The 83,843-nt window shown below is 66.3% G+C and carries 98 protein-coding genes, 1 tRNA gene and 1 pseudogene (1 of these 100 only partly in view); 38 read left to right on the forward strand and 62 right to left on the reverse strand.

The genetic code is table 11. The annotated features are described in order from the left end of the window. The 5 genes from Hhyl2_RS09200 to Hhyl2_RS09220 form a co-directional block, all read right to left on the reverse strand. Positions 1 to 1,082, reverse strand: the 5' portion of a protein-coding gene (locus Hhyl2_RS09200) for a 2-oxoacid:acceptor oxidoreductase subunit alpha (RefSeq protein ID WP_483550441.1). It extends 817 nt beyond the left edge of the window; 1,082 of the gene's 1,899 nt are visible here — the first part of the coding sequence; the start codon lies at positions 1,080 to 1,082; its stop codon lies off the left edge, out of view. A gap of 193 nt (positions 1,083 to 1,275) precedes the next feature. Further along, positions 1,276 to 2,817: a hydantoinase B/oxoprolinase family protein gene (locus tag Hhyl2_RS09205; RefSeq protein WP_483550442.1), complete on the reverse strand. Its 1,542-nt coding sequence runs from the start codon at positions 2,815 to 2,817 to the stop codon at positions 1,276 to 1,278. Between the two features lie 126 nt (positions 2,818 to 2,943). After that, positions 2,944 to 4,923 (reverse strand): hydantoinase/oxoprolinase family protein, encoded by a 1,980-nt coding sequence (locus tag Hhyl2_RS09210; protein ID WP_483550443.1) that lies wholly within the window; start codon positions 4,921 to 4,923, stop codon positions 2,944 to 2,946. A gap of 44 nt (positions 4,924 to 4,967) precedes the next feature. Then, positions 4,968 to 5,378: a GtrA family protein gene (locus Hhyl2_RS09215; protein ID WP_483550444.1), complete on the reverse strand. Its 411-nt coding sequence runs from the start codon at positions 5,376 to 5,378 to the stop codon at positions 4,968 to 4,970. 6 nt (positions 5,379 to 5,384) lie between these two features. After that, positions 5,385 to 6,794, reverse strand: coding sequence for a sulfatase family protein (locus Hhyl2_RS09220; protein WP_483550445.1), 1,410 nt, complete (start codon positions 6,792 to 6,794; stop codon positions 5,385 to 5,387). A 180-nt stretch (positions 6,795 to 6,974) separates the two neighbouring features. Between Hhyl2_RS09220 and Hhyl2_RS09225 the strand changes: the two genes are divergently transcribed. Then, the gene (locus Hhyl2_RS09225; RefSeq protein WP_483550446.1) at positions 6,975 to 7,940 is read left to right on the forward strand and encodes a hypothetical protein; all 966 of its coding nucleotides are present in this window, start codon (positions 6,975 to 6,977) and stop codon (positions 7,938 to 7,940) included. Positions 7,941 to 7,944: 4 nt separating this feature from the next. On the opposite strand, the gene Hhyl2_RS09230 is transcribed toward Hhyl2_RS09225, so the two are convergent. After that, entirely contained in the window at positions 7,945 to 8,469 is a 525-nt protein-coding gene (locus tag Hhyl2_RS09230; protein ID WP_483550447.1) for a hypothetical protein, read from the reverse strand. A 98-nt stretch (positions 8,470 to 8,567) separates the two neighbouring features. Here Hhyl2_RS09230 and Hhyl2_RS09235 point away from each other — a divergent pair, with 98 nt between their 5' ends. The 5 genes from Hhyl2_RS09235 (at position 8,568) to trpB (ending at position 13,627) form a co-directional block, all read left to right on the forward strand. Then, entirely contained in the window at positions 8,568 to 9,365 is a 798-nt protein-coding gene (locus tag Hhyl2_RS09235) for a hypothetical protein (RefSeq protein WP_483550448.1), read from the forward strand. A 2-nt stretch (positions 9,366 to 9,367) separates the two neighbouring features. Further along, positions 9,368 to 9,865 carry a PH domain-containing protein gene (locus tag Hhyl2_RS09240; protein ID WP_483550449.1) on the forward strand — a complete coding sequence of 166 codons (498 nt, stop codon included), beginning with the start codon at positions 9,368 to 9,370 and terminating at the stop codon, positions 9,863 to 9,865. Positions 9,866 to 9,931: 66 nt separating this feature from the next. Beyond that, positions 9,932 to 11,728, forward strand: coding sequence for a glycoside hydrolase family 13 protein (locus Hhyl2_RS09245; protein ID WP_483550450.1), 1,797 nt, complete (start codon positions 9,932 to 9,934; stop codon positions 11,726 to 11,728). 124 nt (positions 11,729 to 11,852) lie between these two features. Next, the gene (locus Hhyl2_RS09250) at positions 11,853 to 12,389 is read left to right on the forward strand and encodes a GNAT family N-acetyltransferase (RefSeq protein WP_483550451.1); all 537 of its coding nucleotides are present in this window, start codon (positions 11,853 to 11,855) and stop codon (positions 12,387 to 12,389) included. 83 nt (positions 12,390 to 12,472) lie between these two features. Further along, complete coding sequence (gene trpB, locus Hhyl2_RS09255; RefSeq protein ID WP_483550452.1) at positions 12,473 to 13,627, forward strand: tryptophan synthase subunit beta; 1,155 nt, start codon at positions 12,473 to 12,475, stop codon at positions 13,625 to 13,627. Between the two features lies 1 nt (position 13,628). Here trpB and Hhyl2_RS09260 read toward each other — a convergent pair whose 3' ends face one another. Then, positions 13,629 to 14,252 carry a hypothetical protein gene (locus Hhyl2_RS09260; RefSeq protein ID WP_483550453.1) on the reverse strand — a complete coding sequence of 208 codons (624 nt, stop codon included), beginning with the start codon at positions 14,250 to 14,252 and terminating at the stop codon, positions 13,629 to 13,631. 44 nt (positions 14,253 to 14,296) lie between these two features. Continuing rightward, the gene (locus Hhyl2_RS09265; RefSeq protein ID WP_483550454.1) at positions 14,297 to 15,058 is read right to left on the reverse strand and encodes a sensor domain-containing protein; all 762 of its coding nucleotides are present in this window, start codon (positions 15,056 to 15,058) and stop codon (positions 14,297 to 14,299) included. A 106-nt stretch (positions 15,059 to 15,164) separates the two neighbouring features. Here Hhyl2_RS09265 and Hhyl2_RS09270 point away from each other — a divergent pair, with 106 nt between their 5' ends. From Hhyl2_RS09270 to Hhyl2_RS09290, 5 genes are all read left to right on the forward strand, one after another. Continuing rightward, positions 15,165 to 15,536: a helix-turn-helix domain-containing protein gene (locus Hhyl2_RS09270; RefSeq protein ID WP_483550455.1), complete on the forward strand. Its 372-nt coding sequence runs from the start codon at positions 15,165 to 15,167 to the stop codon at positions 15,534 to 15,536. Continuing rightward, positions 15,533 to 15,880, forward strand: a complete 348-nt coding sequence (locus Hhyl2_RS09275; protein ID WP_483550456.1) for a hypothetical protein — start codon at positions 15,533 to 15,535, stop codon at positions 15,878 to 15,880. Before Hhyl2_RS09270 ends, Hhyl2_RS09275 begins: the two co-directional genes overlap by 4 nt. Continuing rightward, positions 15,877 to 16,158, forward strand: a complete 282-nt coding sequence (locus Hhyl2_RS09280) for a DUF7521 family protein (protein ID WP_483550457.1) — start codon at positions 15,877 to 15,879, stop codon at positions 16,156 to 16,158. The genes Hhyl2_RS09275 and Hhyl2_RS09280 overlap by 4 nt, the downstream gene beginning before the upstream one ends. A gap of 77 nt (positions 16,159 to 16,235) precedes the next feature. Continuing rightward, entirely contained in the window at positions 16,236 to 16,913 is a 678-nt protein-coding gene (locus tag Hhyl2_RS09285) for a sensor domain-containing protein (protein ID WP_483550458.1), read from the forward strand. Positions 16,914 to 16,918: 5 nt separating this feature from the next. Then, positions 16,919 to 17,272 (forward strand): winged helix-turn-helix domain-containing protein, encoded by a 354-nt coding sequence (locus Hhyl2_RS09290; protein WP_483550459.1) that lies wholly within the window; start codon positions 16,919 to 16,921, stop codon positions 17,270 to 17,272. Between the two features lie 172 nt (positions 17,273 to 17,444). Here the strand turns inward: Hhyl2_RS09290 and Hhyl2_RS09295 are convergent, their stop codons facing one another. The 28 genes from Hhyl2_RS09295 to Hhyl2_RS09430 form a co-directional block, all read right to left on the reverse strand. Further along, on the reverse strand, positions 17,445 to 18,281 hold the full coding sequence (locus Hhyl2_RS09295; RefSeq protein WP_483550460.1) for a DUF7847 domain-containing protein: 837 nt from the start codon (positions 18,279 to 18,281) through the stop codon (positions 17,445 to 17,447). Positions 18,282 to 18,431: 150 nt separating this feature from the next. Beyond that, on the reverse strand, positions 18,432 to 20,018 hold the full coding sequence (locus Hhyl2_RS09300) for a hypothetical protein (RefSeq protein WP_483550461.1): 1,587 nt from the start codon (positions 20,016 to 20,018) through the stop codon (positions 18,432 to 18,434). Continuing rightward, on the reverse strand, positions 20,015 to 20,782 hold the full coding sequence (locus Hhyl2_RS09305) for an ABC transporter ATP-binding protein (RefSeq protein WP_483550462.1): 768 nt from the start codon (positions 20,780 to 20,782) through the stop codon (positions 20,015 to 20,017). Before Hhyl2_RS09305 ends, Hhyl2_RS09300 begins: the two co-directional genes overlap by 4 nt. A gap of 100 nt (positions 20,783 to 20,882) precedes the next feature. Beyond that, positions 20,883 to 22,361: a preprotein translocase subunit SecY gene (secY, locus tag Hhyl2_RS09310; protein WP_483550463.1), complete on the reverse strand. Its 1,479-nt coding sequence runs from the start codon at positions 22,359 to 22,361 to the stop codon at positions 20,883 to 20,885. 6 nt (positions 22,362 to 22,367) lie between these two features. Continuing rightward, positions 22,368 to 22,856 carry an uL15m family ribosomal protein gene (locus tag Hhyl2_RS09315; protein ID WP_483550464.1) on the reverse strand — a complete coding sequence of 163 codons (489 nt, stop codon included), beginning with the start codon at positions 22,854 to 22,856 and terminating at the stop codon, positions 22,368 to 22,370. After that, positions 22,856 to 23,320 carry a 50S ribosomal protein L30 gene (gene rpmD, locus Hhyl2_RS09320; RefSeq protein ID WP_483550465.1) on the reverse strand — a complete coding sequence of 155 codons (465 nt, stop codon included), beginning with the start codon at positions 23,318 to 23,320 and terminating at the stop codon, positions 22,856 to 22,858. The genes Hhyl2_RS09315 and rpmD overlap by 1 nt, the downstream gene beginning before the upstream one ends. Continuing rightward, a complete protein-coding gene (locus Hhyl2_RS09325; protein ID WP_284008029.1) occupies positions 23,320 to 23,958 on the reverse strand; it encodes a 30S ribosomal protein S5 in 639 nt (212 codons plus the stop codon). The genes rpmD and Hhyl2_RS09325 overlap by 1 nt, the downstream gene beginning before the upstream one ends. After that, positions 23,955 to 24,518, reverse strand: coding sequence for a 50S ribosomal protein L18 (locus tag Hhyl2_RS09330; RefSeq protein ID WP_483550466.1), 564 nt, complete (start codon positions 24,516 to 24,518; stop codon positions 23,955 to 23,957). Before Hhyl2_RS09330 ends, Hhyl2_RS09325 begins: the two co-directional genes overlap by 4 nt. After that, the gene (locus Hhyl2_RS09335; RefSeq protein ID WP_483550467.1) at positions 24,518 to 24,967 is read right to left on the reverse strand and encodes a 50S ribosomal protein L19e; all 450 of its coding nucleotides are present in this window, start codon (positions 24,965 to 24,967) and stop codon (positions 24,518 to 24,520) included. Before Hhyl2_RS09335 ends, Hhyl2_RS09330 begins: the two co-directional genes overlap by 1 nt. Next, a complete protein-coding gene (locus Hhyl2_RS09340; protein ID WP_483550468.1) occupies positions 24,964 to 25,665 on the reverse strand; it encodes a 50S ribosomal protein L32e in 702 nt (233 codons plus the stop codon). Before Hhyl2_RS09340 ends, Hhyl2_RS09335 begins: the two co-directional genes overlap by 4 nt. Further along, the gene (locus tag Hhyl2_RS09345; protein ID WP_483550469.1) at positions 25,665 to 26,201 is read right to left on the reverse strand and encodes a 50S ribosomal protein L6; all 537 of its coding nucleotides are present in this window, start codon (positions 26,199 to 26,201) and stop codon (positions 25,665 to 25,667) included. The genes Hhyl2_RS09340 and Hhyl2_RS09345 overlap by 1 nt, the downstream gene beginning before the upstream one ends. A gap of 2 nt (positions 26,202 to 26,203) precedes the next feature. Next, on the reverse strand, positions 26,204 to 26,596 hold the full coding sequence (locus Hhyl2_RS09350) for a 30S ribosomal protein S8 (RefSeq protein WP_483550470.1): 393 nt from the start codon (positions 26,594 to 26,596) through the stop codon (positions 26,204 to 26,206). A gap of 2 nt (positions 26,597 to 26,598) precedes the next feature. Continuing rightward, complete coding sequence (locus Hhyl2_RS09355; RefSeq protein WP_483550471.1) at positions 26,599 to 26,769, reverse strand: 30S ribosomal protein S14; 171 nt, start codon at positions 26,767 to 26,769, stop codon at positions 26,599 to 26,601. Then, the gene (locus Hhyl2_RS09360; RefSeq protein WP_483550472.1) at positions 26,766 to 27,296 is read right to left on the reverse strand and encodes a 50S ribosomal protein L5; all 531 of its coding nucleotides are present in this window, start codon (positions 27,294 to 27,296) and stop codon (positions 26,766 to 26,768) included. Before Hhyl2_RS09360 ends, Hhyl2_RS09355 begins: the two co-directional genes overlap by 4 nt. Beyond that, on the reverse strand, positions 27,293 to 28,012 hold the full coding sequence (locus tag Hhyl2_RS09365; RefSeq protein WP_483550473.1) for a 30S ribosomal protein S4e: 720 nt from the start codon (positions 28,010 to 28,012) through the stop codon (positions 27,293 to 27,295). Before Hhyl2_RS09365 ends, Hhyl2_RS09360 begins: the two co-directional genes overlap by 4 nt. Continuing rightward, positions 28,009 to 28,371, reverse strand: coding sequence for a 50S ribosomal protein L24 (gene rplX, locus Hhyl2_RS09370; RefSeq protein WP_483550474.1), 363 nt, complete (start codon positions 28,369 to 28,371; stop codon positions 28,009 to 28,011). Before rplX ends, Hhyl2_RS09365 begins: the two co-directional genes overlap by 4 nt. Positions 28,372 to 28,375: 4 nt before the next feature. Then, positions 28,376 to 28,774, reverse strand: a complete 399-nt coding sequence (locus Hhyl2_RS09375) for a 50S ribosomal protein L14 (protein WP_483550475.1) — start codon at positions 28,772 to 28,774, stop codon at positions 28,376 to 28,378. Continuing rightward, positions 28,774 to 29,112: a 30S ribosomal protein S17 gene (locus Hhyl2_RS09380; RefSeq protein ID WP_483550476.1), complete on the reverse strand. Its 339-nt coding sequence runs from the start codon at positions 29,110 to 29,112 to the stop codon at positions 28,774 to 28,776. Before Hhyl2_RS09380 ends, Hhyl2_RS09375 begins: the two co-directional genes overlap by 1 nt. Next, positions 29,103 to 29,387 (reverse strand): ribonuclease P protein component 1, encoded by a 285-nt coding sequence (locus Hhyl2_RS09385; protein WP_483550477.1) that lies wholly within the window; start codon positions 29,385 to 29,387, stop codon positions 29,103 to 29,105. Before Hhyl2_RS09385 ends, Hhyl2_RS09380 begins: the two co-directional genes overlap by 10 nt. Further along, positions 29,387 to 29,602, reverse strand: coding sequence for a 50S ribosomal protein L29 (rpmC, locus tag Hhyl2_RS09390; protein WP_483550478.1), 216 nt, complete (start codon positions 29,600 to 29,602; stop codon positions 29,387 to 29,389). The genes Hhyl2_RS09385 and rpmC overlap by 1 nt, the downstream gene beginning before the upstream one ends. Further along, a complete protein-coding gene (locus Hhyl2_RS09395) occupies positions 29,599 to 30,531 on the reverse strand; it encodes a 30S ribosomal protein S3 (RefSeq protein WP_483550479.1) in 933 nt (310 codons plus the stop codon). Before Hhyl2_RS09395 ends, rpmC begins: the two co-directional genes overlap by 4 nt. After that, positions 30,531 to 30,992 carry a 50S ribosomal protein L22 gene (locus Hhyl2_RS09400; RefSeq protein ID WP_483550480.1) on the reverse strand — a complete coding sequence of 154 codons (462 nt, stop codon included), beginning with the start codon at positions 30,990 to 30,992 and terminating at the stop codon, positions 30,531 to 30,533. The genes Hhyl2_RS09395 and Hhyl2_RS09400 overlap by 1 nt, the downstream gene beginning before the upstream one ends. A gap of 2 nt (positions 30,993 to 30,994) precedes the next feature. After that, positions 30,995 to 31,417 (reverse strand): 30S ribosomal protein S19, encoded by a 423-nt coding sequence (locus Hhyl2_RS09405; protein ID WP_483550481.1) that lies wholly within the window; start codon positions 31,415 to 31,417, stop codon positions 30,995 to 30,997. Then, positions 31,414 to 32,136, reverse strand: a complete 723-nt coding sequence (locus tag Hhyl2_RS09410; protein WP_483550482.1) for a 50S ribosomal protein L2 — start codon at positions 32,134 to 32,136, stop codon at positions 31,414 to 31,416. Before Hhyl2_RS09410 ends, Hhyl2_RS09405 begins: the two co-directional genes overlap by 4 nt. 2 nt (positions 32,137 to 32,138) lie before the next feature. Then, a complete protein-coding gene (locus Hhyl2_RS09415; RefSeq protein ID WP_483550483.1) occupies positions 32,139 to 32,396 on the reverse strand; it encodes a 50S ribosomal protein L23 in 258 nt (85 codons plus the stop codon). Further along, entirely contained in the window at positions 32,393 to 33,133 is a 741-nt protein-coding gene (rpl4p, locus tag Hhyl2_RS09420) for a 50S ribosomal protein L4 (protein ID WP_483550484.1), read from the reverse strand. The genes Hhyl2_RS09415 and rpl4p overlap by 4 nt, the downstream gene beginning before the upstream one ends. Before the next feature lie 3 nt (positions 33,134 to 33,136). Further along, positions 33,137 to 34,153: a 50S ribosomal protein L3 gene (gene rpl3p / locus Hhyl2_RS09425; protein ID WP_483550485.1), complete on the reverse strand. Its 1,017-nt coding sequence runs from the start codon at positions 34,151 to 34,153 to the stop codon at positions 33,137 to 33,139. 4 nt (positions 34,154 to 34,157) lie between these two features. Further along, a complete protein-coding gene (locus tag Hhyl2_RS09430) occupies positions 34,158 to 35,000 on the reverse strand; it encodes a putative RNA uridine N3 methyltransferase (RefSeq protein WP_483550486.1) in 843 nt (280 codons plus the stop codon). Between the two features lie 354 nt (positions 35,001 to 35,354). Between Hhyl2_RS09430 and Hhyl2_RS09435 the strand changes: the two genes are divergently transcribed. The 5 genes from Hhyl2_RS09435 to mch all read left to right on the forward strand — a co-directional run bounded on the left by Hhyl2_RS09435 (position 35,355) and on the right by mch (position 38,168). Beyond that, positions 35,355 to 35,425: transfer RNA gene (locus Hhyl2_RS09435), tRNA-Gly, on the forward strand. A 584-nt stretch (positions 35,426 to 36,009) separates the two neighbouring features. Beyond that, positions 36,010 to 36,387, forward strand: a complete 378-nt coding sequence (locus tag Hhyl2_RS09440; protein ID WP_483550487.1) for a hypothetical protein — start codon at positions 36,010 to 36,012, stop codon at positions 36,385 to 36,387. Between the two features lie 48 nt (positions 36,388 to 36,435). Beyond that, positions 36,436 to 36,759, forward strand: coding sequence for an MTH1187 family thiamine-binding protein (locus Hhyl2_RS09445; RefSeq protein WP_483550488.1), 324 nt, complete (start codon positions 36,436 to 36,438; stop codon positions 36,757 to 36,759). A gap of 92 nt (positions 36,760 to 36,851) precedes the next feature. Further along, complete coding sequence (locus tag Hhyl2_RS09450) at positions 36,852 to 37,172, forward strand: hypothetical protein (RefSeq protein WP_483550489.1); 321 nt, start codon at positions 36,852 to 36,854, stop codon at positions 37,170 to 37,172. A 48-nt stretch (positions 37,173 to 37,220) separates the two neighbouring features. Next, positions 37,221 to 38,168 carry a methenyltetrahydromethanopterin cyclohydrolase gene (gene mch, locus Hhyl2_RS09455; protein WP_483550490.1) on the forward strand — a complete coding sequence of 316 codons (948 nt, stop codon included), beginning with the start codon at positions 37,221 to 37,223 and terminating at the stop codon, positions 38,166 to 38,168. Between the two features lie 88 nt (positions 38,169 to 38,256). Here mch and Hhyl2_RS09460 read toward each other — a convergent pair whose 3' ends face one another. From Hhyl2_RS09460 to Hhyl2_RS09470, 3 genes are read right to left on the reverse strand one after another with little or no spacing between them, the layout of a single operon-like run. Further along, complete coding sequence (locus Hhyl2_RS09460; RefSeq protein WP_483550491.1) at positions 38,257 to 38,871, reverse strand: NAD(P)-dependent oxidoreductase; 615 nt, start codon at positions 38,869 to 38,871, stop codon at positions 38,257 to 38,259. A gap of 58 nt (positions 38,872 to 38,929) precedes the next feature. Then, a complete protein-coding gene (locus Hhyl2_RS09465) occupies positions 38,930 to 39,052 on the reverse strand; it encodes a hypothetical protein (RefSeq protein WP_483550492.1) in 123 nt (40 codons plus the stop codon). A gap of 9 nt (positions 39,053 to 39,061) precedes the next feature. Then, complete coding sequence (locus tag Hhyl2_RS09470; RefSeq protein WP_483550493.1) at positions 39,062 to 40,051, reverse strand: NAD-dependent epimerase/dehydratase family protein; 990 nt, start codon at positions 40,049 to 40,051, stop codon at positions 39,062 to 39,064. A gap of 83 nt (positions 40,052 to 40,134) precedes the next feature. On the opposite strand from Hhyl2_RS09470, the gene Hhyl2_RS09475 reads away from it, so the two are divergent. Then, positions 40,135 to 40,794, forward strand: coding sequence for a helix-turn-helix domain-containing protein (locus Hhyl2_RS09475; protein WP_483550494.1), 660 nt, complete (start codon positions 40,135 to 40,137; stop codon positions 40,792 to 40,794). On the opposite strand, the gene Hhyl2_RS09480 is transcribed toward Hhyl2_RS09475, so the two are convergent. The 3 genes from Hhyl2_RS09480 to Hhyl2_RS09490 all read right to left on the reverse strand — a co-directional run bounded on the left by Hhyl2_RS09480 (position 40,795) and on the right by Hhyl2_RS09490 (position 44,022). Next, on the reverse strand, positions 40,795 to 42,429 hold the full coding sequence (locus tag Hhyl2_RS09480) for a GTPBP1 family GTP-binding protein (protein ID WP_483550495.1): 1,635 nt from the start codon (positions 42,427 to 42,429) through the stop codon (positions 40,795 to 40,797). A 117-nt stretch (positions 42,430 to 42,546) separates the two neighbouring features. Next, entirely contained in the window at positions 42,547 to 42,675 is a 129-nt protein-coding gene (locus Hhyl2_RS09485; protein ID WP_483550496.1) for a hypothetical protein, read from the reverse strand. A 90-nt stretch (positions 42,676 to 42,765) separates the two neighbouring features. After that, positions 42,766 to 44,022, reverse strand: coding sequence for an RNA-guided endonuclease InsQ/TnpB family protein (locus tag Hhyl2_RS09490; RefSeq protein WP_483550497.1), 1,257 nt, complete (start codon positions 44,020 to 44,022; stop codon positions 42,766 to 42,768). Positions 44,023 to 44,177: 155 nt separating this feature from the next. Here Hhyl2_RS09490 and Hhyl2_RS09495 point away from each other — a divergent pair, with 155 nt between their 5' ends. Next, entirely contained in the window at positions 44,178 to 44,354 is a 177-nt protein-coding gene (locus Hhyl2_RS09495; protein WP_483550498.1) for a DUF7501 family protein, read from the forward strand. Positions 44,355 to 44,357: 3 nt separating this feature from the next. Here the strand turns inward: Hhyl2_RS09495 and Hhyl2_RS09500 are convergent, their stop codons facing one another. Then, a complete protein-coding gene (locus Hhyl2_RS09500) occupies positions 44,358 to 45,050 on the reverse strand; it encodes a phosphoglycolate phosphatase (protein WP_483550499.1) in 693 nt (230 codons plus the stop codon). A 40-nt stretch (positions 45,051 to 45,090) separates the two neighbouring features. Beyond that, positions 45,091 to 45,654, reverse strand: coding sequence for a J domain-containing protein (locus tag Hhyl2_RS09505; protein WP_483550500.1), 564 nt, complete (start codon positions 45,652 to 45,654; stop codon positions 45,091 to 45,093). Between the two features lie 87 nt (positions 45,655 to 45,741). Between Hhyl2_RS09505 and Hhyl2_RS09510 the strand changes: the two genes are divergently transcribed. After that, complete coding sequence (locus Hhyl2_RS09510; RefSeq protein ID WP_483550501.1) at positions 45,742 to 45,942, forward strand: hypothetical protein; 201 nt, start codon at positions 45,742 to 45,744, stop codon at positions 45,940 to 45,942. Between the two features lie 10 nt (positions 45,943 to 45,952). Here Hhyl2_RS09510 and pyrF read toward each other — a convergent pair whose 3' ends face one another. Beyond that, the gene (gene pyrF / locus Hhyl2_RS09515; protein ID WP_483550502.1) at positions 45,953 to 46,780 is read right to left on the reverse strand and encodes an orotidine-5'-phosphate decarboxylase; all 828 of its coding nucleotides are present in this window, start codon (positions 46,778 to 46,780) and stop codon (positions 45,953 to 45,955) included. A gap of 113 nt (positions 46,781 to 46,893) precedes the next feature. On the opposite strand from pyrF, the gene Hhyl2_RS09520 reads away from it, so the two are divergent. Beyond that, positions 46,894 to 47,373, forward strand: coding sequence for a hypothetical protein (locus Hhyl2_RS09520; RefSeq protein WP_483550503.1), 480 nt, complete (start codon positions 46,894 to 46,896; stop codon positions 47,371 to 47,373). Here the strand turns inward: Hhyl2_RS09520 and Hhyl2_RS09525 are convergent. Together Hhyl2_RS09525 and Hhyl2_RS09530 are read right to left on the reverse strand one after the other, a co-directional pair. Next, a complete protein-coding gene (locus Hhyl2_RS09525) occupies positions 47,370 to 47,729 on the reverse strand; it encodes a DUF7993 family protein (protein WP_483550504.1) in 360 nt (119 codons plus the stop codon). The genes Hhyl2_RS09520 and Hhyl2_RS09525 overlap by 4 nt on opposite strands. Continuing rightward, on the reverse strand, positions 47,729 to 48,169 hold the full coding sequence (locus Hhyl2_RS09530; protein WP_483550505.1) for a DUF2240 family protein: 441 nt from the start codon (positions 48,167 to 48,169) through the stop codon (positions 47,729 to 47,731). Before Hhyl2_RS09530 ends, Hhyl2_RS09525 begins: the two co-directional genes overlap by 1 nt. A gap of 90 nt (positions 48,170 to 48,259) precedes the next feature. Between Hhyl2_RS09530 and Hhyl2_RS09535 the strand changes: the two genes are divergently transcribed. The 3 genes from Hhyl2_RS09535 (at position 48,260) to ppk1 (ending at position 51,934) form a co-directional block, all read left to right on the forward strand. Continuing rightward, a complete protein-coding gene (locus Hhyl2_RS09535; RefSeq protein WP_483550506.1) occupies positions 48,260 to 48,631 on the forward strand; it encodes a 30S ribosomal protein S8e in 372 nt (123 codons plus the stop codon). A gap of 176 nt (positions 48,632 to 48,807) precedes the next feature. Next, positions 48,808 to 49,515, forward strand: coding sequence for a metallophosphoesterase family protein (locus tag Hhyl2_RS09540; protein ID WP_483550507.1), 708 nt, complete (start codon positions 48,808 to 48,810; stop codon positions 49,513 to 49,515). 1 nt (position 49,516) lies between these two features. Beyond that, the gene (gene ppk1 / locus Hhyl2_RS09545; RefSeq protein WP_483550508.1) at positions 49,517 to 51,934 is read left to right on the forward strand and encodes a polyphosphate kinase 1; all 2,418 of its coding nucleotides are present in this window, start codon (positions 49,517 to 49,519) and stop codon (positions 51,932 to 51,934) included. Here ppk1 and Hhyl2_RS09550 read toward each other — a convergent pair. Then, entirely contained in the window at positions 51,931 to 52,929 is a 999-nt protein-coding gene (locus tag Hhyl2_RS09550) for a PhoU domain-containing protein (protein ID WP_483550509.1), read from the reverse strand. The genes ppk1 and Hhyl2_RS09550 overlap by 4 nt on opposite strands. 319 nt (positions 52,930 to 53,248) lie before the next feature. Here Hhyl2_RS09550 and Hhyl2_RS09555 point away from each other — a divergent pair, with 319 nt between their 5' ends. From Hhyl2_RS09555 to pstB, 4 genes are all read left to right on the forward strand, one after another. Then, a complete protein-coding gene (locus Hhyl2_RS09555) occupies positions 53,249 to 54,265 on the forward strand; it encodes a PstS family phosphate ABC transporter substrate-binding protein (RefSeq protein ID WP_483550569.1) in 1,017 nt (338 codons plus the stop codon). Positions 54,266 to 54,374: 109 nt separating this feature from the next. Next, on the forward strand, positions 54,375 to 55,385 hold the full coding sequence (gene pstC / locus Hhyl2_RS09560; RefSeq protein ID WP_483550510.1) for a phosphate ABC transporter permease subunit PstC: 1,011 nt from the start codon (positions 54,375 to 54,377) through the stop codon (positions 55,383 to 55,385). Then, the gene (gene pstA / locus Hhyl2_RS09565) at positions 55,385 to 57,031 is read left to right on the forward strand and encodes a phosphate ABC transporter permease PstA (RefSeq protein WP_483550511.1); all 1,647 of its coding nucleotides are present in this window, start codon (positions 55,385 to 55,387) and stop codon (positions 57,029 to 57,031) included. Before pstC ends, pstA begins: the two co-directional genes overlap by 1 nt. Further along, the gene (gene pstB / locus Hhyl2_RS09570; protein ID WP_483550512.1) at positions 57,031 to 57,897 is read left to right on the forward strand and encodes a phosphate ABC transporter ATP-binding protein PstB; all 867 of its coding nucleotides are present in this window, start codon (positions 57,031 to 57,033) and stop codon (positions 57,895 to 57,897) included. The genes pstA and pstB overlap by 1 nt, the downstream gene beginning before the upstream one ends. Before the next feature lies 1 nt (position 57,898). Here pstB and Hhyl2_RS09575 read toward each other — a convergent pair whose 3' ends face one another. The 3 genes from Hhyl2_RS09575 to Hhyl2_RS09585 all read right to left on the reverse strand — a co-directional run bounded on the left by Hhyl2_RS09575 (position 57,899) and on the right by Hhyl2_RS09585 (position 60,582). Next, complete coding sequence (locus Hhyl2_RS09575) at positions 57,899 to 58,744, reverse strand: TatD family hydrolase (protein ID WP_483550513.1); 846 nt, start codon at positions 58,742 to 58,744, stop codon at positions 57,899 to 57,901. Positions 58,745 to 58,774: 30 nt separating this feature from the next. After that, positions 58,775 to 59,236, reverse strand: coding sequence for an NYN domain-containing protein (locus tag Hhyl2_RS09580; RefSeq protein ID WP_483550514.1), 462 nt, complete (start codon positions 59,234 to 59,236; stop codon positions 58,775 to 58,777). A 278-nt stretch (positions 59,237 to 59,514) separates the two neighbouring features. Beyond that, on the reverse strand, positions 59,515 to 60,582 hold the full coding sequence (locus tag Hhyl2_RS09585; RefSeq protein WP_483550515.1) for a right-handed parallel beta-helix repeat-containing protein: 1,068 nt from the start codon (positions 60,580 to 60,582) through the stop codon (positions 59,515 to 59,517). A 218-nt stretch (positions 60,583 to 60,800) separates the two neighbouring features. Here Hhyl2_RS09585 and Hhyl2_RS09590 point away from each other — a divergent pair, with 218 nt between their 5' ends. Further along, positions 60,801 to 64,991, forward strand: a complete 4,191-nt coding sequence (locus Hhyl2_RS09590; RefSeq protein ID WP_483550516.1) for a PAS domain S-box protein — start codon at positions 60,801 to 60,803, stop codon at positions 64,989 to 64,991. Here Hhyl2_RS09590 and Hhyl2_RS09595 read toward each other — a convergent pair. The 3 genes from Hhyl2_RS09595 to Hhyl2_RS09605 all read right to left on the reverse strand — a co-directional run bounded on the left by Hhyl2_RS09595 (position 64,988) and on the right by Hhyl2_RS09605 (position 65,887). Further along, on the reverse strand, positions 64,988 to 65,356 hold the full coding sequence (locus tag Hhyl2_RS09595; protein WP_483550517.1) for a response regulator: 369 nt from the start codon (positions 65,354 to 65,356) through the stop codon (positions 64,988 to 64,990). The genes Hhyl2_RS09590 and Hhyl2_RS09595 overlap by 4 nt on opposite strands. A 37-nt stretch (positions 65,357 to 65,393) precedes the next feature. Further along, positions 65,394 to 65,603 carry a DUF7511 domain-containing protein gene (locus Hhyl2_RS09600; protein WP_483550518.1) on the reverse strand — a complete coding sequence of 70 codons (210 nt, stop codon included), beginning with the start codon at positions 65,601 to 65,603 and terminating at the stop codon, positions 65,394 to 65,396. A 113-nt stretch (positions 65,604 to 65,716) separates the two neighbouring features. Next, positions 65,717 to 65,887: a DUF7838 family putative zinc beta-ribbon protein gene (locus Hhyl2_RS09605; protein ID WP_483550519.1), complete on the reverse strand. Its 171-nt coding sequence runs from the start codon at positions 65,885 to 65,887 to the stop codon at positions 65,717 to 65,719. 89 nt (positions 65,888 to 65,976) lie between these two features. Here Hhyl2_RS09605 and msrA point away from each other — a divergent pair, with 89 nt between their 5' ends. Beyond that, positions 65,977 to 66,633, forward strand: a complete 657-nt coding sequence (msrA, locus tag Hhyl2_RS09610) for a peptide-methionine (S)-S-oxide reductase MsrA (RefSeq protein ID WP_483550520.1) — start codon at positions 65,977 to 65,979, stop codon at positions 66,631 to 66,633. 48 nt (positions 66,634 to 66,681) lie between these two features. Then, complete coding sequence (locus Hhyl2_RS09615) at positions 66,682 to 67,218, forward strand: cob(I)yrinic acid a,c-diamide adenosyltransferase (RefSeq protein WP_483550521.1); 537 nt, start codon at positions 66,682 to 66,684, stop codon at positions 67,216 to 67,218. Positions 67,219 to 67,381: 163 nt separating this feature from the next. On the opposite strand, the gene Hhyl2_RS09620 is transcribed toward Hhyl2_RS09615, so the two are convergent. Continuing rightward, a complete protein-coding gene (locus tag Hhyl2_RS09620; protein WP_483550522.1) occupies positions 67,382 to 68,593 on the reverse strand; it encodes a DUF4352 domain-containing protein in 1,212 nt (403 codons plus the stop codon). Positions 68,594 to 68,735: 142 nt separating this feature from the next. Here Hhyl2_RS09620 and Hhyl2_RS09625 point away from each other — a divergent pair. The 3 genes and pseudogenes from Hhyl2_RS09625 to Hhyl2_RS09635 all read left to right on the forward strand — a co-directional run. Next, positions 68,736 to 68,912 (forward strand): annotated as a pseudogene (locus tag Hhyl2_RS09625) (HVO_2922 family protein); the annotation flags it as partial. Between the two features lie 48 nt (positions 68,913 to 68,960). After that, complete coding sequence (mvaD, locus tag Hhyl2_RS09630) at positions 68,961 to 69,935, forward strand: phosphomevalonate decarboxylase MvaD (RefSeq protein WP_483550523.1); 975 nt, start codon at positions 68,961 to 68,963, stop codon at positions 69,933 to 69,935. Between the two features lie 35 nt (positions 69,936 to 69,970). Then, positions 69,971 to 71,158 (forward strand): NAD(P)/FAD-dependent oxidoreductase, encoded by a 1,188-nt coding sequence (locus tag Hhyl2_RS09635; RefSeq protein WP_483550524.1) that lies wholly within the window; start codon positions 69,971 to 69,973, stop codon positions 71,156 to 71,158. A 15-nt stretch (positions 71,159 to 71,173) separates the two neighbouring features. On the opposite strand, the gene Hhyl2_RS09640 is transcribed toward Hhyl2_RS09635, so the two are convergent. Further along, positions 71,174 to 72,187 carry a chemotaxis protein CheW gene (locus Hhyl2_RS09640; protein ID WP_483550525.1) on the reverse strand — a complete coding sequence of 338 codons (1,014 nt, stop codon included), beginning with the start codon at positions 72,185 to 72,187 and terminating at the stop codon, positions 71,174 to 71,176. After that, positions 72,184 to 73,077 carry a ParA family protein gene (locus Hhyl2_RS09645; protein WP_483550526.1) on the reverse strand — a complete coding sequence of 298 codons (894 nt, stop codon included), beginning with the start codon at positions 73,075 to 73,077 and terminating at the stop codon, positions 72,184 to 72,186. Before Hhyl2_RS09645 ends, Hhyl2_RS09640 begins: the two co-directional genes overlap by 4 nt. A gap of 171 nt (positions 73,078 to 73,248) precedes the next feature. Between Hhyl2_RS09645 and Hhyl2_RS09650 the strand changes: the two genes are divergently transcribed. Both Hhyl2_RS09650 and Hhyl2_RS09655 read left to right on the forward strand, forming a co-directional pair. Beyond that, the gene (locus tag Hhyl2_RS09650; RefSeq protein WP_483550527.1) at positions 73,249 to 73,743 is read left to right on the forward strand and encodes a FlaD/FlaE family flagellar protein; all 495 of its coding nucleotides are present in this window, start codon (positions 73,249 to 73,251) and stop codon (positions 73,741 to 73,743) included. Between the two features lie 78 nt (positions 73,744 to 73,821). Continuing rightward, on the forward strand, positions 73,822 to 74,904 hold the full coding sequence (locus Hhyl2_RS09655; RefSeq protein ID WP_483550528.1) for an actin-like salactin: 1,083 nt from the start codon (positions 73,822 to 73,824) through the stop codon (positions 74,902 to 74,904). Positions 74,905 to 74,929: 25 nt separating this feature from the next. Here the strand turns inward: Hhyl2_RS09655 and Hhyl2_RS09660 are convergent, their stop codons facing one another. Further along, positions 74,930 to 75,115, reverse strand: coding sequence for a hypothetical protein (locus Hhyl2_RS09660; protein WP_483550529.1), 186 nt, complete (start codon positions 75,113 to 75,115; stop codon positions 74,930 to 74,932). Between the two features lie 205 nt (positions 75,116 to 75,320). Between Hhyl2_RS09660 and Hhyl2_RS09665 the strand changes: the two genes are divergently transcribed. Together Hhyl2_RS09665 and Hhyl2_RS09670 are read left to right on the forward strand one after the other, a co-directional pair. Next, complete coding sequence (locus tag Hhyl2_RS09665; protein WP_483550530.1) at positions 75,321 to 76,769, forward strand: hypothetical protein; 1,449 nt, start codon at positions 75,321 to 75,323, stop codon at positions 76,767 to 76,769. A gap of 80 nt (positions 76,770 to 76,849) precedes the next feature. Further along, positions 76,850 to 78,997 carry a glycoside hydrolase family 32 protein gene (locus Hhyl2_RS09670; protein WP_483550531.1) on the forward strand — a complete coding sequence of 716 codons (2,148 nt, stop codon included), beginning with the start codon at positions 76,850 to 76,852 and terminating at the stop codon, positions 78,995 to 78,997. On the opposite strand, the gene Hhyl2_RS09675 is transcribed toward Hhyl2_RS09670, so the two are convergent. From Hhyl2_RS09675 to Hhyl2_RS09690, 4 genes are all read right to left on the reverse strand, one after another. After that, positions 78,998 to 79,786 carry a hypothetical protein gene (locus tag Hhyl2_RS09675; protein WP_483550532.1) on the reverse strand — a complete coding sequence of 263 codons (789 nt, stop codon included), beginning with the start codon at positions 79,784 to 79,786 and terminating at the stop codon, positions 78,998 to 79,000. Positions 79,787 to 79,849: 63 nt separating this feature from the next. After that, positions 79,850 to 80,758 (reverse strand): hypothetical protein, encoded by a 909-nt coding sequence (locus Hhyl2_RS09680; protein WP_483550533.1) that lies wholly within the window; start codon positions 80,756 to 80,758, stop codon positions 79,850 to 79,852. Positions 80,759 to 80,825: 67 nt separating this feature from the next. After that, positions 80,826 to 82,136 carry a glycoside hydrolase family 68 protein gene (locus Hhyl2_RS09685; protein WP_483550534.1) on the reverse strand — a complete coding sequence of 437 codons (1,311 nt, stop codon included), beginning with the start codon at positions 82,134 to 82,136 and terminating at the stop codon, positions 80,826 to 80,828. 76 nt (positions 82,137 to 82,212) lie between these two features. Next, a complete protein-coding gene (locus Hhyl2_RS09690) occupies positions 82,213 to 82,446 on the reverse strand; it encodes a DUF7996 family protein (RefSeq protein WP_483550535.1) in 234 nt (77 codons plus the stop codon). A 134-nt stretch (positions 82,447 to 82,580) separates the two neighbouring features. Here Hhyl2_RS09690 and Hhyl2_RS09695 point away from each other — a divergent pair, with 134 nt between their 5' ends. After that, positions 82,581 to 83,627: a phytoene/squalene synthase family protein gene (locus tag Hhyl2_RS09695; protein ID WP_483550536.1), complete on the forward strand. Its 1,047-nt coding sequence runs from the start codon at positions 82,581 to 82,583 to the stop codon at positions 83,625 to 83,627. Positions 83,628 to 83,843 lie beyond the last annotated feature (216 nt).

Raw genomic sequence — 83,843 nt, forward strand, 5'->3', positions numbered from 1 at the left:
TTCGCCGGAGCGAAGACGACGCGGGCCGAGTCGCCCTGCGAGGTGTACAGGACGTGTTCCAGGTCGGCCTGTTCGGGCTTGGTCGGCATCCCGGTCGAGGGGCCGGCACGCATCGCTTCGACCAGCACGATCGGTGTCTCGGTCATCTCCGCCAGTCCGAGCGGCTCGGACATCAGCGCGAAGCCACCGCCGGACGACCCGGACATGGCCTTCACGCCGGCGTGGGACGCACCGAGCGCCAGTGCCGCCGCGGCGATCTCGTCCTCGACCTGCTCGGAGATACCGCCGAACTCCGGCAGGTGCTGGGACATGATGGTGAACACGTCGGTCCACGGGGTCATCGGATACCCGGAGATGAACCGACAGCCCTCGTCGAGAGCACCGTAGGAGATAGCGTTAGAGCCCGAGAGAATAACCTGCTCCTCGTCGTGGGAGTTCTCGGGGACCTCGATGTCGTGGTCGATGTCCAGTTCGGCGGCCGCCTCGTAGGCGTCCTGCAGGACGTTGAGGTTGGCCTCCTGCATGTCCCCGGACATGTTCTGCTTGATGAGTTCCTCGAACTCCGCGGTTCCGATGTCGAGGATGGCGGCAGTCGCGCCGATTCCGGCCGTGTTCCGCATGATCTCGCGGCCGTGTTCCTTGGCGATGCCACGGAGATCCATCGGGACGACGTGCCAGCCGTTCTCCTCGGCTGCTTCTTCGAGGTCGATCTCGTCGACGTCCTCCTCGTCGAGCAGGCCCTCGTCGTACAGCAGGACGCCGCCCTCGCGGAGGTCGTCGAAGTTCTCGTACAGCGGTTTCAGCTCTTCCTTGCCGTAGTAGGCCTCTTCCTGGGGGTTCCGTGCGAACGAGTCGCCCAGCGCCAGCAGGAAGTTGTAGCCGTCACCGCGAGACTGTACCGGTTCGTCTTTCGCCCGTACTTCCACGTACGTGTGGCCGCCCCGGATGCGCGACGGGTAGTGACGATGTGTGAACACGTGAAGTCCCGATCGCATCAGGGCCTTCGCGAAGTTCTGACTCGTCGAGTCGATCCCGTCACCGGAACCGCCTGCGATTCGCCAGATTAGTTCGTTATCTGTCATAGTGAAATCCTCGGCCCCAGCAGTGGTGCCGTACTCTGGCAATTGGGGGGCCGTGACTAAAGATTTTCCACTGTATTAATCCATATAAATCGTTATCGTTGGGTCTGGACCGTTCAAATTCCGGATTTCAGGAATCGGACCAGTCAAGTGCTAGATGGTACCACAAATCACGGGCTTCGAAGGAAAGCGAGGCTCACTCCACCGGGTCCCCGTGGCCGCCGCCACCGGGTGTCTCTATACGGACAGTCGTCCCCGCAGCGACCTCGCGTGTAACCTTCGCTGGAACCGACTCGCCGTCGATATAGTTTCGGCCTGGTTCACCGTCGGCCCCGCCGTCGAGCCCCCAGGGGGCGTGCCGGCGGCGTTCGGTCAGCAGCGAGACGGTCGCGTCGGTCTCGATGGTGAACGCCCGGACCACGCCGTCGCCGCCGGTGTGTCGGCCGGCACCGCCGCTCCCGGTCCGGAGGCTGTACTCCTCGACCTGGATCGGGTAGGCGGCCTCAAGGGCCTCCACGGGCGTGTTCAACGTGTTGGTCATCCCGACCTGGACGCCCGAGAGGCCGTCGGCGTCGCTGCTCGCGCCCATCCCGCCACCGACCGTCTCGTAGTAGCTGAACTCCGTGGCGCCGACGACGACGTTGTTCATCGTCCCCTGGCCGGCCGCCGGGACCCGCTCGGGGACCGCGTCCGCCAGCGCTCGGAAGACCACGTCCGCGACCCGCTGGCTCGTCTCGACGTTGCCACCGACCACCGCCGCCGGGGGCTCGGGATTGACGAGCGACCCCGGCGGCGCGTGGACACGCACGGGGTCGTAACACCCCTCGTTGGGCGGGACGTCGGGGTCGGTGACCGACCGGACGACGAAGTAGACGGCGCTCTTGGCGACCGACAGCGGCGCGTTGATGTTGCCGTCGACCTGTGGTGCGGTCCCGGCGAAGTCCACGGCCAGCTGCGCGCCGTCGATGGTGACCGTGACTTCGATGGGGATGTCGGTGTCGACGACGCCGTCGCCCTCCATGACGTCCCGTGCGGTGTAGGTGCCGTCGGGCATCTCGCTGAGTTCCGCCTCGACGCGCTGACGGGAGTAGTCCTGCACGGCGTCGAAGGCCGATAGCAGGCGGTCACCGTGGTCGGCCAGCAGGTCACGGACACGTTCTCGACCGCGTTCGTTGGCCCCGCGCTGGGCCCGGAGGTCGGCGCGTCGCTGGGCGGGGTTACGGACGTTCGCCAGGAGCAACCCGAGGACGCCCTCGCGCTCCTGCCCGCCGGCGACGAGTCGCGTCGGCGGGATGCGGACTCCCTCCTGGTGGATCTCGCGGGCACCCGCCGGCATACTCCCGGGTGCCATCCCGCCGACGTCGGCGTGGTGGGCCCGCGAGACGGCGTACCCCACGATGTCGCCGTCCGCCGGGATGGGTGAGACGAGCGTCACGTCCGGAAGGTGGGTCCCGCCCTCGAAGGGGTCGTTGAGGACGAAGACGTCGCCGGGTTCTGGATCGTGTGCCAGCACCGCGTCGACAGCCTCGGGCATCGCCCCGAGATGGACCGGGATGTGCTCGGCCTGGGCCACGAGGTCGCCGTCGGCGTCGAACAGCGCCGTCGAGCAGTCTTGGCGCTCGGTGATGTTCGGCGAGAACGCCCCACGGATGAGGACCTGGCCCATCTCCTCGGCGACGCTCTCCAGTTGTGTGCGCAGTATCTCCAGTTCGATGGCGTCGAGGTCGTGATCAGTCATCTGTGTTCCTCACTCTGTGGCCCGGCCGCGAGGCCACTGCCGAGCGGCCGGTCTTTTTCACCCATGTTTTTCGACGAGTGGTGCCGGAGCGTAGCGACGGCACCCGAGGACGAAAAACATGGTCGGTCATTGTGCCTCCATCGTGAGCGTCCCCTGTTCGTCGACGGTCAGCCGCCAGGACGGTGGGACGACGACCGTGCTCTCGCCGCCCGTGACGATGGCCGGCCCCGGTCTGCTGTGGCCCGCGCCGAGCGCGTTCCAGTCCAGCACCGGCGTCTCGTGGGCGGCCTCGAACCGGACCTCCCGGTGGTCGGTGACCGGGTCGCCGGACGCCTCGTGTGTCACGGTCGGCATCTCGTGCGCGACGGTCGCCGTCGCCCGGAGCGTGACCAGTTCCACGGGTTCCTCGGGGAGTTTGTACCCACGGGCCTGGTCGTGGACGGCGTGGAAGCGCGCGGCGACGCTGGCCCGGTCGAAGTCACCGACATCGACGCCGAGTTCGTAGCTCTGGCCGACGTAGCGACAGTCGGCCTGGTATCGGACCGTGGCGGCCTCGGGGTCGGTGGTGTCCGCCAGCACCGCCGCTTCCAGGTCGTCGAGCACGTCCGTGACGGCCTCGGGGTCGACGTCGGCCAGTTCGCCGCGGTAGGTTCGGGCGGCGTCGTGGCGTTCGTCGGCCGCCAGCAGTCCGCGGGCCGAGAGGACGCCGCTGGCTCGCGGGACGACCACCGTCGAGACGTCCAGGCCGTTGGCCAGGGCGGCAGCGTGCATCGGTCCGGCGCCGCCGAAGGCCGCCAGCGCGAAGTTCCGGGGGTCGTGGCCCCGCTCGACCGTGACGCTCCGGACGGCGCGAGTCATCGCCGCCGTGGCGACCTCGTAGACGCCGCGGGCGGCTTCGATTGGGCCGTCCAGGCCCGCCTCCGTGGCGAGACCCCGAAGTGCCTCGGTCGCCGCATCGACGTCCAGTGTCAGGTCCTCGCCCAGCGTGGTGTCCGCGCCCAGATAGCCAAGCACCAGCGCGGCGTCGGTCACCGTCGGGTCGGTGCCGCCCTGACCGTAGCAGGCCGGCCCAGGGTCTGCACCAGCGGACTGGGGGCCGACACGGAGCGCGCCGCCGGCGTCGACCCAGGCGATAGAGCCACCGCCGGCGCCGACCGTCTCGACGTCGACCATCGGGACCCGGACCGGGTGGCCGCCCACGTCGGCGTCGGTCGTCCGCTCGACCGCACCGTCACGGACCAGCGAGACGTCGCTGGAGGTCCCGCCCATGTCGAAGGTGATCACCCCGTCGGCGTCCGCTGGCTCGAAGGCGCTGGCGCCGACGACGCCGGCCGCCGGCCCCGAGAGCGCCGTGGTCACGGCGTCGTGCCGGACCGTCTCGGCGTCGGTGATGCCGCCGTTGGACTGCATGATGCGTGGGTCGGGGAGCCCCCGTTCGGCCGCACCGTCGACCAGGCGGCCCACGTAGTCGTCGATGACCGGCGTCAACACGGCGTCGGCGACGGTCGTCGCCGTCCGCTCGTACTCCCGGAACTCCCCCAGCACCTCGTGGCTCGCCGAGACTGGGACGTCGAGTTCGTCTCGCAGCGTCTCTGCGACCGCTCGCTCGTTGGTCGGGTACGCGTAGGCGTGGAGCAGCGAGACCGCGACGGCGTCTGCCTCGATGTCGGCAGCCAGATCCCGGACGGCGTCGGTATCGACCGACTCCTCGATCCCCTCGGTCGTCGCCCGCTCGTCGAGTTCGTACCGTCGCTCGGCCGGCACGAGCGGGTCCGGTCGCTGTGCGGTCTGGTCGTACAGCGACGGGCGGTTCTGGCGGCCGATCGCCAGCACGTCGGCGAACCCCTCGGTCGTGACGAGCGCCGTCTCGGCACCGGTCTCCTCAAGCAGGGCGTTCGTCGCGACGGTCGTGGCGTGCCGGAACTGGTCGACCGCCGACGGGTCGATGCCGGCGGATCGACAGGCCACGGCGATGCCGTCGAGGACGCCCTCGTGCTGTGGCGTCGTGGACGGGACTTTCGCCGTCGTGAGGCCGGTGTCGGTGGCGAGGACGACGTCGGTGAAGGTCCCGCCGACGTCGACACCCAGCCGGACCGTCTCGTTCATATCGGCTGTCCGGGACCCTGCCAGATAAAACGGTCGTGCTCAGGTCAGCCCCACGTCCACCGCGAGTCGAGTGCGTAGCGGTAGATGCCGGTCACCCCGATTGCCGCGGCGTTTGCGACGACCGGGATGGCCGCACCCCAGTCGACGAGAACGTACAGCAAGCCGACCTGGAGGGGGATCGCCGAGCCGCGGACGACGTTCGTCTTGCTCATTCCCACGAGGTACTCCCAGCGCGAGGTGTGCTTGGCGTGGCTGAACGTCCAGGCGTTGTTCAGCACGTACTGGATCACGATCGTGATCTCGATCGCGACGACCGCGCCGACGAGGTAGTGTAAGTTACCGAACTCCAGGAAGAGCCAGAGCAACGCGGTCTGTATCGACGCGGCTGCGAGGCCCACGAGGGCAAACCGAACCAGCCGGGGATTCCGGATGGACGACCGTGTGGCCATCGCCATCGGGAACTATTGGTATCCCAAGGCTTGTAAACGTGCCGCTATCTCCTCGCTCTCCGCGGGACCGTCTTCGGTTGTACCGTCCCCGAGACCGTCCACGTGCTCGGAAACGATCGCCGACAGCCGGTCGACGACATCGTCGTATCCCTGCCCCTCCTGTTTGGATTCAGAGAGGTTCTCGTGCTCCGATGGGTCCGTCTGTCGGTCGTACAGTTCGTGGTGCCCGGACTCGGTGTGTTCGATATAGGTCCAGCGCTCGTCGCGGACGCTGACCAGAAGTTCGCCGTCGTCGCGGTGGCGCGGGATCGGCTGACTCGTGACAGTCTCGCCACGGACCGCGACCGAGACGATCGGTCCGTGATCCAGCGGGTCGCCCGCGAAGGCGGGGACGACCGACTGCCCGCGCCACTCGGGCGCGGGGTCGATGTCGAGGAGATCACAGACGGTCGGCGCGACGGAGTCCAGTCCCACGGGCTCGGTCACCCGACGGCTCGGGCCGCCGGGGACGGTGACGAAGTACGGCACCTCGGCGAGTTCGCGGTAGAGCTTCGGGTAGTGGGCGAGGTGACCGTGTTCCAGGAACTCCTCGCCGTGATCGCCGGCGACCACGACGGCCGTCTCGTCGGCGACCCCCTCGGCGTCGAGCGTATCGAGCAGGCGGCCGACACTCGCGTCGACCTGGCGGACCGTCCCGTCGTACAGTGTTCGCAGCGTCGCGAGCCGTCCCTCGTCGACGTCCCAGCCCAGTCCGGTTCGGAGATGGGAGCCCAGCATTCGGGCGACGCCGAGTCGCTTGTCAGAGACCTCTCGGAGGTGCCGCGGCGCCGGAACGTACGGCGTGTGCGTGTCCATGTAGTGGATCCACAGGAAGAACCGCTCGTCGGTCCGCTCGACGAACCGGACAGCGTGGTCCTCTAGATCGCTCAGTCTGGCGGCGTCTGCGAACGGGCGGTCGTCGTCGCCACCGCGGAGCTTCGACGCCGCCCGTCTGAACGGCGAGAGGCCGAGCTGGACCCACGCCTGGACGGTCGGATGTGCGGCCAGGTACTTGCTGTAGCCGCTGCTGTCGACGAAGGGCTCGAACGCGTCGAACCCGCGGTCGTACCCCCAGTGATCCGTGAGGAACCCGTTAGCGGCGTTGAACCCGCCGGTCGCGAGCCCGGCCTCCGAGACCCGCTCGGCCAGTGTCGGCGTCTCGGCGACGCCGATGGCCGGCCCCTCGGCGAACACCGGTCGCGACCCGTGGATACTGGGGAACGAGAAGGGCGTCCAGTTTCCGTGTGCGACGGCGTTCTCGAAGACGACACCGTCGTCGGCGAGGTCGTCGAGGACGGGCGAGACACCGTCGCCACCCAGCGCGTCCGCTCGCAGAGAGTCGACGGTGATCAACACGACGTTCCGGGCCGACACGTCGCTCATCGCCCACCTGCTGTGTCCGTGGCTGCCGTCGGCCGCGGGCGAGCCCGTCTCGGTTCCGAGTGGGGCGTGGCCGCCAGCCCTCTGGACGCAGTGTGCATACGCTGTCATCGGGCGACACGCTACTGAACGTTCTGGTCGCTATCCATACAGTTTACACGACGCCGCTCCAAGCCGAGACTGATGCCCTCCACCAACCGGCGTGCGTTCCTGGCGACGACAGCGGCCGGCCTCGGGTCGCTGGCGGGCTGTGGCTCCCTGACGGGCGGCGACGAGCCGACGGTCGAGTACACGCTCCGGCTCACCGGCCTGAACGGGGACCTGGTTGACCGGGCCCTCTGGCGTCCCGCCGACCGGGACGATCCGTATTCGACCGTCCGGCGCGAGGCCTGGCGTGCGGCCGTCACCGGCGGTCAGTACAGGACGTACGGCTATCCCGCGATCCCCGACGACGAGTACACCGAACACGACGGTGCATACTACCAGCTACACGACATCGTCACCGGCAGTGAGCGGATCGAGCGGTCGGTGCTGCGCCTGTCCTGGGTGGGCGACGCCGAGGACGAGTCGACCCCCGCGGCCACACCCCGCGAGCAACTCCCACCGCACGACCAGAACGCCGTCATGCCGGCCTACTTCGCCGCCAGAGCCCGCGAGTACGACGGCGGTGCCCCCTGGGACGCCGTCGAGCAGGGCGGCTACGTCTATCGGTTCCTCGACCGGGCCGAGAGCGAACTGGCACCGACACCCGAGCACGAGTACGTTCGGATCCACGACACCGTCCTGTCCGTCGAGGTCAGCCAGGAGACGCTGGTCGAACCCGAGCACACGGCGACGGCCACCCGCGTCGCGTCCAGCGCGACGGCTTTCGAACGGGTCGCCGACGCCGCCCTCGTGGAGGCGCGCTTCTCGCGCACGTCGCTCGACGAGGCGACGCGCCGGACCTTCGACACCGCCCGGACCAGGGAGCAGTACACGGAGACGCTCCCGCTGTCGGAGGCCTACGAGCGACTGCTCGCAGAACTGGGGTTCAGAGAGGCACTCGACTGCTCAGCCGAGAGCTGTCGGTCGGAACTGTCCGGTCGCCACTACGTCGCCGTCGACGGCGACCACTACGAGACGTCACTCTACATCGATACCTCCGCGTAGGGGCTCAGAGGACCGGTCCCGGGCGGACGAACAGGAAGAGCACGACGTTCGTCAGGAGCCCGGCGAGCATGAGCGTCCCGGCGACGGCCAGCAGCAGCGATCCCTGGCGCCGATGGTAGGTCGAGCGGATACGGTAGCCACAGCCCAGCGCGAGCGGTCCCGTCAGGAACGGCGCGACCACGAGCGAAAGACCGGCGAAGACGATGCCCAGCCCGTAGCAGCCGCCGTGACCGAGCACCCCCTCGTCGGCGGGCCTGACGGACCGATGGCGACCGAGCGCGTACCCGAGCCCCGCGAGGACGTTGACCACCGGCAGTTCCAGCGCGACGATCAACGGCCAGGAGAGCGCCCCCGTCCCCTCGCCGTCGGCGACGACGAGCGGAAGCAGGGGAAACGAGAGCGCCCAGCAGCCCACGAGCAACTGGACCGGGGACGCGAGTTCGAGGAGGTACCCGACGGCGAGCCCGTCGATCCACAGTGCAGACAGCGCGGTGACAGCAACCAGTGGCGTGTCGGATGTGTCGGCCATGACGCACTGTCGAAGGTGTTTGCGGTATTGCTACAAAAAGGGTACCACAAGCCTGCCGGGACACAAACGTCTAAATACGTATTCATAAACACCAACGTATGGTCGTTCGGGGTGTCGAATCGGTCGTCAGGTCGGCCTTCGACGCGGTGTTCCGTCCCCGGCGCTTCGTCGCGTTCCAGCGGAGTGCCTACGCCGAGTCGACCGCCGCGACGCTCCGAGAGCTGGTGTCGCTCGTGGGCGTCTACGTCGCCAATCTCGTGTTGTACGCGCTCCCGCTGACGGTCGCCGGTGTCGGACTGCAACAGGCCGGCTCCCCGCCCACTGCCTTCGCCGCCCTGGCCGGGTCACTCGGCGGGAATCCGGCCGCCAGCTGGGCGGTACTCGTGGGGTTCGTCCGGAACTGCGCGTTCATCACTGTCGCGACCGGGATCACGCTCGTGACCTTCCACCTCGGGATCGTACTCACGGGCGGTGCACGCGGGCTCGTCCAGAGTGTCCACACCGTCGTCTACACGACGAGTGCGTACCTGGTCGTGCTGTTCTCGGGCGTCTGGTACCTGACCAACACCGAGGGACTCGCGGCCGCACGCACACTGGTCCGGAACGCCCAGGCAGCGTTCGTCTACCTGGTGATCGACCTGCTGGGCTCGGACCTGGAACTCCCCGGTGGTCGCCCGGAGGAACTCGTCGCCGGCCCGCTGTCCGCACAGGGACGATGGGTCGTCGCGATCCTCTGTCTCACGACGCTGTACTACCTCCTCTCGCTGTATCTGGGAGCGCGGATCAACCATCAGACCGACCGGACAGACGCGGCGACGACGGTCGTCGCCGTCGCGCTGTCGCCGGTGCTGTACGTCGCGGGCTCGGTCGTCACGACGACGCTCGGAGTGATCTAACCATGCACGAACGGAGAACGGACGGTGGCGAACAGGCCGACAACGGCGAACTCCTGCGGACGAACCCGACGACGAAACCCACCTTGCTGCGACTGGCGGTGTTCCTCGTCCTCGGACTCGCCGTGGTCGTCGTCCTCCAGCAACGGCCCGAACTCCTGGGGGACCCCGAGGTGACGAACACCGTCGGACTGGTGGTGTTACTGGTGACGGTACTCGTCGCGGTCAGACTGCTGATCCGGACCATCGTCCTGGTCAAGACGACGTACGTGGTCACGCGGGACCGTGTCGAACGCGAGTACCAGTTCCTCTTTCGGACCCGCTCGAAGGGGGTCCGGTTCGAGCAGGTCAGGAGCCACCGGCTCAGCCAGAACCGGTTCCAGAAGGCCCTGGGGTTCGGGACGATCACGATGAACCTGGGTCTCGGGAGCATCAGGCTGGAGAACGTCGAGGAGCCGGACCGGGTTTACAAGATCGTCCGCGAGTGTGTCCGTCGGGCCTGAGTCGGTGGCTTTCAACCGTGATAATCGGTCGGTTGATTCAATAGCGATCCTCGCCCTCTGGGAAGTATGCCAGAGACTGACAGGGCAGGGTCCGCGGGGCCCATCGACAGCGCGTGGTGGAAGGAGGCCGTCGTCTATCAGATCTATCCAAAGAGTTTCAACGACTCCGATGGGGACGGCATCGGCGATATCCCCGGTGTCATCGAGAAGATAGAGTACCTCGACGAACTCGGCGTCGACGTCGTCTGGCTCTGTCCAGTGTACGACTCACCACAGGCCGACAACGGCTACGACATCCGGGACTACTACAGTATCTTCGCGGAGTTCGGCACGATGGACGACTGGGAGCGGTTGCGCGACGAACTCCACGCCAGGGACATGAAGCTCATCATGGACCTGGTGTTGAACCACAGCAGCGACGAGCACGAGTGGTTCCAGAAGTCCCGGCGAGAGGAGGAACCCTACGGCGACTTCTACCACTGGCACCCAGGGAAAGAGGTCGACGGAGCGGACGCGACGGACAGCCCGGGGCCGCGGGACCGCGAACCGCCGAACAACTGGGGCTCGATCTTCGCGGGGTCGGCCTGGGAGTGGGACCCCCAGCGCGAGGAGTACTACCTGCACCTGTTCGACACCAAGCAGTGTGACCTCAACTGGCGCAACGAGTACGTCCGCCGGGCACTGTACAACGTCACCGAGTGGTGGCTGGAGAAGGGCATCGACGGCTTCCGCCTGGACGCGTTCAACCACATCGCCAAGACTCCCGGCTATCCCGACAGCGACATGGAAGAGGGGTGGGTCGGGAGCGACCACTTCCTGAACGGCCCCGGCGTCCACGTCTACATCCGGGAGTGTTACGATCAGGTCCTCTCGAAGTACGACGTCCTCACCATCGCCGAGGCCGTCGGCGTCGACGTCCACGACGCCAAGCAGTACCTCGGTGCCGACGGCGACGGCCTGCGCCAGGTCGTCCAGTTCGAGCACATCGAGATCCCCTACGGCGCGGGCAAGTGGGACGCGAGCGACGTCGATCTCGACGGACTTGCCGACGCCGAGGCCCCCCAGGACGAACTCCTGGCGTGGGACCTGCGCGACCTCAAATCGGTCGTCGAGGAGTGGCAGACCGAACTCGAAGGCCACGGCTGGGAGAGTCTCTATCTCGGCAACCACGACCATCCACGGACCGTCTCCCGCTGGGGTGACGACGGCGAGTACCGCGAGAAGTCCGCAAAGCTGCTTGCGACCTACCTCTTTACCCTGCGTGGGTCGCCGTTCATCTACCAGGGCGAGGAACTGGGCATGACCAGCGTCGACTGGGAGTCCAAGGACGAGATGCGCGACGTCGAGGCCATCAACCACACGGAGGAACTGATGACCGATCACGACGCCAGTTTCGAGGAACTGAGCGAACTCGTCAGGTCACGCAGCCGCGACAACGGGCGCACGCCGATGCAGTGGCGCGACGCCGAGAACGCGGGCTTCACCGACGGCGACCCCTGGATCAAGGTCAACGACAACTACGACGAGATCAACGCCGCCGCTGCCCGCGAGGACCCGGACTCGATCTTCCACTACTACCGGACGCTGATCGACCTCCGGTCCGAACACGACGTCGTCGTCTACGGCGGCGACTTCGAACTGTTGTTCCCGGAGGACCCATCGGTGTTCGCACACACGCGCACGCTCGGGGAGGACACATTGCTGACCGTGCTGAACTGGTCCGAGGAGGAACCGACAGTCGAGCTTCCGGCGGACCTCACCGCCCAGGAGAGCGAGTTGCTGGTCGCCAACTACCCGGTCGACGAGGGGCTCGATACCGTCTCCCTGCGACCCTACGAGGCCCGCGTCTACAAGCTGACCTGATCGACACGCTGATACTGCAGGCGATCCCCTTCGTGACGGATGTTGCTACCCGGGGTGGCAACAATCGGCACGTGTGTATAGCCGGTAGTATGAAACCCCGGCTGTCCCGAGTATAGCCAGACAGATGCCAGCCACACCCCGGTTCCGCTGCTACGACGAGCGGGACGCAGACGCAGTCTGGGACCTCCACGAGTGGGCGATGCGTGCGTCGGGCACCGATCCGTCGGACATCCCTGGCACCGACGACCTCAGAGACGTCGCGGGTCGATACGTCGAGGGTGGCGGCGCGTTCCTCGTCGGGACCGTCGACGACGGCGCAAGCGGCGACCAGGACCCGCCGAGGACCTTCGACGGCGCTGTCGTCGCGATGGGTGGCTACCTCCCCAACGAGGTCGGCCACGCCGACGAGCGGACCGTCCCCGGCGCCGCGGAACTCCACCGGATGCGGGTCGCACCGACCCACCAGCAGCAGGGCATCGGCCGGTCGCTGCTCCACCGGCTAGAGACCCACGCCACCGAGAACGGCTTCGAGGTGCTACTCGCGACGACAGCGGTGCGCCAGTCGGCTGCCGTCGAATTCTACCGACAGGAGGGGTACGAGGCCGTCGATCGCTCGATGGAGGGCGAGTACGAACTCGTCCACTTCGAGAAACAGTTGTAGGTAGTTATGGCGCTGTGACGAACGGCCGGTCGGCAGTGGACGCGGGTCCAACTTTTTATAATGGGGGGTGATACCAGGCACGTATGTCAGACGGAGACTTCGACGGCTACGGTGGTCGGCACGTGCCCGAGATGCTCGAAGAACCGCTCGAACAGCTCGCGGGAGCCTACGACGATATCAAAGACAGCGACGAGTTCCAGGCCGAGCTCCGGGCGCTGCTTGAGGACTACGCTGGCCGTCCGACGCCGCTGTACCACGCCGAGAACCTCTCGGAACGCTACGGCGCGGAGATCTACTTCAAGCGCGAGGACCTCCTCCACGGCGGGGCGCACAAGATCAACAACACGCTCGGTCAGGCACTGCTAGCGAAGAAGGCCGGTAAAGGGCGCTTGATCGCCGAGACCGGCGCGGGCCAGCACGGCACCGCGACGGCGATGGCCGGGGCCTTGCTGAACCTGGACACGGAGATCTATATGGGCAAGAAGGACGTCGAGCGACAGCGCATGAACGTCTTCCGCATGCGACTGATGGGCGCGGAGGTCAACGAGGTCACTCGCGGCGGATCTGGCCTCGCGGACGCCGTCGACGCCGCCCTGGAGGACTTCGCACACAACATCGAGGAGACCCACTACCTCGTCGGGAGCGTCGTCGGCCCGGACCCGTTCCCGCGGATGGTCCGTGACTTCCAGGCAGTCATCGGCCGCGAGGCCCGCTCGCAGTTCCAGGAGCGAACGGGCGACCTCCCGGACGCCGCCGTCGCCTGTGTCGGCGGTGGCTCCAACGCTATCGGCCTGTTCCACGCGTTCCGTGACGACGACGTCGACTTCTACGGCGGTGAAGGCGGCGGCGAAGGGGGTGACTCCGACCGGCACGCCGCGCCGCTGGCGGCCGGTGACGACGACGTTATCCACGGGATGAAGACGCGGGTCATCGACGAGGACGTGGACGTCCACTCCGTCTCGGCGGGACTGGACTACCCCGGTGTCGGGCCGGAACACGCCATGTTCCGTGCCGTCGGGCGCTGTGAGTACCGGGCGATCACCGACGACGAGGCGCTCGCTGCGTTCCGCGAGCTCGCCGAGGAAGAGGGAATCATCCCAGCCCTGGAGTCCAGCCACGGCATCGCGATGGCGAAGCAACTCGCAGCGGAGGGCAATCACGAGACGATCCTCGTCAACCTCTCGGGCCGGGGCGACAAGGACATGGAGACCGCCGCAGAACAGTTCGATCTCGGCTGAGCTACACCGACAGCACGGCGTCGCGCTCGACGACGGTGTACCCCTGGGCAGCCAGGGCGTCCTCGCGGTAGCGCTCGGCCAGGTACCACTGTGGGAGCCGGGTCAGCCCGAACCGGCGGTCCGAGTCCCACGAGATGTCGATGGAGGTCTCTCGGCCAGATCTGTCGATTGCGACCGTGTAGGTCGCCCACGGTCGGTCGTCGACCGTCACGGCCAGTTCGAGCGGCCCGTCGGTGTCACCTTCCGCGACGGTCACGGCCATCGTGACCGAGCGGAGCCCGAACAGATACGAGAACTCGTAGACGGCCCCGTCGGCCGTCTCTCGGACACTGTCGGCCGGCCCCCACTGGAAGGAGAGCACCGGCGGAGTCGCTCCCGTGAACTCCGCTCGGACCTGTTCGGGTAGGGCATCGGTCACCAGGCGTGTCGTCCCGCTGCTCCGGAACAGAGGGAGCCGGACCAGCGCCAGCAGGCCGACCATCACGACCAGTCCCTGCAGGAGCGGGAGCAAGAACAGTGCCGCTGCGCTGGCGACACCGACCGTCAGTGCCAGTGCGCCGCTGGTGGGCCGTTCGAGCCGGTGGTAGCGGCTCGCCACCTCGGTGGCCGCGTTCGTGGAGGACATACGCGACGCTGCCGTCGCCGGCCACCTATTCGTTGCGTTCCAGGTCACCGCAGCCGCTGGGTGAGCCACGTCAGGGGGTGGAACTCTGCGGAGAGCAACAGCCTGGCGTACTGTCCCCACAGCCAGCCGATCCCATCGATCAGGTTCAGCGTCACACCGAGCAGGACCACGCCGACGGCCGACATCAGCAGGGCGTCCGGCAGCGAGTCGACGGCCCACTGGGAAACGGTGATACCGACGTTCGCCCCGACAAGCAGGTCGCCCCAGGGGACGTACAGCGACTGTGCGAGTTCGATCGGGTCGCCGGGGAACACGCCGACCCGTCCCGGCGCCCGGTCGTAGTACAGCGGCGTCGCCAGGATCGTCAGCGACATCGTCAGCGACGAGACCAGGAAGACGAACGAGCCCATGCCGAAGCCGAACATGCTGAACAGGTACACCAGTTCCGTCCATGTGTGGCGGTCCGTCACCAGCCCGACGGCCCGCTCCCGGAGGCCCCCATCCAGGAAGGCGTACTCCGGGTCGGGGACGTCCACGTCGAGCAGGTTGGCGACCAGCCGACGCTCGAACCAGCCCAGCCCGCGCACGAGGACCAGTACCGCCAGCAGCAGCGGGAGCCCGACGAGTACGATCAGTGTCGAGGCCCCGGTGACGATACCGGTCAGCAGGACGACGAAGTACGCGTTGCCGAGCGGGAACGAGAGCAGGAGGTACAGCCCGCGGCGGTACGTTCGGCCACGGACGGGCGCGAGCAGGCGGGACCGCAACGACGGGAGGGCAGCGCGGAGTGAGGAGCGGGCAGGCATACGACGGTGGCAGGTCGTCGGTCGGGCACGACAAAAAGTATGGCGAGAACGACGACGCTGAGACACTGGGCAGGAGTTAATATGGCCCACCCTGCAATCACGGACGATGCCCTCGGTCGCCGGTGAGGTCGCGGTCGACGGCGACGTCGACGAGGAACTCCTCTCGCTACTCGACGACGAGTACGCGCGGACGATCCTCGTCGCGACCCGTGAGGAGGGACAGTCAGCGCAAGCGCTGAGTGAACTCTGTGGTGCCGACGACTCGACGATCTACCGGCGTATCGAACGATTAGAGGAGCGTGACCTCCTGGAGGCCCAGCAACAGCTGGACCCCGGTGGGAACCACTACAAGACCTACACCGCACGGCTGGAACGGGTCGAGATACGGTTCCACGACGACGGGGTCACCATCGAGGTCGACAGACGCGAACCGGCGGCCGACCGCTTCACCAGACTGTACGAGGAGTTCACAGGATGACGCTACTCGGGACCACACTCGCCACGGACGCCCACTCACAGATCACAGTCGAGGGTGGGACCACTGTCGTCGGGTTGCTGGCACTGGCGACGTTCCTCGTCGCGACGATCCTCTCGGTCCTCGTGACCTACCGGTTCGTCCAGGGCTACCGGCGGTCCCGGGCGATGCCGATCCTGTTTCTCGCTGTCGGGATGTTCCTGCTGGCGCCGGCGCCGATGGTCATCCGGTTCGTCGTCGGGAACGTCGTCGCCGTCCCCTCGGCGGTCCGGATTCTCACGACGTCGCTGCTGGAATCGGCCGGCCTGCTCACCATCCTCGTGGTCGTCTACGGAGGTGGCCGATGACCTGGCTCGATCTCCTCGCGACGGGGAGTTCGCTGGTCACGGCAGTCCTGGGACTCGTCGTCGCCGGCCTGGCCTTCCGAGGATACCAGCGCAACGACAGCCCGACCATGCGCGCGCTCTCGGTCGGCATCCTCGCGATCGCCGTGATTCCGTACCTGTTCACCACGGTGCTCTCCCCCCTGGTGTCGCTGACCGACGCGCAGGCACTGCTAGGAATCACCCTCTCGCATACGCTCGGGTTGCTCGCGATCTACCGGACGTTCGATTCTAGTAGATAAAAGTACCGGCCGGCTGCAGGTTCGCCAGCCCGTTGTCCCCTTATACTGTCGCTCCTGTCTACCGTGGAACTGTGACGATGACTGCACGACCCTCCCAGCGGTTCACCGATCTACTCGTACAGTTCTGCAGCGTCCCCTTCGACGCTGGCACCTACAAGCGACTGGCCTATCTCCTACTGGCGTTCCCGCTCGGCCTGGCGTACTTCGTCGGGACGACGACCGGTATCTCGACCGGCCTGAGCCTCTCGTTCACGCTGGTCGGCATCCCGGTGCTCGGACTGACCCTGCTGGCCGTGACTGCGGCTGCCTGGTTCGAGGCCCGGCTCTCGACGGCGCTGCTGGACCGCGAGACGGCGACGCCGACGGCACTCTCGGCTCTCCATCGCAACATCGAAGACCCTGATACAGACGTCGTCCAGGCCTGCAAGCGGTTCCTCGTCGACCCGACGACCTGGACGAGTCTGGTCGTGGTCCTCCTGAAGTTCGCGTTCGGACTGGTCGCGTTCGTCGCCGTCGTGACGGTGGGCTCCGTGGTCGCGTCGTTGCTCGCCGCACCCCTGGTGTACGACGCCCCCTCGATGGCCTACCAGACCGGGAGCTACACCGTCACGACGCTCCCCGAAGCGCTCGGACTGGCCGGCCTGGGTATCGTCCTCGGCCTGGTCTCGCTACACGTCCTGAACGCACTGGCCGACCTCGGCGGCTACCTCACCGACGCACTGCTCTCTGTCGGCCGCTCGGAGTCAACGGAGTGAGACCCATGGCACAGGCACACCCACCACGCTCGCGGGCGACGAACGCGCCCGCTCCCGAAGAGTCGATCCAGGCGGAGGAACTGCTCGCACTGCTCGACGACGACCATGCACGCGCGATCATCACCGCCATCAGCGAAGAAGCGAAGGCCGCCCGCGAGATCGTCGCCGAGTGTCACAGCTCACGGCCGACGGTCTATCGCCGCCTCAACCGCCTCCAGGAGGTCGGCCTGGTGACCACCGAGATGCAGTACGACAGCGACGGCCACCACCGCAAGACCTTCCGCTTGCGCTACGACAGCGCGTCGATCAGCCTCGGCGCGGACGGCCTGGACTGTACCGTCGGCCACGCGGACGACTGATACTGTTGGCTACTGATCCACGACAGACAGTCGATAGTACGACGGTGTTCAGGCCCAGAGACGCTGCCTCCGACCGTATCATCCTAGCAGCTGTAGCCCTACCGGGCCGGGAAGGTCCCCGACGTGCAGGTACTCCGCTGCCGCCTGTCCCGGTCCGAGCCGAGAGTAACACTCACCGCTCTCCGGTATTCTCGAAGAACTCCGAATCCGCCGACACCGCTCCGATCTCGTCGCTCTCTTCGCGCAGTTGCAGGAACGCGTCGGTCGCCACGCCGATGCTGAACACCAGGACGACCGCACCCACGACCACCCCGACTACTGCGCCGGCCAGGGGACTGACGACACCGAGGATCGCCGACGGGACCGAGGCCAGCAGCGACAGCAGCCAGACCACGACCAGCAACAGGAACAGTTCGATCCGCTCCCCGCTGGCGACCTCCCACGCCCGCGAGAGTGCCTCGACGGCGTTGACGTCCTCCAGCGCGATGGCCGGCCGGACGAAGTAAAACGACACCGCCAGGAAGAGCCCCGGGACGAGTAGGAAGACGGACCCGATCCCGACGAGAACGCCGACGATGATACTCGCGACGAACGCGTTCAGCGTCGCCAGCCCGAGCCCGTCGGTCGCCGCGTCCGGGAACGAATCCCGCTCGTCGCTGGCGACGACCCGGATCGCGACGACCCGGAGCCCCTCGACGACGACCGCGAGCGCCAGCATCAACAGTGCCGCGACGGGAAGCGGAATCGGGAGCGAGAGGGGCATCTCCGCTGCGCCCACTGGCCCGAACGGAAACACGCCACTGTCCATCCCTGGACTCATCCCGGGGCCGCCACCGGGCATCGACTCGAACCGCCCCTGGAGAAACTGGAAGTACGCAGTGGCGAACGACTGCCCGACGACGGTGTTGACGAGCTGGAAGAGCGCGAACACGCCGACCAGCACGAGGCCGTTTCGCTCCGTCGTCCGTTCGAGCGCATTCGAGATCGCGTCGCCGATATCGAGGCTCATCGAGGCCACCCCCCGGCGGCCGCGACAACTGTCTCGGCGACCCGTACAGGCGATACCGTCCGCAAAGCGCCGCTCGTGGGGACCATACGCCTGGACTGTCGCCCCACCCGAACATAAATCACCAGCCATCGACTCGCCCGGTGAACGGTCTCACAGCCGGTCCAGGGTGAAGCGATCGAACCGCCGAACCGCGTGGACGTAGCCGCCGAGTCCGATGCCGCCAACGACGAGGAGATAGACCACCCAGAGTCCTGCCACGAGGGCCGAGAGGCCGCCCTGGACCGTCCAGGCGAGGAGTGCGAACCCGACGACAGTGACGACGACAGCGCCTGCGAGGTAGCCAAAGAGGACGAGCATCGAGGGATGGGCTCGCTCGACGTTCATGTACTCGCGACGCTCGAACGTCGGGACGACAGCGCCGAATCCCAGAGCGGTCCCGGCGGCACACAGGCACAGCACCAGCGTGAACCCGGCCCGCAGGAGTGCCCGCTGTGGCTCGCCGACGTAGCTGTCCAGCGGGACGCCGACGGCCACCACGAGCGCCGTGGCGACGGTCATCCCCGCGACGATCCGGCCACGGAGGAGCACCGCCGTCGACGGTGCACTCGACAGCAACAGCGGTAGCTGGTCACGCTCGTCGCCCAGCGGGTTCAGCCCGAACGTGGCCCCGGTGAGCACGACCGCGACGACGTAGACAGTCCCGGCCCCAAGTGATTCGAGCAGGCTCGGATCGGCGACCATGCTGGCCAGAAAGCTGAACACCCCGAGCGCGACCGGAAACAGATGACTCAGCGTGCCGGGGTTCCGACGGGCTCTGAGCAGGTACCGCCAGCCGATGCGTGTCGCCGGATACCACTCGAACGGTGCCGGCACGCGGCCGCTCGTCGACAGCGACCCGTCCCGCTCGTCGTCGGTCACGAGCAGGCGTCGCTCGGCCGTGACCGCGAGTCGGCCCGTGACAGCACCGGTCACCGCGACCGCTGTTGCCACCGCTAGCCCGACGCCGGTGACGGTACCGCCGAACGGAGCGGCGAGCAGTCGACCGTACGCCTGCGCCGGGGCTCCTGGAACCATAGCCCGGGTCAACTGACCCCCGGAACTGTCGGAGACGAAACCGCGTGTGACGACCTGGACGCCGACGAACACCACACCGGCTGCTGCCAGCCCGAGCACGACCCGCGTCCACCCACCGATGCCGAGCCGGCGGGCGAGGAGTCGCCCAGTCGACCCGACAGCACGCCCGACGAGCACCGACGCGAGGAGCACTGGGACGAGCCCGACGAACACGACTACCGGGACGACGGGCCCACCGGCACCGTACAGCAACGCCAGCAGGACGACCGTGCTGAACGGGACCACGAAGAGACTCCCCACGAGCACGTCACTACCCGCTCGCCCGAGCACGACGGCTCGTGGAGTCGTCGCCGTCCGGACCAGTGGCGCGACCCGCCCGAGACCACCGCGGTCGACCACCGACGCAACACCGAGATACGTTCCTCCACCTACCAGCGTGGTGACGACGACACCCAGTCGGCCGATCGGCGGCGCCCGTGCCGCCAGTGCCCGACCGAGGCTGCTCACCTGCCCGAACCCCAGTAGCGGGAGCACCACGCCCACCAGGAGGAGCAGGATCGCCGTCGCGACGAGCTTCCGGGGGTCGTTCCGCAGGGCCCGCAGCCGACACCGGAACTCCGTCTCGGCGATGGCCCGCGCCGCGTGTCGCTCTCGCTCGGTCATCGGTCGGCCGTCGGCTGTTCGCTGGTCAGCTCCAGGAAGACGTCCTCGAGCGCGTCACCGTCGTTCTCGTCAGCCCCAACCGGCACCGACCCACCCAGTTCCGCCGGCGGACCTTCGGCGACGAGTCGTCCCTCGTGGAGCACGCCGACGATATCGGCGACCGCCTCGACGACCGGGAGGATATGCGTCGAGAGGAACACCGTCGTCCCGTCGTCGGCCAGTTCCTCGACGAGTTCGCGCAGCGCCTTGGCCGCCCGTGGGTCCAGCCCACTCGTCGGCTCGTCGAGGAAGACCACCGACGGCCCGTGCTGGACCGCCTGGACGAACGCGAGCTTCTGGCGCATCCCCTTCGAGTAGCCGTCGACACGCTGATCGAGGTCGGCTTCGAGCCCGAGCCGATCGGCCAGCGACAGCGCGTGGTCGTCGATGTCGTCCCACGCCACCGACCTGACGTCGGCAGCGAACTGCAACTGCTCACGGCCCGAGAGATCGTCGTACAGCGGCGGCTGCTCGGGCAGCAGGCCGATCTGTTCGACCAGTTCCGGGCGGTTCCCACAGTCGACACCGCCGACTGCCGCCTGCCCGCCCGTCGGCTCGACGAGTCCGGTGAGAATCTCCATCGTGGTCGTCTTGCCGGCACCGTTCGGCCCGAGAAAGCCGTAGACCGTCCCGGGTTCGACCGCGAGATCCAGTTCGTCGACGGCTACTGTCGACCCGTACGCTTTGTGGAGGGCGTCCGTCTCGATCGCGAGGGACTGATTCATCGGCCGAGCCTTCGATTCACGGCCTGGAATGGGTATCGATCGACGAGCCTGCGACTCACCGGCAGGCGACAGCGAGAAGGGAGAGTGATCGCAGTGCCGTTCAGCCGAACATCTGGCGCATCATCGGGTGCATCTCCATGAGCTGCTCCTCTGCGATCTCCTCGTACAGCTTGTACGTGATCGAGACCGTCAGCAGCAGCCCGGTACCGGAGACACCACCGATGGTGCCCATCATGTTGGCCAGGACGGCCAGCAGCCCGACCAGGGCACCGCCGATGATGGTGACCTGCGGGATGTAGCGTTCCAGCACCTTCTCGATGACACCGACGTTCTGTCGGAACCCGGGGATCTGCATCCCGGAGTTGTGGATCTGCTTGGCGGTCGCCTCCGGACCCATGTCGGTGGTCTCCACCCAGAAGATGGCGAAGATCGCACCGCCGATCAGCATGAACGTCAGGTCGATCCCGACGCGGATGAGGATCTGCCAGATCGGCTGGGTCGCGGCTTCGAGCCACCACATCCAGTCGGAGGGCGCCTGGATCGGGGCCATGTAGTAGAACAGGCCACCAGTCGGCGCCCCGCAGTTGTTACTGTAGGTCCCCACGAAGGCGGGCAGGCCCCCCTGTCCGAGCTGCGAACAGAGGATCCGCCCGAGGAACTGGATGTTAGCCTGCAGCGCCCGGACGAGGATCATCGGCAGGACGCTGGCGTAGATGAGCTTCACGGGGAAGCGACCACGCGCGCCCTTCACGCGGGCGTTCGAGAGCGGAATCTCGACGCGCACCGACTCGGCGTAGACGACCACCGCGAAGATCAGGACGGTCGTGACCAGGGCCAGGATCTGTCCCTGGCCGGTCAGGAGCGTCTGAATCCCGCTCGGTGCCAGTACTGGCCCGATCGCGAGTTCGCCGGTCGCAAACAGGTACCAGGTGTGGATGATACCGCTCTGGTTGCCGATGAACGGCGTCGAGAGCAGTCCACCGAGCAGTCGCTGGCTCACACCAGCGACGATGAACAGCCCGATACCGGAGCCAACGCCCCACTTGGAGATGACCTCGTCCATGAACAGGATGAGGACACCGCCGACGAAGATCTGGGCGAAGATGAGCCCCTGAACGGCCGTCGTGCCGACGCCGAGCGAACTCGCGACCGCCGTGTCCGGCGGCAGGAAGTTCCCGGCGAAGACCATCGGCAGGCCGGTCAGACAGATCATCACGATCACCAGTAGCTTCTGGAGTCCCTGGTAGAGGATCTGGTCACGCGGGTCCTCCTGGGTGTTCAGCCCCAGTAAGTCGGCACCACCGAGCAACTGCAGGACGATGGACGCCGTGACGATGGGCCCGATACCCAGCTGCATGATGCTCCCCTGCCCGGAGGCAAGGATGGACCCGAAACGACCGAAGATGTTCTGACTGGCGTCGATGTCCAGTCCGAACAGCTTCACGTTCGTCAGGAAGAAGTAGAGGACGAGCACGCCGGCTGTCCACAGCAACTTCCGTTTGAACGGGACGTGCCCCTCCGGCCGGCGGACTGCCGGCATCCGGACGAGCAGTGGTTCGGCGGTATCCTTCCAGGACATATCGAATTACTCCTCGTCGCTCTCTTTATCAGTCTTCTGGGATTGGCGTTCCTGACCGCGCTCGGTCAGTTCGGTCTCGCCGCCGGCGGCTTCGATCTTCTCGCGAGCGCCCTCGGAGAAGTCGTCCGCGACGAGGCTGAGTTCGTTGCGGACCTGGCCGGCACCCAGTACTTTCACGGCGTCGACGTCGTGGCCGTCCTCGACGACCTCGCGGACGTCGATGTGGTAGGTGTCACCGTCCTGTTCGGCGACGCCCTCGGCGGCCAGCAACGGAGCGTCCTCGTCGAGTTCGCGGACGTCGATCGTCTCGACGTCTTCCTGGACCTTCTGGGGCCGCTTGAACCCGCTCTTTCCCAGCGGCGGGTAGTTGTGCATCTCGTGCTTGTCGCGGCCGGCCGCACCGCGGCCACCGCGGTGACCGGCACCGCGGCGGTTCTTGTGCGAGCCGCCACCGTGTGTGCGCGAGCCGCGCTGTCGTCGTTTCTTGCTCGTCATTATCGCATCGCCTCCAGGAGTTCGTCGATCCCCTCGGTGTCGTGTTTCCCGAGTTCACCGCCCTCCTTGACGGGGTGTTTGACGCCGTCGTGGCCGCCACGTGGCGGGTGCAGACGGAGCGTCGGGGAGAGACCCTGCTCCTGCAGCGTCGTCTCCTCGGAGATGAGTGCCCACGCGAGCCCGGCGATGTCGTCGTACTCGGTGTGCTCGGCGACCCACTCGTCGTCGACGTCGGCGTCACCCTCCTCGGGTTCGGCACGCGTCTCCAGGAGCAGTTCGAGTGTCTCCTGGCTGGGCTCGCCGTAGGCGACGAAGTCGTTGACCTTCGTCACCATGCCGTTGTACGTGTCCGTCTCGGGGACGAGCGTACAGTGGTTCACGTGGTGGATGTTCAGCATCTTCAGCGTGTCGTGGACGTCGGTGTGCATGTTGACGTCACCACGGAGCTGGACGAGCGCGTGCATCACTCGATCACCTCTCGCTTCTCGAAGGTACGCTGGGGGACACGGGCTTCGGCCGTGTTCTGCAGCGCGTTGAACGTCGCTTTCGCGAAGTTGACCGTCGTGCGGGTGTTCCCGCTCGAGCGAGTCCAGATGTCCTCGATACCGGCGAGTTCGAGCACCTTGCGGACGGTCTCCCCGCCCGCCAGGCCCAGCCCGCGCGGGGCTGGCTGGAGCTCGACCTCGACGCTGCCGGCCTTGCCCTTGGTGCGCAGCGCGACCGTGTGCGGACGGCCACAGCCACACTCCCAGGACCCACAGGACCGGGAGACGTCGATGAGGTTCAGCTTGCCGATGTCGATCGCCTTCTGGATGGCACCGCCGACCTGATCGTCACGCCCCTCTGCGTAGCCGATCAGGCCGTCGCGGTTGCCGACGGCGACGACACAGCGGAACTTCACACGCCGGCCGGAGTCAGTCATCCGCTGGACCATGTTGATGTCCAGCACCTCGTCTTCCAGATCGGGAACGAGCTGGTCGACGACTTCCGATTCTTTCAGGGGAAGCCCCGAGTTCAGCGCCTCCTGCATGGAGTCGATCTCGCCCTCGGCAACCTTCTTGCCCAGGCGTGTCCGGGGTTCCCAGCCGTTGTCAGCACTCATAGTTCGATGTCACCTTCCAGTAGTGTCTCCCGAACTTCGTCGAAGTGTTCCGGGAGGTCTGCCGCGTCGAAGTCGCCACTGTACAGCGGGTCGTCCAGCTGCTCGGCGTACTCGGCGATGTGGGCACCGCGCGTGCGCTGCCAGTCGGCGAGGACGTCGTCGTTGTGCGGGACTTCGAGGCCGGCGTCGATTGCGCCTTCCTGTATTGCGAAAACTTTGCTTCCGGGGGTCGGGGTGTTGAGGCCGATGTCGAGCACCGCTTCCTCGACGTCCGCTTCCAGCGCGCGCAGCCCGGCGAGCAGACCGGTGAGGTACGCCGAGGGCATGTTGCCCGTCGGGGCCTCCCAGCCGTACTCTTCGAGGTCGCTGGAGTGTGCGGACGCGAGCGTGCGGTCACCGTCTGGGCCGACCGTCACCAGCTGCGCCCTGACGTGCTTGTTGCTCTTTCGAGCAACGAGGCGGGGCTTGCCGGATTTCAGCAGGCGCAACCGCTGATGGTAATCGGTACGGGCCTCGCGGCGTCGCCGCATCGGCACCTTGTATCGTGGTCCTGTCGCCATTATGCGTCACCGTGGTTTGCGTCGATGTATCGTTCGAGGTCGGCAACGCTGTCGAACTCGCCACCGCCGGCCTTGTCGTACAGGTCGCGGTACTGCGAGCTCGAGAGCGTACCGTCGTCGCGGAGTTCGCGCAGCTTCTCGCGCTGTGCGCGGATGCGCGACTCCCATGCGTCCTTCTCGTTCTGCCGTGCGCCGGCCTTCCCCTTCCGGGAACCGGCTCCCTTCTGGTGGCCGTAGGCGCGTTTCTCCTGGCGCTCCCGGGCGCGGCCACGGGAGTTGCCCTTCGCGTCCTTCGCCTGGATGGCGCCTTCGTCGACCAGTTCGCGAACGTCCTCGCGAGTGATCGCGTCGGCGATGTCGCCCTGTCGCTCGGGGTTGAACCAGACGCGGTTCTTCCCGACGTCGAGGACGTCTGCTGCCAGTCGCTTCTGTGCGGAGAGGTCAGTCATTCTGATACCTCCACTTCGACGTAGGTGGGGTTGAGCACGCGGATGCCCGCGTCCTCGGCTGCTTCTTCGATGCGCTCGCGCTTGCGGGCGCCGACCTTCGAGGCGATCCGGACCGCCTCGACGTCACCGTCGACACCGTCGAGGTCGTCGACGTTGTGGACGCGCACTTCCTCGAAGCCCGAGGGGTGCTTACCACGAACCGCGGTCGGGGACCGGAAGCCGGCCTCGACCGTGTCGCCCTTGCCCTTGATCCCACGGCGCTGCTTCGAGAGCTGGCCACGGGGGCGGCGCCACGAGGTCGGGACGCGGTTCTTCTTGTGGTGGTCCTGTCGGTTGAACTTCGGCTTGCCGACCCGACGGCGCTGGGTCAGCAGGCGTGCCGCCTCGTCGTCGAGCTCCGGCGTCTTGTCTGCGAGTCCACGGGGCTGGAGTTCCGTCTCCACGTCCTCGTCGACCGCTTCCTCGTCGCCTTCCTCCTCGACTTCGGCCTCGGTCTCGTCCTCGACTTCCAGGCCACCGACGTCGGCTTTGATCCGCGCAGCGAGCGCGTTCCCGATGCCGTTGACCTCTGCGAGTGCCGACTGGTCGGCACCGCGGACGTCGTCGACCGTCTCGAAGCCGGCCTCACGGAGCGATTCGGCCTTGGCCTCGCCGACACCACTGATGTCCGTGAGCTCGGTGAGTTCGTCGTCTGCCATCAGGCGTCACCTCGGTTCGGTTTCTGGGTGATGTACACCCCGTCCTGGAACACCCGGACGTCCTTGTCGTTGACGCGGGTGAGCTGTTCGATGTCCGCGGCGGTCTGGCCGACGGCCTCGATGTCGGGGCCGGAGAGGGTGAGTTCCTCGCCGTCGATCTGGACCTCGGTGTCGCCGTGGACCGTCGTGCGACGGGCGGCCTTCTCGCCGAGGAAGTTCTCGATGACGACCTCGTCACCCTCGACGTCGACCTGCATCGGGAAGTGGGAGTAGAAGACCTCCATCTCGTACTCCCAGCCCTCGGTCACGCCGTGGAACATGTTCTCGATGTGGCTCTCGAAGGTCCCGACCGTCGAGTTGGTCTTTGCGTCTTCTTCCTCGGACGTGATGACGACCTCGTCATCGTCGACCGAGACGTCGATGTCGGGATACCAGAGCCGTCGCGTGACGCTGCCGTTCGGACCCTCGACGGTGAGGTCGAGATGGTCCATCTCGGCGGTCACGTCTGCCGGAATCTCCAGTGCTACTCGTGTCATTGTTAGTAGACGTACGCGATTACTTGGCCACCGACGCCCGCTTCGCGGGCCTCGTAGTGGCTCATGACGCCGTGGCTGGTCGTGACGACGAGTGTCCCGTAGTCACGGGCGGGGAGGAACCGCTTCTCCCACTTCTCGAACTCGTCGGCCCCAGCGGAGTAGCGGGGCTTGACCGGGCCACATTCGTTGATGGCGCCTTTCAGTTCGACCTCGAACTTGCCTGCTTTGCCGTCGTCGACGAAGCTGAACCCGTCGATGTACCCGCGGTCGTAGAAGACCTCGAGGACGGAGCCGATCTCGTTCGAGGCGGGTGATACTGTCTGCTCCAGATGCCCGACGCTCTCGGCGTTATCGATAGCCGACAGCGCACTGGCGAATGGGTCGTTACCTGTCATCGTTAGTTGTACTTCTTGAAGCCCATTCCCCGCGAGATCTCGCGGAAGCACTGGCGGCACAGCCAGATGTCGTACTTGCCGACGAGTCCCTGTTCGCGCCCGCAGCGCTGGCAGGACTCGAGCTGGCCAGTTCGCTCTGTCTCGGGCTCGTCCTGTGTTTCACTTTCGCTCATTCGCTCACCTCCACGTCAAAGGTCGACTCGACGAACGCCGTCGCGTCCTCGGGGTTGAGTCGATGGTTCGACGGGATCGAGCGCGACGCCTTGTCGCGCTTGGCGACGCGGTAGCCGGGGCGGACGAGGTTGACCGTCACGTCCAGCCCGTAGATCCCGATGCTCGGGTCGTACTCCTGGCTCGGGAACTCCGTGTGTTCCTCGACGCCGAAGCTGAAGTTGCCGGTGTCGTCGAACTGCGCCGACGCGAGGTCCGCGAGCGGCAGTGCCGTCGCGAGGAACTCGTGGGCGTCGTCGTCGCGAAGGGTGACCTTCGCGCCGATGGGGTCGCCCTCACGGATGTCGAACTCGCCGACGGTCCGCTTTGCCTTCGTCCGAACGGGCGTCTGGCCGGTGATCTCCGTGATGATGTCCTCGGCGTTTGCGAGGTCACGGCCACCGTGACCGATACCCATGTGGACGACAACCTTCTCGACACGCGGTTCGCGCATCTCGTGGAAGTCGGCCGACTCGCTCTCGGAGCTCATTCGTCGTCACCTCCGTCGTCATCGTCGCCTGTGAAGTTCTCGTCGATGACGACGACGTACTCTTCGACCGTCTCGAAGCCACCGTCATCCTGATCGACGAGCACGTTGTTCTGCGAGGAGCCGGGCGTGACCTGGATCTCCTCGACCGTGCCGATCTCGCCCGCGTGACCGCCGTCGACGGCGGTCACGAGTGCGCCCTCCTCGTACTCGAAGTGGGCGACGACCTCGCCGGATTCGTTGTCGACGACGATGGAGTCGCCGCCGCTGTATTCGTCGCCGTCCTCGACGACGAGCGTCTGCCCGTCGTGGAGCCCGAGCTGGACGTCGCCACCGGAGACGTGGGTCTTGGTGACGATCTTGCCGAGCTTCGAGTCGGCGGCGTCCCCGTCGATGGCAGTCAGCGCGAGGCGACCGCCCTCGCCGGGGAACACGCGGTAGTACTCATCTCGTTCGGTGAAGGCCAGGATGTCGAACATCCCGACGGGGCGCTCCTCGTCGGAGACGGGCGTGCCGTTGATGAGGACGTTGTCCTCGTTGAGCGCGTAGCGCGCTTCCTTGCGGTTGTCGGCGTAGCCCAGCACGTCCCGCAGGACGATGAGCAGGGGGACCCCCGACTCACCGTGCGGGCCGGCACCGGCCTTGACCGTGAACGTCGCTGTCTTGCGCTCTACGGGCCAGCTGTTTGGCACCGAGAGGCGCTTCTGGTGGTTACTCATGCTGTGTCGTCCTCCGATTCGAGACGCGACTGCCGCCTGTCGTCCTCGAGGTCCAGGTCCGTGACCCGAACGTTCGAGGTGTCGAGCGGACGGGGAACCTCCTCGCCGTCGACCTTCTCGAGGGTGACGTCCTCGACGTGGATCGTGGCGTCGGCCAGGTCCACGTTGAGCACTTCGCCCTCTTCGCCGGCGTCGTCGCCGCGAAGCACTTCCACCGTGTCACCGGCGTTGACGCGGACGTTGCGCTGGTCGTACTCCTCGCGGAGGTCGTCCGAGAGCGTGGCCCGCACCTGCTTGTGCTTCTCGTGCAGCGGCGCGCGTCGTTGACTCGTTCGCTGTTTGTCTGGTTTCTCGCTCATGGTTCTATACGATCATCGTCGCCGCCGAGGCGACACTACCGAATCGTTCTGCGACCTCACGCGCGATCGGGCCCTTGAGCTCGGTCCCGCGGGGGTCCTCGTTCTCGTCGACGATGACAGCCGCGTTGTCCTGGAACTTCACGCGCGTACCGTCCGGTCGACGGATGGGTTTGCGCTGGCGGATGACCACGGCTTCGAGCACCTGGCGACGCATCTCCGGCGTCCCCTTGGTGACCGAGACCGTGATCTTGTCGCCCAGGCCCGCCTTCGGGTGGCGGTTCTTGGTCCCGGAGTACCCGTGGACCGAGATCACCTTGAGCTGTCGTGCGCCGGTGTTGTCGGCACACGTGATCAGTGACCCCTTCTCGAGGCCCTGCGTGACGTCAGCGTTCAGTGCTTCCATCAGTTGTCACCGTCCTGTTCGTCCTCGACCACGCCAACGACGACGTGGCTCTTTGTCTTCGAGAGTGGTCGACACTCTGCGATCGTGACCGTCTCGCCCTCCGCGAGGTCGAGACACTCGGGTGCGTGTGCCGGGATCCGGCTACGCCGCTTCATGAAGCGGTCGTACTTGGGCACCTTCACGTCGTACTCGCGCTCGACGACGACGGTCTTCTCCATGTCAGTGGAGGCTACTGTACCGTTCAGCGTCTGCCCTCGCACGGAGAGTTCCCCGTGGAACGGACAGTTCTGGTCGGTACAGGTCTCCTCCGGTTCCTGTACGTTCAGTCCTAGCGCCATTGTGAATCACCTGAAGTTTCTGTGCGTCGAGCGGGACGGGCGACGAGTCGGTCGCCCTCGACACGGACGGTCTGTCCGTCGATGTCGAACGCGAACGTCGCCGCGTCCTTCGGCACGTGCCACACCCGGTCGACTCCCTCGATGGTCAGCAGCTGTGTCGTCTCCATGACGACGCTGCCGCTGATACCAATGACGTCCGGGTTGGACGCCGCGACGACCTCGACGTCGAGGCCGACAAGTTCGTGTCGTGGGAGCGTCTCGGGTGTCAGTGGCATTATTCGCTCTCCTGAAGGTCGCCTTCTTCGCGCTGCACCGTCTTGATGCGCGCGATGGCCTTCTTCAGTTCCTTGATGCGCCCCGGATTCTCCGGCGCGCCACCCGCTGCCTTCACGGCACGGGCGTTCAGCAGTTCCGTCTGGAGGTCATCGAGTTCTGCCTCCCGCTCTGCGGGAGTCATGTCGCGGATCTCGGTGACGTGCAGGACGGTCATTCGTCGTCAGCCTCCTCGTCGCTCGAATCGTCGGCTTCCTCGTCCATCTCGTCCATCAGCTCTTCCGCTTCGGCTTCGGTCTCCTCGTCGAGTTCCTCGTCGACGGCCGCCTCGATGTCGTCGACGTCGATGTCCTCGACGTCGTCGTCAGTGGGCACGTCGACCGCTTCCTCGACGACCTCCTCGTCGACGGCCGCGTCGGCGGCCTCGGAGTCGGTGTCGTCGTCAGCGTCGGCCTCGGCGGCGGGTGCCGCGTCGGCGTCGTCGGGCTCGCCTTCGAGGAGTTCCTCGACGGAGTCGCCCTCGGTCTCGACGACGTAGTCCTCGACCTCGACGTCCTCGTAGATCTCGAAGTCGTCGGGGAGCTGGGCGTTCGGCGGGATGATCTTGACCCGGACACCGATGGTGCCCAGCTTCATCACCGCGACGCCGACACCGGAGTCGACGATCTCCTCTGCGGGTTCACCGTTGTGCTTGACGTAGCCACGGTTGAACTTCTCCACGCGCGAGCGGGCGCCCGTGACCTTCCCGGAGAGGACGATCTCGGCGCCGAGTGCGCCGGCCTCCATGATGCGGTCGATGGTCGTGTGGCCCGCCTTGCGGAAGTACCAACCACGCTCGAGTGCGTTGGCCAGACGGTCCGCGACGATGCGGGCGTTCAGGTCCGGCTCCTCGACCTCCTGAACGTCGATCTGCGGGTCGTCCAGGTTGAACCGGTCTTCCAGTTCGGTCGTGATCTTCCGGATGTTCTTCCCGCCCTTGCCGATGACCATCCCTGGCTTCTCGGCCTTGAGGACGATCTGGGTCCCCATCGGCGTCTTGGCGACGTCCATGCCGCCGTAGCCGGCACGGCCCAGTTCTTCGGCGAAGAACTCGTCGATCTGGGTCCGCTGGAGGCCGTCGTCGATGAACTGCTGTTCGTCCGCCATTATTCCTCGACCTCCTCGAGGATGAGTTCGACGTCGACCTGCGGCGTGTTCCAGGCGCTCGCACGCCCCATCGCGCGGGGCTTGCGACCCTGCTGTTCACCGACCTTGTGGGCGGCGACGTGCATGATCTGCATCGACTCGCCATCGAAGCCCTGGTGGTCGGCGTTGCCGACGGCGTTCTCGAGCAGATCGAGGAACGCCTTACTGGCCTTCTCCGGGTAGCGCCCGGCGTCCCAGCCGTCGACCTTTCGCTTGTGGCCGACGCCCGAGTTGTGCTGTTTGAACGGGACGGGCTGGTCGCCCTCGATAACCGCTTCGAGGTACTCGACAGCCTCGCCGGCCGTCTTGCCCTTGATCTCTCGGGCGATGGCCTTGCTGTGCTTGTGGCTCATCTGCCGCTCCCGGAGCATGGCTTTCGCGGTGGTGTCCGGGTCGGCGTCGACTGAGTAGCTGATTCCCATGATTACTTGAGCGGTACGAACTTCGAGGAGCGTGTCGCGCCGATACCGGCCTGCCCGTGTTCGACGTCGGTGCGGGTGAGCTGGAACTCACCGAGGTAGTGGCCGAGCATCTCCGGCTCGACGGTCACTCGCTCGAAGCTCTGGCCGTTGTGGACGGCGAAGGTCAGCCCGACCATCGCGGGGACGATCGGCATGTCCCGCAGGTGCGTACGGATCGGGTTGTTCGCCGTTTCCTCCTCGTCGGCCTCGCGCGCCTTCTCGAGGAGCTTCTGCTTTTCCTCGGTCAGACCGCGTTCGATAGTTCGCCGCTGGCGTGCGGGAAGCAGTTCCGCGACTTCGTCGAGCTCCATCTCCTGCAGCTCGTCGAGCGTGTGGCCGCGGAAGGTGAACTCACCTTCGTGGCCGATTTGATACTCTGAACTCATTCGTTGCCACCTCGACCTGTGCGTTTCGAGGCGATATCCCCGACCTTCCGGCCCGGCGGGGCGTTACGCGAGATCGACTTGGGCTTGCCGGGGTGCTGGCGGCCACCGCCACCGAAGGGGTGGTCGACGGCGTTCATCGCCACACCGCGGACGTTGGGCCACTTGGTCCCGCGTGCTTTCATCTTGTGGTACTTGTTCCCGGCCTTGACCATCGGCTTGTCAGTCCGACCGCCACCGGCGACGACGCCGACGGTGGCACGGCACTGCGGGTCCAGGCGCTTCATCTCCCCGGAGGGGAGCTTGACGACCGCGACGTTGCGGTCGTGAGTCAGCAGCGTGGCGTTGACTCCGGACGCGCGGGCGAAGCGCCCACCGTCGCCGGGGCTGGACTCGACGTTACAGACCGGAACACCCTCGGGGATCTCCGCGAGCGGGAGCGTGTTCCCGGGGGCGATCTCGGCGCTGACGCCGACCTGCAGTTCGTCGCCCACGCCGACGCCTTCCGGCGCCAGCACGAGCCGGCGGTCGCCGTCCTCGAACTCGACGGCCGCGACGGGCGCCGAGCGGGCGGGGTCGTGTTCGATGTCCACGACCGTTCCGGCGACGACGTCGCCGTCTTCGACCTTGCGGTGCTGGAGGTCAGCCTTGTAGCGGTGCGAGGGCGCCCGGAACGTGGACGACCCGCGACCGCGTCGTTGTCCCTGAATTCGTCGTCCCATCGTTAGAACACCCCGATCCTGGAGGCGACTTCCTGGGCGTCGTCGTCCTCGGAGAGGCGAACGACGGCCTTCTTCTCGCCGTCCATCGTGTTCTGTGTGTTGACGTCGACGACGGTGACCTCGTACTGTGTCTCGACGGCGTCAGCGACGTCCGTCTTGGTCGCCGTGTCGTCGACGATGAACTGGAGCTTGTTCTGGAAGTCCATGTCGTTCATGGCCTTCTCCGTGACGTGGGGGAACTTGATGACGTCCCAGCTCATCTGTCAGCCACCTCCGCGAGTGCGGATTCGGTGAAGATCGTGAGTCGACCGGGCTGTGCGCCGGGCGCGAGGTCCTCGGCGTTGACCTCGCTGGCCGTCGCGACGTCGGCGCCCGCGAGGTTGCGGGCGGCCGTCGACGGTTCCTCGCTGGTCACGAACAGGATCGAGGCGGGGCGGCGGTACTTCCGGCCGCGCATCTTCCCCTGTCCGGCCTTGATCTTGGTCTCGTCTGCGCGCTCGATGTCCGCGTGGACGTCGAGTGCTTCCAGCAGCGAGACGACCTCCTGGGTCTTCACGAGGTCCTCGAAGTCGTCGGAGACGACGACGGGCACCTCGTCGCGGTCGAACTCGTGGCCGCGCTCGGCGACGAGTTCGGCGTCCGCAGTGGCGGCCAGTGCCGAACGGATGGCGAACTGGCGCTCCTTGTCGTTGATGTCGGTCGAACGGTCCTTCTCGGACTTGGGCGGGTGAGCCGGACGGCCCTTGACCGCCTGCGGGACGCGGCGAGCACGGCCGTCCTGTTTGGGGACGTGTGCCTGGCCGCGGCCGCTACCGAACGACTCGGCCGGCGTGCGGAGGCCGGCGTACTCGTCGGCACCGTAGTCCTGTTTCCGGTTTGCCTGTGCGGCGGTGACTGCCTTCTGGATGAGGTCGGTCCGAACCGGCGTCTCGAAGACGTCCGGCAGGTCGACCTCACCGTCGGCGTCGCCGTCCAGGTCGTAGCGTGTTACCTGCATAGATTATCCCTGGTTCGATTCCGTGGAGACGTAGCGCACCTCGGGGTCGAGGCGCGGCTGGTCGTTCGGACGCACTGCGGGCCGGAAGCGAACCAGTCGCTGGTCCGGACCGGGCACCGAGCCCTTCACGAGCGTGTAGTGGCCGTCGACCTCGCCGTAGTTGACGAACCCGCCGTCGACACTGGGCTCGTCGCCCTCGCCGATGTCGATGACGCGCTTGTTCAGCTCGGTGCGCTGGTGGTAGCCGGTCTGCCCCTGCTGGGGGACCGTCGAGCGCACGCGGGATGGGTTCCACGGACCGAGGTTGCCGATCCGTCGGCGCCATCCCTGGCGGGCGTGTTTGCCCTTCCGCTTCTGGACGCCCCAGCGCTTGACGGGACCCTGGGTCCCCTTCCCGGTGGTGACGGCTGCCACGTCGGTGTACTCACCGGCGCGGAAGACGTCGTTCATCGAGTGCTCGCCGCCGTCGGCGACGAGGTCGAGCGCGTGGTCCAGGCGGTCCGAGAGGGAGCCGCCGCCGACGCGAGTCTCCATCACGTCGGGCTTCTTCTTGGGGACGTTCGGGACGTCGTCGGGGACGGTGTGCGTGATGAGACGGACGTCTCCCAGCTCACCGGCCTCGAGTGCGTCGCGTACCTGTTCCTCTGCAGCGTCCGGGTCGTGGTCCTCCGGCAGGTCCAGGGTCCGGTCGAGCTCCGAGTGGAACTCGTCGGTCCAGACCTCCGTCAGCGGACGCTTACCGTACGGCGTATCCTCGTAGGCTCGCAGGGCGACAGCGCGCATCGGCGGCGTCTCGACGACCGTCACCGGGACGGTCTCCTCCATCCCCTCGCGGGGGGAGTTGGGTTCGTCGTTGACGAGCACGACGTGTGTCATGCCCGCCTTGTAGCCGGCGAACCCCTGGACGCCCGGCTGCCCGTCGTCGGACGGCCAGCTGTTGAAGCGAGGCGTCTCGCTCGTCGAGCGCTTGCGCGGGCCAAAGCCCATCGAGCCCTTGCGTGGTCTGCTTGGTTGTGGCATTCGTTTACTCCGTGAGGGTCAGACAGGCGAGAGAGGCGAACAGTGCTTCTTCCGTTCGCACGACCTCGCTGCCCTGGTTCGGAACCGTATTCAGCCAGAGGTCGAACCCTGCTGGATCGTCGGTGTGGTCTCCCCCGGCGGCGTCCGGGTCCACGTCGAGTATCGACGGTAACCCGCGCTCGGGTGCGCCGAAGGCGACTGTCATGCCGCCCGCGGCGTCGCGTCGCTCGACCACCTGGCCGAGCCGCGCCGTCGAAACCGGCTCACCGTATCGCGATGACGCGATAGTGAGCCCGGCGTCGTCACGCGAGAGTGCCGTATCGAGGTCCGCGGAAACGACGTCGAACCCCGTGGTGGGGGCGTCGACGAGTTTCGCCCGGACCGGCCGTCGCGAAGAGACCCTGACGGTCACGCGCTCCCCTGCTCCCGGTTCCATACCGTCCGGAACGGGGAGGGAGATCGGGTGTTGCAGTCCGCAATTGACCCGTACGCGCCCATCAGCTCCGACCTCGGTCACGATTCCCTGTCTTAACGACCCCGAACCCTCGGATCCGGAGCCGGTCTGTGAACGCACGCGGAGCGGCGGCAGGACGCCGACGTACTCCAGTTCGTCCCGCTTGCCCCACATCTCCTTTCGGAGGTGTGGCGGTGTCGCGGCGTACCGCAGCACGGTTTCGACGAACCCGTCTTCGAACTTTCCCGCCCCGTCGGGGTCGGGAAAGACGGTCAGCCGGTCGACCCGGAACACCGTGGCCGCACGGGCCACGTATCCGAGTTTGCGAGTCGCCTCGCGTTTGTCCTCGGCTTCGCGTGTGAGCGAAGACGGCACGAGTACGCTGGTCGTCATGCCGTGACGCTTCCACGTCGCGCCACTAGACTGTGCCGATACGTCCCCTTCCCGGGCTTAAAAATACCCCGCTTCACGCGCGCGTTGAGACGCGTTCACATGGTCCATCACTGCCGTTCACACAGGAATCGCTTACCAGTTGTTTGCCGCTTCCGAAAGTCCTCCCCACGTGAGCGAGCCCCACGATCACCCCGGTAAATCCGGGCGTCGGATGCCCTCACTTCGCACGGTTTTCCCCGGAAAGCGGAAGGCTTTTTACTATCACCCTCGCCAGATTGGGATGCAGAGAGGCGCAGTGCGCGCTGGTACCGAGCGGGCGTGGAACGGCCGCGAGGGTCAGGGCGAACGCAGTGAGCGCTGGTAGTGTAGTGGTATCACGTGACCTTGCCATGGTCACAACCTGGGTTCAAATCCCAGCCAGCGCACTTCTCCAAAATTCAACGTTCAAGCGGCGCGTCTCGTCGCGCCGCGTCCTGTATGCGGTGAATGCAGTACTGGGATTTGAGCCCTGGAAGTCGCAGCCCGCGCAGTCGAACACAGTGAGACGAGCAGGACCGTCTGGGTCCGGTTCAAACACCGACGGACGGTAGTGATCCTCAGAAGTTTTGTATAGTTAGGTAGACTGCCAAAGAAACCCGCTCTAACCAATCTAAAAGGCCAACAAAGTACTCTAATCGCGTTTAAGGAATACGTAGAGAAGCGGTGGGTGGAGTGAAACAGCCACACAAAATCGCGTTTAGAGCCATTGAGATTCGCAATATTGGCCGCCACATATAAATGTAATCTCGCACAGTCGTCGTTCTGAGAGAGACCTGTTCATGATCTCTCCTGCCATCTCAGTCGTATCTATCGAAAAATGCCGACGATCACTAGAGTCCGTCGAGGATCGCAATCGCCCCGCGATTGCTCACTCCCAACCAGCGCAGTTCTACGACGAACAATCTGGCGAGCGTAGCGAACGCCTCGACGGTCTGTAATCCTTATCCCTCCACCGTGCTTACGGAGAGTCATGTCCATGGCCATCGCTCACTTCGCGTTCGGTGCAGCGGTGACCACGCTCCTCGTCACGCTGTTCGTCCCGGCGTCGTGGTACCCACGGACGCTGACACTGGTCGGCGGTGGGTGGGCGATGCTGCCGGACCTCCACCAGGTCAGTCCCGTGGCGACCGAGCAACTCAGACACATCCATCAGACGTCGCCGTGGACGGATCTGTTCTGGTTCCACCGCACCCTCGATGTCGTGGACGCAACGGACTCGAAGTCGATCGCAGCAGTGTTCGTCGCACTGTTTATCGGTACGACGCTGTTCGGCGAGTGGTGGGGGTACCGGACACCGAAGCGGATTCGAGACGCGTACAAGACCCACCTCGACGCCGAAGTGAAGTGAGCGCTAGCGAACAACAGTGTTAGGACCGCCGCGTTCGACCATCCCCCCATGACCTGTATCGGCTTCCTGTCCGTCGCACCGGTCGTCGAGGATAGTATGGCGCCGTACGTCGCCGACGCTGTCGCGGCGCTGGAGGACTTCGACGTCGACTACCAGACAACGCCGATGGGGACGATCATCGAGGCCGAAGACTCCGATGAACTGTTCGCGGCCGCCCACGCCGCCCACGAGGCCGTCGGCGAGCAGAGCGACCGGGTCGAGACCTTCCTGAAGATCGACGACAAGCGGACGGTCCAGCAGCGGGCGAGCGAGAAGGTCGACGCCGTCGAGGAGCAACTGGGACGTGCGGCCGCGAGTGAGCCCGAAACGTGAGAATCCGCGGACAGAGCGGTTCCCAGGCGGCGAGAACAGCCGTCGCTATTTACGTTGGTTCCGGACGAATCTACTCGTAAGGAGTGCTGGATATGACCGACACCACCCGACTGATCCGACCCGCCCCTGGGACGGTCGCCGCGGCGGCACTCGCCGGCGACCCGATAGAGCTGGAACCGCCCGAGGAGACCACCGGGGAACGCGAGCGCGTCCGTGCGGCACCCGGGACAGTGGCTGCCGAAGCAATCACAGCACGTGGGCTGCCGCCAGCCACGACCGACGACGACACCGGCCACGGCGGCGAGATCGTCCTCGTCGCCGGCGAGGAAGGCGAGATCGTCCTCGTCCCCGAGGCCGACGACGAACTGGTCCCCGTCGAGGAGGACGACGCCGAGCTCGTCGTCGTCGACTGATCGATCCGAGGGGGAAGCTGTTTACCCGTCCCCCGCAAGGCTGGCGGTATGGAGAGTCTCAACCGGATGGCCACCGAACTGATCGACGAGGCCATCGATTTCGCCGAGGAGCTGACGATCGACGTCCACGCCCTGGAGGGGGACGCCGCCGTACTCGACTTCGGGGTCGAGATCCCCGGCGCGGTCGAGGCCGGACTTCTACTCGCAGAGATACAGACCGCCGGGCTGGCGACAGTCCAGTCCACGATGGGGAGTGTCGACGGCGCGCCGCTGACACACGTCGAACTGTCGACCGATCACCCGGCGCTGGCCCTGCTGTGCTCCCAGAAGGGAGGCTGGGAGCTCGCGACCGAGGACTTCGAGGGGCTCGGCAGCGGGCCCGCCCGTGCACTCGTCGCCGAGGAGGACATCTTCGGACGGATCGGCTACCGTGAGGAGGCGGACTTCGCCGTCCTGGCGGTCGAATCCGACGAGTTGCCCGACGAGGCCGTCGCGGAGGCCGTCGCCGAACGGACGGGCGTCCCCGAGACCGGCGTCTTCCTGCCGACGTTCGCGACCGCCAGCGTCACCGGCAGCGTCGTCGCCGCGGCACGGGCGGCCGAACTCGCAGTGTTCCGGCTGGCCGAACTCGGGTTCGACCCGGTCTCCGTGCTGTCGGCCAACGCCAGCGCTCCGGTCGCACCGGTCGCCGGCGACGAGGAGACGGCGATGGCCCGGACGACCGACGCGCTGGCCTACGGCGCGGAGGTACACCTGACCGTCGACGAGTCGTTCGACCGGTTCGACGAGGTCGCGTCCGTCGCCGCCGGCGAGTACGGCCGCCCGCTGGCTGGCGTCTTCGACGACGTCGACTGGGACTTCGCGGAACTGCCGGTCGAACTGTTCGCACCGGCACAGGTCACTATCGACGTCGTCGGTGGGGACACTCACGTCGTCGGGGAGACCAGCGAGGACGTCCTCGCCGAGAGCTTCGGGTTCGACGGTCATAGGGAGTAGCGTAGCCGGTCGGCGAAATCCACACTCCGACCGGGAGCCGGGATCCGATCTCCTCGGCGAGATCTATGGATTGCGACGCTACTCCCTATCAGTAGGCGATACCGACCCGTTCGCGGTGGTGACTGTCCGAACGGAGGATCTCGTAGACACAGGCAGCGACGTCGCCAGCCGAGACCGACTGGCCGCCGTCGGGGAGGTACGCCGTCTCCGTCCGGTAGTGGTTGGTCGGCGCGCCGTCGGGCATGAACGGCGGACAGACCAGCGTCCAGTCGAGCGAGGAGTCACTGAGCCGTTCGTAGACGGTCCTGTGGGCGGCCGCGAGATCTCGGAGCCGAACGGGGAACTCGGGGGTGTCGAGCCGGAGGTGTCGAGGCGTCGCCTGGAGGATTCCGGCGGCACTGACGGCGACGAGTCGATCGACGTCGACTGCCTCCATCGCGTCGACGATGTTTCCGAGTCCGTCGGTCAGCGCAGCCGTGTCGTCGCCATCGTCCGGTCCGAGGGCGCTCACGACGGCGTCGTGGCCGGGGACGGCAGCAGCGACAGCGTCGGCGTCGGTGACGTCGCCCTCGATGACCGAGACGCCGAGCGGCAGCCGGGACGGATCACGGACGAAGGCGGTCACCTGGTGGTCGTCGGCCAGGGCGAGGTCGAGGATGTGGCGTCCAGCGCGGCCCGTGGCCCCGAAGAGGAGAAGATTCATGCTAGTCGTTCGACGGTTGGTGACCGCCAGTAAAATAGGCGGTACCTAACCGGCGCTGCTAGCCCCGCTCGCGGCGGAGTGCCGTCACAGCGAGAACGGTCCTCAGCCCGTCGGTCACCGTCGTCGAGATGGCCGTCGCGGCGATAGCGACGGCAGCGACGGCCAGTCGACGGGTGGTCACAGGGGAATCTCAATCGGCCGTGACAGTCGGCTCGTTCGCCAGCGTCTCGAAACGCCCTGCTGCCGTCCACTGGTCGAGGATCTGATCGAGCCCCTTCCTGTAGGTCCTGTACTGTGGCTCCCAGTCGGTCGCCGCACGGAACCGGTCGTTGCTCGTCGGCATCGACCGCGAGAGCAGGCGGACTGCGTCGGCCCCGACGAACCACCGGGCGAGCCAGGCCGGGACGCGACTCGGCTCGGGGGCGTCGAGCCGTTCGGCGAGCGCGCGGAGGAACCGGGCCAGCGTGATCGGTTCTTCGTCGACGACGTGGTAAGTGCCACCGACACCGTGCTCGATGGCCGCCGCGAACGCCGTCGCCGCGTCGTCGGCGTGGAGCCACGAGAGCGTCGCGTCGCGGCGGCCGAACAGTCCGCGGCCGACGATGGGGAGATCCCCATCGAGCAGTCCGTCGGCGAACTGGCTGAGGTGTGCCGAGTCGTGGCTGTAGAGGTAGCCAAGTCGGAGGATGGCGACGTCGAAGCCGTGCTCCGCACCGGCAGCATCCAGGAAGTCCTCGACGTCGGCCGCGGACTGCGTGGTCCGGGTGGGGTGCCGGTCGTCGGTCGCGTCGAAGGCCGACCCGTCGGGCTGTCGGGCCAGCCAGACCACGCTCGGGAACTGGACCTGCTCGACGCCGGCGTCGGTCGCGGCGTCGACGAGGTTCCGTGCGCCCTCGCGTCGGACCCGGTCGTTCAGTGCCCAGTCCTCGTCGCTGGGCTGCTGGTCGGTCGGGATCTTCGTGGCCGCGTGGACGGCGGCGTCGATCCGCTGGGGCATCGCCTCCTGGAGGGTCCCCGGTTCCAGCACGTCGCCCCGGACGGGGCGTCCGCCGGCCTCGCGGACGGTCTCGGCGCCGGCGTCGTCCCGGACCAGGCCGACGGGGTCGTGTCCCTGGGCTGTGAGTTCGGCGACGAGTCGACGACCGACCACGCCGGTGCTGCCGGTGATGAACACGCGCATACTAGTTCGTAGTCGTCACAGGATCCTCGCTCTACTGCCGGACTGGCCCGGGAGGTTTATACCGGGACCGTGAACTGGCTGGTATGCAACACGTCCGGGTCCGGATCACCGCGGACGGCGACGAGGCCGCTATCCACCCGATGTACGACGTCATGGCGAACGCGCCGTTCGTCGAGCGAGCGACGGCGCTGCAGTGGAACTTCACGGGCGAGGCGTTCGGCATCCTCCACTACGTCGTCGGCGACCACGACGCGTTCGTCGCCGCGGTCGCGGAGGTCCCACCAGTCGTCGACTTCGAGACGGCCCGTGCGGGCGACGACGCGTTCTACGCCTACATCGAGGACGAGACCACCGAATCGCTCCAGGATCTGTTCGGCCCGCTCGACCGGAGCACGCTCGTGGTCGTCCCGCCCGTCGAGTACAACGCCGACGGGACGGTGTCGTTCTCGCTGTTCGGCCCCGACGCCGAGTTACAGGCCGCCGTCGAGACCGTTCCGGACCCCATCGACGTGACCATCGAGCGGGTCGGCGGCCTGGGGCGCCTCTCGGCGGCCGTCGAGACCCACCTCAGCGAGCGCCAGCGCGAGGCGGTCGAGACGGCGCTCTCGCTGGGCTACTACGACGTCCCCCGCGAAGCGAGCCACGAGGCCGTCGCCGACACGCTGGACTGTGCGCCGAGTACGGCCGCGGAACATCTCAGGAAAGCTGAATCACGCGTCCTCCACGCGCTCTTCGGGGAGTAGCTACTCCGCCGGCGTCACGTCGGTGACGGTCCCGACACCCTTCGAGCGGCCCTCGCGGAAGACGAACTTCTGGCCCTCCTCGACCAGATACGACCGGAACTTGAACCGGACGCGTGTCTTTCCGGCGTCGCCGGGGAGCAACTGGCCGTCCTCGGGGTGGAAGACACCGGCCTCGCTGATCGTTTCGAGGTGGATGACCGGCTCGTAGCCGTCGCCGATGCGGGTCGGATGGTTCAGCACCATCACCTCGGCCTCGAACTCCCGGACCGGTGTCGGGTCGGCATCTCTCGGCAGCAGGACCATCCCGCGCTGGATGTCGGCCTCGCGAACACCTTTCAGAGCGATACCGACGATACGGCCCGCTTTTGCCTCGTCGACGCGGTGGTAGTGCATCTCGATGGAACGGACCTCTACCTCGCGGAAGGCGCCGTCCTGCATCGGCCCGAGCAGGAGTTCGTCGCCGGCCTCGACCTCGCCGGACTTGATGGTGCCCGAGGCGACCGCACCGACGCCCTGAACGTTGTAGGTGCGGTCGATGTACATTCGGAACTCGCCGACCTCGCCGGCGGTCTTGGGCAGGGCCTCGAACATGGCGTCGAGGTCGTCGAGGCCCTCCTGGGTGACCGCGCTGGTCGTCAGGACCGGCACGACGGTCTCGGAGATCTCTTCGATGGCCGTCTGGACACCGTGGCGTTCGACCCGCAGCGGCGTCTTGTCGACCTCGCGCAGCGCCCGCTCGACCTCGCGTTCGACCTCGGCGACCCGCTCGTCGGTGACGATGTCGGCCTTCGTGATGGCGACGATAGTCGGCAGATCCGTCGCCAGCAGGATGCCCAGGTGCTCGCGTGTGGTGTCGGTCACGCCGTCGTCGGCCGCGACCGTCAGCAGGCCGTAGTCGAGTTTCTGCCCGACCAGCCCACGGATCGTCGTGCGGAGCCAGGGTTCGTGGCCGACGGTGTCGACGAAGCTCACCAGCCGGTCGGACTCCTCGACGACACGAGCCCGGTCGGTCTTGCGGTGGGGGTTGTCCATCCGGATCGGTCCGTCCTCGTCGAAGCCGTAGACGCCATACGAGAGGTCCGCCGAGAGGCCGCGTTCGACCTCGTGGGGCTGGACGTCCAGGAACCCGCGCGTGGTCCCCTCGCCGTCGTCGGCCTCACCCGTAACGAGCGAGCCGACGAGCGTGGACTTGCCGTGGTCGACGTGACCGGCGGTACCGACGACGATGTGGTCGTCGTCCTGGAGGACCGCACCCTCACGGACGGTGGCGACGCCGACGATGCCGTCCGGTGACTCGCCGTCGCGTTCGTCGTCGGCGACGCCGTCGACGCCCCACGTCTGGACCTCCTCGATGTGGGCGCCAGCCTCCTCGGCCAGCAGGCTCAGCACGTCCATCGACTCGGAGAACTCAGCCGGCGAGATACCGGCGATGCCGCCGTCGTCGGTGACGCCGACGACGTAGGTCGCCTCGCCGTCGCCCGAGAGGACGCGGTGACGCAGCTGGGCAGCCAGTGACTCCAGGCGACCCTCCGAGAGGTGGAGGTTCTCCGTGAGCCGTTCTTTGAACTCGACGCTGCCGCCCTCCTCTTCGCCGCGGTCGATGGCGCGTTCGAGGACGGCCCGGTCGGGGCTCATGCGCGACCGTAACAGAGGGCGAGATAAAAGCCTTCCCCGGGTTTGTGGGCCGTTACCGGCTATTGAGCGGACTGTATGGGTGTGTCACGCACAGGAAACGTCGTCGTCAGTCGCGGTTCAGTCCGCGCTGTGTCGTGGGACGTAGGTACAGTCGGTGCATCCCCAGGAGCCGTCGGCGAAGGCGATCTCGCCGTGACAGTCGGGACAGCGGTACGCGTCGGTTGCAGTCGGTTGCTGGATTGCCATTACCGGAGTCGATGTAGTCGGCATATAAGAGGGTTGTTCTAATTCCGACATGAGAATACTAGGTCAGTCAACTACCCCACCCTACTTCGCTCACCCTGACGGGTTCGCTCGTGGAGGGTGGGGCTTGTCCGTGTCCTCGGCCTCGAACCCGTCTGGGTGGGCGGTAAATCCGCCACTCAGCGTCACAGTTCCAGACTTCAGGGCAAGCTGACTGTTGCCCGTCCGCCGAGACGACTGTTGGCCCCGACGGACATACCGCATCCCGATGTTCTTCGCCGCGTTGTAGTCCGCGTTCGCCTCCGACCCGCAGTTCACACACCGGAAGTCGGTGCGAGTCGGGCGGTTCTCGTTTGCCGTGAATCCACACTCGGCGCACCGTGTCGACGTGTACGCCGATCCGACTTGTTTCACCGAGATTCCTTCCGCCTCGGCTTTGTACTCCACTTGCTCGTACAGCGTTCGGAACGCCCACTTGTGTCCCCACGATGCGCCAGTGCGGTCGCGGATGTCCGTCAAGTCCTCGAACGCTATCACGTCACAGTCGTACCGGAGTGCTTCGTTCACTATGGCGTTTGACGCCCGGTGAAGTACGTCACGAACGTACCGAAGCTCGCGGCCACTCGACTGTTCGAGTGTCCGGTGGGCGCTTCGCGTCCCGGTCTGTTGGAGCCCGGCGCGTATCTTCTCGAACTTGCGGAGGTCATGGGTCAACTCCCGTCCGCTGAAAAAGTAGGCAGTGCTGGTGACGGCGAGGTTTTCGATACCGAGGTCAACCCCGAGGACCGTTCCGTCCTCGGCGGTGTTGCGCTCGGTATCGGTCTTGTGTCGGCGGAACCCAATGTGTAAAAAGTAGTCGCCGTCGCGGGCGGTGAGTGAACTTTCCGTGACGCTCCACGTATCCGAGTCGAAGTACTGGCGTTGGTAGCCATCGTCGGCGTCGGGCAGAGCAAGTTCACACCGGACACGACTCTCCGTGGTGGAGAGGGACACTGTGTCGTCATCAAACAGCGTCATGGTCCGAGTGTCGTACCTCACCGTAGGTGCAGTGAAGGTCGGCTTGCTGACCTGCTTGCCTTTTGACCGGCGTTCGAGACAGCCAGTGATGGCTTGGGCGGCTTGGTGGGTGGCGAGGATCGCGTGCTGACTCCCGAGGTCGGTTTCGTCTCGCACGGTGTCGTAGGCGAGGGGTTGGACGTCGCTTTTGGCGTTGCACTTGCCCCACGCCATGTCTGTGGCGATCTGGCAGCCGCGCTTCCACTCGGAGATGGTTTCCTCAAGCAACTCGCGTTGCTCACCATGTACCGAGAGGCGCGTGATTGCGGTCCGACGCACGTAGTCGTCTGCCACACGTTCAATGTGATATGGTGGCTACTTATTAGTTAATGTTTCTAGCCGATGCGAACGCGCTCCTCCACTCCCTACCGCTCGCTTCGCTTGCGCTTGAGGAAGGGGACTCCGTGCTACCGTTTCAGTTGAAGTGTCAGTTCGAGCCAGAATCGGGTATGGCAACGAGCGAATCCTGGGACGATCCACACCGCTGTCCGTTCTGTGGCGCGACGTTCACCTCGCCCGATGCCGGCTTCGTCGACCACGTCGAGACCACTCCGGAGTGCGACGCGGCCGTCGGCACCTGGCGCGACCGCACCAGCGACGACCTCGCCGGTAGCTGGAGCGGCTAGCCCTCAGACGGATTCCTCGCGATAGGGCGCAGTCGCTTCGAGGAAACCGTCGGCGAAGTGACCGTCGGTCACGCGGTCGGCCCGGTCTTTTGCGGTCGCGTCGGCGTTGGCGACCGCGACCGCCTCCCCGGCCACGTCGAACAACTGGGCGTCGTTCTCGGAGTCACCCACGGCCAGGAACTCCTCGGGTCGGCGGTTCAGGTCCGCACAGACCGCCGCCAGTCCGGTCCCCTTGTCGGCGCTGGGGTCGGTGACGTGGTAGGCGTAGCCCGTATCGAGGACGACGAGACCATACTCGTCGGCCAGCGCCTCCAGGGGTGCCAGCGGCTGGTCGATCTGGACCACGACCTCCGTCTCGCGCCAGCGGTTGGCCAGGTCGACGGCGCCAAAGCCGAGGTCGTACCCCTGCTCGCGGTATGCCTGTGCGACGGCGTCGGCCGCCGCCTTGTCGCCGACGAGTGCCAGCGAATCGGTCGCCTCGACGAAGACGACGCCGCCGTTCTCGGCGATCACGGTCCGTTCGATACCCAGGAACTCACAGAGGGCGATCGGAAACGGCATGGCCTTCCCGGTGGCGACGACGACGCGCTCGGGCCAGTGCCGCAGGACCGGGATCACCCGCGGGTCCAGCGCCCGCTGGTCGTCGGTGAGCGTCCCGTCGATATCGACCGCCAGCGGCGGCGTCTCCTCGGACATACGCCATCGTGGCGGACGGACGCGCTTGGCCGTTGCGGTACTAATCGTCGGTCAACTGTTCGTAGGCCGCCTTGACCCGTTTGAACTCCGCCTCGGTCCCCGAATCGGTGTCCGGGTGGACCTCCTTGACTTTCTCCCGGTAGGCGGCCTTGACCGCGTTCTCGTCGGCGCCCGGATCGAGGTCCAGTCGCTGGTAGGCCTCGGCGGTGCTGGGGCCGCCTCCAGCGCGGGTGCGCTGGCGCTGCTGGGTCGCCTGGCGCTGCCGTCGTCCGCGTCCGCGACCGTTCGCTCGCCGACGCGCCTCGCGGGCGACGTCCCGGAACCGACTGCCGTCACGTGGTGGGGTCCACTCCTCCCGTGGCCCGGCACCGAAGCCGCCGCGCCGTGCGCCCCCGGCGTTCCGGGCGGCCCGCTTCTCGACGCGCTCGTAGACGCTCGCGGCCATCTTGCCGCTGGCGTGGTAGTACATGAAGTACGTGGTCGCGCCGAACATCAGCGCCAGGAAGAGCACTGCGGGATTGACGAGTATCCCGACCACCGTGAGCATGCCCGTCAGGACGGCGAACACCGCGGCGACGCCCGTGATGAGCCGGTCGTACTGCACGGCTGTCCGTTCGGCCCAGAGCACCGTAAGCGTCTCGCCTCCGACACCGCCAGAGGGTTCAAGCGTCTCGCCGTGCTACCGGTTAGCATGAGCGTCGCCGGTCTCTGCGAGATCTGCGAGCGGCCGGACGTCGAACACACCTGTGACCGCTGTGGCCGCCTGGTCTGTGAGCGCCACTGGGACCGCCAGACCGGGCTCTGTGTCGAGTGTAGCGCGGAGGTCGGCGGACCCGGTGACCGGGTCGACCCCGAGAACCTCCCGGACGGCGTCGACACCTACCGGTTCTGATAGCGAGGCGTCAGCGGTACTGGTTCAGCCGGTTCTTGAGTTGCTTCGCTGCCGCGCCGGCCGCGTCGAAGAAGGCGTCGTCGGCGCCACGCGCGGCGGCCTCCTCCCCGGCGAAGATGATTCCCCGCGAGGAGTTGACCAGGCCGACACCGTCGGCGAGGCCGTGTTCGACGGCTGCCTCCGCGTCACCGCCCTGGGCGCCCACGCCGGGGACGAGGAAGGGGATGTCCGGCACCAGTTCGCGGATGGATTCGAGTTCCTCGGGGGCCGTCGCACCCACCACGAGGCCGACGTTGCCGTTGTCGTTCCAGAGGTCGGCGAGGTGGACCACGCGCTCGTAGAGCGGTTCGCCGGAGGCCAGTTCGAGATTCTGGAGATCCGCGCCGCCGGGGTTGGAGGTCCGGCCGAGGACGAAGATCCCCTTGTCCTCGCACTGGAGGAACGGCTCCAGGGAGTCCCGTCCGAGGAAGGGGTTGACGGTGATGGCGTCGACGGCAGGCCCTTCGTCGTCGTCGAGAATCCGGGCGTACTGACGGGCAGTGTTGCCGATGTCGGCGCGTTTGGCGTCCAGCAGGACGGGGACATCCTTCCCATGTGCGTACGCGATGGTCTCCCGGAGTGCACGCCAACCGTCCGGGTCCTCGTAGAAGGCGGCGTTGGGCTTGTAGCAGGCGGCGTGGTCGTGGGTCGCGTCGATGATACGGCGATTGAACTGGAACCGGGGGAGGTCGGCGTCCGCGACGGCGTCGGGCAGGCGGTCGGGATCGGGGTCGAGACCGACCGAAACCACGCTGTCGACGGCGTCGATACGGTCGCCGAGGCGCTCGAAGAACTGCATACGTACGGTCCCGCGAGGGGGGAGTACAAACGTTTCCTTCTGCCTTCGGGACCGATATCAGACATGATAATCAGAGGGGCGGATATTTGTGAGATAATCAATATACCGCCGGTATGGACACGCCCCTGGACGTCGGCCACGTCGCCGACACCCTACCTGACATCGGGGAAGCGATCGAGAACCCGCGGCTCCGCCCTGTCGGACTCGTCGGCGGGCTGGCGTTGCTGTTCGTCGGGGCAGGCCTCTCCGTCGCACCGACGTCGGGGCAGTGGGCACTCTGGGCGAACGCCGTCGCTGCCACACTCGTGTTCGTCGCCGTCCCGCTGTTCTGTCTCGGGCTTGCAGCCCCCGAACCGTCGGGGAGCCGCTTCCAGCTGGGGATCGAACTGACCCGTAGACAGCGACAGGCGGTGGCCGCCGGTGCGCTGTTGATCGTGGTCGCCCCCATCGTGATGGCGCTCGGGCAACCGATCGGATTCATGCTCCCCGTGATGCTGGCCGCCGCTGGACTGGCGTTCGTCGGCTCGGCGCTCGTCCTCACCGGCTTCATCGCCTGGACCTCGCAGGTACTGGCGGAACCGGGCCGAGCCTAATCCTCGTCGGTCGCCGCGATCACGTCGACGAGTTGCTTGACAGCGGCGCCACTGTGGGCGACAAGGACCGTCCCCGAATCGGACTGTTCGACGGTGACTGCCGCGTGGTCGGGAACGTCGGGCCGGACCGTCGTCGTCAGTTCCAGTCGTGCTGTCGAGGGCGTCACGCGGACCGTCCCGATCGTCTCGTCGCCACGCGTGACCCGATAGGCGAACGCCCCGTCGGCGGTCGGTTCGACGTCGGGATCGGCCTCGGCCACGGCGACGTCGGCGAGGGGACCCCGTTCGAGGCCGGTGAGTTCCGACGCCAGTAGCTGCCCGATACGTTTCCCGTCGGTGATCGTGTCCTCGACCATCAGAGTTCCTCCCGTACTTCGGCCGCGAGATCGGTCACGTCGACACCCTTGCCGTGGGCGTACAGGACTGCCGCCGCCTCCAGCGTGAGGCCAGCGTCGGACTGGAGTGCGTTGATGTCGCCCACGGCCGTTCGCTTCTCGACACCGGTCGCGACCACGGCGTCGAGGAGTCGCTCGAACGTCGACCGCGACTGGAGGACGTCCTCGGAGGGGACGAAGCCGTCGGGCACCTCGACCGTGCCCGGATCGAACTGGACGACGAGGTCGTCGCCGTCCCGGTCGACGAACCCCTCACCCTCGGCGACGTCGACCAGCGTCTTGGCCTGATCTGGCGAGAACCAGTCCCGGTCCAGCGAGAGCGCGACCACGAACTCGCTTTCCCCCATGCGGTCGGTCCCGCGCTGGCGGAACGGGGCCGCGACGGCCGTCTTCAGACTCATCGTTCCCTGCGGGGACCGGGGCAGCCATACCGGTTACGGTCCCGAGTCGGCATCGAACGGTTCAAGTGTACCCTGGGTTATCTCTGGAGTATGAAAGACCAGGGACGCTCCCCACGCAAGCGGACGGGTGGCCGACGACGGCCCAACCACAAGAAGAAGAAGCACGAACTGGGCACCGAATCGACCGAGACCCAGGTCGGCGAGCCGAAACTGAAGGTCGTCGACTCGCGCGGCAACACACAGAAGGTCCGCGCCGTCACGACCGACATCGCCAGCGTCGCCGACGGGGCGACGACCCACGAGGCGACCATCGAGAACGTCGTCGAGAACCCCTCGAACCCCAACTACGCCCGGCGGAACATCATCACCAAGGGCGCCATCATCGACACCACCGAGGGCCAGGCCCGCGTCACGTCCCGCCCCGGACAGGACGGGCAGGTCAACGCCGTCGTCGTCGAGTAACACAGCGACCGTTTTTTCGCGTCTCCCGAGCGACCAGCGACAGCAGTCAGTCGCGCCGTTCGGCCCTCACGGATCGCCAACGTAGCCGTCTATACGGATATATATCGCTATTATAAACCCGTTAAGTGGATTCTATCCAACTACGGGCAAGCGCCCCCTCGGGCGGGAGTTCCCACATGGTTTCGACGCCAACGCTCAATCCGACTATCGACGCACAGCACACACGCATCGACAGCAGTCAGTGGGCGACCATCTACGTCGTCGGCGACGTCCATGGCTGTCGTGGGACCCTCGAACGACTGCTCGCGGAACTGGCCCCGGCCGACGACGAACTGGTCGTCATCGTCGGCGATCTGGTCAGGAAAGGGCCCGACAGCAAGGGCGTCGTCGACCTGGTCCGCGAGCGCGAGAATCTCTTGAGCGTCCGCGGGAACAACGAACAGAAACTCATCGACGGTCGCAAGTCCATCGACGCGCTCACCGAGGCCGACCTGGCGTTCATCGAGTCGCTGCCGGTGATCATCTCCTGGGACGATGCGATGGTCGTCCACGGCGGCGTCGACCACCGGAAACCACTCGTCGAACACGACCTGACGGAACTGCTGAACAACCGGTCGCTCGTCCCGGACGGGAGCTACGACCGTCCCTACTGGTTCGAGACGCGCCGCGAAGCGCCCCGTGTCTTCTTCGGCCACACCGTCCTCTCCGAGCCGCTGGTCTCCGACTGGGCCGTCGGCCTCGACACCGGCTGTGTCTACGGCGGCCAGCTGACCGCCTACGACACCACCGCCGACGAACTGATCACCGTCGACCCGCCTAAAACCTACCAGAGCCGCTCCGAGGACAGTATCGTCGACCCTCGCCGCCAGCCGGTTCCGCAGTGACATGGCCGAGGACCTGCCACAGCCGTTCGAACCCGACAGGGACATCGACCTGCAGGACCCCTCGCTGTATCTCAACCGCGAGCTGAGCGAACTCTCGTTCCAGCGCCGGGTCATGCACGAGGCACTGGACGAGCGCAACCCGCTGTTGGAGCGCGTGCGGTTTCTGGCCATCGTCACCCGAAACCTGGACGAGTTCGTGATGAAGCGTGTCGGCGGGCTGAAACAGCAGATCGAGGCCGGCATCACCGAGAAAACCGCCGACGGACGGACGCCACAGGAACAGTGGGCAGAAGTCCACGAGACGCTCGGGCCGATGCTGGAGAAACAGGCCGACTGTTACCGGTCGATGCTCCGGCCGACACTGGCCGACGCGGGAATCCACATCCTGGACTACGAGGACCTGAGCGACGGCGAGCAGTCACGGATGCGTGAGTACTTCGAGGAGTCCGTGTTGCCGACGCTAACCCCGCTGTCGTTCGACCCGGCCCACCCGTTTCCGTTCATCTCGAACCGGTCGCTCTCGCTCGCGGTACTGACCAGAAAACCCGAGACCGAGGAGCCGACGTTCACGCGCGTGAAGATCCCGCCCAACCGGCCACGACTCGTCCAGATCGGTGACGAGAGCCGCTACGTCCTCGTCGAGGACGTCATCGAGCAGAACCTCGACCTGCTGTTGCCCAACGTCGACGTCGTCGATTCGGCACTGTTCCGGCTGACCCGCAACGCCGAGGTTCGGCGCGACGAGGAGGTCGCCGAGGACCTCATCGAGATGATCGAGGAGGTGCTCGAACAGCGCCGGTTCGCGACCGTCGTCCGGATGGAGATCGAACGCGACGCTCATCCCCGTATCCGGACGACCCTCAAGCGACAGCTCGACCTCGACGAACGGGAGATCTACGACCTGGCCGGGCCGCTGGACTACCGTGAGTTCATCTCCCTGACCGAGCTGGACCGGCCGGAGCTCAAACTCGAACCCTGGGCGCCACAGCCCCACCCGCGACTCGACGACGGCGACCGCTCTCCGTTCGAGGACGACGACGACCCGAACGGCCACATCTTCGACCACATCGACCGTGGCGACATCCTGTTGCACCATCCCTACCACGACTTCGGGACCACCGTCCAGCGGTTCCTCTCGGAAGCCGCGACAGACCCGGACGTGCTGGCGGTGAAAGCAGCCATCTACCGGACCGCCAGCGACTCCCAGGTGATCCAGTCGCTCATCGACGCCGCCGAGAACGGCAAACAGGTCGCGGTGATGGTGGAACTGAAGGCCCGCTTCGACGAACAGAACAACCTCGAATGGGTGCGACGGCTCGAGGAGAACGGCATCCACGTCGCCTACGGCACCATCGGACTGAAGACCCACACCAAGACGGCGCTGGTCGTCCGCGAGGAGGGCGACAGCGTGGAACTGTACTCCCACGTCGGCACCGGGAACTACCACTCAGAGACCGCGAAGGGATACGTCGACCTGGGCCTGCTGACGGCGGACCGCGACATCGGGCAGGACCTGGTGACGCTGTTCAACTCCTTTACTGGCCCGGGCCTGGACGAGGAGTTCCGTAAGCTCCTGATCGCGCCGGTGACGATGCGCCGGGAGTTCACCCGCTGTATCCGCCGGGAAGCCGCACACGCCCAGGCCGGCCGACCTGCTCGCATCGTCGTGAAGGTCAACGGCCTCGAAGACACCGAGATGGTCGAAGAGCTGTACCGGGCCGCGATGGCGGGTGTCGAAATCGACCTCGTCGTCCGGGACATCTGTCGACTCCGTCCCGGGCTGGAGCACGTGAGCGAGACCGTCAGCGTCCACTCGGTCGTCGGACGGTTCCTCGAACACTCGCGTATCTTCTACTTCCGGAACGGTGCGCCAGCACCCGGCGAGACCGTCGAAGGCGGCGGCACACCCGAGTACTACATCGGCAGCGCAGACTGGATGACGCGTAACCTCGACAGCCGGGTCGAAGCCGTCACACCGGTCGAGGACCCCGACATCCGCCGGCAACTGAAGTTCGTCCTCGAACTGATGCTGTCGGACAACCGCAAGCGCTGGACGATGAACGCCGACGGGAGCTACGACCAGCAGTACCCCGGCGACGGCGAACCTGTCGTCAACACGCAGGGCATCCTGATGCGCGAGGCGCTGAAAGCGAGTCGGAACGAGGACGTCACGACGGGTATCCCCCGCGACTATCCGGTCGATAGAGACCTCCTCGTCGCTGCGACCGACGGCGTCCCGGAGACGGCCGCCACCTCTGCCGCCGACGGTGGCCACGAGACTCTCACCCGGCATGCAGACCGCTGGTACCACCCGGAGAGCGATACCTACGACTACGCGGTTCGGACACCCGACGGAGACCGGCGATACTTCAAGACCGAGACCGGCGCGAGAGAAGCGCTCGAACGCCTCTACGATTAAGGCCGCGGCGCGGCTTTCTGCAGGGCGCTCTCGGCGATGTTCCCACCGTAGTCCGCGGTCCGGGACAGCGAGTCGACGACACGGCCGAGGATCTGTGCGCTCTGGGGGTCCAGTTCCCTGACCTGGCTGTCGACCTCGCGGGCCGTCTCGTCGACACCGGGGATCAGTGCCCTGGCGTCGTTGGCCAGTTCGACGGCCTCGTCGCTCTCGTCGGCCAGGAGCGCGTCCATCGCGGTCTCCGAGACCGTCGTCGCCTCGGATTCGAGTTCCCGGAGCAGTTCCGCTGTCTCGCCGGTGACCTCGCCGATCTCGCGGGAGAGGCCGGCGATCTTCGTCGCGTGGTCGGCGATCCGTTCCAGTTGTCGGGCACTGGACTGGTAGTCGAAGACCGTCTCGCGGGGGAAGCCGATCTCGTTGGCCGCCGTCGGGTTCCGGAGGACGGTCCGGAACACCCGCGAGACCATGTACCAGAGTCGGTCGACGTCGTCGTCGCGCTGGATGATGTCCTGAGCGAGGTCGTCGTCGTCCTCGATGAGCGCCTCGACGGCGTCGGAGAGCATCGTCAGCGAGACCAGGCGCATCCGGGTGATGGCGTTGTGGACCGACAGTTCCGAGGAGTCCAGCAGGTCCTGCAAGACGACGCGGTCGGTCGTCTCCTCGATGACCTCCAGGCCCACCAGCCCCTGTGTCGCGTCACGGACGATCCGTCGTTGCTCGGCCGTGATGCGATTTGCCTCCAGTCGGATGACGTCGAACCCGCTGACGTACATCGTCATCACCGCGCGCGTGAGTTCGTGACGGTTGTCCAGCCCGCTGACGTCGAGTGTCCCCTCGACGCGGTCGTCGTCGCGCTGGGGCGCCAGCAGCAGGAGATCGTCCTCCGCGTGGAACTCGACGACACTGCCCGCACTGACGCCGTTCTCCGTGGCCCAGTCTTTCGGGAGCGAGACGGTGTACGTCGAGCCGCCGGTCACCTGCACCTTGCGTGTCTCCATGTACCTCGATATCGTCCCTAGCCCACCATAAACCCATCTCAATCTATATACTGCCATCAGCAGACCGATAAATAGCGCCACGACCCCGCTCACGGCCACATTCGGCCGTTCTGGATGGACTGAGCCGGGTCCACGGGCGGCGCGTTCGCGACAGACAATCCATGCACCAATTCTCCCGAATTCAGTCTCCAGCGGCCGCTTAATGGTACTATAACTGTGAATTAGTGCTAAATATCACAATTTCTCATACGTATGGCTATATAGAGTGGGTACCCAGATATAGCAATCATAGTAGCGTACTTACTCATCCCTAGTCTCCATACCGACGATGACGGACTCACCGACTCGCGGCATCTCGCGTCGTACATTTCTGACAAGTGCTGGCGCCGCCGGTGCGCTCGCCCTGGCCGGCTGTACGGAAGGGCCCTCGGGGAGCGGTGGCGACGGTGGGAGTTCCGGTGACGGATCGAGCGGCCTCTCGGGCGAGATCACGATCACGGGAAGCAGTACGGTCTACCCCGTCGCGGTCGCCGTCGCCAACCGGTTCCAGCAGGAGCACAGCGACGTCGACATCAGCGTCTCGCCGACGGGTTCGGGTGGTGGCTTCAGTAACCACTTCTGTGTCGGCAACTCGGATTTCAACAACGCCTCGCGCCCCATCAAGGCCGAAGAGGAGGACCTCTGCTCGGAGAACGACGTCGAGTACCACGAGATCAACATCGCGACCGACGCGGTGACGGTCATCGTCAACAACGAGAACGACTGGGTCGACTGCATGACCCCCGAACAGCTACGCCAGATCTGGGAAGCGGACGGCGCCTCGAACTGGTCGGACGTCGACAGTAGCTGGCCCGACCAGCCGATCAACCGCTTTGGCGCTGCCGACACCTCGGGGACCTTCGACTACTTCAACGAGGCTATCCTCGGCGAGGAGGCCAACCACACCAGCGACTACGAGGCCACCGAACAGGACAACATCATCCTCCAGGGCGTCCAGCAGTCCGAGAACGGTATCGGCTACTTCGGCTTCGCGTACTACCAGAGCAACACCGACGCGGTGAAGGCACTCGCTATCGACGACGGCAACGGCTGCGTCGAGCCGTCCCTCCAGAACGCCAAAGACGGATCCTACACGCCGCTCTCGCGCCCGCTGTTCACCTACCCGAGGAAAGGAGCACTCGCGGAGGAACACGTCGCGGAGTTCGCCCGCTACTACGTCGAGCAGAGCGCCAACTCCTCGCTCATCGCCGACGAGGTCGGCTACGTCCCCAAGACCGAGGAGGCCATGCAGTCCGAACTGGACGCGCTCAACAGCGTCATCGACGAGGTCCAGTAAGCCACCGCCGCTGCCGGTCGAATCATAGCCAGCTATACAGACACAATAGAACTATGGATACACTTCGAGTCCTTTTTGCCACGACCCGATATAGGAGCCAACGAGCACGATGAGCAACGAGGGACAGACCCCGGACCTATCGGGAGACCGGGGATTCAGGACGGTCCGGGAGTCGGCCTACAAGTATGCCCTGGCGGGCTGTGCTGTGCTGTCTGTCCTTACGACCGTCAGTATCGTCGCAGTCCTGGTGCTCGACGCCGCGGACTTCTTCGCGGCGTACCCCATCATGGACTTCCTGACGGGGACGACGTTCCAGCCGAACCTCGAACCCATCTCCTTTGGCGTGTTACCCCTCGTGCTGGGAACGTTCCTCATCACGTTCGGCGCGGCGATCCTCGCGCTGCCGATCGGTCTGTTGACCGCGATCTATCTCAGCGAGTACGCGAGCGAGCGCACGCGATCGATCCTGAAACCGATGCTCGAAGTGCTGGCCGGCGTCCCCACGGTCGTCTACGGGTACTTCGCGCTCGTCTACATCACACCCGCACTGAACGTTCTCATCAACACGGTCAACGCGACGCTGGGGCTTGGACTCCCGACGCTCGGGCTCTTCAACGCGCTCTCGGCGTCGATCGTCGTCGGCATCATGATCATCCCGATGGTCTCCTCGATCAGTGAAGACGCGATGAGTTCGGTGCCGGACTCGCTGCGTCAGGCCGGCTACGGCCTCGGCGCGACGAAGTTCAACGTCTCGGTGACTATCGTCGTGCCGGCGGCGGTCTCCGGTATCGCGTCGTCGTTCATCCTCGCGATCTCCAGGGCTATCGGCGAGACGATGGCCGTCGTGGTCGCTGCCGGGTCTCAGCCCCCGGACATCCCACCAGTCAGGTCCGCGTTCGGCGTGCCCTACGTCGCACCGGGCGACATCCTGGGGCTGTACGCCGAGAGTTCCGCGACGATGACCGCCTCGATGGTCCAGATCGTGGGTGGTGACCTCACCGGTGGCTCGACGGCGTACAAGTCACTGTTCGCCATCGGGATCACGCTGTTCGTCATCACGCTGTCGATGAACATCGTGAGCAACATCGTCGCGAGTCGCTACCGGGAGGTCTACGAGTAATGGCGACAGAGACACAGACACCGTCGGAGTTCGGCGAGGTCAGCCGGATCAAGGGTATCGTCTTCAAAACCGTCGCCTTCGTCGCGTCCATCGTCGGTATCCTCGCGCTGGGCGTGTTGCTGGCCTACGTCTTCTGGGACGCACTGGGCCTGGACAGCGCCGGCATCGAGTGGTACCTGACCTACACCGGGACGCTGCTGGTCCCGCTGTTGGGCTTCGGGCTGTACGCCAGGACGCGACCGTCGGTCGTCGCCGGTGCGTTCGAACTGTTCAGTCTGACACTTGGCGGCCTCATGCTGACCGTCGCCGCCGTCATCATCCTCGATATCATCGCCTCGCCGGCTATCTGGTTCGCGTACTTCCTGACCGTCGTCGGGCCCACGCTCGGCCTGTTCGTCTACGGCCAGTACGACCGGGGGGCAACCTGGGTCGGCCTGGGGATGCTCGGGACCGTCGTCCTCGGACCGATCGTCGGGACCCTCGCACTCGGTCCCCTGTCGGGCGTCGGCGCGATGCTGGGCGGTCCGGGCATCTACTTCCTTTCGCTGCTCCTGCCGGCATCGGGCGTCGTCGCCGTCCTCTCCCACGAGCGACTCGGTCTCGACCGCCGCCGGAGCGCCCTCGCCGGCGCCGCGCTCCCGGTCCTGGCGATCGCCGGCGTCCCAGTGATCGACACGGTACCGGCGATCACACGCTCCGTCTGGCTCATCGGCCTCGTGATGTTCGGCCTCCCGGTCGGCTTCGCGGCGGCCAATACCGTCCGCCAGCGCGATCGGTGGGCCGCGTTCGCGCTGCCCGTCGTCGCGGTCGTCGGCTTCCTGCTCGGCGAGACTGTCGTGACGACCATCGGCGCGACACAGCCCTCGCCGTGGCTCGACTGGCAGTTCCTCACCAGTCCACCGGCGATCACGAACGCCGCCGAAGCGGGCCTCTACCCGGCGATCATCGGTTCGGTGTTCCTGATCTCGCTGGTCAGCGTCTTCACGTTCGTCTTCGGCGTCGGGACGGCGATCTACCTGGAGGAGTACGCTCCGTCGAGCGGACTGGTCGGTTCGCTCACCCGGATCATCAACGTCAACATCTCGAACCTGGCCGGCGTCCCGTCGGTCGTCTACGGGCTCCTGGGCCTGGGTGTCTTCGTCAACATCAACGCTCAGTTCGGCCCGGTGACCTACGGCGGGTTCGGCGTCGGGACGGTGCTGACGGCGTCGATGACGCTCTCACTGTTGATCCTCCCGATCGTCGTCATCTCGGCACAGGAGGCGATCCGCTCGGTGCCGGACTCGCTCCGGCAAGCGTCCTACGGGATGGGAGCGACCCGCTGGCAGACGATCCGGAACGTCGTCCTGCCGCGGTCGCTCCCGGGGATCCTGACCGGGACGATCCTGGCACTGGGCCGTGCTATCGGCGAAACCGCGCCGCTGATCATCGTCGGTGTGGCGACGACGAAGTTCACCCCACCGTCGGGGATACTGAGCAAACTCTCCGCGATGCCGATGCAGATCTATGCCTGGGCGTTCCAACCCTCTGCGGACTTCCGGTACGGAGTCGTCGCGGCCGGGGTCGTGACGCTGCTCATCGTCCTGCTGACGATGAACTCCGTCGCGATCCTCGTGCGCAACAAATACCAACAGGAGGCTGACTAATGACACAGAACATGGCGAGCGACACGGAGACAGAATCGGACGACAGCGGGTTCGTCGAGACCGAGCCCGGCACGGGCGGTCTCGACGAGCGTGCCCGCGAACAACCCACCGCGGCCGGGACGGTCATCGAGTCCCGGAACCTGGACGTCTTCTACGGCGAGACCCAGGCACTGCAGGACATCAGCCTGAAGATTCCCGAGAACCAGGTGACCGCGATGATCGGCCCCTCGGGCTGTGGGAAGTCGACGTTCCTGCGGTGTATCAACCGCATGAACGACCTCATCGATATCGCTCGCGTCGAGGGTGAGCTCACCTTCAAGGGCAAGAACGTCTACGACGCCGACGTCGACCCCGTCGCGCTTCGCCGGCGGATCGGGATGGTGTTCCAGCATCCCAACCCCTTCCCCAAGAGCATCTACGACAACGTCGCCTACGGCCTGCGGATCCAGGACAAGACCGAGGACATCGACGCCGTCGTCGAGGAGTCCCTGAAGAAAGCGGCACTGTGGGACGAGGTCAAGGACCGCCTCGACGAGTCGGCACTCGACCTCTCCGGCGGGCAACAGCAGCGGCTCTGTATCGCGCGAGCCATCGCCGTCGATCCGGAGGTCGTCCTGATGGACGAACCCGCCTCCGCGCTGGACCCCATCGCCACCTCCCAGATCGAGGACCTTATCGAGGAACTGGCCACCGAGTACACCGTGGTCATCGTCACCCACAACATGCAACAGGCCGCCCGTATCTCCGACAAGACGGCGGTCTTCCTCACGGGTGGCGAACTCGTCGAGTTCGACGACACCAACAAGATCTTCGAGAATCCCGAGAGCCAGCGCGTCGAGGACTACATCACCGGGAAGTTCGGCTGAGTTACTCCGCGAGCGTCGCTTCCGTGTCGATCCCGTAGACCTCCTTGGGCGTCTCCACACAGGCGGTCCTGACCGCCTGCTCGTGTCCGTTCTCCAGTAGCCACCGCACACGGCGCGGGACCGTCTTCGGCCCCAGTACGGCGCCGGGTCGGTCCGGGTCGTCTATGTAGTCCGTCTCCAGCAGGAACGGGTCGCCCTCCTCGATAGCGATCTCGATCTCGTCTTTGTCCGCGAGCACGGACTTCGTCGGCCCTCGGAGTCGGCCACCCGAGTAGTGTTTGACGACCTGCTGACGGTCCATCCCCTCGGCCTCGGCCCACTGTGCGACCGCCTCGAACTCTTCGCCACCCTCGGTATGGAGTTGGATGGCGAACTCCCCCTCGGCCGCGAGCGCGAAGCCGTGGCGCATCACCTCGTTCGAGGCCTCCCAGACCGCATCCTCGACCTCGTAGTGTGGGCGGCCGGACTTGATCGCCAGCGCCGGCCCGTCGGTGACGTACTCGGCGGCGATGTCGAGCCCGGTCTGCATGATGTCACGGGCTTCCGCGGGCGTGTAGCCGTCCTCGACGAGTTTCGAGATCAGTGCCGGATGCACACCCAGGACCGGCCAGGCACGACCGGGAAGGACGTCCGTCGCGTCCGCGACGGCCTCGACGGTCAGGTCGAACGTCTCGCGGAACGCGTCCGCGTCGGTGGCCGCCTCGACGAGGTGCCAGGACGGCTTGTTCAACACGAGCAGGTGGGTCCCACCGTGGTCGGCGAACTCGGCAGCTGCCTCGGTATTGCGCCCCTGGACGGGGTCGAGATGCAGATGGTTGTCCAGGACGGGCGTCTCGTCGATGTCCATGTAGCCGGGTCGGCACGCGCCCGGTAAAACCTATTCGACGTCGCCGTCGAGCGACAGCGCATCCTGGGCAGCGTTCTGCAGTGCGTCCGAGCGGCCGTGTTCGCCCGGTGCGACGGCGACGGTCCGGACGCCCTCCCGGGCAGCGACCTCCAGTGCTGGCTTGAAATCCGTATCCCGTGAGGCGATCACGAGCACGTCGATGCGGTCGTCGACGGCCGCCGCCGTCGCGTCCACTGCAAGCCGTACGTCGACGTCACCGCTGGTCGTGACGACCTCGAACCCGCGGGCCTCGCCCGCCTGGATGAGGCCCGGCGAGGCGTTCTCGTCCAGATACAGCCGTGTCGTCGCCAACGCGCCGTAGGACTCGGCCAGCAATCGAACGTCGTCGAGGTCCACGTCGAACTCCGATCGGAGGACGTTCGGCCCGTCGACGAACAACCCGACTCTGGTTCTGTCGTCGCCCGCCCCACGCAGTCGACCCAGCAGCTCCATACGGCTCTATCTCAGACGGGTCGGTTTCAATGTGCTGTTTCCATCCGTCGGATAGTAAACCAATATCCGCTATAGCAAATCGGCACGCGCACGCTCGACAAATTTCGAACGGGAGTTCAGGGGGCTGCGTGACAGGATCGAACGACTGATCGCTGCGGCGAGCGAGACAGTCGACATCAGACGGTGAGGCGTCACCCGCCCGGGAGGCGCTAACGCCACCGCTCTCCCCGGCCCATCGACCCGGAACCGACAGCGATTCTCCCTAGGAGCGGTCTTTCCTACGCCGTCGCGGTCCGGGTCGAGACGTTCTGGGTCTGCCAGTCGCCAGTCGCCTCGCGCGTGTCGACGCCGACCGCGTCCGGCGAGTCGGCCGTCGTGACCACCGCATTCCGAACGGTCCACGGGCCGCTCGTCCCGAAGGCGTAGACGCCGCGGATACCGCCGCCGAGGCGACTGTCCGCGATACTCCAGGCGCCGGTCGTCCGGCCGGCGAACACAGCGACTCCGCTGGTCCTGATGTCGGCACCCGTGACGGTCCAGGCACCCGATGAACGCGGGGCCGTGACGCCGATAGAACTCTCACGGACGGTCAGCGCCTCGGCGCGCCAGTCGCCGGTCGACCGGATCGCTTTGAGCCCCCGTTCGGCGTCGCTGATCCGGGCTGTCGTGACCGTCCAGTCGCCGCTCGTGCCGGTCGCGTCGATGCCGTCGGTGGCGGGTTGGGTGACTACCACGTCCGAAACGCGCCAGTCGCCACGGGTCCGTGCCGCGTCGATGCCGTCGCCGTCCGGCGAGGCGAATCGACTGTCCGTGATCGTCCAGTCACCGCTGGACCGGGCAGCGTAGAGAGCGTCGTCACCGGTCGCAGCGACGGTCGTGTTCTCGACAGCCCACGCTCCGGTCGAGTTGCTGGCCTCGATACCGACAGTACCGCCGATCACCGTGACCTCCGAGACAGTCCAGTCGCCCGCCGTCCCGTTGGCCCAGACACCGACCGTGTAGTAGCGGACCGTGAATCCGCGGATGGTCGCGTCACTCGATCGATCCAGGTACAGCGCCGCGCTGTCGCTGAAGCGGCCACCGTCGAGTATCGCACCGTCCGGGGCGACCAGCGTCACGTCATCAGCCACGCGCACCCGTTCACGGTAGATACCCGGCCGTACTTCGACGGTATCGCCGTCGTCGGCGGCCGCAAGTGCTCTACCGATCGTCCGAAACTCGGCGCTCCCGTCGGCAGCGACAGTGAGTCGCTCTGTGGCGTCTGCCTGTGCAACCGTCGTTCCCTGCACTGGCACCGTCAGGGAGAGCACGAGGAACACACAGATAGAGAGCTGTTTCAGTGACATATTCGAGGCTTGTTCCCGGACAGACGTAAACTATCTGTCCGGCGGACGGTGGTTTGCTATCGCGACATTCAGTTTATCGACGCGGACTGTCCCGAATGTCGTCACAGCGGGCGTATCGCCACGAGTGGGGCCAAAATACTGTGGGCAGTATTTCGCGGCTGATAACGAGGCCGGGGAGTATATGTGTCTCGCGCCGTTCCTACGGTTGTAATCGCAGTATGTCGGAGGAAGTCGATGTCCTGCACGTCCGGCCGTCGGACGACGGGGCACCCATACTCGCTGCCGAGGAGGTCCGAGCCGTTACGTCGCAGGATGCGGCGTTGGAGATACTCGACGCCCACCAACCAGAGGTTATCGTCTGTGAATACAGGCTCGACGGGCCGGAGAGTGGCCTGGACGTCCTCGAAGCGGTTCGTCGGGTCGACGAAACGGTCCCGGTTCTCCTCTGTACGGCGACGCCGGACGGGAGTGTAGCGGCCACGGCGACACGCCGCGACGTCACCGAGTACGTCCCACGGAGCGAGGCCGACGTCGACGAACGGATCCGGACACATCGCGACGGACAGCGACCGGACGAGAACCTCCCAGTGACGTTCGAGTCGTCGTTCGACGCCATCGCGGGGAGCATCAACGACGCGGTCGTCAGCATCGACGCCGAGAGTCGGATCGTCTACGCGAACGACTCGCTCGTGGAGATGACCGGCTACGAGCGCGAGGCGTTGATCGGCGAGCCGTTCGTGAAGCTGATCCCCGACCATCTGGAGACGCCTCATCTCGACGGGCTCGCCCAGTACGTCGAGAGCGGCGACCGGACCATCGACTGGGACTATCTCGAGCTACCGCTGCTAACTGCCTCCGGCACGGAACTGACTGTCGGGGTCTCCTTCGGCGACTTCGAGTACGGCGGGACCTGGTACTGTACTGGCGTCGTGCGGGACATCTCCGATCGGAAAGAGCGAGAGGAGACGCTCAAGGAGACCAACCGCCGCCTCGACCTCGCCCTGGACGGGACAGACACCGGTGTCTACGAGTGGAACCTCGGGACCGGCGAGATCAAGTGGGACGACGCGACGGCGGCCCTGTTCGAGACGACGCCGGACGCGTTCGGGGGGACGGTCGAGGAGTTCCACGAGTTCGTCCACCCCGAGGACCGGGACGACCTGGCGCGCGCGTTCGAGGCGGCACGCGAGACTGACGAGCAGTTCGAAGCGGAGTTCCGCGCGCTCGTCGACGGCGACGTCAGATGGATCTACACCAGTGGTGTCGTCGAGGAACGGGACGTCCAGGCCCCGCGGTTGGTCGCCATCGCGACCGACATCACGGAGCAACGCCAGCGCGAGCAGATGCTCCGGGCCAACAACGAATCCCTCCAGGAACTGGCCCGGCTGGCGGCCAACGACGGCCTCAGCCAACGTGAGACGATCGAGCGTGTCCTCGAACTCGGTGCGGACCGACTCGGCCTCTCGCTCGGCTATCTGAGCCAGATCGAGGACGGCGACTACGAGGTCCAGGTACTCGTCGGCGATCACGACATCGTTCAGGAGGGAGTCGAGGTCGACCTCGACCACACCTACTGCCGGCGTGTCGTCGAGAACGGTGAGATGCTCGGCATCCGTGACGCGGCTGCCGAAGGATGGGAGGACAGCGTTCCATTCCAGACCAGTGGCATCGCCTGCTATCTGGGCGGTGCGATCCACGTCGACGGCGAACTCTACGGGACCCTGTGCTTTGCCGACGACGACCCCCGCCCGGAGCCGTTCACCGACGCCGAGCGGACGTTCATCGAGGTGCTCGTCCAGTGGGTGAGCCGCGAGTTGGAGCGCCGGCAGCGCCAGCACGAACTGGAACGCTACGAGGACATCATCGAAGCGGTCGACGACGGCGTCTACGCGCTCGACAGCGAGGGCCACTTCGAGTTCGTCAACGACGCGATGCTCGACCTGACGGGCTACTCGGAGGCGGCGCTACTGGGCTCGCACACCAGCGTCATCAAGACCGACGAGGTCGTCGAACGGGCCGAGACGGTCGTCCGGGAGATGCTGTTCGGCGACCTCGACGACGAAGCGACCTTCGACCTCGCACTCCAGCGAGCGGACGGCGAGAGCTTCCCGGCGGAGGACCACATGACGTTGCTGTGGGAGGACGAGGAGTTCGTCGGGACCGCCGGCGTCATCAGGGATATCACCGAGCGGAAGGAGCGCGAACGGGAACTCGAACTGGCCCGCGAGCGGACCGAGCAGATCCTCCAGCGAGTCGGCGACGCGTTCTTCGCCGTCGACGACACCTGGGAGCTGACGTACTTCAACAGCCGCGCCGAGGTGGTCCTCGACCGTGAGGCCGAGGCGGTCCTGGGTGAGAACCTCTGGGACGTCTTCCCCGACGCTGTCGACTCGAAGTTCTACCGGCAGTACCACAGGGCGATGGACACCCAGGAACGGACGACCTTCGAAGCGTTCTATCCACCCATCGACAAGTGGTTCCAGGTCACCGTCTACCCGTCCGACGACGGCCTCTCGGTGTACTTCCACGATATCACGGACCAGCGACGCCGCGACGAGGCCCTCTCGGGACTGCTGGATACGACCCGCGCACTGATGCAGGCCCACAGACCCGACGAGGTGGCCGAGACGGTCGTGGAAGCAGCCAAACGCGACCTCGGGTTCGACATGAACCTGGTCCGCCTGCACGACGCGGAGCGAGGGACACTGGACGTCGTCACTGCATCCGACAAGTCACCGCGACGGCCGGAGTACGGTGCCGACGAGGGACTCCCCGGCCGAGCGTTCCAGCGGGGCGAGACCGTCCGCGTCGACGACTTCGGCGAGTTCGAGGACAGCGACCTCGTCGACGGCGAGGTCCCCGTCACGGGAGCGATGTACGTTCCGATGGGCGAGCACGGCGTCATGAGCATCGGGACCAACGACCCCGACGGCTTCAACGACACCGACGCCTCGGTCGCCGAAATCCTGGCCTCGAACGCGGCGGCCGCGCTGGACCGTGTCGACCGCGAGCAGGACCTGCTGCGATACCAGACGGTCGTCGAGAACGTCCGGGACATGGTGTACGTCCTCGACACCGAAGGACGGTTCCAGCTCGTCACGGATCCGCTGGCCGAGTGGCTCGGCTTCGACGCCGAGGAGATGCTGGGCGAGCACCCAGTCAGTGTTCTCGACGACCGGGCGGTCGCGACCTTCGAGCGCGGGATCCGGGACCTCCACGAGAGCGGCGCGGACGGGATCAAGATCGAGACCGCGTTGACGACGGCCCGGGGAGACCATCTTCCGGCCGAGATCGAAGTCTCACTCGTCGACGGTGAGAGCTTCCGCGGGACCATCGGCGTCGTCAGAGATCTCACGGAACTCAAACAGGCCCGCGAACAGCTCCAGGAGGAGCAGAATCGCTTTACCTACCTGTTCGACAACCTCCCGGACGCGGTCGTCGAAAGCGAGTTCGTCGACGGCGAACCTATCGTCCAGTCGCTCAACACTGCCTTCACCGACGTCTTCGGGTTCGACCGGGGCGACGTCCTCGGGGCGAACCTCAACGAGTTCATCCTCCCGCCCGGTGAGGAGGTCCACGAGGAGGCCGTCCGACTCGACGAGTTAGGCGAGGCCGGCGAGACAGTCCAGGCGGAGGTCCGCCGCCAGACCGCCAACGGTGCGCGTGACTTCCTGTTCCGAGGTGTCCCGTACAGCCGCCAGGACGGCGAGACTGCCCACGGGTTCGGTATCTACACCGATATCACCGAACAGCGTGAGCGCGAGCGGCGATTGGAGGTCCTCAACCGGGTGTTGCGTCACAACCTCCGGAACGACCTGACGGTCGTGCTGGGCCTGGCCGACGAGGTCGGCGAGCGGGTCGAGGACGAGACACTGTCGGCGTTGCTGGGTCGATTACAGCGCAAGGCCGAGGAGGTCGCCTCCCTCAGCGACCGGGCACGACAGATCGAGCGGTCGGTTCGCCGTGACGACGCCGGCAAGGACCCGGTCGACATCCCGGCCGTCGCCTCCTCCCTGGCGGATACCATCGGCGACCAGTACGACGTCGACATCGACACGACGTTGCCAGCGCAGTCGGCGGCCGCCGCCGATGGTCGCTTGCGCCGGGTGCTCGAAGAACTGCTGGAGAACGCCGTCGAACACGGCGGCCCCGATCCGTCGGTCCGCCTCGACGTTGCCACCGCCGCCGAGACAGTCACCGTCACCGTCGTCGACGACGGACCGGGGATCCCCGACCACGAACTCGAAGTGCTGACCGGCGACGAGCCGATCACCCAGTTGACCCACGGGAGCGGGCTGGGGCTGTGGCTCGTCATCTGGGTGACGAACTCCTACGGCGGAACGGTCGAGTTCGAGACCGGGGACGACGGGACGGCCGTCCAGTTACGGCTCCCGCGGACGGACGTCTAGACGACCTCGCGGATGTGATCGGCGAGGACGCTGTACTGTTCGGTGCCGGTCCCCTTCTGGACGATGTTCGTGACGCCGGCGTCGGCAGCAGCCCCCTCCAGATCCTCCAGTTCCCGTGCGGTAAACAGCAGGAACGGCACGTCGTTCCCCCGGTCCCGAAGGGCGGTACAGAGCTCTAGCCCGTCGAGTTTCGGCATCTTGTAGTCACTCACGATGGCGTCGTACCCCTCCGATCCGATGCGGTCCAGCGCCGCTTCGGGATCGGTCTCCCCAGTGACCTCGAACCCGTCTTCCTGGCCCAGGAACGTCTCGACGATCTCCAGCACGTCGCGGTCTTCGTCGACCAGAAGTACCTCGATACTCATTACCCGTATCTCATCGTCTACGGATATAAAATCCCGGTCAGCGCATCGCCACGGGGTCGACGAACGCCGACCGGTCGGCGCTAAGCCACGTCGAGAGTCGGGCGACACCCGATGCCTCCGGTGGGTGGATCGTACAGCGGTCCGGTCCGTCGCTGTAGTGGACGACCGTCGAGCGCAGTTCCACGTCGGGCGCCGCGGGCTGCTGGGCGTCGTCGACGACCCAGTCGGGAGCGGTGTCGGATTTCATGTCCTCACACGGAGCGTCGACGAGACCCGATAAAACCACTGCTAAGACGGCTCAATAGCGATATAGATGGATGGAGAAGGGGACAGTCCGGCCGCGCAGTCGGGGGAAATCGGCTACGCGACCTGTGCGGTGTCGACCTCGCCGTCGATCCGGACGAAACCGTAGTCACACTCGGGGCAGTGCCACTTGACCTTGGTGCCCAGGTGCATCGTCGTACTGGCGACCTTCCAGAAATCGCGGTACTGGTCACACTTGGGGCAGTAGTGTTCGAGTTCGAGGCTCATAGCTGTCCGTTCCGTGTCGGTGTAATTGAAACTCCCGGTTTGGGCGCCCGAGCGAAGGATAGAACCCGACCGGGACCCTCCCTGTAGTCATGGCAGACACCGACCGGCCGGCCCCACTCGGTCCCGACGAGGACGCGTTGTCGCCCAGCGAGACGCGGACGGCGACGTTCGGACTCGGTTGCTTCTGGGGGCCCGATGCGCGCTTCGGTGCGATGACGGGCGTCGTCAGGACCCGTGTCGGCTACGCCGGCGGCACGGAGCCGTCGCCGAGTTACTACTCGCTCGGGGACCACACCGAAGTGGTCCAGATCGAGTACGACCCCGACGAACTCGCCTACAGCGACCTGCTGGACGTGGCCTGGCGGAGCCACGACCCGTTCTCGACGGCACACAAGCGCCAGTACCGCGGTGTCGTCCTGGTCCACGACGACGACCAGCGGGCGGTCGCCGAGCAGTCACGGGACGCGCTGGCCGAGCGGACCGGCAAGTCCGTCCAGACCCCCATCGAAGACCTCGGGGAGTTCTATCTGGCGGAGGACTATCACCAGAAGTACGAACTCCGGTCGACGCCGGTGCTGGGCGACGAACTGGTCGACGTCTACGGGGACGACCTGGTCGATTCGACCGTCGCGGCGCGGCTCAACGGCTTCGTCGCGGGCCACGGCGACGCCGACCAGCGCGAGGCGTTCCTCGCGCGACTCGACCTCCCGCCGTCGGTGCTCTCCGAGGTCGAGCGGCGGCTGTGAGACGGCACCGACCGCGCCTATAAGAGCGTGGCATCCCCAGTCCCGACTATGACCATCTATACCGGCCGCGGCGATCAGGGCCAGACCGACCTCCGCAACATGGAGCGGGTCTCGAAGGACAGCCGTCGCATCGAGGCCTACGGCACCGTCGACGAGGTGAACGCGCTGGTCGGGGTGGTCCGCCCGACGGGGTACGACGACATCGACGAGAAACTCCGGGCGGTCCAGAACCACCTCCACATCGTCCAGGCCGACTTCGCGAACCCCCAGCCCGAGGACGGCGACCCGCGGCTCACCGAGGCCCACGTCGACGAGGTGGAAGCGCTCATCGACGACGCCAACGAGGAACTGGACCCACTGGAGTCGTTCATTCTCCCCTCAGGCTCGGAACCGGGCGCGAAGCTCCACCACGCACGGGCAGTCTGTCGGCGGGCAGAACGGCGGTCGGTCTCGCTGGCTGCAGAGGAAGCGGGCGTCAACGAGACGGCGATCATCTACCTGAACCGGCTCTCGGACGCCCTCTTTACCCTCGCACGGCTGGTCAACAAGCGCGAGGGCGTCCGTGAGGAGAACCCCGAGTACTGATCAGTCGACGAGGCGCTCCCAGGTATCCCGACACTCCGGACAGAGATAGCCCACGAACCCGTCGACGGTGTGTTTCTCGACGGACGTATCGACGCCACACCGGTGACAGCGCATAGTGCGTCTACCGGGAGTGTGGTAATCGTTATCTAGTCTATACGGGAGATTAGTCCGTCGCTTCGACGGTCCACCCGTAGCCGAAGGGCTTGAGTCGATAGTCGACCGTGACCGAACCGTCGTACCTCGTAACACGGCTGATCGTCCGCGTCTCGCCAGCCGGGATCTCAGCAGAGACGCCCTTGTTCCAGTTGTACCAGGTGTCGGCCTGGTAGGTACTGAACACGCCAGGATCCTCGGTGAAGAGGTACTGCATCACGCCGCGGAACCGGCCGGCAGCATCTCCGGTATTCTCGATTTCGATCTTGTACTCCTGTGGCCCGCTCTTGAACTGCTCGGGGAGCGTCGTGTCGGCGACCTCGAACTCGGGGACCCCGGTCGCCGGGCCGAGTGAGGCCTCGACGTCCGGTGGCGTCTTCGTCGAACCGACGTTCAGCCCCAGCGACAGCGATCCGACGGCGTCCCGTGGCACCGCGTAGGCCACCCAGCCCTCGACGGACTCGCCGGGGTTGACCCGGGCCCGGGTCAGTTCCGGGCCCTCGATGTACTTCGCGTCGATATCCACGATCGAACTGCCGTCTTCCATCTCGAAGAGCCCCTTCGAGAGCTGTCTCCCCTCGCTACTCGCGTTCGCGACGGTCACGCGGGGAACGGCGACGACGCGATCCGAGAGCGTACTCCGGATACCGTCCACGCTGTTGCTCTTCGGGAACAGGAGCGCCTGTTCGTAGCTGACGTCCGTGACAGTGAACCGCAGTCCGTCAGCGCTCTCGATCTCGGTATCCAGCTCCGCTGTCCCTGGTGCGACCTCCAGGGTCGCGTCGAACTCGTCGTTGATCGCGTCGACGCCCGATCCCGGAGTGAGTTCGTACTCACCGGCGACATCGGCGGTGAACTGCCCGATGCTGTGTGACCGGGTCTTGCCGGACTTCAGTTCCTCGGCGTTGAGTTCGGCGGTCTGACCGCCCTCGTCGAGTGTAACCGGCGCCAGTTCGACGACGGCGTTCTCTTCGAGGGGGGCGCCCCCAGTGTTCGCGAAGACGATCTCCCCCTCGAACCTGTCCCCGAACGTCACGTCGCCGGGGAACGAGACGGAGAGTAGTTCCAGCCGTGGCGGTGCCTCGCTGTCGACCTCGAACTCGGGCGTCGGTGTCGGCGTCGGCCCGTCGCTCGAACCGCTCCCGAGCCCCTGTGAGCAGCCGGCCAGTCCCGCGGCGAACGCGGAGCTCCCGATTCCTGCGAGTAGCTGTCTGCGCTTCATACCATCGACAGTAATTCATTCGTTCAAATATCTTGTGAATTTAATTTGGGAGTGGTCAAATATAATCGGTCGGGCTCGCAGACTCTGTAGACGGCCCATAGATTCATGTGACGGACGGGAGTGGCACTCGGTGACGATGTCAGCGACCTTCGAACTCTACACCGACAAGGCCGAGGACTGGCGGTGGCGCCTGCGCCACGACAACGGGAACATCATCGCCGACAGCGGTGAGGGCTACGCCAGCAAAGACAAAGCCAAGCAGGGGATCCGGAGCGTCAAGACGAACGCCCCCGACGCCGAGATCGAGGAACAGGAGTAGGCGAGGGCGGTTCGCAATAGCAAAGTGACCGGCCCGGAAGGGTGAGGTATGAAAGCGACCGCGAAGGCCCACCCGATCCAGGGGTTGGTCAAGTACCACGGGATGCGTGACGAGGAGCTGCGGCTCCCCTATCACGATAGCATCTCGGTCTGTACGGCGCCGAGCAACTCCAAGACCACCGCCGAGTTCGACCCCGACCGGTCGTCGGACACCTACGTCATCGACGGCGAGGCGGTCGACGGGCGCGGGGCCGAACGTATCGACGCCGTCGTCGACCACGTCCGGGAGTTGGCGGGGATCGACCACGGCGTGCGCCTGGAGTCGACGAACAACTTCCCGACGAACATCGGCTTTGGCTCCTCTTCGTCCGGGTTCGCCGCGGCGGCGATGGCGCTGGTCGAGGCGGCCGGCCTGGAGATGAGCCGCCCGGAGATCTCGACAGTCGCCCGTCGAGGCTCGTCGTCGGCCGCTCGCGCAGTCACGGGGGGGTTCTCGCACCTCCGGACCGGGATGAACGACACCGACTGTCGCAGCGAACGCATCGAGACGGATCTGGGCCAGGATCTCCGTATCGTCGCTGGGATGGTCCCCTCCTACAAGGAGACCGAGGCCGCCCACGAGGAGGCCGCAGAGAGCCACATGTTCCAGGCACGGATGGCCCACATCCACCAGCAGATCTCGGACATGCGGGACGCGCTCTACGATGGCGACTTCGACCGTGCGTTCGAACTGGCCGAGCACGACTCGCTGTCGCTGGCCGCGACGACGATGACCGGCCCCGCCGGCTGGGTGTACTGGCAGCCCCGGACCATCGAGATCTTCAATACGGTCCGTGAGCTCCGGACCGAGCAGGACGTGCCGGTGTACTTCTCCGTCGACACCGGCGCGAGCGTCTACGTCAACACCACCGCCGACCACGTCGACCGGGTCGAGTCGGCCATCGCCGACTGCGGTGTCGACACCCGCGTCTGGGACGTCGGTGGTCCCGCTCGGGTCCTCGACGAGGACGCGGCACTGTTCTGAACAGGATTATCAGCGTCGGGACCGAACCGGCGTCCATGCGTGTCGCTGTACTCGGCGCTGGCTACGCCGGCCTGACACTCGCCCGGAAACTCGAACGGACCCTCCCCGAGGACGTCGACCTCGTCGTCGTCGACGAGGACGCCACCCACCTCGTCCAGCACGAACTCCACCGGGTCGTCCGGCGCCCATCGCTGGCCGACGAGATCTCGGTCGACCTCGACGCGGTACTCGACTGCGAGGTCCGGCAGGCCGCGGTCACCGACGTCGATCCCGACGCCGGGACGGCCACGCTGGACGGCACAGAGACGCTCTCCTACGACGTCGGTGCGGTGTGTCTTGGCGCACAGACGGCCTTCTACGACCTCCCCGGCGTGCGCGCCCACGCGACGCCGCTGAAGCGACTCGACCACGCCCGCGAGATCCGCGAGGCGTTCCTGGACCTGTCGGCGGGCCGTGTCGTCGTCGGCGGTGCGGGTCTCTCCGGTGTCCAGGTGGCCGGCGAACTGGCCGCGCTCCGGGACGAGGAGGACACCGACGTCGAGGTCGTCCTGCTCGAACAGGAGGCCGACGTGGCGCCGTCGTTCCCCGAGGCGTTCCAGACGGCCGTCCACGACGCGCTTGTCGACGCCGGCGTCACCGTCCGGACCGGCGTCCAGGTCGCACAGGCCGACGACGACGTGGTCTCCCTGGAGACCGGCGAGACCCTCGCCTACGACCAGTTCGTCTGGACCGGCGGTATCACCGGGACCGAGGCGATGCGGGACGAGCGCCCGGTCGTCCGGGCCGACCTCCGGCTGGGCGACCGGACCTTCGCCGTCGGCGACGCCGCGCGCGTCGTCGACAGCGACGGCGAGGCAGTCCCCGCGAGTGCGTCCGCGGCGATCCGCGAGGCCCGCGTCGCCGGCAGCAACATCGCCGCGCTCGTCGACCACCGACGCGACGGTCGGGGCGGCTTCGAGCCGCGACTCACGCGCTACTCCTTCGACGTCCCCGGCTGGCTCGTCTCGGTCGGCGACGACGCCGTGGCGAAGGTCGGCCCGACGGTGCTGACCGGGCGGCCGGCACTGGCACTGAAGACCACCGTCGGCGCCGGCTACCTGGGAAGCGTCGGTGCCGTCGAGAACGCGGTCGACCTGGTCCGCGAAGAACTGGACGTGGCTGTCGACGAGTCGGTCCCCGACGACGTCGAGGATGCCGTCCACAGGCGTGACGACGGAGAATGAGCGGCGACTAGCGGGCTACTCGTCGTCTTCGAGCGTCGCCTGTTCGAGCGCGTCGTCGGGTTCGATCCAGATGACGAACTGCTCCTGGTCGTCCCGGTCGACGACGCCGTTGATGTACTCGGCGTCGACCGGCGGGTCGTTGACCTGGTCCTCGGTGATGGGTGCGACCTGGCGGACCTCGTCGACGACCCAGCCGATTGCGCCCTGGTCCTCGGACATCTCGGGGTCGAAGACGACGATGAGGTCCTGCGAGCCCTCGTCGTCGACGTCCATCATCGCCGTTGGGTCGAGGATCGTGGTGATCTGCCCGCGGAGGTCGACCACGCCCTCGACGTAGTCGGGGGTGTTCGGCACCCGCGTGATCGTGTCGCGTTTGACGATCTCTTCGACGTACTCGATGTCCAGACAGTAGTGCTCCCCCGAGAGCGTGAACTCCAGGACACGGACCAGTTCCTCGCTCTGGGAGGTCTCCTGACCGACGGCGGCCGCGCGGGCGCCGCCCTCGGCACGAGTCGTCTGCCCCGTTTGCATCGCCTCTTCCAGCAATTGCTGGTCGGGCAGTTGGACTCCAGTGGGCCCCTGCATGGCCGTCGCCGTCGCCGAGACGTCGCCGGGTTGCTCGCCGCCGGGTGCGGCCGCGTCGCCACCCGAGATCTGTGCGGCCGACTGTGCGGCCCGTTCGGCGGCCGAGAGGGCGTCGGCCTGGGACTGTTGCCCGTCGTCGTCCGAGCCTCCGGCCGCCTCGCCCCCACTGGCAGTACCAGAATCGTCGTCGAACCAGCCCGCCGACTCCGCGGTCGGGTCCGCTGTCGCCTGTGTCTCGTCGGTCTGTGTCGTTCCGGCCACTGTCGTCGTGTCCTCCGTCGTCGTCTCGTCGGTCGCGTCGACCGTCTGGGTCTCGTCTACCGTCTCCTCGGCCGACGACTCGTCCGTCGACGCCTCGCTCTCCTCGTCACTGTCTGTCTCCCGGTCCCCTTCGCGCATCTTCCGGATGCGTTCGGCACGGTCCATACGGTCGTCGTCACTCATGCTGTCACCTCTGTGTAGCCGAATGTCCTGTCGAACGCCGCAGCGATCTCCTCGAACACCGCAGCCATATCACAGTGCTCGTCGGCGGCGAACACCGAGTTGCCGGCGCTGAACGCCCGCTGGAGGGCGACGCGTTTCCGGACCTCCCAGACCGGACTGTCCGGGAAGGCCATGTTGAACCACTCCAGCATCGTCTCGTCCTCGGCGGTCGTCTCGACCCGGTTGGCGACGACGCCGAGCATCTCGACGGTGATGTCGGTCTGGCGCTCCATGGCCGCCATCTGGTCCATCAGCAGTTCGATGGCCCGTTCGGAGGTCGCCTCCGTCAGCGCCGGCACGAGGATGTGCTGGGCGGCGTAGACGCCGGTGTCGGTCAGTTTCCCGTAGAACGGCGGGGAGTCGATGATGACGTAGTCGTAGTCGGTGACCGTCGCCAGCGCCCGGTCCAGCGTATCGAGCGCGTGGCTGCCCGAAACCATCTCGGGCGAGACGTTGATGGCGAACGACGCCAGCGTCTCCGGGTCGACGTCCCGGCCCTGTGTCCGCACTCTGGCGATGAGGTCGGCGATGGTCAACTCGTGTTCCGCCTGGAGCATGTCGATGCTCGACGGGACGACGTCCATCTCCTCGTGTTCGACTACCAGTTCCGACAGGAGGTCCGGGTCGCCGGTGAGCGCGTCGAACAGCGTCGGGGGCTGGGCGTCGTACTCGTCGACCAGTCCCAGGCCCTCCGTCGCGTTGCCCTGCGGGTCGAGGTCGACGAAGAGGACGTCCCGACCCCTGTCGTTCAGCGCACCGGCGACGTTGATCGCCACGGTCGTCTTTCCGGTCCCGCCCTTCGCGTTGGTCACACAGACGCGCGCCGGGCCGGCCTCTGCTGGTCTCGTCATCTCGAAGTAGGGGGAACTCGTCGCCCGCCCACTATAAAAATACGCCCCCGATTATCAATGCCCGAACTCGGACACGACGGCGTATTCTCGGGGTAGCGGCCCCGAGCGGGCGTCTGACGGCAGTCAGACAGGGTGGAACTTTTATGTCTCAGTAGCTGAAACGTGTGTACAATGACCATCAATCCGCGCGACTACGACCTCGACGAACTGCGGGAGATGGCCCGCAAGCGCGGCGAGCAGGACAACGGAATGGGCGACGAGGAGTTGCCCGACCCGTCGAACCTCGACATCGGTCTCGACGAAGCCGACGCGGAGAGCCTCAGCGGGAACTCCTTCCGGTCGGGGCTGTATCGGGAGTTGCTCCCGTTCCTGGGCGGCGACGACCTGGAGAAGCCGTATCTGGAGTCGCTCCCCGAGACCTACGCCGCCGAGTTCGTCGTCTTCGAGTGGCTGGAGTTCCTATTGTTGCACTCGGGCTATCAGGGCGCCGACAGCGCGCTGGCGTACTACGAATCGGTCGACTGGATCACCGAGGACGTCTCTGCGGACCTCTCGGACTATCTGCTGGGTATCGAGGAGGCGACGACCAACGAGGGCGACGAACTCGACGTCGACGACCACATGCTCAGCCTGGTCTACATCGCGAAGCTGACCGCGATGACCTGATCGCGGGGCGGGGAAGCTATCAGGTCTGATTCTTGAGGTGAGGTTATATACCACACGGGGGAGAACAGCCTATCGGACATGAGTGAGGACGACGCAGAAACGGGGGACGACGCGGAGCCAGAGAGCTGGGCCGACGGCGGCACAGTACCGATCGGCGTCAAGCTCGGCAGTACCCGGACGGTCATCGCGCTTCCGGACGAGGAGGGCGAGAACCGCATCATCAAGACCCTGACCTGCATGGCGACCTACGAGGACGCCCTCACCGGCGAGGAGAAGATCCTCTACGGCGAGGAGGCCGCCCGCGAGTATCCGGACCGCGTCCAGTACATGCTCCGGTCGGGGCTCCCCGAGGACGCCGACCGCGCCGAGATGACCAAGACGTTCTTCGAGGCGCTCATCGAGGAGAACGACATCCCCGAGGACAGCGGCGTCGTCTACGCGATCCCGACGATCGACAACCCGGCCGGCCTGGAGAACCTCCGGTCGGTCATCGAGGACTCCTCGATCGGGAAGGCGCTGGTCGAGAGCTACCCCGAGTCGCTGTGTGGCTCGATCCCCGCGTTCGGTGACGAACTGGAGGCGATCGACGAGATCTTCGTCGCAGTAAATATGGGCTCGACGAACCTCGAAGCCTCTGCCTACCGGCGGGGCGAACAGCTCGCGCCGTTCACGACGGGCGCGGTGACCGGCAACGAGGTCGACCGGATGATCGCGAACTACGTCGAGGAGGAGACCCAGGGCCGGGTCAACATCGACACCCAGACCGCCCGCGAGTACAAGGAGGAACACGCCGACTTCGTCGACTTCGAGCCCTTCACCGATATCATTCAACAGCCCGGTGGCGGCTCCCACGAGTTCACCATCGAGCGGTCGGTGATGGACGCCGTCAACGAGTATCTGGACGAGGCCGTCGACGAACTCGCCAACACGTTCCTGCCGGAACTGGCCAACGACTACATGAAGGTCTACCAGCTCGCGCTCGATCAACCGATCGTGCTGACTGGCGGGATGGCCTGTATCCCCGGCATCGTCGAGGAGTTCGAGGCGCGTCTCAGCGACGAACTCGATCGGGAGGTCGAGGCGACGGCTGCAGACCAGCCGGACTGTGCGCCGACCATCGGCGCCCAGCGGATCGCCGCACGACTCGTCGAGAACAGCTGACGGCGACGGTAGCGCACGCTTCGTTTCAGGGGTCGCCCCAGCAATCGAGCCACCGCTCGATCCGTGGCCGGTCCCCACACTGGTCTAGCCCCTCGGTACTGGCGATCGTCTCGAACACGTCCACATCGATACGGACCAACGAGTGGCTGCTCGCTCGTCCAGGTCGGTTCCGTGAACGGTCGCCGGTCCGGTCCGCGCGTCGCCGAGACATGCCCTGAGATACGAGAACGTGGCACCTAAATGGCAGTCAGACAGACGTCTGCCAGCGAGCAGACGCGTCAGTATCCGAGCCTACCGTTCACGGATAGTTCCCCGCCCCCTCAGGTAGAATTTTTGCCGGTCGGGGAAAAACACTGCCGGCGAATATCAGGATAGATAAGAGAAAATCAAGTAGAGAGCATTCGTAGAGACGATTGATGGGGAACATTATCATTTTAGATAATTCAGAGGGCGAACTGCCGGATGTCCTCACCAGTACCGGACAGGGTGGGTTCCTGTCCTCGGGCTATCTACTGGAGGCGCCGGCAACTGCGGCCATCGAAGACGGGGAAACACCGCAGTTCGTCCTCACGAACGCGAAATACGGGGTCAGTTTCGAATCGGACACCCACATCGACGAGGTCCGTCCAGGGAGCGGCTACCGGACCGTCGCTGTCGTCACCGATCGGCGGGTACTGATCCTCGTCGGCGGCGTCGACGACGACCACGATAAGGAGTTCTCCGTCCCGCACTCGGAGATCGAACAGGTCGATAGCAGTACCCGACTCCGCCACGGGACGGTCACGATCACGCGAACGGGCGGCGCGACGCTGACACTCCACTGTGGGACCGACGGACTCGACGACGTGACGACCTTCCTGGAGAACGTCTCGCAGGCCTGGGTCCACGCAGAGACGGTACTGGAAGCCGTCAGGTCGTCGCTCGTCGAAGCGAGCGACTACCGCGAAGCGGGCGATATCGAAGCGGCCCGGACAGCGACCGAGACCGCCATGGATCGGCTCGAAGAGGCGAAGGCGACGGTGTCGGGAGTCCCGTCGACACGGGCCGCACAGGCGATGCAACAGCGTGTCGAGACGGTCTCGGCACGGACGATCGAGGTCGATTCCCGGGTCCGACGGAGCTACGTTCATCAGTTGCTCGACCAGGGTGAAGCCCACTGGCGAGCCCAGGAGTACGAGGACGCCTACGACATCTTCGAGCGAGCCATCGGGGAGTACGAGACGCTGCTGTCTCACCCCCACGAACACGTCCCGGAGGTGTCGGCGGTCCAGTCGGAGCGAGAACAACTGCGGGATATCCTCGAGCAACTCGCGGAGGCACCGCTCAAGAACGCCGAGGCGGCAGTTGCAGACGCACAGGCGGCCGACGACACCGAGGATGCCACAGCCTACTGGGCCGAGGCGCTCGAACGCTACCGGACCGCACTCAGACTCGACTGGGGAGCCGAGACGCGGCGGTTCGCCGGCGACCCGGACAGGATCAGAGAACACCTCGGAATCGTTGCGGAGAACCTGACCGCGGCCCGTCGGTCCATCGCCAGCGACGCGACCGAGGCCGGTGACTGGTACGCCGCTGCCGGCCAGTACGAGGCTGCCCTCGAAGAGTTCGCGGTCGCTCACGACGCGTTCGAGGAGGCACTGACGACTGCCCGGGACTGTTATCCGGACGCCGTCGAACACCTCCAGACGGAACTGGACGCCGTCGAGGACCGCATCGAGCGCGCCAGAGCCGAACTCGACGAGGAGAGCGCTCACGAGACGGACCACGTCACCCCCGACATCAACCAGTCCGAGGACAGCCCCACATCCACCGACACCGACGCACACACCGCCGGGGAGAGCACGCAGTCGGTCATCGAGAAGTGAGCGAAGCTGGCGGAATCGTTCAGAAACCCGCAGAAACAATTACCGAATGTTTTTATATTTGAGAGAAGGATTCTCCGCCAATGGTCGAATCGCTGCGGATCGGCTGCCTCTACGTCGACTCCTGCTCGGGTGAGCAGACAGCCGCGTACGACTGGTGTGGGGATGCGGCCGGGACGGTCGAACGCCGCCCGCTCGCGGACGTCGACCCGGACGCCTACGACGTGCTCTGGTGGCACCGGGACGACGAGTTCGATGCGGATGCACTCCCGCCCGAGGCCGCGCGGATGCTACAGTCGTTTGTCCGGGATGGCGGCGGACTCCTGCTCACGCTCGGCGCGATGGGCGCAGTCGAGTCGCTCGGGTTCGACTCCGTCGCGCCCGACGAGAGCGGCTGGGAGGAGATCTCCGAACCGACCGGACCACTGTGGAAGGCCCTCTACGAGGACCATCCGCTCCACGAGGAGTTCGACACGCTCAGGATCCACACCCGTGGGCCAGGGGTCACTGTCCCCTACACCCGGTACGAATCGGTCACGCCGGCGCGTGGCGACGTGCTGGCGAGTACGGCCCGGGCAGACACCGACGTGGTCTCACAGCTGTCGACTATCGTCTGGCACCCCGGTGACGGGCAGGTCGTCGGCATCGGCTCGGCCGTCTCCTTTCTCCATCCGACCCACGACATCTGTCGACGGAACCGGGAGACCCTCGTAGGCAACGCTCTCCGACAACTCGCCAGCGACGAGCGCTCGCCGCTTCTTGGTCGCCCCAAGGACACCGAGGCGTTCGAACGGATGCGAGGCCACCTCGCCGCCGACTCCCACCGTCCGCGCTATCACGTTACATCGCCGGCCAACTGGCTCAACGACCCGAACGGCCTCATCCACTGGAACGGGCGCTATCACCTCTTCTACCAGTACAACCCCGCTGGCCCGTTCCACGGCACCATCCACTGGGGCCACGCGGTCAGCGACGACCTCGTCCACTGGGAGGACGAACCTGTGGCGCTCGCGCCCTCGCCCGACGGCCCGGACCGGGACGGCTGCTGGTCGGGCTGTGCGGTCGACGACGACGGCACAGCGACGGTGCTGTACACCGGCGGTCGCGGGAAACTCCAGCTGCCGTGTATGGCGACCGCCGACGACGAGGGCCTCCGTACATGGACCAAAGACCCCGAGAACCCGATCATCCAGGAGGTCCCGCGCGAGCCACAGGTCCTCTCGACAGAGGACTGGGACGGGGAGTTCCGCGACCACTGCGTCTGGCGCGAGGACGGTACCTGGTACCAGCTCATCGGGGCCGGCATCGAGGACGGCGGCGGTGCGGCGCTGCTGTACGAGTCCGACGACCTCCGGGACTGGGAGTACCGGGGCCCGATCCTGGCCGGTGACCGGGACACGGCCGGGACCGTCTGGGAGTGTCCCGAACTGCTCGACTTCGGTAACAAGCAGCTCCTGCACATCTCGAACTACGAGGACGTCGTCTATTTCTTGGGTACCTACGAAGACGGCGAGTTCGACGCCGAACGCCGGGACAAACTCGACCACGGCGACTTCTACGCCCCCCAGTCGATGTGGCTCGACGACGGCCGGATCCTCACCTGGGGGTGGCTCCCGGAGGCGCGAGACGTCAGCGCCCAGTGGGATGCCGGCTGGTCGGGGACGATGTCGCTCCCACGGGAGTTGACCCTGGCCGACGACGGCGGGCTCTGTCAGCGGCCGGCGCCCGAACTCCGCGAGTTGCGGGGCGAAAACGTCGGCCACGACGTGCTCCGACTGGACGGCGACCGCCGGTCGCTCGACGTCGACAGCCAGCAGTTCGAACTCCGCGCGACGGTGCGGCTGGACGACGCCGACGCGCTCGAACTGTCGGTCCTGGAGACGCCCGACCGCGAGGAGTACACCCCGATCCGGTATTCCCGAGACAGCGAGGTGACCGTCGACCGCTCGACGGCAAGCCTCGACGAGCGGGCGACCAGCGCCACCCAGCGGATGCGAGTCACGCCGTACGACTCGCCGCTGTCGCTGCGCGTGTTCGTCGACGGCTCCGTCGTCGAGGTGTTCGCTAACGAACGCCACTGCCTGACCAGCCGGGTCTATCCGACCCGTGAGGACGCGACGGGCATCTCACTGCAGGCCGAGGGCGGCCGGGCGACGGTGGCCTCGCTGGACATCTGGGAGCTAGATGGCGTCTGGACCACGCTCGGTTCCGACCGCGTGGCGCCACGGTAGTCAGCTCGTGACGATCTCCACGAGCATCACGCCGAGCACGGCGACGGGTCCGAGTGCCAGAAGCCCGCCAAGCAGCAGGTGTCCGACGACGCTCGTCAGACTCCGGGTCGACACGTCCTCGATCGAGTAGTCGGTCACCAGACCGTCCGCGTCGGTCGTGGGCCGCACCACGAGGCTGTCGCCCCAGTCGGCCTCGGGGTCGCGCTCGACGCGTCCGAACACGACGACGGGGTCTCCCGGTCTGATAGTTCGCTCGCCGTAGTGGCGCCGCTCCTGGCCGACCGTGATCGGCCCGACGTCGACACCCTCGCCGGCATCGAGATCCGGCGTCCGCTCGACGTATCGGCGGACACGGTCCGGGAGTTCCTCGCCGGCATCGACGGTGACCGTCTCGGCGTGCCGGCCGCTGATATCCAGGCAGTCACCCGGTGCGTCGACGAGTACGGCGTCCTCGCCGTCGTCGAGTCGGAAGGGAACCGTCTGCCGGTCCTCGTGGATGGTCTGGTAGCTGCCGTCGCCGAGCGAGGTCCACTCCCGGAGATCGTAGTCTGCAGCCACCGCCGTCGCGCCGGTGAACGCGCCAGCGATGGTCTCACGGTCGGCCACTGTGGTGCCCGACACCGTGACCAGATCGCCCGCCTGAAGGCTGGCGACAGCACGGCGCGGGGCCGCCCGGAACGCTCGCCGACGTCGGAGCGCGTCGAATCCCTGCCGAGCGATGACGACTCCCCCGAAGACGAACGGTAACCCCACGAAGACGAATCCCACCAGGACCACGACGAGAACCATCCTCACCACGACGACCACCGACTCATGCCCACAGGACGTAACCCAGCGCGATAGCTGTTCGCCTCAGAGTCTCGTCGACGTCCCCGAGAAGCCACAGTCGTCACACGCGACCGTCTGGCTGTCCCCGAGCGTGTAGGCGGCGACGTGGCCGCCACACCGCGGACAGTTCTCGCCGGGGGCTGGTTCGCGCGCCTCGGCCAGCACCGCCTCGAAGGCCGGTGCGGCGTCGCTGCTGGCGATCACCTGTGCGTGGACCGCCGACAGCGACGGCTCGACCGCGACGCCCCAGATGAGCACCGCGTCGACCGGGATCGACCGCTGGATGCCGTCGACGGCGTCGACCGCCGACGCGAGCGTCAGGTCAGGCCCGCCGACCAGATTGACCAGGACGGCACCGGGCGACCCCACGTCGGCGTATGGGGCGTCCAGCGCCGCTCGCACCGCCGCCGCGGCGTCGCTCGCGGTGTCCCCGCTATCGGTCCCGGTCCCCGTCCCCACGGCGGCGGTCGGCCCCGCCTGGAGTACGGTCCGGACGTCAGCCAGATCGAGGTTGATGACGCCCGGCCGGATGATCAGATCCGCGAGCGTCGTGACGGTCGCACGGATCCCCCGACGGTGGACGTCCGGCGGCACGACGAGCAGCGCGTCGACCGCGCTCCGGAGCCGTGCGGCCTCCCTCGCGACCGTCGGGTCGAGCGCGGCCGCAGAGGTCGGGGCGGCGACGACCGCCAGCGAGAGCCCTGCGCCGACCGTCAGACGGTCCAGCCACTCGACGGGTGGCGTCGTCCCGTCGGCGAAATCCGTGAGCAGGACCGTCACCGCCGCCATCTGGCCGTCGTCGGTGGGTGGCTCGGACAGTGACGTGATGCCGGGGACCCGCCCCAGTCCCGCCGCCAGCCCCGTGACGCCGCCGTGACCGACGACCACGAGCGAGTGCTGTGGGTCCGGAACGGTGGCGTCGTCTCCGCGCATTGTCGACTCGTACACGGTAGACGCACTGAGACGACAAAAGCTCTGAGGGGGGCAGAGTCGAGCCGGGCTACTGCCCGTAGCCGCCGCGGTCGCTCGCCTGCCCGCGCCGGATGAGTTCACGATCCGTCGGCGGCAGTTCCTCGCCGACCATCGGGATGTGCCAGTGGCCCAGCGTCCCGATGATTCGTGTCCGGTTCCCGTCAACGTCGAGTCGGACGGTCGGGCCGAGCGTGCCGCCGAAGCGGCGCATCTGCTCGGACTCGGGGAGGTGTGCGATCTCGTCTAAGGTGTCGCCGGCGAACTCGTAGTAGTTGAAGAAGCTCTGGACGAGCACCTCCTCGTCGTGGGGGAACGCCATCCACGAATAGGACTGGAACGGGGCGTTCGCGGGGTTGGTCACGACCAGTCCCGACTCGTTCAGCGGGACGTAATCGCCCCGGAGTTCCTCGGCGACGAAGCCATACAGCGCGTCGAAGCCGTCGAGGCCGGGGGCGAAGGTGTGGAGGTGACTGGAGATAAAGAGGTAGTACAGGCCGTCGCGGTAGACGATGTGGGGCCGTTCGAGTTCCTGGTTGACGCCGACGGCGTCCAGCAGCGGGTCTTCGAGTTCCCACTCCAGGGGGTCACCGGACGGCGAGCGGGCGATGCCGACGCTCCCGTTGAACCCCTGGAGTTCTGCGTCGCCGCCGCAGGCGTCGCTCCCCTCGGGGACGGGCGAGTTGGCCTCGAACAGCAGCCACGTCTCGCCGGTCTCGGGATCCTCGAAGAACCACGGGTCACGGAAGGTGTAGATCATCGCGCGGGACTGGTCCTCGCGCTCGTAACGCTCGCCGTCGGGGTGGAGCAGTTCGTGATGTGTCCAGGGACCACGGAGTTCGAAGCCGTCGTCGGTGTGGATCCGACCGCCGCTGGCGCCGACGATGCGCTGGCCGTATGTAAGGTCCTCGGCGCCGTCCTCGCCGGCCGCCGTGTAGAAGAGATAGACCGAGCCGTCGTCGTCGTACAGTGCCGAGCCGGCCCACTGGCGCTGGCCCAGCGCGTTCTCGAAGACCGGGCCGGCGTTGTGCCAGTTCTTGCCGTCGTCGGAGTAGAAACACCGGATGGTCGCGACGTCGTGGCGCTTGCCCGGCAGCAGGTCCGAGGGCGCGGTCAGCGAGAAACAGACCCGGTAGCCGTCGACCTCGGCCAGGGTGCCGTTCCGGTTGCGCAGGAACCAGGTGTCCCAGATATGGACCTCCGGAATCTGGTCGTCCTCGGGCGGGTAGACGATGGGCGCAACAGTGTCGTCGGTGCGTTCGATCTTCGCGGCTTGCTCGCGGCTCCAGCCAGCGCGGGCCCCGTATCCCGGTGCACCCTCGCCGAGCGACTGGTCTGTCATACAACTGTGTGTCTCAACGACCGGGATAACGTTTCTGGATGCCTACTACTGCTGTAGTATGTTCGTTTCTGCGCGATCAGGACTGCTCGTGTGACGATTCCTCTTCGGAGCGCCCGACGCCCTCGGGCGCGCTGATGTCGAGTGGACGGATCCACTCGTACCAGATGAGGACGACGCCGAGACCGTAACCCAGCGCCCAGACGGCGCTGCCGACCAGCGGATAGCCCAGCGAGCTCAGGAACCCGTTGGCCAGGCCGGGGACGATGACGACGGCGGCGATGGTCGCCCCGAGCACCACGCTGTCGTTCATCGACGACTCCTCCTGTAGCGTGTTCGCATAGCCGCCCTAGGGACCAGCGGCGCTTAGGCGTGGCGCTCTCCTGCCGACCGGAATCCATAGCCGTCCCATTTTTATCACAGTATGCCCTACCGCGGATGTCGGGAATGTCTCAGAACCACACTGACCGGTCGTCACAGGAAGACATCGAGTGGTGCTACGACGCCGTCCACCGGGTGTCGCGAACGTTCAGTCTGACGATCGCGGAGTTAGAAGAGCCGATGGCACGCGATATCTGTGTCGGGTACCTCCTCTGTCGTGTCGCGGATACCATCGAGGACGCCGGGCACGTCCCGCCGGGCGTGCAGGCAGAACTCCTCCGGACCTACAGCCGCGTCCTCGACCCGGAGACTGACACGACCATCCGTACCTTCCGGGAGGCCGCAGACGAGTGGATCCCGGAGTCGAAAAACGACGACTGGCGGGTCGTCGACAACGCCGGCCGCGTCGTCGACGTGTTCCGGTCCCTCGAAGGGCGCTCGCCCGAGACGATCCGTGGCCCGGTCCGCGAACTCGTCGACGGGATGGCGATGTTCGTCGACCGCTACGCCGACGCTGGTGGGCTCCGAATCCAGACGCTCGAAGAACTCGAAGAGTACTGCTGGTACGCCGCCGGCACCGTCGGCACACTCGTCACCGGCCTGGTCTCCCACGAGGCCACCGACGAGCAGGTCCAACAGATGGAGGCCAACGCGCGCTCGTTCGCCCTGTTGCTCCAGCTCGTCAACGTCGCCAAGGACGCCGCGACGGACATGGAGGAGGAAAACAACGTCTACCTCCCGCTGGAGCTGCTGCACGAGCAGGGGCTGGACCACAGCGACGTCGGCGACACGGGCCACACGGCCGCGCTCGTCCCGGTCATCGAGGCCGTCACCGAGCGCGCCGAGGGCTACCTCGACGGCGCACAGAACTGGCTCGACGCCATGCCCGAGACGCGGGGCAACCGCCTCTCGGCGTGGGCCATCCCGTTCCTGCTCGCGGTCGGGACCATCCGCGAACTCCGGGACCGCCCGGCCGACGTCATCGAGGAGGGCAACGTCAAGATCACCCGCCAGGAGGTCCACGCGGTCTGTCAGCAGTTCGTCGGCGACGACGACCCCTCGCTGGCCGAACTTCGCTCGAAGATCCGCCAGCAACCGCTCCACGAGTACTGACTCCGACGACCCAGTGTGGACATCCCGTTTTCCGCGCAGACGATTCGTGAGTGAGAGTTGTGTTTTCTTCAGCAGTAGAGAGTTCTGAGAGCCAGAAAGCCCCCGCGTTCTCAGCTCCCGCGGCTCGCTGTCGTCCGAAAGGCGCTGCGCGCCTTTCGTGATCACGAGAGAGCTTTAGTGACTGCCGAAACTTTTGTATTGTCACAGTGGGTTGGG

The organism is Haloarcula sp. H-hyl2, from assembly GCF_056934385.1.

Coding starts and splice junctions, on each gene's coding strand:
- Hhyl2_RS09205 (WP_483550442.1), bottom strand. CDS start 2,817: ATGACTGATCACGACCTCGACGCCATCGAACTGGAGATACTGCGCACA.
- Hhyl2_RS09210 (WP_483550443.1), bottom strand. CDS start 4,923: ATGAACGAGACGGTCCGGCTGGGTGTCGACGTCGGCGGGACCTTCACC.
- Hhyl2_RS09215 (WP_483550444.1), bottom strand. CDS start 5,378: ATGGCGATGGCCACACGGTCGTCCATCCGGAATCCCCGGCTGGTTCGG.
- Hhyl2_RS09220 (WP_483550445.1), bottom strand. CDS start 6,794: ATGAGCGACGTGTCGGCCCGGAACGTCGTGTTGATCACCGTCGACTCT.
- Hhyl2_RS09225 (WP_483550446.1), top strand. CDS start 6,975: ATGCCCTCCACCAACCGGCGTGCGTTCCTGGCGACGACAGCGGCCGGC.
- Hhyl2_RS09230 (WP_483550447.1), bottom strand. CDS start 8,469: ATGGCCGACACATCCGACACGCCACTGGTTGCTGTCACCGCGCTGTCT.
- Hhyl2_RS09235 (WP_483550448.1), top strand. CDS start 8,568: ATGGTCGTTCGGGGTGTCGAATCGGTCGTCAGGTCGGCCTTCGACGCG.
- Hhyl2_RS09240 (WP_483550449.1), top strand. CDS start 9,368: ATGCACGAACGGAGAACGGACGGTGGCGAACAGGCCGACAACGGCGAA.
- Hhyl2_RS09245 (WP_483550450.1), top strand. CDS start 9,932: ATGCCAGAGACTGACAGGGCAGGGTCCGCGGGGCCCATCGACAGCGCG.
- Hhyl2_RS09250 (WP_483550451.1), top strand. CDS start 11,853: ATGCCAGCCACACCCCGGTTCCGCTGCTACGACGAGCGGGACGCAGAC.
- trpB (WP_483550452.1), top strand. CDS start 12,473: ATGTCAGACGGAGACTTCGACGGCTACGGTGGTCGGCACGTGCCCGAG.
- Hhyl2_RS09260 (WP_483550453.1), bottom strand. CDS start 14,252: ATGTCCTCCACGAACGCGGCCACCGAGGTGGCGAGCCGCTACCACCGG.
- Hhyl2_RS09265 (WP_483550454.1), bottom strand. CDS start 15,058: ATGCCTGCCCGCTCCTCACTCCGCGCTGCCCTCCCGTCGTTGCGGTCC.
- Hhyl2_RS09270 (WP_483550455.1), top strand. CDS start 15,165: ATGCCCTCGGTCGCCGGTGAGGTCGCGGTCGACGGCGACGTCGACGAG.
- Hhyl2_RS09275 (WP_483550456.1), top strand. CDS start 15,533: ATGACGCTACTCGGGACCACACTCGCCACGGACGCCCACTCACAGATC.
- Hhyl2_RS09280 (WP_483550457.1), top strand. CDS start 15,877: ATGACCTGGCTCGATCTCCTCGCGACGGGGAGTTCGCTGGTCACGGCA.
- Hhyl2_RS09285 (WP_483550458.1), top strand. CDS start 16,236: ATGACTGCACGACCCTCCCAGCGGTTCACCGATCTACTCGTACAGTTC.
- Hhyl2_RS09290 (WP_483550459.1), top strand. CDS start 16,919: ATGGCACAGGCACACCCACCACGCTCGCGGGCGACGAACGCGCCCGCT.
- Hhyl2_RS09295 (WP_483550460.1), bottom strand. CDS start 18,281: ATGAGCCTCGATATCGGCGACGCGATCTCGAATGCGCTCGAACGGACG.
- Hhyl2_RS09300 (WP_483550461.1), bottom strand. CDS start 20,018: ATGACCGAGCGAGAGCGACACGCGGCGCGGGCCATCGCCGAGACGGAG.
- Hhyl2_RS09305 (WP_483550462.1), bottom strand. CDS start 20,782: ATGAATCAGTCCCTCGCGATCGAGACGGACGCCCTCCACAAAGCGTAC.
- secY (WP_483550463.1), bottom strand. CDS start 22,361: ATGTCCTGGAAGGATACCGCCGAACCACTGCTCGTCCGGATGCCGGCA.
- Hhyl2_RS09315 (WP_483550464.1), bottom strand. CDS start 22,856: ATGACGAGCAAGAAACGACGACAGCGCGGCTCGCGCACACACGGTGGC.
- rpmD (WP_483550465.1), bottom strand. CDS start 23,320: ATGCACGCGCTCGTCCAGCTCCGTGGTGACGTCAACATGCACACCGAC.
- Hhyl2_RS09325 (WP_284008029.1), bottom strand. CDS start 23,958: ATGAGTGCTGACAACGGCTGGGAACCCCGGACACGCCTGGGCAAGAAG.
- Hhyl2_RS09330 (WP_483550466.1), bottom strand. CDS start 24,518: ATGGCGACAGGACCACGATACAAGGTGCCGATGCGGCGACGCCGCGAG.
- Hhyl2_RS09335 (WP_483550467.1), bottom strand. CDS start 24,967: ATGACTGACCTCTCCGCACAGAAGCGACTGGCAGCAGACGTCCTCGAC.
- Hhyl2_RS09340 (WP_483550468.1), bottom strand. CDS start 25,665: ATGGCAGACGACGAACTCACCGAGCTCACGGACATCAGTGGTGTCGGC.
- Hhyl2_RS09345 (WP_483550469.1), bottom strand. CDS start 26,201: ATGACACGAGTAGCACTGGAGATTCCGGCAGACGTGACCGCCGAGATG.
- Hhyl2_RS09350 (WP_483550470.1), bottom strand. CDS start 26,596: ATGACAGGTAACGACCCATTCGCCAGTGCGCTGTCGGCTATCGATAAC.
- Hhyl2_RS09355 (WP_483550471.1), bottom strand. CDS start 26,769: ATGAGCGAAAGTGAAACACAGGACGAGCCCGAGACAGAGCGAACTGGC.
- Hhyl2_RS09360 (WP_483550472.1), bottom strand. CDS start 27,296: ATGAGCTCCGAGAGCGAGTCGGCCGACTTCCACGAGATGCGCGAACCG.
- Hhyl2_RS09365 (WP_483550473.1), bottom strand. CDS start 28,012: ATGAGTAACCACCAGAAGCGCCTCTCGGTGCCAAACAGCTGGCCCGTA.
- rplX (WP_483550474.1), bottom strand. CDS start 28,371: ATGAGCGAGAAACCAGACAAACAGCGAACGAGTCAACGACGCGCGCCG.
- Hhyl2_RS09375 (WP_483550475.1), bottom strand. CDS start 28,774: ATGGAAGCACTGAACGCTGACGTCACGCAGGGCCTCGAGAAGGGGTCA.
- Hhyl2_RS09380 (WP_483550476.1), bottom strand. CDS start 29,112: ATGGCGCTAGGACTGAACGTACAGGAACCGGAGGAGACCTGTACCGAC.
- Hhyl2_RS09385 (WP_483550477.1), bottom strand. CDS start 29,387: ATGCCACTGACACCCGAGACGCTCCCACGACACGAACTTGTCGGCCTC.
- rpmC (WP_483550478.1), bottom strand. CDS start 29,602: ATGACCGTCCTGCACGTCACCGAGATCCGCGACATGACTCCCGCAGAG.
- Hhyl2_RS09395 (WP_483550479.1), bottom strand. CDS start 30,531: ATGGCGGACGAACAGCAGTTCATCGACGACGGCCTCCAGCGGACCCAG.
- Hhyl2_RS09400 (WP_483550480.1), bottom strand. CDS start 30,992: ATGGGAATCAGCTACTCAGTCGACGCCGACCCGGACACCACCGCGAAA.
- Hhyl2_RS09405 (WP_483550481.1), bottom strand. CDS start 31,417: ATGAGTTCAGAGTATCAAATCGGCCACGAAGGTGAGTTCACCTTCCGC.
- Hhyl2_RS09410 (WP_483550482.1), bottom strand. CDS start 32,136: ATGGGACGACGAATTCAGGGACAACGACGCGGTCGCGGGTCGTCCACG.
- Hhyl2_RS09415 (WP_483550483.1), bottom strand. CDS start 32,396: ATGAGCTGGGACGTCATCAAGTTCCCCCACGTCACGGAGAAGGCCATG.
- rpl4p (WP_483550484.1), bottom strand. CDS start 33,133: ATGCAGGTAACACGCTACGACCTGGACGGCGACGCCGACGGTGAGGTC.
- rpl3p (WP_483550485.1), bottom strand. CDS start 34,153: ATGCCACAACCAAGCAGACCACGCAAGGGCTCGATGGGCTTTGGCCCG.
- Hhyl2_RS09430 (WP_483550486.1), bottom strand. CDS start 35,000: ATGACGACCAGCGTACTCGTGCCGTCTTCGCTCACACGCGAAGCCGAG.
- Hhyl2_RS09440 (WP_483550487.1), top strand. CDS start 36,010: ATGTCCATGGCCATCGCTCACTTCGCGTTCGGTGCAGCGGTGACCACG.
- Hhyl2_RS09445 (WP_483550488.1), top strand. CDS start 36,436: ATGACCTGTATCGGCTTCCTGTCCGTCGCACCGGTCGTCGAGGATAGT.
- Hhyl2_RS09450 (WP_483550489.1), top strand. CDS start 36,852: ATGACCGACACCACCCGACTGATCCGACCCGCCCCTGGGACGGTCGCC.
- mch (WP_483550490.1), top strand. CDS start 37,221: ATGGAGAGTCTCAACCGGATGGCCACCGAACTGATCGACGAGGCCATC.
- Hhyl2_RS09460 (WP_483550491.1), bottom strand. CDS start 38,871: ATGAATCTTCTCCTCTTCGGGGCCACGGGCCGCGCTGGACGCCACATC.
- Hhyl2_RS09470 (WP_483550493.1), bottom strand. CDS start 40,051: ATGCGCGTGTTCATCACCGGCAGCACCGGCGTGGTCGGTCGTCGACTC.
- Hhyl2_RS09475 (WP_483550494.1), top strand. CDS start 40,135: ATGCAACACGTCCGGGTCCGGATCACCGCGGACGGCGACGAGGCCGCT.
- Hhyl2_RS09480 (WP_483550495.1), bottom strand. CDS start 42,429: ATGAGCCCCGACCGGGCCGTCCTCGAACGCGCCATCGACCGCGGCGAA.
- Hhyl2_RS09485 (WP_483550496.1), bottom strand. CDS start 42,675: ATGGCAATCCAGCAACCGACTGCAACCGACGCGTACCGCTGTCCCGAC.
- Hhyl2_RS09495 (WP_483550498.1), top strand. CDS start 44,178: ATGGCAACGAGCGAATCCTGGGACGATCCACACCGCTGTCCGTTCTGT.
- Hhyl2_RS09500 (WP_483550499.1), bottom strand. CDS start 45,050: ATGTCCGAGGAGACGCCGCCGCTGGCGGTCGATATCGACGGGACGCTC.
- Hhyl2_RS09510 (WP_483550501.1), top strand. CDS start 45,742: ATGAGCGTCGCCGGTCTCTGCGAGATCTGCGAGCGGCCGGACGTCGAA.
- pyrF (WP_483550502.1), bottom strand. CDS start 46,780: ATGCAGTTCTTCGAGCGCCTCGGCGACCGTATCGACGCCGTCGACAGC.
- Hhyl2_RS09520 (WP_483550503.1), top strand. CDS start 46,894: ATGGACACGCCCCTGGACGTCGGCCACGTCGCCGACACCCTACCTGAC.
- Hhyl2_RS09525 (WP_483550504.1), bottom strand. CDS start 47,729: ATGGTCGAGGACACGATCACCGACGGGAAACGTATCGGGCAGCTACTG.
- Hhyl2_RS09530 (WP_483550505.1), bottom strand. CDS start 48,169: ATGAGTCTGAAGACGGCCGTCGCGGCCCCGTTCCGCCAGCGCGGGACC.
- Hhyl2_RS09535 (WP_483550506.1), top strand. CDS start 48,260: ATGAAAGACCAGGGACGCTCCCCACGCAAGCGGACGGGTGGCCGACGA.
- Hhyl2_RS09540 (WP_483550507.1), top strand. CDS start 48,808: ATGGTTTCGACGCCAACGCTCAATCCGACTATCGACGCACAGCACACA.
- ppk1 (WP_483550508.1), top strand. CDS start 49,517: ATGGCCGAGGACCTGCCACAGCCGTTCGAACCCGACAGGGACATCGAC.
- Hhyl2_RS09550 (WP_483550509.1), bottom strand. CDS start 52,929: ATGGAGACACGCAAGGTGCAGGTGACCGGCGGCTCGACGTACACCGTC.
- pstC (WP_483550510.1), top strand. CDS start 54,375: ATGAGCAACGAGGGACAGACCCCGGACCTATCGGGAGACCGGGGATTC.
- pstA (WP_483550511.1), top strand. CDS start 55,385: ATGGCGACAGAGACACAGACACCGTCGGAGTTCGGCGAGGTCAGCCGG.
- pstB (WP_483550512.1), top strand. CDS start 57,031: ATGACACAGAACATGGCGAGCGACACGGAGACAGAATCGGACGACAGC.
- Hhyl2_RS09575 (WP_483550513.1), bottom strand. CDS start 58,744: ATGGACATCGACGAGACGCCCGTCCTGGACAACCATCTGCATCTCGAC.
- Hhyl2_RS09580 (WP_483550514.1), bottom strand. CDS start 59,236: ATGGAGCTGCTGGGTCGACTGCGTGGGGCGGGCGACGACAGAACCAGA.
- Hhyl2_RS09585 (WP_483550515.1), bottom strand. CDS start 60,582: ATGTCACTGAAACAGCTCTCTATCTGTGTGTTCCTCGTGCTCTCCCTG.
- Hhyl2_RS09590 (WP_483550516.1), top strand. CDS start 60,801: ATGTCGGAGGAAGTCGATGTCCTGCACGTCCGGCCGTCGGACGACGGG.
- Hhyl2_RS09595 (WP_483550517.1), bottom strand. CDS start 65,356: ATGAGTATCGAGGTACTTCTGGTCGACGAAGACCGCGACGTGCTGGAG.
- Hhyl2_RS09600 (WP_483550518.1), bottom strand. CDS start 65,603: ATGAAATCCGACACCGCTCCCGACTGGGTCGTCGACGACGCCCAGCAG.
- Hhyl2_RS09605 (WP_483550519.1), bottom strand. CDS start 65,887: ATGAGCCTCGAACTCGAACACTACTGCCCCAAGTGTGACCAGTACCGC.
- msrA (WP_483550520.1), top strand. CDS start 65,977: ATGGCAGACACCGACCGGCCGGCCCCACTCGGTCCCGACGAGGACGCG.
- Hhyl2_RS09615 (WP_483550521.1), top strand. CDS start 66,682: ATGACCATCTATACCGGCCGCGGCGATCAGGGCCAGACCGACCTCCGC.
- Hhyl2_RS09620 (WP_483550522.1), bottom strand. CDS start 68,593: ATGAAGCGCAGACAGCTACTCGCAGGAATCGGGAGCTCCGCGTTCGCC.
- mvaD (WP_483550523.1), top strand. CDS start 68,961: ATGAAAGCGACCGCGAAGGCCCACCCGATCCAGGGGTTGGTCAAGTAC.
- Hhyl2_RS09635 (WP_483550524.1), top strand. CDS start 69,971: ATGCGTGTCGCTGTACTCGGCGCTGGCTACGCCGGCCTGACACTCGCC.
- Hhyl2_RS09640 (WP_483550525.1), bottom strand. CDS start 72,187: ATGAGTGACGACGACCGTATGGACCGTGCCGAACGCATCCGGAAGATG.
- Hhyl2_RS09645 (WP_483550526.1), bottom strand. CDS start 73,077: ATGACGAGACCAGCAGAGGCCGGCCCGGCGCGCGTCTGTGTGACCAAC.
- Hhyl2_RS09650 (WP_483550527.1), top strand. CDS start 73,249: ATGACCATCAATCCGCGCGACTACGACCTCGACGAACTGCGGGAGATG.
- Hhyl2_RS09655 (WP_483550528.1), top strand. CDS start 73,822: ATGAGTGAGGACGACGCAGAAACGGGGGACGACGCGGAGCCAGAGAGC.
- Hhyl2_RS09660 (WP_483550529.1), bottom strand. CDS start 75,115: ATGTCTCGGCGACGCGCGGACCGGACCGGCGACCGTTCACGGAACCGA.
- Hhyl2_RS09665 (WP_483550530.1), top strand. CDS start 75,321: ATGGGGAACATTATCATTTTAGATAATTCAGAGGGCGAACTGCCGGAT.
- Hhyl2_RS09670 (WP_483550531.1), top strand. CDS start 76,850: ATGGTCGAATCGCTGCGGATCGGCTGCCTCTACGTCGACTCCTGCTCG.
- Hhyl2_RS09675 (WP_483550532.1), bottom strand. CDS start 79,786: ATGGTTCTCGTCGTGGTCCTGGTGGGATTCGTCTTCGTGGGGTTACCG.
- Hhyl2_RS09680 (WP_483550533.1), bottom strand. CDS start 80,758: ATGCGCGGAGACGACGCCACCGTTCCGGACCCACAGCACTCGCTCGTG.
- Hhyl2_RS09685 (WP_483550534.1), bottom strand. CDS start 82,136: ATGACAGACCAGTCGCTCGGCGAGGGTGCACCGGGATACGGGGCCCGC.
- Hhyl2_RS09690 (WP_483550535.1), bottom strand. CDS start 82,446: ATGAACGACAGCGTGGTGCTCGGGGCGACCATCGCCGCCGTCGTCATC.
- Hhyl2_RS09695 (WP_483550536.1), top strand. CDS start 82,581: ATGTCTCAGAACCACACTGACCGGTCGTCACAGGAAGACATCGAGTGG.